This is a genomic window from Dyella subtropica (assembly GCF_026283965.1).
In the GTDB taxonomy this organism is placed as follows: domain Bacteria; phylum Pseudomonadota; class Gammaproteobacteria; order Xanthomonadales; family Rhodanobacteraceae; genus Dyella_D; species Dyella_D subtropica.
On the sequence record NZ_JAPDPD010000009.1, the window covers coordinates 115,344 to 202,846 of the forward strand.

General features: G+C 62.5%; 73 protein-coding genes, 4 tRNA genes and 1 pseudogene (1 of these 78 only partly in view). 50 read left to right on the forward strand and 28 right to left on the reverse strand.

Annotation, left to right across the window (positions count from 1 at the left end):
* The 4 genes from OUZ45_RS09715 to OUZ45_RS09730 all read right to left on the reverse strand — a co-directional run.
* Nucleotides 1-274, reverse strand: partial view of a tetratricopeptide repeat protein gene (locus tag OUZ45_RS09715; protein WP_266169830.1) — the 5' portion only. Its footprint begins 1,784 nt before the window's first position; the window shows 274 of its 2,058 coding nt (coding positions 1-274); it begins with the start codon at nt 272-274; its stop codon lies beyond the left edge, outside the window.
* An 84-nt stretch (nt 275-358) separates the two neighbouring features.
* Entirely contained in the window at nt 359-799 is a 441-nt protein-coding gene (locus tag OUZ45_RS09720) for a pilin (RefSeq protein WP_266169831.1), read from the reverse strand.
* A 329-nt stretch (nt 800-1,128) separates the two neighbouring features.
* Nucleotides 1,129-1,572, reverse strand: coding sequence for a pilin (locus tag OUZ45_RS09725; protein WP_266169832.1), 444 nt, complete (start codon nt 1,570-1,572; stop codon nt 1,129-1,131).
* A 154-nt stretch (nt 1,573-1,726) separates the two neighbouring features.
* Complete coding sequence (locus tag OUZ45_RS09730; protein ID WP_266169833.1) at nt 1,727-3,466, reverse strand: peptide MFS transporter; 1,740 nt, start codon at nt 3,464-3,466, stop codon at nt 1,727-1,729.
* A 324-nt stretch (nt 3,467-3,790) separates the two neighbouring features.
* On the opposite strand from OUZ45_RS09730, the gene OUZ45_RS09735 reads away from it, so the two are divergent.
* Nucleotides 3,791-5,893, forward strand: a complete 2,103-nt coding sequence (locus OUZ45_RS09735; RefSeq protein ID WP_266169834.1) for a dipeptidyl-peptidase 5 — start codon at nt 3,791-3,793, stop codon at nt 5,891-5,893.
* Between the two features lie 73 nt (nt 5,894-5,966).
* On the opposite strand, the gene OUZ45_RS09740 is transcribed toward OUZ45_RS09735, so the two are convergent.
* Nucleotides 5,967-6,983 (reverse strand): magnesium and cobalt transport protein CorA, encoded by a 1,017-nt coding sequence (locus OUZ45_RS09740; protein ID WP_266169835.1) that lies wholly within the window; start codon nt 6,981-6,983, stop codon nt 5,967-5,969.
* 153 nt (nt 6,984-7,136) lie between these two features.
* On the opposite strand from OUZ45_RS09740, the gene OUZ45_RS09745 reads away from it, so the two are divergent.
* Nucleotides 7,137-9,146 carry an acyltransferase family protein gene (locus OUZ45_RS09745; RefSeq protein ID WP_266169836.1) on the forward strand — a complete coding sequence of 670 codons (2,010 nt, stop codon included), beginning with the start codon at nt 7,137-7,139 and terminating at the stop codon, nt 9,144-9,146.
* A gap of 149 nt (nt 9,147-9,295) precedes the next feature.
* Here OUZ45_RS09745 and OUZ45_RS09750 read toward each other — a convergent pair whose 3' ends face one another.
* From OUZ45_RS09750 to OUZ45_RS09765, 4 genes are all read right to left on the reverse strand, one after another.
* The gene (locus OUZ45_RS09750) at nt 9,296-10,516 is read right to left on the reverse strand and encodes a lipoprotein N-acyltransferase Lnb domain-containing protein (protein WP_266169837.1); all 1,221 of its coding nucleotides are present in this window, start codon (nt 10,514-10,516) and stop codon (nt 9,296-9,298) included.
* A gap of 82 nt (nt 10,517-10,598) precedes the next feature.
* Complete coding sequence (locus OUZ45_RS09755; RefSeq protein WP_266169838.1) at nt 10,599-11,447, reverse strand: CorC family transporter; 849 nt, start codon at nt 11,445-11,447, stop codon at nt 10,599-10,601.
* A gap of 93 nt (nt 11,448-11,540) precedes the next feature.
* On the reverse strand, nt 11,541-12,026 hold the full coding sequence (gene ybeY / locus OUZ45_RS09760; protein WP_266169906.1) for an rRNA maturation RNase YbeY: 486 nt from the start codon (nt 12,024-12,026) through the stop codon (nt 11,541-11,543).
* A 32-nt stretch (nt 12,027-12,058) separates the two neighbouring features.
* Entirely contained in the window at nt 12,059-13,036 is a 978-nt protein-coding gene (locus OUZ45_RS09765) for a PhoH family protein (RefSeq protein ID WP_266169839.1), read from the reverse strand.
* Nucleotides 13,037-13,182: 146 nt separating this feature from the next.
* On the opposite strand from OUZ45_RS09765, the gene OUZ45_RS09770 reads away from it, so the two are divergent.
* Genes OUZ45_RS09770 through OUZ45_RS09785 form a run of 4 tightly spaced genes read left to right on the forward strand, consistent with a single transcriptional unit; the run spans nt 13,183 to nt 16,902 of the window.
* Nucleotides 13,183-13,863 (forward strand): TetR/AcrR family transcriptional regulator, encoded by a 681-nt coding sequence (locus OUZ45_RS09770; RefSeq protein WP_266169840.1) that lies wholly within the window; start codon nt 13,183-13,185, stop codon nt 13,861-13,863.
* Nucleotides 13,860-14,837 carry an HlyD family secretion protein gene (locus OUZ45_RS09775; protein WP_266169841.1) on the forward strand — a complete coding sequence of 326 codons (978 nt, stop codon included), beginning with the start codon at nt 13,860-13,862 and terminating at the stop codon, nt 14,835-14,837. The genes OUZ45_RS09770 and OUZ45_RS09775 overlap by 4 nt, the downstream gene beginning before the upstream one ends.
* A gap of 29 nt (nt 14,838-14,866) precedes the next feature.
* Entirely contained in the window at nt 14,867-15,796 is a 930-nt protein-coding gene (locus OUZ45_RS09780) for an ABC transporter ATP-binding protein (protein ID WP_266169907.1), read from the forward strand.
* The gene (locus OUZ45_RS09785) at nt 15,793-16,902 is read left to right on the forward strand and encodes an ABC transporter permease (RefSeq protein WP_266169842.1); all 1,110 of its coding nucleotides are present in this window, start codon (nt 15,793-15,795) and stop codon (nt 16,900-16,902) included. The genes OUZ45_RS09780 and OUZ45_RS09785 overlap by 4 nt, the downstream gene beginning before the upstream one ends.
* A gap of 172 nt (nt 16,903-17,074) precedes the next feature.
* Here the strand turns inward: OUZ45_RS09785 and miaB are convergent, their stop codons facing one another.
* Entirely contained in the window at nt 17,075-18,421 is a 1,347-nt protein-coding gene (miaB, locus tag OUZ45_RS09790) for a tRNA (N6-isopentenyl adenosine(37)-C2)-methylthiotransferase MiaB (RefSeq protein ID WP_266169843.1), read from the reverse strand.
* A gap of 296 nt (nt 18,422-18,717) precedes the next feature.
* Between miaB and OUZ45_RS09795 the strand changes: the two genes are divergently transcribed.
* On the forward strand, nt 18,718-19,740 hold the full coding sequence (locus OUZ45_RS09795; RefSeq protein WP_266169844.1) for a lytic transglycosylase domain-containing protein: 1,023 nt from the start codon (nt 18,718-18,720) through the stop codon (nt 19,738-19,740).
* A gap of 99 nt (nt 19,741-19,839) precedes the next feature.
* Here OUZ45_RS09795 and OUZ45_RS09800 read toward each other — a convergent pair whose 3' ends face one another.
* The gene (locus OUZ45_RS09800) at nt 19,840-21,024 is read right to left on the reverse strand and encodes a S1C family serine protease (RefSeq protein ID WP_266169845.1); all 1,185 of its coding nucleotides are present in this window, start codon (nt 21,022-21,024) and stop codon (nt 19,840-19,842) included.
* A gap of 158 nt (nt 21,025-21,182) precedes the next feature.
* Between OUZ45_RS09800 and petA the strand changes: the two genes are divergently transcribed.
* The 5 genes from petA (at nt 21,183) to OUZ45_RS09825 (ending at nt 25,008) form a co-directional block, all read left to right on the forward strand.
* Nucleotides 21,183-21,788, forward strand: a complete 606-nt coding sequence (gene petA, locus OUZ45_RS09805) for a ubiquinol-cytochrome c reductase iron-sulfur subunit (RefSeq protein ID WP_266169846.1) — start codon at nt 21,183-21,185, stop codon at nt 21,786-21,788.
* Complete coding sequence (locus OUZ45_RS09810) at nt 21,788-23,095, forward strand: cytochrome b (protein WP_266169847.1); 1,308 nt, start codon at nt 21,788-21,790, stop codon at nt 23,093-23,095. The genes petA and OUZ45_RS09810 overlap by 1 nt, the downstream gene beginning before the upstream one ends.
* Before the next feature lie 13 nt (nt 23,096-23,108).
* The gene (locus OUZ45_RS09815) at nt 23,109-23,843 is read left to right on the forward strand and encodes a cytochrome c1 (RefSeq protein ID WP_266169848.1); all 735 of its coding nucleotides are present in this window, start codon (nt 23,109-23,111) and stop codon (nt 23,841-23,843) included.
* Nucleotides 23,844-23,914: 71 nt separating this feature from the next.
* A complete protein-coding gene (locus tag OUZ45_RS09820; RefSeq protein ID WP_266169849.1) occupies nt 23,915-24,538 on the forward strand; it encodes a glutathione S-transferase N-terminal domain-containing protein in 624 nt (207 codons plus the stop codon).
* 44 nt (nt 24,539-24,582) lie between these two features.
* Nucleotides 24,583-25,008, forward strand: a complete 426-nt coding sequence (locus OUZ45_RS09825) for a ClpXP protease specificity-enhancing factor (RefSeq protein WP_266169908.1) — start codon at nt 24,583-24,585, stop codon at nt 25,006-25,008.
* A 24-nt stretch (nt 25,009-25,032) separates the two neighbouring features.
* Here OUZ45_RS09825 and OUZ45_RS09830 read toward each other — a convergent pair whose 3' ends face one another.
* From OUZ45_RS09830 to OUZ45_RS09845, 4 genes are all read right to left on the reverse strand, one after another.
* Nucleotides 25,033-25,443: a DUF3301 domain-containing protein gene (locus OUZ45_RS09830; protein WP_266169851.1), complete on the reverse strand. Its 411-nt coding sequence runs from the start codon at nt 25,441-25,443 to the stop codon at nt 25,033-25,035.
* A 43-nt stretch (nt 25,444-25,486) separates the two neighbouring features.
* Nucleotides 25,487-26,344, reverse strand: a complete 858-nt coding sequence (gene nadC, locus OUZ45_RS09835) for a carboxylating nicotinate-nucleotide diphosphorylase (protein ID WP_266169852.1) — start codon at nt 26,342-26,344, stop codon at nt 25,487-25,489.
* The gene (locus OUZ45_RS09840) at nt 26,341-28,620 is read right to left on the reverse strand and encodes a DUF1631 domain-containing protein (protein ID WP_266169853.1); all 2,280 of its coding nucleotides are present in this window, start codon (nt 28,618-28,620) and stop codon (nt 26,341-26,343) included. Before OUZ45_RS09840 ends, nadC begins: the two co-directional genes overlap by 4 nt.
* Before the next feature lie 158 nt (nt 28,621-28,778).
* Nucleotides 28,779-29,051 carry a Trm112 family protein gene (locus tag OUZ45_RS09845; RefSeq protein ID WP_266169854.1) on the reverse strand — a complete coding sequence of 91 codons (273 nt, stop codon included), beginning with the start codon at nt 29,049-29,051 and terminating at the stop codon, nt 28,779-28,781.
* A 64-nt stretch (nt 29,052-29,115) separates the two neighbouring features.
* Here OUZ45_RS09845 and purE point away from each other — a divergent pair, with 64 nt between their 5' ends.
* Both purE and OUZ45_RS09855 read left to right on the forward strand, forming a co-directional pair.
* A complete protein-coding gene (gene purE, locus OUZ45_RS09850; RefSeq protein ID WP_266169855.1) occupies nt 29,116-29,619 on the forward strand; it encodes a 5-(carboxyamino)imidazole ribonucleotide mutase in 504 nt (167 codons plus the stop codon).
* Nucleotides 29,616-30,770: a 5-(carboxyamino)imidazole ribonucleotide synthase gene (locus OUZ45_RS09855; protein WP_266169856.1), complete on the forward strand. Its 1,155-nt coding sequence runs from the start codon at nt 29,616-29,618 to the stop codon at nt 30,768-30,770. The genes purE and OUZ45_RS09855 overlap by 4 nt, the downstream gene beginning before the upstream one ends.
* Before the next feature lie 91 nt (nt 30,771-30,861).
* On the opposite strand, the gene sodB is transcribed toward OUZ45_RS09855, so the two are convergent.
* Nucleotides 30,862-31,440, reverse strand: a complete 579-nt coding sequence (gene sodB, locus OUZ45_RS09860; protein WP_266169857.1) for a superoxide dismutase [Fe] — start codon at nt 31,438-31,440, stop codon at nt 30,862-30,864.
* Nucleotides 31,441-31,559: 119 nt separating this feature from the next.
* Here sodB and grxD point away from each other — a divergent pair, with 119 nt between their 5' ends.
* From grxD to OUZ45_RS09895, 7 genes are all read left to right on the forward strand, one after another.
* Nucleotides 31,560-31,886, forward strand: coding sequence for a Grx4 family monothiol glutaredoxin (gene grxD, locus OUZ45_RS09865; protein WP_266169858.1), 327 nt, complete (start codon nt 31,560-31,562; stop codon nt 31,884-31,886).
* Nucleotides 31,883-32,650: an SDR family NAD(P)-dependent oxidoreductase gene (locus tag OUZ45_RS09870; RefSeq protein ID WP_266169860.1), complete on the forward strand. Its 768-nt coding sequence runs from the start codon at nt 31,883-31,885 to the stop codon at nt 32,648-32,650. Before grxD ends, OUZ45_RS09870 begins: the two co-directional genes overlap by 4 nt.
* A gap of 56 nt (nt 32,651-32,706) precedes the next feature.
* Entirely contained in the window at nt 32,707-33,306 is a 600-nt protein-coding gene (locus OUZ45_RS09875) for a YhgN family NAAT transporter (RefSeq protein ID WP_266169861.1), read from the forward strand.
* 99 nt (nt 33,307-33,405) lie between these two features.
* On the forward strand, nt 33,406-35,118 hold the full coding sequence (gene olsF, locus OUZ45_RS09880) for a bifunctional ornithine lipid synthase OlsF (RefSeq protein WP_266169863.1): 1,713 nt from the start codon (nt 33,406-33,408) through the stop codon (nt 35,116-35,118).
* Between the two features lie 410 nt (nt 35,119-35,528).
* Nucleotides 35,529-38,846 carry a TonB-dependent receptor gene (locus OUZ45_RS09885; RefSeq protein ID WP_266169864.1) on the forward strand — a complete coding sequence of 1,106 codons (3,318 nt, stop codon included), beginning with the start codon at nt 35,529-35,531 and terminating at the stop codon, nt 38,844-38,846.
* A 171-nt stretch (nt 38,847-39,017) separates the two neighbouring features.
* Nucleotides 39,018-40,418, forward strand: coding sequence for a nucleotide 5'-monophosphate nucleosidase PpnN (gene ppnN, locus OUZ45_RS09890; protein WP_266169866.1), 1,401 nt, complete (start codon nt 39,018-39,020; stop codon nt 40,416-40,418).
* Nucleotides 40,419-40,495: 77 nt separating this feature from the next.
* Nucleotides 40,496-40,572 (forward strand) — tRNA-Asn (locus OUZ45_RS09895).
* Between the two features lie 293 nt (nt 40,573-40,865).
* Here OUZ45_RS09895 and OUZ45_RS09900 read toward each other — a convergent pair.
* The 3 genes and pseudogenes from OUZ45_RS09900 to OUZ45_RS09910 all read right to left on the reverse strand — a co-directional run bounded on the left by OUZ45_RS09900 (nt 40,866) and on the right by OUZ45_RS09910 (nt 43,563).
* A pseudogene (locus OUZ45_RS09900) lies at nt 40,866-41,517 on the reverse strand (glutathione S-transferase family protein).
* 169 nt (nt 41,518-41,686) lie between these two features.
* Nucleotides 41,687-42,451, reverse strand: a complete 765-nt coding sequence (locus OUZ45_RS09905) for a hypothetical protein (RefSeq protein ID WP_266169867.1) — start codon at nt 42,449-42,451, stop codon at nt 41,687-41,689.
* 551 nt (nt 42,452-43,002) lie between these two features.
* The gene (locus OUZ45_RS09910; RefSeq protein ID WP_266169868.1) at nt 43,003-43,563 is read right to left on the reverse strand and encodes a GspH/FimT family pseudopilin; all 561 of its coding nucleotides are present in this window, start codon (nt 43,561-43,563) and stop codon (nt 43,003-43,005) included.
* Nucleotides 43,564-43,716: 153 nt separating this feature from the next.
* Between OUZ45_RS09910 and uvrB the strand changes: the two genes are divergently transcribed.
* From uvrB to OUZ45_RS09940, 6 genes are all read left to right on the forward strand, one after another.
* Entirely contained in the window at nt 43,717-45,738 is a 2,022-nt protein-coding gene (gene uvrB, locus OUZ45_RS09915) for an excinuclease ABC subunit UvrB (RefSeq protein WP_266169909.1), read from the forward strand.
* 86 nt (nt 45,739-45,824) lie between these two features.
* Nucleotides 45,825-45,899, forward strand: a tRNA-Val gene (locus tag OUZ45_RS09920).
* A 671-nt stretch (nt 45,900-46,570) separates the two neighbouring features.
* Nucleotides 46,571-47,389 carry a response regulator transcription factor gene (locus OUZ45_RS09925; RefSeq protein ID WP_266169869.1) on the forward strand — a complete coding sequence of 273 codons (819 nt, stop codon included), beginning with the start codon at nt 46,571-46,573 and terminating at the stop codon, nt 47,387-47,389.
* A gap of 51 nt (nt 47,390-47,440) precedes the next feature.
* Complete coding sequence (locus tag OUZ45_RS09930; protein ID WP_266169911.1) at nt 47,441-49,234, forward strand: CHASE2 domain-containing protein; 1,794 nt, start codon at nt 47,441-47,443, stop codon at nt 49,232-49,234.
* A gap of 57 nt (nt 49,235-49,291) precedes the next feature.
* Nucleotides 49,292-49,714 carry a sensor histidine kinase gene (locus tag OUZ45_RS09935; RefSeq protein ID WP_266169871.1) on the forward strand — a complete coding sequence of 141 codons (423 nt, stop codon included), beginning with the start codon at nt 49,292-49,294 and terminating at the stop codon, nt 49,712-49,714.
* A 107-nt stretch (nt 49,715-49,821) separates the two neighbouring features.
* Nucleotides 49,822-50,271 (forward strand): CopD family protein, encoded by a 450-nt coding sequence (locus OUZ45_RS09940; RefSeq protein ID WP_266169873.1) that lies wholly within the window; start codon nt 49,822-49,824, stop codon nt 50,269-50,271.
* A gap of 25 nt (nt 50,272-50,296) precedes the next feature.
* On the opposite strand, the gene OUZ45_RS09945 is transcribed toward OUZ45_RS09940, so the two are convergent.
* A complete protein-coding gene (locus OUZ45_RS09945; RefSeq protein ID WP_266169874.1) occupies nt 50,297-51,322 on the reverse strand; it encodes an NAD-dependent epimerase in 1,026 nt (341 codons plus the stop codon).
* Between the two features lie 329 nt (nt 51,323-51,651).
* Here OUZ45_RS09945 and thrS point away from each other — a divergent pair, with 329 nt between their 5' ends.
* The 9 genes from thrS to OUZ45_RS09990 all read left to right on the forward strand — a co-directional run bounded on the left by thrS (nt 51,652) and on the right by OUZ45_RS09990 (nt 59,325).
* A complete protein-coding gene (gene thrS / locus OUZ45_RS09950) occupies nt 51,652-53,553 on the forward strand; it encodes a threonine--tRNA ligase (RefSeq protein WP_266169875.1) in 1,902 nt (633 codons plus the stop codon).
* A gap of 30 nt (nt 53,554-53,583) precedes the next feature.
* Nucleotides 53,584-54,126 (forward strand): translation initiation factor IF-3, encoded by a 543-nt coding sequence (gene infC, locus OUZ45_RS09955; protein ID WP_083748006.1) that lies wholly within the window; start codon nt 53,584-53,586, stop codon nt 54,124-54,126.
* A gap of 259 nt (nt 54,127-54,385) precedes the next feature.
* On the forward strand, nt 54,386-54,583 hold the full coding sequence (gene rpmI, locus OUZ45_RS09960) for a 50S ribosomal protein L35 (RefSeq protein WP_038615747.1): 198 nt from the start codon (nt 54,386-54,388) through the stop codon (nt 54,581-54,583).
* Between the two features lie 16 nt (nt 54,584-54,599).
* Nucleotides 54,600-54,959 carry a 50S ribosomal protein L20 gene (gene rplT / locus OUZ45_RS09965; RefSeq protein WP_128898432.1) on the forward strand — a complete coding sequence of 120 codons (360 nt, stop codon included), beginning with the start codon at nt 54,600-54,602 and terminating at the stop codon, nt 54,957-54,959.
* Between the two features lie 100 nt (nt 54,960-55,059).
* Nucleotides 55,060-56,055 carry a phenylalanine--tRNA ligase subunit alpha gene (gene pheS / locus OUZ45_RS09970; protein ID WP_266169877.1) on the forward strand — a complete coding sequence of 332 codons (996 nt, stop codon included), beginning with the start codon at nt 55,060-55,062 and terminating at the stop codon, nt 56,053-56,055.
* A 110-nt stretch (nt 56,056-56,165) separates the two neighbouring features.
* A complete protein-coding gene (pheT, locus tag OUZ45_RS09975; protein WP_266169879.1) occupies nt 56,166-58,544 on the forward strand; it encodes a phenylalanine--tRNA ligase subunit beta in 2,379 nt (792 codons plus the stop codon).
* Between the two features lies 1 nt (nt 58,545).
* On the forward strand, nt 58,546-58,845 hold the full coding sequence (gene ihfA / locus OUZ45_RS09980) for an integration host factor subunit alpha (protein WP_026635111.1): 300 nt from the start codon (nt 58,546-58,548) through the stop codon (nt 58,843-58,845).
* Nucleotides 58,826-59,182, forward strand: coding sequence for a MerR family transcriptional regulator (locus OUZ45_RS09985; protein WP_266169880.1), 357 nt, complete (start codon nt 58,826-58,828; stop codon nt 59,180-59,182). The genes ihfA and OUZ45_RS09985 overlap by 20 nt, the downstream gene beginning before the upstream one ends.
* Before the next feature lie 66 nt (nt 59,183-59,248).
* Nucleotides 59,249-59,325: transfer RNA gene (locus OUZ45_RS09990), tRNA-Pro, on the forward strand.
* 64 nt (nt 59,326-59,389) lie between these two features.
* Here the strand turns inward: OUZ45_RS09990 and OUZ45_RS09995 are convergent.
* From OUZ45_RS09995 to serA, 4 genes are all read right to left on the reverse strand, one after another.
* Complete coding sequence (locus tag OUZ45_RS09995) at nt 59,390-62,272, reverse strand: type 2 lanthipeptide synthetase LanM family protein (RefSeq protein ID WP_266169881.1); 2,883 nt, start codon at nt 62,270-62,272, stop codon at nt 59,390-59,392.
* Between the two features lie 10 nt (nt 62,273-62,282).
* Nucleotides 62,283-62,486: a DUF6229 family protein gene (locus OUZ45_RS10000; protein ID WP_266169882.1), complete on the reverse strand. Its 204-nt coding sequence runs from the start codon at nt 62,484-62,486 to the stop codon at nt 62,283-62,285.
* A gap of 349 nt (nt 62,487-62,835) precedes the next feature.
* Nucleotides 62,836-63,816 (reverse strand): NAD(P)H-quinone oxidoreductase, encoded by a 981-nt coding sequence (locus tag OUZ45_RS10005; RefSeq protein WP_266169883.1) that lies wholly within the window; start codon nt 63,814-63,816, stop codon nt 62,836-62,838.
* A gap of 158 nt (nt 63,817-63,974) precedes the next feature.
* Complete coding sequence (serA, locus tag OUZ45_RS10010; protein WP_266169884.1) at nt 63,975-65,207, reverse strand: phosphoglycerate dehydrogenase; 1,233 nt, start codon at nt 65,205-65,207, stop codon at nt 63,975-63,977.
* A gap of 118 nt (nt 65,208-65,325) precedes the next feature.
* Between serA and OUZ45_RS10015 the strand changes: the two genes are divergently transcribed.
* On the forward strand, nt 65,326-66,696 hold the full coding sequence (locus OUZ45_RS10015) for an FAD-binding oxidoreductase (RefSeq protein WP_266169885.1): 1,371 nt from the start codon (nt 65,326-65,328) through the stop codon (nt 66,694-66,696).
* A gap of 229 nt (nt 66,697-66,925) precedes the next feature.
* Nucleotides 66,926-67,882, forward strand: a complete 957-nt coding sequence (gene pip / locus OUZ45_RS10020; protein WP_266169886.1) for a prolyl aminopeptidase — start codon at nt 66,926-66,928, stop codon at nt 67,880-67,882.
* A 47-nt stretch (nt 67,883-67,929) separates the two neighbouring features.
* On the opposite strand, the gene OUZ45_RS10025 is transcribed toward pip, so the two are convergent.
* The 4 genes from OUZ45_RS10025 to OUZ45_RS10040 all read right to left on the reverse strand — a co-directional run bounded on the left by OUZ45_RS10025 (nt 67,930) and on the right by OUZ45_RS10040 (nt 73,231).
* The gene (locus tag OUZ45_RS10025) at nt 67,930-69,738 is read right to left on the reverse strand and encodes an EAL domain-containing protein (RefSeq protein ID WP_266169887.1); all 1,809 of its coding nucleotides are present in this window, start codon (nt 69,736-69,738) and stop codon (nt 67,930-67,932) included.
* A gap of 389 nt (nt 69,739-70,127) precedes the next feature.
* Nucleotides 70,128-70,769, reverse strand: coding sequence for a uracil phosphoribosyltransferase (gene upp, locus OUZ45_RS10030; RefSeq protein ID WP_266169888.1), 642 nt, complete (start codon nt 70,767-70,769; stop codon nt 70,128-70,130).
* A 463-nt stretch (nt 70,770-71,232) separates the two neighbouring features.
* Nucleotides 71,233-71,589, reverse strand: coding sequence for a PsiF family protein (locus tag OUZ45_RS10035; protein WP_266169889.1), 357 nt, complete (start codon nt 71,587-71,589; stop codon nt 71,233-71,235).
* Nucleotides 71,590-71,734: 145 nt separating this feature from the next.
* Nucleotides 71,735-73,231: an aminotransferase class III-fold pyridoxal phosphate-dependent enzyme gene (locus OUZ45_RS10040; protein WP_266169890.1), complete on the reverse strand. Its 1,497-nt coding sequence runs from the start codon at nt 73,229-73,231 to the stop codon at nt 71,735-71,737.
* Between the two features lie 304 nt (nt 73,232-73,535).
* Here OUZ45_RS10040 and OUZ45_RS10045 point away from each other — a divergent pair, with 304 nt between their 5' ends.
* From OUZ45_RS10045 to tgt, 12 genes are all read left to right on the forward strand, one after another.
* Nucleotides 73,536-74,462, forward strand: a complete 927-nt coding sequence (locus OUZ45_RS10045) for an ABC transporter ATP-binding protein (protein ID WP_266169891.1) — start codon at nt 73,536-73,538, stop codon at nt 74,460-74,462.
* Nucleotides 74,462-75,256 carry an ABC transporter permease gene (locus OUZ45_RS10050; RefSeq protein WP_266169892.1) on the forward strand — a complete coding sequence of 265 codons (795 nt, stop codon included), beginning with the start codon at nt 74,462-74,464 and terminating at the stop codon, nt 75,254-75,256. Before OUZ45_RS10045 ends, OUZ45_RS10050 begins: the two co-directional genes overlap by 1 nt.
* Before the next feature lie 41 nt (nt 75,257-75,297).
* Nucleotides 75,298-76,518: a sensor histidine kinase gene (locus OUZ45_RS10055; RefSeq protein WP_266169893.1), complete on the forward strand. Its 1,221-nt coding sequence runs from the start codon at nt 75,298-75,300 to the stop codon at nt 76,516-76,518.
* Nucleotides 76,515-77,117, forward strand: coding sequence for a response regulator transcription factor (locus OUZ45_RS10060; protein ID WP_266169894.1), 603 nt, complete (start codon nt 76,515-76,517; stop codon nt 77,115-77,117). Before OUZ45_RS10055 ends, OUZ45_RS10060 begins: the two co-directional genes overlap by 4 nt.
* Before the next feature lie 71 nt (nt 77,118-77,188).
* Nucleotides 77,189-77,323, forward strand: a complete 135-nt coding sequence (locus OUZ45_RS10065) for a hypothetical protein (protein ID WP_266169895.1) — start codon at nt 77,189-77,191, stop codon at nt 77,321-77,323.
* A 436-nt stretch (nt 77,324-77,759) separates the two neighbouring features.
* Nucleotides 77,760-77,833: transfer RNA gene (locus OUZ45_RS10070), tRNA-OTHER, on the forward strand.
* Nucleotides 77,834-78,325: 492 nt separating this feature from the next.
* Nucleotides 78,326-79,453, forward strand: coding sequence for a slipin family protein (locus OUZ45_RS10075; protein WP_266169896.1), 1,128 nt, complete (start codon nt 78,326-78,328; stop codon nt 79,451-79,453).
* Between the two features lie 69 nt (nt 79,454-79,522).
* Nucleotides 79,523-80,746, forward strand: coding sequence for an RtcB family protein (locus OUZ45_RS10080; protein ID WP_266169897.1), 1,224 nt, complete (start codon nt 79,523-79,525; stop codon nt 80,744-80,746).
* A gap of 124 nt (nt 80,747-80,870) precedes the next feature.
* Nucleotides 80,871-82,052: a DUF3142 domain-containing protein gene (locus OUZ45_RS10085; RefSeq protein WP_266169898.1), complete on the forward strand. Its 1,182-nt coding sequence runs from the start codon at nt 80,871-80,873 to the stop codon at nt 82,050-82,052.
* Between the two features lie 68 nt (nt 82,053-82,120).
* A complete protein-coding gene (locus OUZ45_RS10090; RefSeq protein ID WP_266169899.1) occupies nt 82,121-84,553 on the forward strand; it encodes a hypothetical protein in 2,433 nt (810 codons plus the stop codon).
* 50 nt (nt 84,554-84,603) lie between these two features.
* Nucleotides 84,604-85,635, forward strand: coding sequence for a tRNA preQ1(34) S-adenosylmethionine ribosyltransferase-isomerase QueA (gene queA, locus OUZ45_RS10095; RefSeq protein ID WP_266169900.1), 1,032 nt, complete (start codon nt 84,604-84,606; stop codon nt 85,633-85,635).
* 676 nt (nt 85,636-86,311) lie between these two features.
* Nucleotides 86,312-87,436 (forward strand): tRNA guanosine(34) transglycosylase Tgt, encoded by a 1,125-nt coding sequence (gene tgt, locus OUZ45_RS10100; protein ID WP_266169901.1) that lies wholly within the window; start codon nt 86,312-86,314, stop codon nt 87,434-87,436.
* The last annotated feature ends 67 nt before the right edge of the window (nt 87,437-87,503 follow it).

Here is an 87,503-nt window from a genome sequence, read left to right on the forward strand (position 1 = left end):
TGCGCTTGAAAGGCATCGGGTCAGCCGGCCAGTCTTGCGCATCGGCAAGAAAGCTCAGCAAAGCCAGTGGTCGGCCCGTGGGGTCGGCGGTGCCAGACGTGACATAACGCCAGAAGCCAGGCCAATTGTTGATCGGCCCCTGGGCGCCGATGGCGGGAAGATTGACGAAATCGTCGAAGAGAAAGCCGCCACGCAATCCCGGCAGATATGCCCACCAGGCGGCGATCAATATAGCTGCGAGCGCCAGGGGCAGAAACAATTGACGGGGCTTCATACCGGATTTGGGTGTGTCAAGGCAGAACGAAAAAGAAGGGCCGCACTAGGCGGCCCCTGCGTTACAAGATGCCGTGCCTGGGAATTAACGACAGGCGGACGGCAGGTACTTCGCCGGCAGAGCGGTGCCAGCCCTGCAATGCCATTCGACGCTGCCTGCATGGGTAATTGGCGAAACGATGAGCGTGGACGGGGTGGTGCTAAGGACCTTGTTCGCCTTGGTGCCACCGTAGGCTGCAGTGATCACACCGCCGTTAACTGTTACGCTGCTCACGTACTGGCCCGTGATGCTTCCGGGCGCGGCCAAGCCGGCCGACGCGTTTGCGGTCGGGAGAGTGCCCTTGCTGCTGTAGAACTCGGCAATGGCGGTTTTGGAGCCATCAGCCAGCACTGCACCTTCCGACACCTGCGTACGGATCAGATAGTCCTGATACGCCGGGATGGCGATGGCGGCGAGGATGGCGATGATCGCAACCACGATCATCAGTTCGATCAGGGTGAAGCCCTTCTGCATGTTCTTCTTCATGGTGGTTCCTCTGTTTTTGGTTAGCTAACCGTTGATGCCCCCTGAGCCCCAGTCCCGATGCCCCCTAGGCGGGATCGGCCCCATGCTTGCGGTCAGGAACGACCAGGAAGCTCGCGGCAAGGTCAAGCAGCATATGTGCCATGGCTGCCGCGAACGTATTGCCGCATAGCGGCGGGCTCAAGAAGTGTGCCTAGGTTCACGAAAGCTCACAACCGAACATCTGATCTGGCTATCGGCCGCTCGAAATGTGATCTCGGAAGCAGTCGACTGGGTTGCCCTGAAGCGGCATTAGGTGACGTTTTTTGTCCTATGGGTCGGAGTCGCAGCGTCTACTGGCGGCAGGGTGCGGGCAGATATTTGGGATCGAGCTTACTGGGAGTGCAGGTCCAGGTGATGCTGCCAGCCTGTGTAACTGGAGACAGCGCGAGATAGATGTTGGCGCCATTGATATGGTAGTTGGCTTTTGAACCCTGGAACTTCACCGTTACCTTGCCGCCGCTGACGTCCACATTGGACACATAGGAGCCGGTGATGGATGCGGCGCTGGCCAGTCCCGCAGATTGATTGTTTGGCGGATACCTCCCCGTGTTGGAGAGGAAGTCCCACACAGCAGTCTTGGCTCCGGTGGCCAGACTCATTCCTTCCGTGACCTGGGCACGAATGGCATGATCCTGATACGCCGGGATAGCGATCGCGGCGAGGATCGCGATGATCGCCACGACGATCATCAGCTCGATCAGAGTGAAGCCCTTGGCTAGGTGTTGGCGTAACATGTCAGTCCCCTGTGTGTATCTCCAGGAGAAAGGCATGTTTCGTACCAATTTGAGGGGAGGCGAATGGCTTCGGGCCTTCGATGGAAGGTGAGTAACTTGATTTCGTGACCCGAAACACGCTTCGAGTCAGGCATTCGTTCCGGTGGTATATGCCTCATTTCACCCCATGCATCCACCGCCTGACCACCGGCGTCAACAACAGCGCTACCGCGGCAGACCCCAGCCCCAGCCAGACCATGTGCTGAAATAGCTCCCCATATTTGGCCGTAGCCACAGCCATATCGATCTTCCCATCCGCCGGAATATCCAGTGCGGCGAACTTGCCAAAGATTGACGCCAGCTGTTCGGAGAACGAGGTGCCCAGCCACCAGGCGCCCATCATCAGTCCGACGACTTGAGGGACTGAGAGTTGCGTCACAGCCGCCAGGCCAATCGGTGACAAGGTGACTTCGCCGATCTCAATCAAAAAGTAGCCCAGCACGATCCACCACACGCTGCCGAGGCTATCCGGGCCGACGGCATGGTTGCCCGCCATCAGCGGCAGGAAGGCAAGTCCTGCGAAGGCAAGGCCAATCGCACTCTTTACCGGCTTGGACGGATTCATGCCGTAGCGTTCGAGGAAGGGCCATAGCCACGCCATGATCGGCGACAGCAGCACGATGAACAGCGCGCCCAGGTAGGTGAGCGAGCTGGCGCTCTGCGGCAGCACGATGCAGTCGCGCACGATCAGCGCCATGCCGAGTACGGTGAGCGAACCGAGCATCACGGCGGGTGCGCGACTGCCGCGCATGCGCAGGGCGAGCGCAACCATGAAGGGGCTGAGGATCAGCGGTAGTACGGACCATGGCACGGGGTGGCCTTCGCGGATCACCAGTGACGGAAACAGATCCTTGGTCAGCATGCGGTCGTTGAACAGCACCCACGAGCCGTAGGTCTGCTCGTACAGTGCGAAGAACAGCAAGCAGATCGCCACGAAGAACACGCAGGCCAGCATCTGTTGGCGTTGCACCGGCGTGCAGCGCACGGTGACATACCAGCCGAGCCAGCCCAGCCATGCGGCCATGGTCAGCAGTTGCAGCCATAGCACGGCGCTACCCAGTTGCATCAATGCCCAGAGCGCGGGCAGGGCGAGCGCGGCACAGAGGTAGATGGTCCACTCCACATTCAATGGGCCGATCAGGCGGCGGCGAAGTGCTTCTGGGTTCGGTGGTTCGGCGTGGCCTTGCAGGTATTTCTGGCCGGTGAGGAATACGCTCAGGCCGGCAAGCATGCCGATGCCGGCTGCGCCGAAGCCGTAGCCCCAGCCGAAGCGATCGCCGAGGTAGCCGCAGATCAGGGCGGAGAACAATGCGCCGACGTTGATGCCGGCATAGAACAAGGTGAAGCCGGAATCGAGGCGCGGGTCGTCTTCTGGATAGAGCTTGCCTACGACGGTGGAAATGTTCGGTTTGAGGAAGCCGACGCCGCTGATGATCAACGCCAGCGACAGGTAGAACACGCTCAGGGCGAACAGATCGCGATGCACGACGCCGTCTGGGCCGATGGTGGCGGCGTGTCCTTCAACGGCCATGCCGAGGTGGCCGAGGCAGAGCAGCACGCCGCCTAACACCACCGCTTTACGCATGCCGAGGTAACGGTCGGCCAGGATGCCGCCCAATACGGGCGTGGCGTAGACCAAGCCGCCGTAGGCGCCCAGCACCGACAGGCTCTCCGCGTCGCTGAAGCCGTGATGCTTAATGAGGTAGAGCGCTAGTAGCGCTTTCATGCCGTAGAACGAAAAGCGCTCCCACATTTCAGTGAAGAAGCAGATGTACAGGCCTTTGGGATGGCCGAATAGCTCGTCTGGGCTGGCGGTGGTCGAGGGCGCCGGGGCGAGCGTGGTGGCGTTGTTCATCAATGCCTGCCAATACACAAAAGGTCGAGTATAGCGATGACGCCCAAGCCGATTGGCTCCCTCCCTTGCGTGAAGCGGGGGAGGGCCGGGTGAGGTGAAGCCCCGCAATGATGTCATGAGGCTTCGGTGCAAGGGCTCACCCCTCCCCAACCCTCACTGCGACCGAAGGCAGTCCCCTTTTCGGGACAAGCAGGGGAGGGAGCATGTCGTCGCGAGCTTTTAGCTCCTCCCCCTGCTCGCAGAGGGAGGGGTAAGTGCTCGCTTGCGTCTCGCGGCACAGGCACTTACCGTCACTGCTTCCGCAACGCCAAGGGAATTCCATCCATGAAACCCCTGTTTATCGCGCTGGCGCTCTCGCTGGCGACCGTGCCGGTGGTGGCCGCCGAGGTCGAGAGCCGCGCACCGCACCCGTTCAACATCCACGATCTGGTGATGATGGATCGCGTCGGCGACCCGCAGTTGTCGCCGGACGGGCGTTATGCGCTGTACACCGTGCGCAGCACCGACTATGCCGCCAACAAGGGCGTCACCGCGATCTACATGCTGGATCTGGAGCCGGCCGGCCAGCCACGCAAGGTGATCGACAAGGGTTCTTCGCCGCGTTGGGCCGCAGATGGTTCCTTCTATTACCTGGCGGCGAAGGATGGCGTGGCTCAGCTCTGGCGCTGGGGTTCGAACAAGCCGGCGCCCGGGTTGCTGGGCAAAACGGCGGCCACGTCGACGCAGGTCACGCATGCGCCGATCGACGTCAACGCGTTCAGGCTTTCCCCTGATGGTAAGCAGGCGCTGCTCAGCTTCGAGGTGTTCACCGATTGCGCCGATCTGGCCTGCACCAAGGAACGCCTTGACGGTCGCGAAGCAGACAAGTCCACCGGCACTGTCTACAACAAGTTGTTCGTGCGGCACTGGGACACTTGGGCGGACGGTCGCCGCGCACAGCTCTACATCACGAACCTGGATGGCGTTGATGAGCATCCGCGACTGCTCAGTCGCGACATCGACGGTGACGTGCCCAGCAAGCCGTTCGGCGGTGACGATGAATTCAGTTTTTCGCCGGATGGCCGCACGGTGTATTTCGGTGCGCGTATTGCCGGCAAAACCGAGCCGTGGTCGACCAACTTCGATGTGTACAGTGTGCCGGCAGATGGTTCTGCTGCGCCGAAGAACCTGACCACTGCGAACCTCGCCTGGGATGCCTTCCCGGTGCCTTCGCCGGATGGCAAGACGCTCTACTACCTCGCGATGAAGGAGCCGGGTTCCGAGGCGGACCGCTTCGGCATCACTGCGCTGGATCTCGACAGCGGCCAGAAGCGCGAGGTCGCTCCAGGCTGGGATCGTTCCGCCGGCGGCTTGCAGGTTTCCAATGACGGCAAGACGCTTTACGCCACCGCTGACGACCATGGCCAACATCCGCTGTTCGCTATCGACGCGGCCAGCGGCAAAGTCAGCACGGTGGTTACCGATGGTGATGTGAGCGGCTATGCGCTCGGCAAGTCCCGCTTGCTGTTATCGCGCGACGATCTCAAGCGCCCAGGCGACCTTTATGTCGCCGATCCACGTGGCAAGGGCCTCAAGCAGGTTACCCATTACAACGCTGAGCGTCTCAAGAACGCGCAGGTGGGCGACCCGGAGTTCTTCACCTTCAAGGGTTGGAACAACGAGACCGTGCAGGGTTACGTGGTCAAGCCGGTGGGTTACAAGTCCGGCAAGAAGTACCCGGTGGCCTTCATCATCCACGGTGGCCCACAGGGTGCGATGAGCAATAGCTGGAGCTATCGCTGGAATCCGCAGACGTATGCGGGGCAGGGCTTTGCTGTGGTCACCATCAACTTCCACGGATCGACCGGTTACGGTCAGGCCTTCACCGAATCCATCTCGGGCGACTGGGGCGGCAAGCCGCTGGATGATTTGAAGGCCGGCTGGCAGGCCGCGCTCGGCAAGTACAGCTTCCTCGATGGCGACCGGGCTTGCGCGCTGGGCGCCAGCTACGGCGGCTACATGGTGTATTGGATCGCTGGCGTTTGGAACGAGCCGTGGAAGTGCCTGGTCGATCACGATGGCGTGTTCGATGCGCGCGCCATGTACTACGACACCGAAGAGCTCTGGTTCGAAGAGAAAGAGAACGGCGGTACGCAGTACGACCACCCGCAGAATTATGAGAAGTTCAATCCGGTCAACCATGTGAAGGATTGGCGCGTGCCGATGCTGGTGGTCCACGGAGGCAAGGATTTCCGCATTCCGGAGACGCAGGGCATGGGCGCCTTCACCGCGCTGCAGCGTCGTGGTATTCCAAGCCAGTTCCTGCATTTCCCCGACGAGAACCACTGGGTGCTCAAGCCGCAGAACAGCGTGCAGTGGCATGAGACGGTCAATGCCTGGTTAAAGCAGTGGACGTCCAAAAACGCTGGGCAAAAATCCGGCGAGTAATGCGCGACCATAAAGAAAACGGCGGCCACGTGGCCGCCGTTTTCGTTTGCATCGACAGGCTTGGCTCAGCGGCTCAGAACCACTTCGCCCGCTTCAACCCGAAGAAGATGCCGGCGACCACGCTGATCACCACGACAATGATCATGGGGTACGCCCAGGGCTGGGCGAGTTCTGGCATGTGGGTGAAGTTCATGCCGTACCAGCTGGTGAGCAGGGTGGGGGCGGCGAGCATGGCAGCCCAGCCGGCCAACTTTTTCATCACTTCGTTTTGATTGAAGGTCACTAGCGACAGGTTGACGCTGATGGCCGCGGCCAACATTTCGCGCATGGCGCTGATGGATTCGTTGACGCGAAACACATGGTCGTACACATCGCGGAAGTAGGCGCGCAGCTCGTCCTGAATCAGGTGCGGGTGCATGCGCACCAGCTGGCTGATGATGTCCTGTAGCGGCGCGGCGGCCAAGCGCAAGGTCATCAGGTCGCGTTGCATGTCGTACAGTCGTCGTACGGTGCCGCGATTGAACGTGTCGGCGAAGATGTCCTTCTCCAACTCCTGCAATTCTTCGCGAAACTCGCGCACGATGGGCAGCAGGTTGTCGACGATGAAGTCGAGCACGCCGTAGAGACCGTAGCTCGGTCCCAGTGCGAGCAGGTCTGGGGTGTATTCGCAGGCGCGCCGTGCGGGTGCGTACGAAAGCGAGGCGCCGTGGCGCACGGTGACCAGGTAGCGCGGCCCCAGGAAGATGTGCGTTTCGCCAAACGCGATATGTCCATTCACCAGCTGCGCGGTTTGCACGACGACGAATAGCGAGTCGCCATAGGTTTCGATCTTGGTGCGCTGGTGAGCTTGCTGGGCGTCCTCGATGGCTAGGTCGTGCAGGTCGAATTCTTCCTGCAGCTTCAGTAACAGGGATTCGTCTGGTTCGTGCAGGCCGACCCAGACAAAGGTCTCCGGCTTCCTCAAGACGTCGCTGATGGCATCCAGCGTGATGTCGCCGATGCGCTTGCCGTCGCGTTTGTTGTAGGCGACGCAGTTGACGACCATGCTGGCGGCAGAGGATTCAGGCGTGATGGGCTGGATCAATGACATGGCCGAATCATGCCGTTTCCGAAGCAAGGAGGGCAATGACGGGACTGAACTGGTGTGTAGTTCACGGATTATTCCGATCTCGCCAGTGCACCTCGTCGTAGGCGCTATCATCCCGACTCAAAGGTGGGGACTGCACAGGGGCGCGGTTGGCGGATGAGTACGAACGAGTACCGATTGGGGTTTCGAGGTGATATCGAAGGGCTTCGAGCTGTTGCCATCTTATTGGTGGTGGCCGCGCACGCTGGGGTTCCGTGGCTCCGCGGCGGCTTTGTCGGGGTGGATGTTTTCTTTGTCCTTTCTGGGTTCCTCATCACTGGGCTGCTAGTGCGTGAAATTGCGGATAGCGGCCGCGTAGATTTCGTTGAGTTCTATCTGCGGCGATTGCGCCGGCTTATGCCGGCGCTGATCGTGATGCTGCTGACTGTGTGTGTGTTGGCATCACAGATGCTCGTCCCAGGGGATCAGTGGGAGCAGGCTGGTGCCGCTGCAATGGCATCTGTATGGCTGAGTAATATCCATTTTGCGCTAGCCAGGCTGGATTATTTTGCCCCGGGGGCCGAGTCCAGTTTGTTCTTGCATACCTGGTCATTGGGGGTGGAAGAGCAGTTCTACCTATTCTGGCCGATATTGCTGCTGGCGGCTTTTTTGGGAGGGGGCGGAAAGCTGATGCGGCTGAAGGCAGTGTTGCTGATCGTCTTTTTGATCAGTATGGCTGGATGCCTGTCACTCACGCAGAGTGTCCCACAGTGGACGTTCTACATGATGCCTTTCCGAGCATGGCAGTTTTCGGTTGGGGCGCTTGTTTGGATTTTTCTTCAACGGCAGATTGGTGAGGAGATCGTCGGACCTCGGGTCAGTGATTCGCGGGTCCTGTACTGGGGAGGATGGTTTGGTTTGGCCGCGATTGTTGGAGCGGGGCTTGTATTTGATCCAAATACTTCCTACCCCGATTGGAAGGCTCTACTGCCGGCATTCGGCGCTGCAGGGATTCTGTCGGCCGGGCCAAATTTCTCGGCACTGAGTGTTCCACGAATGCTGTCATGGCGTCCCCTGCAGTTGCTTGGGCGAGTTTCTTATTCCTGGTATCTATGGCATTGGCCCGTGCTGTTACTCATGCGAACTGAGCCGGGGTCGAATTTTGTGATCGATAGCGCGCTGGGGGTGCTGGCCTCACTGGCGATAGCGATCGCTTCCTATCAATGGATTGAGAATCCAATTCGCAGTCAGCAGCGATGGTTGACTCATCGGTGGGCATCTCTAGTCTGTGTAGTGCTGATATCGATAGCTGCTAATTTGTTGATGCTTGCTTGGCGCAACGATGCGTCGGATCAGCTGCAAAGATCTAAAACTCAACCGTATGCCGGGGCGAGATTAGATACGCCTGCCATCTATTTCCAAGGTTGCGACGAGGGGTACCAGAGCGTTCGAGTGCATATCTGTCGTTTCGGGTCTGAGTATGCGAAGCACACGGCCGTGTTGTTCGGGGATAGCATTGCGGGGCAATGGTTTCCGGCTATGATCGAGGTTTTCGATAAGCCAGGTTGGCGTCTGCTTGTGTTGACAAAATCAGCGTGCCCGATGGTAGATGAGCCGTTTTTCTACCCGCCCATCAAGCGGGAGTTTACGGAGTGTTCGGCTTGGCGCGAGAATTCGCTGAAGCAAATTGCTTCTATCAAGCCAGACGTGGTTGTGTTGAGCACGACCTCTACTCCAGAGTTTACACAAAGGCAATGGGTTGACGGCACGTCAAGGGTGCTAGGAAAGATCAGCGGGGCATCCACGCATATATACGTGTTACGTGATACGCCACAGCTTCCGTTCGACGGCCCAAATTGCCTTGAAACGCATAAAGTGGTCATCGCGGACTCCAATGCTTTGCTGTCCTGTACGGCGTCGTCAAAGAATGAGCACGAAGATCTTGTTTTTCATTGGTTGCAGCAGGCCGCCAGTCGCTTCACCAATGTCACGGTCATTGATCTGAATGACCTGGTTTGTCCGAATGGTGTGTGCAGTGCCGAGCGACAGGGTAAGGCGGTGTATCGCGATACACATCATCTGACCGGAAGTTTTGCCGCGTCACTCGGAAAGGCGCTGGGTGAGCGGTTGGCTGCTAGACCGCCCACGGGCCAGGACGACTCTGGGGTGAAACAGGGCTTCAATTGATTATTGTGTGCCCTGTCTTGGGGGGGGGGCTATAGCTGCCACAGCCTATCGGCAAGAGCCAACAAGCAAGGCGAAGCGAATGGCCGTCAGAGGAGTTCTGATGCCTAAGGCTCTGTGGTGGTGGAGTGCGCATCTTTGCGGATTCAGTTTCAACCCAGACGACGCAGCCCGCGCCGCAAGATCCAGGAGAGAGCCAGCCAACCCGGCAGGGCGAACAAAAGCCACGGCTGATTCTGCTGCACCACGCCGGGCAGCAGATGTAGCGACACAGCCACCACAAGAGCCAGCAGCTGGAGCAGGATGACGCGGTCGGCCCAATGCGAGGCGGCCATGCCTTTGCGGATGCGCCATAGCGTGGGCAGTAGAACGAAGGCCAGCGGGTTGAACAGCAGCAGATTGGCATTGGCCCAGGCTGAGTGGTGGGCGGTGAGTGTCCATAGCACGAGCTGCAGTACGCCAACGATGCCGGCCGACACGAGATACAAGGTGCCCAGCAGCGTCAGGCCGGTGGGCCAGTAGCGCGCTGCGATCACTAATAGTGCTGCGAACAGCAGGCCGGCGATGGCCAGGGGCATGCGTAAGTCGGGCGCCTGGTCGGGCGGTGTGTCCAGACGATTCGGCGATAGCAATTGTCCGTCTTGCGTTAGCGGCCGGGTGCCGCCCTGGCCGTCGCTCACCTGGACATGGGCGAGTTCGCGTTGCAGCACCATGGGCAGGAAGCTTTCCTGCCAGGCGTTGAGCGGCTGGTCGGCGTAGGGGCCGAGGCCGAGATCGAGGATCAGCATCAGCCAGGTCTGCGCACTCATCAGGCGCGCGGTTTGCTGGCGATAGGTCATGCCGCCGGTGCGTGCTTCGAGCTGTTTCTGCAGCACGCCACCCAGTGCGCGGTTCAATGCATCGCGTACGCGTGTGGTGCAGTTGTCGACATAGTAGTCGTAGTTGTAGCGGACGTTTTCGGGGCGCAGATTCCACATCAGGAAATCGCGCAGTGCCGAAGTCTGCTCTGGCGTGAGGGCCAGTGGCTGGCGCGTTACCGAGCGACCGGACTCGATGTAGTAGCGCTGGTCCGTCTCGGTGGTGGATGCATCCATCAGGTAGTGCATACGGCCGCGCGCAAAGTTCAGCAGGAAGCCGCTCTCGTCGAAATCGAATACGCCATAGTTGAAGTCGATCGATTCGCCGCTGACGGTATCTCGCAGCTCGATGGCGTCGTGGCCGAAGCGTTCCCAATAGGTTTCGCCCGGTCCATAGCTGATCAGCGCGACCTCGAGGTTCGCGCCTGGTGCGTTCGCCACGCCGGCATGCGCGCTGGGCGGGATGCCCGCCAGGAGCAAGGCGCATAGCAGGAGGATGCGAGCAGTCAGGCTCATGGGCGGGCGTTCCGGTTTTGGGGCGAGAGGCGATTCTGCCGGAGCGTCTTCAGTCGCGACAGCTCCGGCCATGGGGGCGGAGTCAGTCTTCCGCCTGGCGGGTCACCCGGAACTGCTGCACGCGACGGTCGTCCGCCTCGGTGACGTGGAACAGATAGTCGCCGATGGCGATTTCCTCGCCGACTTCAGGCAGATGGCCGAACTCGGAGGTGGTCATGCCACCCACGGTGTCGAACTCCTCGTCGGAGAACGACGCGCCGGCCTGTTCGTTGAAATCGGCGATCGGTGTGAGTGCGCTGACCAGCCAGCCGCCGCCGGCCTGTTCGTGCATCAGCTGCGGCTCTTCCTCGTCATCATGCTCGTCGTCGATCTCGCCGACGATCTGCTCGAGCACGTCCTCGATGGTGATGAGGCCGGCGACGCCGCCGTACTCGTCCACCACCAGGGCCATGTGATTGCGGGTGTGGCGGAACTCGGCCAAGAGCACGTTGAGGCGCATGGCCTCGGGAATCAGCACGGCGGGGCGCAGGATGGTGCCGATGCTGAATTGCTCGTCGTTACCCACGAACTTCAGCAGGTCTTTCGCCAGCAGGATGCCGAGAATCTCGTCTTTGTCTTCACCGTGGACGGGGAAACGGGAATGGCCGGATTCGACCACGATGTCGAGAATGTCGCGCAGGGGCGCGTCGGCGGAGATCATCACGATCTGGGCGCGCGGGACCATGACATCATCCACGCTCAGCTCGGTGACCTTGATGGCGCCCTCGACCATGGTGAGGGTGTCGTTGGACATCAGGCCGTTGGCCTGAGCGGAGCGCAGCTCTTCAATCAGCTCTTGGCGATTGCGCGGCTCGCCGGAAAACAAATGGCCCAGTCGATCCCACCATTTGCGGTGGGCCGGGCCGCTGGTACTGCCGGGGTCCTCGTTCATTACTCTTGCGGATGCTGCCCGAATGCGGGCGGAAACCCCAGTCTAGCGGAAATTTCGTGACAATTCAGGGCTCAAGCTAAGTGCTATTCCAACTCAGGCATACGGGTCGGCGATGCCGAGCCCAGCCAGGATGCGGGTTTCCAGGGCTTCCATGGCCTCGGCTTCGGCATCTTCGATGTGGTCGTAGCCGAGCAGGTGGAGTACTCCGTGCACGGTCATATGGGCCCAATGGTCGCGGGGACGCTTGCCTTGCTCGGCGGCTTCGCGGGTCACCACGGGGGCACAGATGGCGAGGTCGCCGATCAGCGGAAGGGCTATGCCGGGTGGCAGTTCGGCCGGAAAGGACAACACATTGGTGGCGTAGTCCTTACCACGGTAATCGCGGTTGAGGGCGCGGCCTTCGTCGGTGTCGACAATACGGATGGAGAGTTCCGTGGCTTTGCGCCGACGCGCACCACGCAGTGCGGCTTCCGCCCAGAGACGGAAGCTGGCGGAGGACGGGACGCCCGTACGTGGCGCGGCGTAGCCCACCGACAGTTGCAAAGTCGGTGCTGTTTTGGCTGTGGCAGAAGTGCGCATGCCGCCAGTCTTCACCGCCTTGCTGGCGCGGCTCACTTCGGTTCCTCCGTCTGCTCGAAGGCCTCGTAGGCGCGCACGATCTTCGCCACCAGCGGATGGCGCACCACGTCGCGCGAGGTGAAGAAGGTGAAGCTGATGCCGTCGACGCCGCGCAGCACTTCGACCGCGTGGCGAAGACCTGAGCGCACGTTGCGCGGCAGGTCGATCTGGCTGACATCGCCGTTGACCACCGCCACCGAGCCGAAGCCGATGCGGGTCAGGAACATCTTCATCTGTTCGACCGTGGTGTTCTGCGCTTCGTCGAGGATCACGTAGGAGTCGTTGAGCGTGCGTCCGCGCATATAGGCGAGCGGGGCGATCTCGATCACGTTGCGCTCGAGCAGCTTGGCCACTTTTTCGAAGCCGAGCATTTCGTACAGCGCGTCGTACAGCGGGCGCAGGTAGGGGTCGACCTTCTGCGTCAGGTCGCCAGGCAGGAAGCCGAGTTTTTCGCCGGCCTCTACCGCCGGGCGCACCAGTAGCAGGCGTTGCACGCGGTTGGCCTCCAGCGCCTCCACCGCGCTGGCGACGGCGAGGTAGGTTTTGCCGGTGCCGGCGGGACCTACGCCGAAGTTGATGTCATGCGTGGTGATGGCGTGCAGGTAGCGCGACTGGTTGGCGCCGCGGGCTTTGATCACGCCGCGTTTGACCTTGATCACCACCTCTTGTGCGCTTTCCGCGGCCTCGGCGGTGATTGCGTCGATGCCGGATTCGGCCAGGTGCAGGTTGATCTTGGCACCGGTGAGCGATTCGTTTTCGGCGCCGGCGTAGAGCACGCGCAGCACTTTTTCCGCGGCCTTGGTGGCGGCTTCCTCGCCGATCACCTGGAACAGATTGCCGCGGTGGTCGATCTCCACGCCCAGGCGCAGTTCGATCTGGCGCAGGTGTTCGTCGAATGGGCCGCACAGGTTGGCGAGGCGGGCGTTGTCTTCGGGGTCGAGCGCGAAGTCGCGCTGATTGAGTTCGGTCATAGGCGCGCGAGAGTAGCGCGCGGCGCCTCTCGGGGCCACTGGCGAGCGGGTCCGAGGGCTTGGGCGCCGCGAAAGGCTGGGGGCCTGCAAACGGTTTTGCTGGGTCGCCACTTGCAAATAATTAATCGCTTAATTAATTTATGGACATGACCAAACCCAAGCCCCCTTCCACCGCACCCCGGCGACGTAGCGCCGGCCGCCCGAGCGGTGATGAACGCGATCTGCGCGCACACCTGCTGGACGTTGCCATCGCGCGGTTCGCCCGCGACGGCATCGGCGGCACCTCCCTGCGTGCGATTGCGACGGATGCCGCCGTTACGCCGGCGATGCTGCACTACTACTTTGGCGACAAGGCGCAGCTGAAGCAGGCGCTGATCGATGAGCGTCTGTTGCCGGCCTTGATTCCCATGCGTGAGCGTCTGGCACAGGCGAGCGACGACCCGGCGGTGTTGGTCGCCGGCTTTGTGCAAGGCATCGGCGAAGTGGTCGCGAAACATCCGTGGCTGCCATCGCTATGGGTGCGCGAGGTGCTGTGCGAGGGCGGCGAACTGCGCGAAGTGTTGTTCAACCAACTCATCCCCAGTCTGCCGCAGATGCTGGCGCAGCGCTTCGCCGCGGCCCAGAGCGCAGGCCGTCTGAATCCGAATCTCGATCCGCGCTTGCTGGTGGTGTCGCTGGTGGGGCTGACGCTGTTTCCCGCGGCGGGTGCGCCGATCTGGAAACGCGTTTTTCGCGCCGACGATCTGGATCCGCAGACCTTGCTTACCCATACGCTGGCCCTGCTCAAGGATGGCGTGGGTGCGAACACCTTTGGAGCATCACCATGATCATCAACACACATGCAGCATGCCGACTCGCCTTGCTGGCACTGGGCTGCACGGTGTTTCTCGCTGGATGCGGCAAGTCGCCGCCACAGGCGCTGGGTACGCTGGAATACGACCGCATCACCATGCCCGCACCCGCAGCAGAGCGTGTGGTGGCGGTCAGCGTGCGCGAGGGCGAGCAGGTCACCGCCGGACAGCCGTTGCTGAAGCTGGACCCGGCCCACACCCAGTCGGATCTCGCCGCCGCCCAGGCCCAGGCGCAACAACAGCAGGCAGCCTTGCTGGAATTGCGCGTGGGCCCGCGGCAGGAAGACATTGCCAAAGCGCGTGCGGATCTGGCCGCCGCGCAGGCCCAGGCGCGCGATGCGCGTGCTTACTACGAGCGCCTGCTGCCGTTGCGCAAGGACAACTACGTGGCGGCATCCGATCTCGATCGCGCTCGCGCCGCCGCTGGTAACGCGGATGGACAGGCGGCGGCGGCTCGCGCAGCGCTTGATCTGCTGCTGCATGGCACGCGTCCGGAGCAGATCGCCCAGGGCGAAGCCACCCTCGCTGCCGCGATCGCGCAAGCCGAGGCGCAGAAGGTGCTGCTCGCCAAGCTGGATGTTGTCGCGCCGCGCGCGGGCCGCGTAGACAGCATCCCCTACAAGCTCGGCGACCAAGCGCCCGTGGGTGCGCCGCTAGTTGTTCTGCTTGCCGGCGACGCGCCCTATGCGCGCATCTACGTACAGGAGCCGATGCGCGCGAGCGTGCATGTGGGTGACACCTTGCGCGTGCATGTGGATGGGCGAGACAAGGCGTATCTCGGCAAGGTGCGCTTGATCCGCAGCGAGCCCGAGTTCACGCCGTATTACGCCTTGATCGGCGAAGACGCGGCGCGCCTCAGCTACGTGGCCGAACTGACGCTGGGGCCGGATGCGGCGGACCTCCCGGTGGGGTTGCCTGTGCGGGTGGACTACGCTGGGGCGGGCCCATGAGCGTCAACGGCAACGGCAACGGCATCGCCATTCGGGCGCACGGATTGACCAAGCGCTTTGGCAGCTTGGTGGCGGTGGATCATGTCGACCTCGAAGTGCCCAGCCGCCACGTCTACGGTTTTCTTGGTCCGAACGGCTCCGGCAAGTCGACTACCATACGCATGCTATGCGGCCTGCTGACGCCGAGTGATGGTGAGATCGATGTGCTTGGACTGAGCATCCCGAAGCAGGCCGAAGCGCTGCGCAGCCGCATTGGCTACATGACCCAAAAATTCTCATTGTTCGAAGACCTCAGCGTGCGCGAGAACCTGGAGTTCATGGCCGCGGTGCAAGGTGTGCCAAAAGCGCGTGCGCCGAAACGCGTGGATGAACTGATCGAGCAATACCATTTCGGCGATCGTCAGAAGCAACTGGCCGGCACCATGAGCGGCGGTCAGAAGCAGCGCCTGGCGCTGGCTTGCGCAGTGATCCACGACCCCGAGCTGTTGTTTCTCGATGAGCCGACCAGTGCCGTCGACCCGGAGTCGCGTCGGGATTTCTGGGAAAAGCTGTTCGAGCTGGCCGATGCCGGCACCACACTGCTGGTCTCCACGCATCTGATGGATGAAGCGGAGCGCTGCCATCGCCTTGCCGTTCTCAATCGCGGCGTGCTGGTGGCGGATGGCACGCCGATCGAGCTGACGGGGGCGTTGGAAGGGCATACCTTTGTGGTCGAGTCGGCTGATCCGCGACGCGCGCAGCGCGTACTGGTTGCCCTGCCCGATGTGCTCGGCGTGGCGCAGGTAGGTAACGCTCTACGCGTGTTAATCCACGGCGAGGGCGATGCGCTGTCGCATCTTAAGGAAGCGCTTGCCGGATCGGGTCAGGAGGCGGACGTCCATCCCGCTCCGCCGAATCTCGAGGACGTGTTCGTCGCCGTCACGCGCGAGAAGCGCGAGCCCCAGGAGCGTGCGGCATGAGCTGGCGGCGACTTTGGGCCATCGTGTTGAAGGAGTTGCGGCAGCTGAGTCGCGACCGCGTCACGCTGGCGATGATCGTCGGCATTCCGGTGATCCAGCTGGTGCTGTTTGGCTATGCCATCAACACCAACCTGCGCGGGCTCGACGCAGGGATTGTGGATCAGGCGAATACAGCGGGTTCGCGCGCCTTGGTGATGGACATGTTGGCGACCGGTGTGATCTCGCCTGTGGCGAGAGCCGACACGCCGGAGCAGCTGATCGCCATGCTGCGTCGGGGCGAGGTCAGTATCGGTGTGGCGGTGCCGCCGGATTTCGAGCGCCGTCGAATCGACGGCCGGCAGGTGGCGCAGATCATGGTCGACGGCAGCGACAATGTGGTGCAGAGCGCGGCGGTGCAGCTGGCGCAGGTGCCTATCGACAGTGCTACGCCGGATAGGCGTGCACCGCTGGTCAGCACGCCGGCCGGTGGGCCGATCAGCATCGTCAGCTTCTACAACCCGCAGCGACGCTCGGCGATCAACATCGTGCCGGGCCTGATTGGTGTGATCCCGACTATGACCATGGTGTTGTTCACCGGTATCGCCATCGTGCGCGAACGCGAGCGCGGCAATATGGAGTTGCTGATCGCTACGCCGCTGAGTAGCGCGGAATTGATGATCGGCAAGGTGTTGCCCTACATCGCCATTGGCCTGGTGCAGACCAGCGTGATTCTCGCGCTCGGGCGCTGGCTGTTCACCGTGCCGATCAACGGTAGCCTGCTCGAGGTCTATCTGGCGGCGGGTTTGTTGATCCTGGCCAATCTCACCCTTGGCTTGCTGATTTCGACGCGCGCGCAGTCGCAGTTCCAGGCGATGCAAATGACGTTCTTCGTATTCCTGCCGTCGATTCTGCTATCGGGTTTCATGTTCCCGTTCGCCGGTATGCCGAAGGTGGCGCAGTGGCTGGCGGAGATACTGCCGCTGACGCATTTTTTGAGGCTTATCCGCGGCATCATGCTGCGCGGTGCCAGCCTGTGGGAGTTGTGGGTGGATGTGCTTGCGCTGGCTGCATTCACCCTGGTGATGATGACGGCCGCGATCTTGCGTTTCCGCAAGCGCCTGGATTGAGGCGATTGCTCATGGTAGGAGCGCACCCTGTGCGCGATCCGGGCGAAGCGAGGCGCTTGGTCACTCGGGCCATCCCTGGCCCTCGCCCTACGGGCGGCGCACGCCGTGCAAACCGGCAATCCTGCCGGTTTGCCGCCCACAGGGTGGGCTCCTACGGTGCGATAGGTTGGACTTACGCTGCTTGCTGGTCGTCTGCCGTCGCTACGCGGCCACGCAATGAATTGCTCATCGCCTCGGTGATCACTACATCCACGAATTGGCCGATCAGGCGAGTTGGGCCGGCGAAGTTCACGTAGCGCATGTTCTCGGTGCGGCCGGTGAGTTCGTTGGGGTTCTTCCGGCTTGGCTTTTCCACCAGCACGCGCTGCACGGTGCCTACCATCGCTTCGTTGATTTTCTTGGCGTTGGCGTTGATGGTCGCCTGCAGGCGTTCCAGGCGCTGGTGCTTCGTCGCCATCGGCGTGTCGTCGGCGAGGTTGGCTGCCGGCGTGCCGGGGCGCGAGGAGAAGATGAAGGAGAAGCTTTGGTCGAAGCCGATGTCGTCGATCAGCTTCATGGTCTTTTCGAAATCCTCGTCGGTCTCGCCGGGGAAGCCGACGATGAAGTCCGAGGAGACGCAGATGTCCGGGCGCACCGCGCGCAGCTTGCGGATCTTCTGCTTGAACTCAAGCGCCGTGTAGCCACGCTTCATGGCACTCAGGATGCGATCGGAGCCGGCCTGCACCGGCAGGTGCAGATAGTTGGCCAGCTGCGGCACGTTGGCGTAGGCCTCGACCAGCGAGTCGGAGAACTCCAGCGGGTGCGAGGTGGTGAAGCGAATGCGGCCGATGCCGTCGATCTGCGCGATGGCGTGGATCAGCACGGCCAGGTCGGCGATGCCGCCGTCGTGCGTGGCGCCGCGGTAGGCGTTGACGTTCTGGCCGAGCAGGTTCACTTCGCGCACGCCTTGTGCGGCAAGTTGCGCGACTTCGACGATCACGTCGTCGAACGGGCGGCTGATTTCCTCACCGCGGGTGTAGGGCACCACGCAGTAGGAGCAGTACTTGGAGCAGCCTTCCATGATCGAGACGAAGGCGGTCGGGCCTTCGGCGCGCGGTTCGGGCAGACGGTCGAACTTCTCGATCTCGGGGAAGCTGATGTCCACCTGGGCTTTGCCGGTGGCGCGCTTGGCTTCGATCAGCTCAGGCAGGCGGTGCAGGGTCTGGGGGCCGAATACCAGATCCACGTACGGGGCACGCTTGAGGATGGCGTCACCTTCCTGCGAGGCTACGCAGCCACCGACGCCGATCAGCACCGGCTTGCCGCCCTGCTTGTGCTCCTTCCAGCGGCCGAGTTGGCTGAACACCTTCTCTTGCGCCTTCTCGCGGATGGAGCAGGTGTTGATCAGGATCACGTCCGCTTCGGACTCGTCCTGGGTCAACTCCAGGCCGTGCGATGCCTTGAGCACGTCGGCCATCTTGGCCGAGTCGTACTCGTTCATCTGGCAGCCGTGGGTCTTGATGAAAAGCTTGCCGCTCATGGCGCAGGTACCGGGTTTCGAAACAAGAGGGCGTCAGTCGCCGAACCGCGTAGTTTACGCGCCTCCAGGGTGGGCTGCCACCGAAGCGGCGAGTGGGATCAGGGACTTGCGCCTCTCGACGGTTCAACGAGGGCAGGGACAAGTTTGCCGTTGCGCACGAAACGGCAGTCTCGCGCTTGGCTTGCCCCACGGCTAGTTGCACACTGCGCGCCATGTCTGACGCCGTGCGACAAGGGGAAAGCATCGGCTCGTTCTTACGGGCTTTCCGTTTTGGCCCAGTCCTTGGCAGGCTGGCGATGGCGTGTGGATTGCTGGTTGGCGCGCTCCATGTCGCTCCAGCGCATGCCGGTGGCCTGTATCGCTGCACGGGCGGGGCAGGCGAGACGGTGTACAGCAACAGTACGCAGGGTTATCAGGGATGCCAGAAGATCGCCACCGTGGCCGACCCGACGCCACGACCTAAACCCAAGCCCGTAGCTCCCGTGGCAGCGCTGACCGGTGTGCAGGGTGTGGCGCGGACTACGGGCGGGGTAGTTTCAGCTGAGGCAACGGTTTCGTTGAGCGGCGTGCAGGGTTCGGTGGAAACCAGCGCTCACCCCCCTTCAGTTCCGCCACCTTCCGGCAAGCCCGGGCAGTGGATTTATAGCGAATCGAAGCAGGCGCCGGATGCGACAGCCCAAGCCGGTGATGCGTCGTCGTCCTCAGGCGACAAGGTATTGCGTGGAGCGGTCTATCGAGTGACGCGCGCCGATGGCAGTGTTGAATACACCAATCTGCGGCCGGCCGGACAAAGCGGGCACGCGGTCACCATGCTGTTTACTTATATCTCCACCTGTGTGGCCTGCAATCTGCACTCGCCGATTCATTGGGACAGCGTGCAACTCAACCTCACCGCGTACGCCGACACCATTCGTACAGCCAGTGTGGAGTTCGGTCTGGACGAAGCCTTCCTGCGCGCGATCATTCATGCCGAGAGCGCCTACAACCCGCGGGCGTTGTCGCTCAAGGGTGCGCAGGGGCTGATGCAGTTGATGCCGGCGACTGCGGGCAACATGGGCGTACGCGATGCCTTCGATGCGGATCAGAACATACGTGGTGGTGCGCGTTACCTGGCCCTGCTGCTCAAGAGCTTCAAAGGCGATGAGCGGTTGGCGGCTGCGGCCTACAACGCAGGCGCCGGCGCGGTGCAGCGTTACAGCGGAGTTCCGCCGTATGCAGAGACGCAGGTGTACGTAGAGCGCGTAGGCACGTTGCGCAAGCGCTATGGCCTGGCGATCAGGCCGCCGGTGGCGTCGTCGCAGGGGCCGGGGAGGGGCTGATTCCATATAGGAGTGAGTGGAGAGGAATGAGTTAGTGAGAGAGTGCGGCTCTTCGCCTTTACTCACTCCTCATTCCTCTCCACTCACTTCTATTTAGTATCAGCTATCAAGTGATGCCGTCGGCGTCATCGGTGGACGCTGGGCCAGGATCACATCCGCGTGGAAGGGGCTGCCGTTGCGCAAGCCGGAGACTTCCACTTTGCTCCCGGGCTTGAGGGCTGCCTCGCGGCGGCGCAGATCAGCAGGGTCGACGATGTCGTCGGTGCCGATGCGCAAAAGAATGTCGTGTTGCTGGATGCCGGCTTGCGCGGCCGGGCCGCCAGGATAGACGTCGGTCACCTGCGCGCCGCGCGCGGCGGCGGGCAGGCCGCTGTCGGCGGAGACCGGCACGAAGGCGTAGTCGGCACCCATCCAACCGCGCACGACGTGGCCGCTGTCAATGATCTGATCCAGCACTTTTTTCGCGCTGCTCACCGGAATGGCGAAGCTGATGCCTTCGGCATTGGCTGCCTTGCCGATCAGCAAGGTATTGATGCCTACCAGTTCGCCGTCGGTATTGACCAGGGCGCCGCCGGAGTTGCCGAGATTGATCGCGGCGTCGGTCTGGATGAAGTCTTCCGGATTCGCGCTGCTGAGCTGGCGCCCGATCGCGCTGATGATGCCCATGGTCACGGTCTGGTTGAGGCCGAGTGGATTGCCGATGGCGAGCACCACGTCACCGGTGCGTGCGGGGTGCTGGTCGGCGATGCGGATGACTGGCGGGCTGGATACGTCGATCTTCAGCACGGCAAGGTCGGTTTCGACGTCGGCGCCAATCAACTGGGCCTTGGCCACGCGACCGTCGTAGAGCAGGACCTGGATGTCGTCGGCCTTCGCGATCACGTGGTTGTTGGTGAGCACGTAGCCCCGGTCGCTGACGATCACGCCCGAGCCGAGGCTCTGCTCGCGACGCTTATAGATAGCCGGCCGGCCGCCGAACAGGCGCTGCATTACCGGGTCGGAATACATCTGCACGCCTTGCTCGGTGACCATCTTGTTGGCGTAGATGTTGACCACGGAGGGTGCTGCCTTGGCCACCGCGTCGGCGTACGATGCCGGGCCGCTTGAGTGACCGAGGTTGGTGGATGGGGCCGCAGTGGTAGTGGGTTGTCCGCTGTGCAACCCGACCCCGGCGCGTAACCGATCGCTCACGCCAGGCCAAAGCAGGCTGACCACGAAGGCCACCGCCAGCCCGAGAATGACGAAGCGGGCGATGAAGGCGAGCGTGCCGGCGGCATGTTTCATGTCGTGGGATAGCCGTTGGATAAGCGCATGGGTAGCGAAGGTGGGTGACGCAAGCGCCTCTCCGATTTTATTGTACGGGGCAGGGGCTGACGCTACACTAACGCGATTTTTGCGGCCCCTAAAGTCGCATCTCAATGGCGTAAGTACCGGAGAGCCTGATGGCGAACGAAGTCGTCGATCACGGCCGCCGCCGCTTCCTCACAGCGACCACGGCAGTGGTCGGTGGTGTGGGAGTCGTCGCGGCAGTCGTGCCCTTCATCAAATCGTGGGAACCCAGTGCCCGAGCCAAGTCGGCTGGCGCACCGGTGACGGTCGACATCGGCAAGATCGAGGCGGGTCAGAAGGTGACCTTCCCGTGGCGAGGCCTTCCGGTGTTTGTGGTCAACCGCACCAAGGAGCAGCTGGACGCTCTGCCAGGTCAGGACGCCCGTCTGGTCGACCCCAAGTCGAACGGCAGCTCCGCCGAGCAGCAGCCGGCCTATGTGGAGAAAGAGACCCGTTCGATCAAGCCCGAGTGGTTGGTCATGGTCGCGCTGTGCACCCATCTCGGCTGCGTGCCGGACTTCGTGCCGGTGATGAAGCCGGAGCCGTTCGATCCGGAATGGAAGGGCGGCTTCTACTGCCCCTGCCACAAGTCGCGCTATGACATGTCGGGTCGCGTCTACCAGGGCGTGCCTGCTCCGAAGAACATGTTGATCCCGCCGTACCATTTTGTGGACGACACGCACATCGAAATTGGCGTGGATCCGAAGGAGGCCGGCTAATGGCCAGCGTATTCACGCGTATCGGCGATTGGGTCAATGAGCGTGCGCCGAACATGGCGCCGGCCTATCGCAAGCACATGACCGAGTACTACGCGCCGAAGAACTTCAATCTTTGGTACTACTTCGGCTCGCTGGCGATCCTGGTGCTCGTCAACCAGATCGTCACCGGCATCTTCCTCACCATGAACTACAAGACCAGCGCGGCGGAAGCGTTCGCCTCGGTCGAGTACATCATGCGCGATGTGGAATGGGGTTGGCTGATCCGCTACATGCACTCCACCGGCGCCTCGCTGTTCTTCGTGGTGGTGTTCCTGCACATGTTCCGCGGCCTGATGTACGGCTCGTACCACAAGCCACGCGAACTGGTGTGGCTGCTGGGCATGCTGATCTTCCTGGTGCTGATGGCCGAGGCCTTCATGGGCTACGTGCTGCCGTGGGGCAACATGTCGTTCTGGGGCGCCAAGGTGATCATCTCGCTGTTCGGCACCATCCCGGTGATCGGCGGCACCCTGGTCGAATGGATCATGGGCGACTACCTGCCGGCGGACGCAACGCTCAACCGCTTCTTCGCGCTGCACGTGATCGCACTGCCGCTGGTGCTGCTGTTGCTGGTGGTGTTGCACATCGCAGCGCTGCACGAGGTGGGTTCGAACAACCCGGACGGCGTGGAGATCAAGAAGGGTCCCAAGGGCAATCGCTGGGACGCCAACAAGCCGGCCGACGGCATTCCTTTCCATCCGTACTACACGGTGAAGGATCTGTTCGGTGTGGGCTGCTTCCTGATCATCGCTGCCTTCATCATCTTTTTTGTGCCGACCTTCGGCGGCTGGTTTCTCGAGCATGACAACTTCCTGCCGGCGAACAACCTGGTGACGCCGACGCACATCAAGCCGGTGTGGTACTTCACCCCGTTCTACGCGATCTTGCGCATGATCCCGTCGTTCTTCAGCACGGCGATCTGGGGTGTGCTCGGCATGTTCGGTGCGATCGCGCTGCTGTTCTTGTTGCCCTGGATCGATGCCGGCAAGGTACGTTCCATCCGCTACCGTGGTGTGGGCTACAAGGTGAGCCTGGGCCTGTTCGTGGTCTCCTTCTTCGCCCTGGGTGCCGTGGGCGCCGGTGTGGTGGCTGAAGTCATCCCGGCCTGGTTCGGCAGCCACATCGACGTGACGTTCTGGGAGAACCTGTTCGGTCGCGTGATGACGGCAATCTACTTCGGTTACTTCGTGTTCCTGTGGGTCTACACGCATCGCGGTCTCGAGACGACCAAGCCGGTTCCGGCGCGGGTGGTGTATGACCATGACTAAGCGGCAGTCCCTGATGAAGCGAACTCTCTCCTCGATCGCGCTTGCGGTCGGTCTGCTGGTCGGCAGCGCCACAGCCATGGCTTCGGAAGAGGGCGGGTTGCCCTCCGCCGCTACCAATGTGAACGACAAGGCTTCCCTGCAGCGCGGTGCCAAGTTGTTCTTCAACTACTGCGTGGGTTGCCACTCGCTGAAGTACGCCCGCTATTCGCGCATTGCCGAAGATCTGGGGTTGTCCGAGAAAGAAGTCATGGACAACCTCAACTTCACGGGTGCCAAGTTCGGCGAGCCGGTGATCTCGCACATGCCGGAGGACTCGGCCGCGACGTTCTTCGGCAAGGCTCCGCCGGACCTGTCGCTGGAAGTGCGCGCCAAGGGTGCGGACTGGGTTTACGGTTACCTCAATGCCTTCTACCTTGACCCGACCCGCCCGGTGGGCTGGAACAACACGGTGTTCCCGAACGCCTCCATGCCGAACCCGCTGTGGGAACTGCAGGGGCTGCAGACCGCCGAGATGAAGAAGGTCGATGGTGAAGAGGTGGTCGAGAAGCTCGAACTGGCTCAGCCGGGCAAGCTCTCGCCGGCCCAGTTCAAGCAGGCGACGCGCGACCTCACCAGCTTCCTGGAGTATGTTGCCGAACCGGCAGCTCTGCAGCGCCAGCGCTACGGCATCTGGGTGTTGCTGTTCCTGGTCGGCTTCACGCTCCTGGCGTACGCGCTCAAGAAGGAATACTGGAAGGACGTCCACTAAGACGTCGCTCCGTGGCCAGCAAGCGGCGGCTTCACGCCGCCGTTTGCACATAGTCGATGGGGAGACCGCGCATGGTTCAAAGCGCACGTTCGCGATCCGTACTCACCCTGTACTCCACGGCGGATGACGTCCAGTGTCACCGTGCGCGGCTGGTGCTGGCGGCCAAGGGTGTCAGCTATGAGCGAGTGCTGATCGATCCGAACAAGCCACCGGAAGACTTGATCGATCTCAACCCCTACAGCACCACGCCCACGTTGATTGACCGCGAGCTCACGCTCTACGGAACGTCGGTAGTCTGCGAGTACCTCGACGAGCGATATCCTCATCCGCCGCTGATGCCGATCGATCCGCTGTCGCGCGCCCGCTTGCGTTTGGCATCCTTGCGCATCGAGCTGGATTGGCTACCCGAGATCGATACCATCCGCGCCGGCGGTCGTTTGGTGGATGCGGCACGCAAGCGATTGCGCGAACATCTGCTCGCCACGTTGCCTTTGTTCAAGGCATCCAAGTTTTTTTTGAATCCGGAAATGAGCCTGGCTGACTGCCTGGTGGCACCGGTGGTATGGCGCCTGCCCTGGCTGGGCGTGGAGCTGGGGCGTGAAGGCAAGCCCATCCTCGATTACGGTGAGCGGCTGTTCCACAGCCAGGGTTTTGCGCGCAGTATGACGGCGGAAGAAAAGGCCATGCGGCCTTAAAGAATTGTCCCGAGAGCATGAGCAATAACGATCAACACGTTCCGATGAGTTCCAATCGCCCGTATCTGCTGCGGGCGATCTATGACTGGATCACCGATAACAACCTGACTCCTTACGTGCTGGTGGATGCCGCGCGCGAAGGCGTGCGTGTGCCGCCGCAAGTGGTGAAAAACGGTCAGGTGGTGCTCAACCTGGCGATGCGCGCGGTGGCCAATCTCGATCTCGGCAACGAGTGGATCAGTTTCCAGGCGCGTTTCTCCGGCGTAAGCCAGTCCATCCTGATTCCGGTGCAGGCCGTGCTGGCCCTGTATGCGCAGGAAAACGGGCAGGGCATGATGTTTCCGGCCGACGAAGGCGGCGACACGCCGCCGCCTTCGCCCGAGCCGCCCAATGACATGCCGCCGTCCGACGGCGAGGATGCTGGCGACAAGCCGCGCCGCGGCGCACCGTTCCTGCGCGTGGTGAAGTAACTCACCCAAGGATTGCAGCCGTCTTCAGTGAAGGCGGCGGTTGCTTCCGCTTTCGTCGTTCAGGCCGGGGCGGAGGGGGATGACATTGCTTCCGTTACGAGTCGTGGCGGCGTCGCCGGGTATGCGTGTCTCGATCGTTGGCAGGCTCAGCCCGGTGAGGCGCCCTTCGACCACCCAGAGACGACCCGGTTCGCGGTCATTTCCGTCGATGCTTACCTCGAAGCTGTAGCTGCGTTCCCATACGCGGCGTCCATCGAGACGACGCAGGCGCAGCGTGCGCAGCCCTACGGTTTCGTCAAGCAGCTGTAGGCCATGCCGCTCGCATTGGCGACGGGCTTCCACCATGGCCAGTTCGCGTGCGCGGCTGAGCTTCAACCACAGGCCGATCACGCCAAGCAGCGCCAGCAACAGCATCAGGTCGGAGAGCTTGCTCATGGTCGCAGTGTGTGGGCGCAGGCCGGCGCCCACAAGTATGGAGTTAGTCCAGTTGCAGCCGTAGCGACAGGTCGATGGCCTGTACGTGTTTGGTCAGTGCCCCCACGGAGATGAAGTCCACGCCAGTACGGGCGTATTCGCTGATCGTCGTGAGGTCGACGTTGCCGGAGACTTCCAGTGGAACGCGGCCGGCGGTGATGTGTACGGCTTCGCGCATCAGTGGCGGGTTGAAATTGTCGAGCATGATGCGGTCGACACGAGCGCTCAGCGCCTGCTGCAGTTCGTCGAGGTTTTCCACCTCGACCTCCAGCAGCAAGGATGGATGCAGCCGACGTGCTGCTTCCACGGCTGCGGCGATGCCGCCTGCCGCGATGATGTGGTTTTCCTTGACCAGGATGGCGTCGTACAGACCAACGCGATGGTTATGTCCACCACCGCAGCGCACGGCGTACTTCTGTGCGATGCGCAGGCCGGGGACGGTCTTGCGCGTGTCGAGTACTTTGACCGGCGTGCCGGCGACGGCCTCCACATAAGCCGCTGTGGCTGTGGCTGTGCCGGACAGCAGTTGCAGGAAGTTGAGGGCAGAGCGTTCCGCGCTAACCATGGCCCGCGCCATGCCTTCGAGCTTGCAGATCACCGAGCCCGCGGTTACCCGCATGCCGTCGCCCAGTTGCCAGTTGATGCGGACGTTGGGATCGAGCCGTTTGAAGCAGGCGTCGAACCAGGCGATACCTGCGATGACTGCATCTTCGCGGCAGGTCAGTGTGGCACTGGCGCGTGCATCGGCAGGAAGCAGTTCCGCCGTGGCATCACCGTGCCCGATGTCTTCGGCGAAGGTGCGTTCGATATCCGCCTGGACTTGTTCGGCCGGCGGCGGGGCAAGCGTTTGCTGGAAGGTCATTCGGTGTCGGTGATGTTGGCTGTTGCGGGTTGGCTCAGGCGGCCGACAATGGCATCCAGCGCGCGATCGAACAGGGCGGTGGATTCCAGCACGCGTGCCTGGCCTGCGGCAAGGGCTGTGGCCAATTCATGCGGCGAATGGTCGGCGACCTTCAGGCCGCGCCGGTTGACGAACAGATAGCGGCCGCTCATCGGGCTGATCCAGGAGAGCTTGGCACGCTCACTGGTTTCGTCTTCGGTGATGAATTCGAGCCAGGTGCCGGGCTTCAGTGCCGCCACCACGCGCTGCTCTGGCGTGTCCTCCATCGGCTCGGGCGCGGGCTCGCTGGCTTCCAGCTCGGCCTCACTTTCAGCGATGGGCTGGATGCTCTCGGGGATGGGAAGAGTGGCGGCTTCTTCGACCGCCTGCACCTCCGCCGCGGGCACGGATTCGCCGAGCTGGTGGCGGTAGTAGGTGTGCAGTTGCGCCAGCAAGCGCTCGATGTCGTGTTCCTGGAAGGCCACGTTGGCCAAGCCTCGGCGCAGGGAGCGCTCGATGCCGGGCAGCATCTGTCTCAAGGTGCGGCGCTCTTCGATACTGCGCGCTGCGCGTGTGCTGGCGATGAAGTCGTTGACGAACCGCAGCGCGTCGCGGAAATCGGAAGACTCCTCACCTTGCCGCAGGATGGTCAGCACCAAGTAATTGGCCCACGCACGCGTCAGGATGCCGTGAATCAGCGGCGGCAGCGAATAGTCGCCGATGCGCGAAAGGATCTCGCGCGCCGCGCGACGGCGGGCCTGCTCTAACTTCTCGCGGCCACGGGTGGACTCGGCCACGCGCTGTTCGGCCACTTCGGCGCGACGGCGAGTCTGATCCTGGAACTCCTGCAACTCGAGGTTGAGCCGCTCGAAGATGCTCAGATCGTCGTCGAACTCCTGCAACAGACTGTCGACGATGGCTTTCACCTTGTCGTGCAGGCGGTGGTCGCGGTCGGACTCGGCCGACCAGCCCTTGGCGGCATCGGCGAGGCTGTCCAGTAGCCGGCGGGCCGGATGCTGGCGATGGGCGAACAGGCGGCGGTCGAGGATCGCCGCTTTGAGGTAAGGGATTTGCAGGCGCGCGAGCATGACCTGCATTTCGGTCGGCAGGTTGCGGTCTTCGAGGATGAACTCGAACAGCATGCCGACCAGGTCGATGGTGTCTTCGTCCATCGTGGCCACCTGGCCGGGGCGCTCGCCGCGCAGCGAACCGATCTGCGCGAGCAGTTGCTCCTTGAGGTGGGCCACTTCCCGTAAAACGCTGGCGTTCGACTGGCTGCCGCGCAGGGGAAGCGGGCTGCCCAGGGTAGACGCTTGGCTTTGCAGCACGCTCAGCGCACCGATCAGCTCGTTGACCGTGGGGACCTGCAGCGGTCCGCCCATCGGCAGGTTCTCGGGCAGGCCACCACGGCGAGCGCTGAACAGCGTACGCAGGGTTTGCAGCAATTCGTTCGATGCGCCGCCGTCGTCCGGCAATGCCTGGGTGCTACCCGTTTGGACCTGGGCGACGGCTTCGCTGGGGGCGCCTGCACTATCCGCCGCCGCACCAGCCTGGCGTGGCGCCTCCTGGCGCAGCTGCGGAAGCACGCCGGCGCGGACCAACTCGGCATTGATTTCCTGGTAGAGCTCGTCCAGCGAAGCCAGCACGTAACGGTCGAACAGCTTGTAGATGATCAGCTTGACGCGCATCTCTGCGGAGAGTTCGCGCATGGCCTGGCGAAAAGCTTGGGTAAGCGCGGCAGGCGCGACGGGATTGCTCGCGTCTTCCACGCGCATACCGCCATAGATGACCGACAGCCGCTGATTGACCGCGAACAGGTCGCGGGTGAGGCGGGTCTCGTTCTTGCCGATCATGCTGGTGATGGCGAGCGACTCTTCCAGCTCGTTGTCGGCCACCAGGGTCAGCTCCACCGAGCCGATCGGCAGCGGCACGCCGCCGAGGGTTTGGCGCTGCTGCGAGGCAAAGTCGGCGATGCCGCGCGACACAATGTTCAGGAAGCTTCGTTCCACCGCCGGCCGACGCTTGCGCACCTCGCGCATGCCGTCGAAGTAATGCATCTGAGCGGCGTTGTTTTCGGCTTTCTCGGCAAGGTCGAACAGTGCGTCGTCGACGTGCTCGAACAAGCCGTTGATCAGCAGCTGCAGGCGCCGCGAGGCAATATCGCGCACCGTATTCAAAAGCGCCCCTCCGCGTTCGCTGGATGGGTCCAGACGCTGGCTCAGGCTGACGATATTGGAAGGCTCACTGGCGTCTTTCATCGCCACACCCCTGAAGTGCTGCCATCGCGATGGCGGCCGATCTGGCCGCTTGGCAGCAACGATACGTGAAAATTTGTGACCATGTTATGCGCCGGTTGGCATCCCCAGCATCCCGTGGATCGCATTCTTTGGGGTGCTGGCGGCAGGGCGGGCCGGACTCAGGCAGCCGTTGGGAAGTCGCGCAACTGGGTGGTGCCGATGCCTTCTTCGGGCAGCATCACCGGAATGCCGTCGTCGATGCGGTAGATCACCTTACGGTCGGTGGTGATCAGGCCCTCGTCGAGCGGGCTGCGCACCGGAGTGCCAGCGACGGTGTCGACCTGGCCTTGGCCGATGGCCGTATTCAGTGCCTCAAGTTCACTCTTGCCGAGCAGTCGAACCGGAGTCTTGCTGACGGGGCAGCAGAGGATGTCGAGCAGACGCTTGTCCATGGAGTGCCGGATCGTGTGATAACGCGGAAAGACCGTACAATAACCCCTTTTGGATGGCCGGAACATGACTTCGACAGCCAAGCCGCCACGTGTCGGCATCGTGATGGGATCCCGCTCCGACTGGGAAACCATGGAGCATGCGGCCAGCGTGCTGACCGAACTGGGTGTGCCGCACGAAGTGCAAGTGGTGTCCGCTCACCGTACCCCTGATCTGCTGTTCCGCTACGCCGAAGAAGCGGTGGCTCGTGGCATCCAGGTCATCATTGCTGGTGCCGGTGGCGCGGCGCACCTGCCGGGTATGTTGGCGGCCAAGACCCGTTTGCCGATATTCGGCGTGCCGGTGCAGTCCAAGGCGCTCAATGGCATGGACTCCCTGCTGTCGATCGCGCAGATGCCGGCCGGCATCCCGGTGGGCACCCTGGCCATTGGCCGTGCCGGTGCGGTGAATGCCGGTTTGTTGGCCACGGCCGTGCTGGCGTTGAACGAGCCGGCCCTGGCTACGGCGCTCGAGGCCTACCGCGCCCGCCAAACCCAGACTGTTCTCGATCATCCGGATCCGCGCTCGTGACCGTACGCCGTCAACCTGTGTTGGGCATTCTCGGTGGCGGCCAGTTGGCACGCATGCTGGCTTTGGCTGCGGCGCCGCTCGGCGTAAAAACGCTGGTGGTCGACAGTGCCACCGACGCCTGTGCCGGGCAGGTCGCTACGCTGGTGGTAGCGGACTGGACCGACTATGCCGCGTTGGAGGCGTTTGCGCGGCAGGTCGATGTGGTCACTTTCGATTTCGAGAACGTGCCGGCTGAAACCGCGCACTGGCTGGCGCAACGCGTGGCTGTGTTCCCCGCGCCGCGTGCCCTGGCCGTGGCGCAGGATCGTCTGGCCGAGAAAACCCTGTTTCGCGAGTGCGGCCTGGGTACGCCGGACTTCATGGCGATCGACACGCGTGCCGATCTGGATCGGGCTCTCTCGACCATCGGTGCGCCGGCCATTCTCAAAACGCGCCGGCTTGGCTATGACGGCAAAGGGCAATTCCGCCTTCGCTCGTTGGCGGACGCCGACGCCGCCTGGGTCGCGCTGGGGCCGCAGGCCTCCGCCCATGGACTGATCCTGGAAGCCTTCGTGCCGTTCGAGCGCGAGCTGTCTGTGATCGCTGTGCGCGGGCGCGATGGCGACTTCCGCACCTGGCCGCTGACGCAGAACTGGCATACCGACGGCGTGCTCTCGCTGAGCCTGGCTCCGGCACCGGATGTCGGCTCCTTGCAGGAGCGCGCCACGCACCTGGCCCGCACCTTGGCCGAGCAACTGGACTATGTCGGCGTGTTCGCCTTGGAGTTGTTCGTGAAAGGCGGCGAACTGCTTGGCAACGAGATGGCGCCGCGCGTACACAACTCCGGGCATTGGACGATCGAGGGTGCGCTCACCAGCCAGTTCGAAAACCATGTGCGTGCCGTACTTGGTCTGCCGCTGGGCGATACCGCAGCGCGCGGCCTGTCGGCCATGTTCAACTGGATCGGCGAGCTACCCGATGCTGCGCCCGTGCTGTCGGCCGTCGATGCGCATTGGCACGACTACGGCAAGCAACCGCGCCTGGGGCGCAAGGTTGGCCACGCGACGGTGTGTGCTGCGAATGCGGAGCAGATGGTGGAGCGATTGGGCGGCATTGCCCATGCGCTGGGTCGGGATCAGCAGGTGGGCCCGGCGGTTCGCGAGCTGGGTTGAATGCGGCTTTTCCTCCACTGCGACCATAAAAAAACGGAGCCGTCATCGGCTCCGTTTTTGTTTGCCCGGTTCTATTTGCCCGGGGTGGGGATCAGGCCAGGTTCTTGGCCGCAAAGTCCCAGTTCACCAGTGCCCAGAACGCCTCGAGGTACTTCGGACGGGCGTTGCGGTAGTCGATGTAGTAGGCGTGCTCCCACACATCGCAGGTCAGCAGGGGCTTGTCGCTACCGGTGATCGGGGTGGCGGCGTTGGAGGTATTGACGATGCCCAGCGAACCGTCGGTACGCTGCACCAGCCAGGTCCAGCCTGAGCCGAAGTTGCCGACGGCCGACTTGGTGAACTCTTCCTTGAACTTTTCGAACGAGCCGAAGGCTTTGATGATGGCATCGGCCAGCTTGCCGCTGGGCTCGTTGCCGCCCTTCGGGCTCAGCGAGTGCCAATAGAAGGTGTGGTTCCAGATCTGTGCGGCATTGTTGAACACGCCGCCGGAGGACTTCTTGATGATGTCTTCCAGCGCGGCGTTCTCGAACTCCGTGCCCTTGATCAGGTTATTGAGGTTGGTCACATAGGCCTGATGGTGCTTGCCATAGTGAAACTCCAGCGTCTCCTCGGAGATGTGCGGCGCGAGCGCGCTCTTTTCATAGGGCAGGGCGGGGAGTTCGATCGCCATGTTGGGGCTCCTGGGCGGTTTGGCTAAGGGGAGTCGAATCGGCAAGCCCGCGAACGGTGGCCGATGTACGACTGATACACTATCGATCTGCATGCATTGTAATGATGAAACCCCGAGCTATGGACGTTAACGAGCGAATCAAGGCCGTGCTGGCCGAGCACCCCATCGTGCTTTTCATGAAAGGCACGCCGCAGTTCCCGATGTGTGGCTTTTCCAGCCGCGCTGCACAGGCATTGAAGAAGGCCGGTGCCGACTTCCATGCGGTGAACGTGCTGGCCGATCCGGAAGTACGTGCGGCACTACCGCATTACGCGAATTGGCCCACCTTCCCGCAGCTCTTCATCCAGGGCGAGCTGATCGGCGGTTGCGACATCGTGGAGGACCTGATGGCCTCGGGCGAGTTGGCGCGCATGGTCGTTGATGTGGGTGGAGCGGCACAGGCATGACGCTGGCCCAGACGTTTCTTCCAGACGGCTGGACGCCGGCCGCCGATTCGCTGGCTGGCCGCGTAGTGCTGGTAACCGGCGCTTATGGCGGCCTCGGTGCCGCGGTGGCACGCGCGGCTTCGCGCGCCGGAGCGACGGTAGTGATCACCGGCAAACGCAAGCGTCAGCTGGAACAGCTCTACGATGCGATGGTGGCTGAGCAGCTTGCTGAGCCGGTGATCCATCCGCTCGATATGGAAGCGGCTACGCCGAACGACTACCGCGCACTGGCCGAAGGGCTCGAGCGCGATTTCGGCCGTCTCGATGGCATCGTGCACGCTGCCGTGAGTTTCAACGGCCTGATCCCGATAGCCATGCACAAGCCCGACGACTGGCTGCGCGCCCTGCACATCAATGTGTCTGCCCCCTTTGCATTGACCCAGGCGTGCATGCCGCTGTTGACGCGGGCACCCGACAGCTCGGTGGTGTTCGTGCTCGATGATCCGTCGCTGGTGCGTAAGGCGCACTGGGGTGCCTATGGCGTATCCAAGGCCGCCCTGGAGCGTTTTGCGGAAATCCTGCATCAGGAGACTGAGAGCAGCCCGCTGCGTGTGCATACGTTATTGCCAGCGCCCATGCGCACGGCGTTGCGCCGCGAGGCGTATTTCGGCGAGGACACTACTAAGCAGCCGTCGCCAGACGCCACCGCGGAAGCCGCTGTATACCTGCTGGGTCCGCAGGCCGTCGCGTCGCGCGGCGCCCTGCTTGATCTGCGAAAGGCCTAAGCGCACCGTGCACGTCATTCACCGCGCGGCCACCGGGGGCTGAGATGGAAACGCAGATGACCACGCTATCGGCGGCGATCCTGCTGTTCCTGATCATGGATCCGCTGGGCAACATCCCGATCTTCCTCAGCCTGCTCAAGGATGTGGCTCCAAAGCGCCGTCGATACGTGTTGGTGCGCGAGTTGCTGATTGCGCTCGGTGTGCTGCTCGGTTTTCTGATGGGCGGCCAGCTCATTCTCAAGCTGCTGCAGCTGCGGCAGGAATCGATCAGCATCGCCGGTGGCATCGTGTTGTTTCTGATTGGCATCCGGATGGTGTTCCCGCCGGCAGATGGCGGCGGCATTTTCGGCAAGCCCGGCGAAGGCGAACCCTTTATCGTGCCGATGGCGATTCCTGGTGTGGCAGGACCTTCGGCCATGGCGGCGCTGTTGCTGTTGACCAATACTCAGCCGGGCCGTACGGCCGACTGGGCGATCGCACTGCTCGGTGCCTGGCTCGCTACGGCGGTGATTCTGCTGTGCTCCACCTACTTGTTTCGCTGGTTGGGTGAAAGCGTTCTCACTGCACTTGAGCGGGTGATGGGTATGCTGCTGATCGCCTTGTCCGTGCAGATGTTCCTCGGTGGCATAGCGGCTTATTTACACCTGGCTGTTTGAAACAGCGCCGTACGGAAAGCGGGCGATAGCTTGCCCTTTAGCAATCACCTTGCTGTCATAATCCGCAGCGAGCATGGGCGAAAGTACAAGGAGACGATCATGCTAAGCGTCGAACAGACTCTCAATGAACGTCTGCCATGGTTGGCCCAGCATCCCGGCATCTTGCGTCCGGTTGCTGGCATGCTGGGGCGGCTCGCCGATGAGGATGGCTTCAATCGCGTCCTCACGGCGGTAGGCGACGTTGAAGGTTTCGACTTCGTCGAGCGGGCGCTCGACGTGTTGGGGGCTAGTTACTACGTCAATCCTCGCGAGCGCGAGAACATTCCGGTTGAGGGTGGCGTGCTGATCGTGGCCAATCACCCGCTGGGTATGGTCGACGCGCTGGCGTTGCTCCAACTGGTGGGCTCGGTGCGCAGCGATGTGCGCTTGCTGGCTAATGACTGGTTGGCATCGATTCCGCAGTTGAATCGCGTGTTGCTGCATGTGGATGTGTTCGGGAAGGGCGCTGCCTCGCGCATGCGCGCGATCTATCGCGCACTCGATCGCGGCGAAGCGCTGATCGTGTTCCCGGCCGGCGAAGTGTCGCGCGTGCGCGCCGACGGCGTGCGCGATGGTCGCTGGTCCGATGGGTTCGCCCGCCTGGCCATGCGTAGCAAAACGCCCGTGCTGCCGATTCATGTCGCCGCGCGCAATTCCGCCATGTTCTACGGCCTGTCGATGTTGGCCAAGCCACTCAGCACGGCCATGTTGCCGCGCGAGGCGGTGGCGCCGATCAAGCGTCGTATCGGTTTCAGTGTCGGCGCGCTGATCAGCGCCGAGGAAGTGGAACAGCGCAGCGGTGGTTCGACCGAACAGGCCGCCAAGTTGATGCGTCGGCATGTCTATCGAGTGGGGCGCCGCCGCGGGTTGATCTTTGGCGGTCAGGCGCCGCTGGCTCATCCAGAGCCAGCGGATCGTGTCATGGCCGAGTTGACGGCGCAGGCCGAGAAGCTGGCTGATCTCAATGATGGCAAGCAGGCTCTGCTGTTTAAAGGGGCGGTCGATAGCGTGGTGCTGCGCGAAATCGGTCGGCTCCGTGAGTTGACCTTCCGCAAGGTCGGCGAAGGCACCGGTGCGCGCCGTGATCTCGATGCCTACGACCCGCATTACGAACATCTCGTGTTGTGGGACCCCAAGGCGCTGCGCATCGTCGGTTCCTACCGGTTCGGTCACGGCGGTCGCCTGATCGCCGAGCGCGGCATGGCCGGCCTCTATACCTCCAGCTTGTTCAACTACTCGCCAGCGCTGGAATCGCGCCTGGCGCAGGGGCTTGAGTTGGGGCGCAGCTTTATCGCGCCGGCTTACTGGCGCTCGCGTGCGCTCGACCAGCTATGGCAGGGCATTGGCCTGTATCTGCAACGTCATCCGGAGCTGCGCTATCTGTTTGGCCCGGTCAGCATGTCGGTGAGCCTGCCACGTGAGGCGCGTGAATGGATTGCCGCAGCGCATAAGCACTATTTCGGTGCGCCAGGCCTGGCTGAGGCACGCCAGCCGTTCGTGATCTCCCCAGCGGTGATTGATTTGGTGCGCCATGCACTGGAGGGGCTGGATCCCGCAGCCGGCCTGGGCAAGCTCAAGCATCACCTGGATGCGCTGGGCGTCAGCCTGCCGGTGCTGTATCGCCAGTACGTCGACCTGGTGGAGTCGGAGGGCGTGCAGTTCCTCGACTTTGGTGAAGACCCCGGTTTCTCCGGCTGCGTCGACGGCTTGGTGATGCTCGATCTGGCCACGCTCAAGCCGGCCAAGCGCGCGCGCTACCTCGGCAAGGCGTAGAGAATTCCCATCCATCCGCGTGAGCCGGGGCTGTTAGCTTGAGTTAACACCCAAGCCCCGTCTCAGCGGTTGCGTGGTTGAAGAGTTGAGGTGGAGGGAGAGTCTACCTCTGGCTTTAAGTGGTTGTTTTTGTATCACTTGCTCGACAAGCCACCTCGATGGTGTGGGTCGGGTGGGGGATAAAAGCGACGTGAAATCGTCACAGAATTGTCTTACACTGCCGTTAAAGTCCGCTTAACATTTTGTTGGCAGGCGGGGCGGTCTCGCCGCTTAGTAGCTCGGATCAAGTAAGAACTTTCCGGGGAAATCAATCAGCGTTTTCGATGCGTGCCTGGCATGAGCCGGGCATCGCTATGTTTGATTTCCGATTCGTAATTTTTTTCGTTGCGCGCCCAAGGGACTAAATAACCGTGAACAGTCGAATTCGTGCCAGAGTCTTGCCGTTTGCCATCGCATCGTTGCTTGCCATGTCGGTGCCCGCCATCGCTCAGGACACCTCGTCCTCGATCAGCGGTCGCGTGCTGGATGCCAGCGGCCAGCCGCTCGCCGGCGCCACCGTGGAGATCGTGCATGCGCCGACCGGCACCACCAAGACCACCATCACCGACGCCAACGGTCGCTACGCTGCGCAGGGTCTGCGCGTGGGCGGTCCGTTCGATGTGAAGGTGGCGAAGGGCGGTCAGCAGACGGAGCAGGACAATGTTTATCTGCAGCTCGCGCAGGACACGGCGGTCAATTTGACCGTGGGTGCCGCCGTGGCCGCGAAGAACCTGACGGGCGTGACGGTATCGGCGAACGCGTTGTCGCAGACGTTCACTCCGGAGAACAAGGGCATCAGCACCAATATTTCGCGTCGTGAGCTGGAGGCAGCGCCGACGCCGGGCCGTTCGATCCAGAACATCGTGCGCATGGATCCCCGCGTGGTGATCAGCGATCGCGCCCGCGGCGAGATCTCTGCCATCGGCCAGAACAGCCGCTACAACAACATCACCGTGGACTCGGTCAGCGCGAACGACCCGTTCGGCCTGAATGCGAACGGCCTGCCGACCCTGGGCACGCCGATCTCGCAGGACACGATCGAGGAATACAACATCTCGACCGCGAACTACGACGTGGGTACCCGCCGCGGCGTGGGTGCGAACATCAATGCGGTCACCAAGAGCGGTACCAACGATTTCCACGGCTCGGTGTACTACGCCTTCCAGAACCGTGACGACATGATCGGCGATAACCCGGCCGGTGCTCGATACGCCGGTTTTGCGCGCCAGTGGACGGCTGGCGGTACGGTCGGCGGCCCGATCATCAAGGACAAATTGTTCTTCTTCGCGTCGGCCGAAAAGAGCACCCAGATCGGCTCCGGCAGTCCTTACGGCCCGGCCGACTCCAGCGCGGCCACGCCGATCGCGAATCTGACTTCCGCGCAAGTGCAGGCGGTCCGCGACGCGGCCGCACAGAAGTGGGGCATGAACAACCTGGGTTCCGTCGGTGGCGGTAACTCGAACCTGCTCGACAAGCGCTACCTGGCCAAGATCGACTGGAATATCACCAACAACCATCGCGCCAGCTTCACCTACAGCGAGACCAAGGAAGAAAAGCCGGTCATCAGCGGCAGCACCACCAAGCTGGTGCTCTCCAGCGGTTGGTACAAAACCAAGGTTGACAACAAGAGCTACGCGCTGCACTTCTACGACGACTGGTCGGACATTTTCTCTTCCGATACCACCCTGTCGTATGCGGACTTCGACCAGAAGCGCGGCCCCAACGGCGTGGCCATGCCCGACGTGACGGTCTATCCGGCCACGTTCAACGGTCCGGCGGTCGAATTTGGCACCGAATCTTCCAGTCAGGCCAACGTGCTGAAGGTGAAAACCCTCAACGCCGCCTGGGCAGGCACGCTTTACCTCGGCGATCACACCGTCAAGGGTGGCTTCGACTACGAGCACGATAAGTACTACGACCTGTTCCTGCAGAACCTGTTCGGCAGCTACACCTTCGAAGATCTGAGGGGCAGCCCGAACACCGGCCTGCAGAACTTCCTCGCTGGCAACTATTACCAGTACCGCTATTACCGTCCGGCCGATGGCCTGTCGCTGGCTGACACCGCAGCCGCCTACAGGCTCAACCAGTGGGGCATCTTCCTGCAGGACACCTGGCAGGTGAACAGCAACCTGTCGGTGCAATACGGCTTCCGCGTCGACATCCCGTTGATGAGCGACAAGCCACTCTACAACGGGAAGTTCGCGGCTGCCTTCAAGGAGCCGGACGGCACTCCGCGCAACAACCAGGTGACCATCAACGGCAACCGTGTCATCCAGCCACGCGTGTCGTTCAACTACACCTTCGACACCGAGCACATGACCCAGCTGCGCGGCGGCGCGGGCCTGTTCGTGACGAATCCGCCGGGCGTCTGGATCGGCAACATCTTCTCCAACTCCGGCATGACCCAGGTGCAGTACAACTGCGGTCCGACCCAGCCCAAGCCGTGCAATACCAATCTGCCGGCGTTCAGCCCGAATCCGAGTGCCCAGAACAACGGCGCGGCCGGCGGCCAGATGACAGTGAACACCGTCGAGCCGGGCTTCCGCATCCCCAGCGCTTGGAAGATGAGCCTGGGTTTCGACAAGGAGCTGCCGTGGTACGGCTTGATCGCTACCGCCGATTACGAACACATCAAGCAGCGTGACGCGATCTGGTATCAGAACCTGAACCTGGGCGCGCCGACCGCCGTTCTGCCGGATGGTCGCCTCAGCTATTACGCCAAGCCGACGATGGACCCGAAGGCCGCTGGCCAGTCGTCCCGCGCCAACGCGAACCCGGCGTTCTCCGACGGTGTCATTAACTTGGCCAACACCAGCCGCGGCAAGGCCGACAGCCTGACCCTCGCGCTGAAGAAGCCGTTTGCGGACGACTGGCAGGCGATGGTCGGCTTCGCCTGGAGCCGCTCCACCGAGGTCAATCCGGGTACCTCCAGCGTGGCCCGCTCGAACTACATCAACAACTACGTCCGTAACCCGAACGAGAACGTGGCGAGCGTCTCCAACTACTCGATTCCGCGTCGCGTGATCGCGTCGCTGACCTGGCAGCATCGCTTCTTCGGCGATTACGTCACCAGCGCCAGTGCGTTCTACGACGGTCATTCGGCGGCGCCGTACAGCTGGGTGTTCGGCAACGACGCCAATGGCGACGGCGTGGCCAACGACCTGGTCTACATCCCGCGTCCGGGTGACGTGGAGTTCGGCTACCGGGATCCGAAAGGCAATGTCGTGCCGATCGATCCCCAGCTGGTGCAGCAGTTCTATAGCTACGTCCAGAAGAACGATTACCTGAAGGAGCACCAGGGCCAGATCGCCCGTCGCAATGGCGATCGCGCCGGCTGGCTCAACCAGATCGACCTGAGCTTCAGCCAGGAAATCCCGGGCATCTTCAAGGGCAACAAGGGCGAGATTCGCTTCGACATCTACAACTTCACTAACATGCTGAACAAGAAGTGGGGTATTGAGAAGCGCGTCAACTTCCCGGGCGGCCGCAATTTGGCTGACTTCGCGGGTGTCGACCCGACCACCGGCAAGTACATCTACGACATCACCTGTGGCGGCAAGGTCGCGACCTGTACGAGCTACATCCAGAACGGCGGCTACAGCCCGCAGGCGGTTCCGACCTATATCAACAACAACGACGACCTGGCCCAGCGCTGGTCGGTTCAGCTGACCCTGAAGTACAAGTTCTAATCGGTCGGCCCAATCGGTCGGCATTTAGGAAAGGCGATGGCCGGTACTCGTAAGGGTGCCGGCCTTCTTTTTGGCTTGACCCTGCCACGTCCGGCGCGAGAAGCTAAACGGTCCGCTGCAGTCCGCGCGGGCCGTAGCCGCCCAAGGAAAGCGGCGAGGAGAACCATACGTATGAACGATATGCAGTCCGGTAAAGCCGGCAAGTCCGCCACCGTCAGCGCGCGCATTTCGCCCGCCGGTGGCCTGGACATCCTGTCCCGCAATGAAGTGATTCGCCTGCGCGATGCCAGCGGTTCGGGTCTGCACGCGCTGCTGCGCCGTTGCGCGCTGGCGGTGCTGACCTCGGGCAATCTCAGTGATGATCCGGGCTCGATGTTTGAGCAGTATCCCAACTTCGATATCCAGGTGCTGCAGCAGGATCGCGGCATCAAGATCGAACTGACCCACGCGCCGGGCCAAGCTTTTGTGGATGGCCAGATCATCCGGGGTATCAATGAGCTGCTGGTCGCCGTGGTGCGCGACATCGTCTATGTGTCGACGCAGCTGGAGCAGGGCGGTTTCGATCTGGACGACTCGGTGGGCATCACCCACGCAGTGTTCGAGATTCTGCGCAATGCACGCATTCTGAAAGCGCAGATCGATCCGAACCTGGTGGTGTGCTGGGGCGGACATTCGATTTCGCGCGAGGAGTACGACTACACCAAGCTGGTGGGTTATCAGCTCGGTCTGCGCGGGCTGGATATCTGCACGGGCTGTGGCCCTGGGGCGATGAAGGGACCGATGAAGGGGGCCACCATCGCGCATGCCAAGCAGCGTCGTCGCAACAATCGCTACATCGGCGTCACCGAGCCGGGCATTATCGCGGCGGAATCGCCGAACCCGATCGTGAACCATCTGGTGATCATGCCGGACATCGAGAAGCGCCTTGAGGCCTTCGTGCGTATCGGCCACGGCATCATCGTGTTTCCGGGGGGCGTGGGCACGGCGGAGGAGATTCTCTATCTGCTCGGCATCTTGCTGCATCCGGACAACGCGGGCATTCCGTTCCCGCTGATCTTCACTGGCCCGAAGCAGTCGGCACCTTATTTCGAGCAGATCGACCGCTTCCTGCGCCTTACCCTGGGCGACAGCGTGGCGCAGTATTACCAGATCATCATCGACAACCCGGGCTCCGTGGCGCACGCAATGGTGCGCGGTATCGACAAAGTGCGTAACCACCGCCTGGACAACAAGGATGCGTTCTTCTTCAACTGGGCGTTGAGCATTCCGCTCCCGTTCCAGGTGCCGTTCCGCCCGACTCATGAGGCCATGCGCGGCCTAGCCATCCATCGCGACCGCCCACGGCACGAGTTGGCGGCGGACCTGCGTCGCGCCTTCTCCGGCATCGTCGCCGGCAACGTGAAGGAGGATGGCGTGCGCGCCATCGAACAGCATGGTCCGTTCGACATCGACGGCCAGGCCGACATCATGCGTGCGCTGGACGAGCTCCTGCAGGCTTTCGTCATTCAGCACCGCATGAAACTGCCCGGCGGCGCCGCTTACGTGCCGTGCTACCGAGTGATCACCGGCTGAGGGGGCGGTCGGTTGAAAACGGGCTGTCAGTGGCTTGACAGCCCGGCGGCCAATATTCAAACTACGCAGCTCACCCCGCCCGAATAGCTCAGCCGGTTAGAGCACTTGACTGTTAATCAGGGGGTCGTTGGTTCGAGTCCAACTTCGGGCGCCAAATTTCAAGGACTTACCTCACGGTAGGTCCTTTTTTATTTTCCATTGCGGAAAATTGAGCGGCGCGGAAGCTGCGTTGTTCACGAGGCACCCTTGCTCGCGCTTTCGATTGGCGAAAGGACTGATTTGTCCGCAGCTGGAAGGTTTGCTATCGGTCGAAATCGGATATCGCGCTTGTTCGCCCTTGCTTGAAACCGCTCCATTCTGGCCACCCCAGGTCTGGCCGTCGAAGGCCAGACCCAATAAAGCGAACCAAGGCTCTGGCGGTGGTATTGGGCCCTGCGCCGAGCTTGATTAGTCGGCTGGTGGCTTGCCGGTGTTAGCCGCCAATTGCGCGGCAAAAGCGCGCTGGTAGGCTGGCCGCGCTTCGCCGCGGGCGACATACGCCGCGAGGTTCGGAAATTCGTCCAGGATGCCTGATGGCTTCGTCCTGAGCAGCACCGACACCATCATCAGGTCGCCCGCGCTGAAGGCGCTATCCAGCCAGTCGGCATCGCCAAGGCGGGTGGAAAGCTGGCCCAGGCGCTGGCGGATGCGGTCCACGACCAGCGGCAGGCGCTCCTTGCTCCACGGCTTGTCGCCCTCCTGGAACTTGGCGATGACGAGTTCCATGATGCTGGGCTCTACGGAGTTGAGGGCGGCAAACATCCATGTGATTGCACGTGCCCGGGCATTGGCATCCTTCGGCAACAGGCCTGTATGTTGCTCGGCGATATGGAAGACGATCGCGCCGGTTTCGAACAAGGCCAGATCGCCTTCCTCATACGTTGGAATCTGTCCAAAAGGATGAAGCGCCAGATGCGCGGGTTCCTTCATCGCCTGGAACGACACGTATCGAACGTCGTAGGGCTGGCCCACCTCTTCCAGCGCCCAGCGAGCGCGTATCGCGCGCCAGCCCCTTGCCGCCGTCGGGCGACCGTTCAAAGGCGGTAATGGTGATGCTCATGGTGATGTTCCTCCTTTAGAGCCTGTTCAATATCTTTTCGTAGCCCGCGAAAAGATATTGAACAGGCTCTCAGATATCTCTCGATCGACCTTCTGCAGCCCTCGCACCGCGATGGCTGCAGAAGGTCGCTAACACGCGAGGATGCTCCCAGCGCCAAACCGCCCCGGCATCAGTGACTATGCATGCCCGCAGGCGTTCCGTCGGACCAATTTCCGATCCCGACCAAGAACACGAGAATGGGCGGCAAACCTTTCATTTGGGGTTGTTGGTCCGGAGAGAAGAACCAATAGGGACTGGACATAACCGGTGAGCCCTCTGCGCCGGAACCCCAATCCTTACCGTCTTTGACCAGGGTGTCGAACATGAGATGAGGCATGTTGTGGTCCCCGTCGTCGGTCAGATACGACGATTTCGACAGCATGTAATCCATGGCGCCGCTTTCGAGGTCCGGCAGTTGTTTATTTTTGTACGCGGCGTGGAGTGCCGACAGCATCTCCGCTTTGGAACGACCCGCCATCGCCATTTTGGCGCGCAGATTGAAGATGGGGATGATCGAACGTGCGGCTTGGGGGTTCAGACAATCGGCAGCCCTTATTTTCGGGTTCCAGAATTCAGGCCAGTCAAACGGCCCTCCCCAACTTCTACCCACCACGCAGACAAACCCGTTCTTGCCTTCGACCGCTGTCTCGTAGCCTTTGCGCCCTAGAACCAGGATCGTAGCGTCGCGGGAAATTGACTCCGGCGCCGCACTGCGCGCCAGGGCTATTTCGGCTTCCCGGTTCGCCATGAGGTATTGGTCGACTGGCGCCATCTTCGGGTAAGGCGGCGCCACACTGGGTTTCTGCGTATCCTGCGACATCGCTTGCTGCGATGCACCGAACATCGCAAGCAGTACAAAGCTCATGATTTCGATGGCGCGCTTCGCTTTTTGCATGGGATTCCTCCTGACCATGGGTATGTTTCAGTCAGCCCGCAATAGGCGCTGATCGGCTGCCTTCACGATGTCGACGAACGGCCGAACCGAAATTCGACAAGTCGTCGGGAAAAATCAGCTGTGTCCGCATTGAGCATGGATTGATTCAAGCGGCGATAGCCTAGTGCTTTCGGAGGGGCCGGAACTCGGGTTCGTGCGTGCCGGGAAATCCCAAACCTCAAGGCCGAATGATCATCTCAGCTAGTACGCGGGCAGTACCACCAAGGGATGTCTGGCAGGGCTCTCGGAAGAAGAGATGGTCTGAGCGATGTGAAAAAATGAGCCGCAAGCCCGTTGCCAAGCGGGCAAAGCTGGTAGGTTGTGGAAAATTAAGTCGGCTAACTTATTTATCCTCATCTTTAATCGGGCTGACTGTTAATCAGGGGGGGGCGTTGGTTCGAGTCCAACTTCGGGCGCCGAATTCGACAAGGCCTTGCAGCGATGCAAGGCCTTGTTTTTTGCGCGTGCGGGATGAGCCATGGAAGAAATGAATCCTCTCTTGCCCCGGCGATTCATCTGACACTGGCGCATTGAGACGCCTCGTCGGTGGTGGGTGTATAGCCGCGCACACGACCAACGTTGGAGACTTTCACACCCAGTACGTGACTGGCATCGCCGCGGCGACAGATCAGCAGGGTGAGGTTGTTGCCGCCGGCGGAGCCATCGGGCTGAAATTGTGTGAGGCGGCGGCCCGCGGTGCTTTGGATGGTCAGGTCGGTCGAGCTGTTCGAATGATTGCGTTGAGGTGGGCCGTCCAACTGAGCGGCCTGCTGGCCCCGAAATCCCACCAGCCAGCCACCATCCCAAAGCACCTCGGCGCTGCAGCGCTGGCCATCGCGAGTGGGGCAGGCGAGGGTGGGCCTGCCGGTTTGCACGGCCAGGGCGCGTGCGTGCTGCAAGGTGGCGATAAGGTCGGTTTGCGCCACGCGCACTTTATTGCTTCCCAACAGGTGCCATAGCGAGGGCACGGCGATGCATGCCAGGACGGACGCGATCACGATGACCATGATCTGTTCGATCAGCGTGACGCCCCGCTGCCCTTCGGGGCTGTATCGTTCATGGGATGAGTTCAAGACCGGGCTCCTGCGTTGCCAGGAAACCGATGCTAGGAACTCTGCATCGCGTTGCCTGCAAGCGGTCGAGGCCAATCGGTGTCGGAAACTGCTGACACCCTCTGTCAGCAGGCCCGATTTAAAATGCTCCAAGGTGACCGCATGTGGACTGCCATGACCGACCGCTTCGAGCTCGTTTCACCCTACAAACCCGCCGGCGACCAGCCGCAGGCCATTCAGCGTCTGACAGAGGGGTTCGAGGCCGGTTTGGCCTCGCAGACCCTGCTTGGCGTGACCGGTTCCGGCAAGACCTTCACCATCGCCAATGTGATCGAGAAGATCCAGCGGCCGACCATCGTGCTGGCGCCCAACAAGACGCTGGCGGCGCAGTTGTACGGCGAGTTCAAGGAGTTCTTCCCGCACAACGCGGTGGAGTACTTCGTCAGCTACTACGACTACTACCAGCCGGAGGCCTATGTGGTGGCCTCGGATACCTTCATCGAGAAGGATGCTTCGATCAACGAGCACATCGAGCAGATGCGCCTGGCCGCAACCAAGGCGCTGCTGTCGCGCAAGGATTCGCTGATCGTGGCCACCGTGTCGGCCATCTATGGTCTGGGCGATCCCGAGGATTATCTCTCGCTGCGTTTGATCCTGGCGCGCGGCGAGCGCATCGATCAACGCGCGCTGATCCGCCAGCTGACCGAGCTGCAGTACTCGCGCAACGAGTTGGAATTGAAGCGCGGCACCTACCGCGTGCGCGGCGAGATCATCGACGTGTTCCCGGCCGAGTCCGAGATCGAAGCGCTGCGCATCGAACTGTTCGATGGCGAAGTGGAAAACCTCTCGCTGTTCGATCCGCTCACGGGCGAGACCATCCGCAAGGTGCCGCGCTACACCGTCTATCCGCGTACGCATTACGCCAGCACGCGCGAGAGCGTGCTCAACGCGATCGAGACGATCAAGGTTGAGCTGAAGGATCGGTTGGAGCAGCTGTACAAGGACAACAAGCTGGTCGAGGCGCAGCGCCTGGATCAGCGCACGCGCTTCGACGTGGAGATGATGGCCGAGGTCGGCTATTGCCAGGGCATCGAAAACTACTCGCGCCATCTGACCCGCCGCGGCCCCGGCGAGCCGCCGCCGACGTTGTTCGACTATTTGCCGCCGGACGCGCTGCTGGTGGTCGACGAGTCGCACGTTACCGTGCCGCAGCTGGGTGCGATGTACAAGGGCGACCGCTCGCGCAAAGAGACGCTGGTGGAGTTCGGTTTCCGCTTGCCTTCGGCGATGGACAACCGGCCGCTGAAGTTTGAGGAATGGGAGCGTCGCGCCCCGCGCTCCATCTACGTCTCCGCTACGCCGCGCGAGTACGAACTGCATAAATCCGACGATGCCGTGGTCGAGCTGGTGGTTCGTCCGACTGGCCTGATCGACCCGGAAGTGGAAGTGCGTCCGGTGCGTACGCAGGTCGATGATTTGCTCGGCGAAGTCCACAAGCGCGTAGCGATGGGCGATCGCGTCTTAGTGACGACCCTGACCAAGCGCATGGCGGAAAACCTGACCGAGTATCTCGGTGAGCACAACATCAAGGTGCGCTACCTGCACTCGGACATCGAAACTGTCGAGCGCGTGGAGATCATCCGCGACCTGCGCCTGGGTGAGTTCGATGTGCTGGTCGGTATCAACCTGCTGCGCGAGGGCTTGGATATGCCCGAAGTGTCGCTGGTGGCCATTCTCGATGCCGACAAGGAAGGCTTCCTGCGCTCCACCGGCTCGTTGATCCAGACCATCGGCCGCGCTGCCCGTAACGTGCGTGGCAAAGCCATCCTCTACGCCGACAACATCACCCGCTCCATGCAGGCGGCGATGGATGAGACGGCACGTCGTCGCGAGAAGCAGGTGGCCCATAACGAAGCCCAGGGCATTACGCCACAGTCGGTGGTGCGGCGCATCGCCGACATCATGGAGGGCGCGCGCAGCGAAGGCGGTTCGCGCGGACGTGGCGCCAAGGCGGCGAGGGGGCGGGCCGTCGCCGAGCAGAGCGCCGACTACGCAGCGCTCAGCACCGACCAGGCCAGCGCCATGATCAAGCGGCTGGAGGCGCAGATGTACAAACACGCTGAAAACCTGGAGTTCGAGGATGCCGCCAGGTTGCGCGACCAGATCCACCAGCTGCGCGAAAAGGCTTTGCGCTGAGCGGGCGGGTCACCTAGCGGGTAGTTGTCGAGGGGTGGATGCTCACGTATACTGCGCGGCTCGCACGGCATGCCGGCGAGAGCTTCGGGCGGTTAGCTCAGCGGTAGAGCACTACCTTGACATGGTAGGGGTCACAAGTTCGATCCTTGTACCGCCCACCAATTTGAACAAGCACTTAGGTCACCTTAACGGGTGGCCTTTTTGCGTTCTGGCAGTGCTGTTGCTTCATGGTCTCGTCGGTGGCGGTGACGGTCCGTCATTGGCCGTTGGGCCGGTACGTTGCATGCTTCTCGGTGTGCCGCTCGCTGCATGCCTTTCCCCATTCGAGTCACAGGCGCACGGAGCTGGCGATCAGCTTGCCCCCGATGCTTCTGCCTCGTCACTGGGGCAGGCATGGCGTCCGTTGATATTCGTTTGAGAATCCTCACGACCCGAGATGGCGGCCGGGACAATGCGATCCCGTTACTACGCGCTGAGCCGCGCCGCGCCATTCGGCGCCGGCGTATCGCTGGACAGCTATACGATCGATCCTAACGTGCCCACCTAGCTGCAACTGAACATGCTGCCTGTGTACGGGCAATTGAAGCGACAAGGTGTCTCGCCGCTGTTGCTGGTAGTGCCGCGTCTGCGACCGATCCTTGCCCACTATGCACGCCTCTTCGCGTCAGGTCTTGGCGTTCTGTCGTACAACGAACTCCAGACTTCACGGACGACAACGTCGTCGGCACGTTGGGATAGTTCCTTGGGGGCGGTGCGAAGTATGTTAGGAAATTGTGCAAACTCTTAATTTATAGGAATAGTTCTATATCTCACTAGGACGTGCTTTCCTACCATGCTCGCATCCCCGCATGAGGACATTCCATTGCGCATTGCGATTCTGGAAGACACCGTAAAGCAGGCCCATTCCGTGGCTGGCTGGTTGCACCGGGCTGGCTATGACAGCGTGATCCGTCATGACGGCGACAGTTTTGTGACGCTGATCGAATCCGAGCCGGTGGACATGCTGCTGCTGGACTGGGATGTGCCCGGCAAGTGCGGCATCGACGTGCTGAAGTGGGCGCGCGAAACGCAGTCGCAGGTGCTGCCTATCATCATGCTGACCCAGCACGACGACGAGGGCAGCATCGTGCATGGTCTCGATAGCGGCGCCGATGACTACTTGGTCAAGCCCGCGCGCGAACAGGAGCTGGTGGCGCGGGTCAGGGCGCAGGCACGCAAGTACTACCCGGAGAAGTTGCGCGAAGAGAAGCTCAAGGTCGGCCGCTACGTGCTGGATACCGCAGCGCACAGCGTACAGGTGGACGGCGTGGACGGGCAAAAGGTGGTGAGCTTGTCCGCGCGCGAGTTCGAACTGGCCCTGCATCTGTTTCGCAACGTGGGGCGCATCGTGACCAAGGACGTGCTGATCCAGCGCATCTGGGGTTCCACCGACCGCAAGTACGACGCTACCCTGGCGACCTATATCAGCAAGCTGCGCAGTGCCTTGCAGCTTCGCTCGAAGAACGGCATGTTGATCTCCACTGTTTACGGCCATGGTTACAGGCTGGAGCAACTTAGGCCGGCCGGTGGCGTGCTTGCCGGCGGTGGACAGCGTTCGGCGTCTCACTCATCGGCGGCTGGCGCGACATGGAAGGCCGGTCCCCGTCCTTGATCCGCCTGCTCGCCAACGAGGGATAGCGTTCTGTGATGGGGGCCAGTCGTGATGCTGTCTAGAGTCGTCCTGCGCCGCATGCGGCGAGCAAGCCTTGCTCGGGTCGCTTTTTTGGTGGCCATGCTGGTGCTGGCCGCCCTCAGCTGGCACCCGATGGGGGCCAGCATGTCGGGCGCGTTCGACAAGGTGCTATTCGATCTCACGGCGCGTTTCATTCGTCACCCCAGTTCCGGGCAGGTGGCCGTGGTCAATATCGACGCAGCGGCCCTTCGCGAATTCGGCGTCGAGGGCCTGGCACGGCAGAGTGGCCGATTGATCGAACAGCTCGATCAGGCGGCCAGCGTTGCGTTGGAATTCACCATGGTGCCGAAGACCCATGCCAGCGAGCTCGCCGCCGCCATCGCCCGCAATGGCCGGGTGGTATTGCCACTGTCGATGGGTGCGGTCGACGAACAGGTTGATGTCTTTCCACCGGAGGTGAGCACGCAAGCGGCAGGACGGGGGCAGCGCCACGTCACCGTGGGCCACTATGGCGTGGTGACCGGCTTCGTGCCTTACCTGGCATCGGGCCGGAACAGCTATCCCCATCTGGTGATGGAAGCGATTCGCGTCGCCGACGTGCGGACGGCGCATGAATCCATGCACCGTCATCTGCGTTCCGACGCCTTGTCTCTCGCCGAGGCGAGGAAGGACGCCGTGCTGGTCATGTTGCGACAGCCAGGGCAGATAGCTCAGTACGCCTATGCCGATGTCGTCAGCGGACGCATCCCCGCGGAGGCATTCGCCAACAAGATCGTATTCGTCGGCCAGTCGATCTGGGAGGACGGCGGGTTCCAGATTTCCTCGTTGAACATGGACGCCGCGTCGCGCGCGCAACTCGATGCGCTGATCGCCGATGCGGTACTCACCGGCAATATGGCGAGCGAATTGCACGGTACCGCGGCGATTCCGATCTATTTGGCGCTGGCGCTGGGCATGATGCTGATCTGCATGCTGATTCCCGGTCGCTGGATGCATCTATGCGCACTGGGCTGGTTTGTCCTGATGTTTGCATTGCCTGCGCTACTACTGATCGGCATCCGTCAGTGGCTGGGTCTGGGTCTTCTGCCGCTGATCTGTGTGCTGATCTATGCGTTCTTCGCCTGGGAGCATCTGCGCGAAACACTGCGCTTGATGCGGCGTGAGATAGACAAACTGAGCTCCATTTCATCGGTTATCGGCAATACTCGCGTGGGGCGGCCCCTTCGCCCTCGCGCCGTGGAAGGGGCCGATCCGGTTGGCGAAATCCGCGTGGCGATGGGCGAAATTCGCGCTTTGCAAAGCATGTTCGTCAACATGCTCAACCAGATGCCTCACTCAGTATTCCTGGCTATCGACGGGCGCATTTCCGTGTGGAATGCCAAGGCTGCGGAGGTCATGGATGCCTCATCGTCGACTTCCGTGGCACAGATGCAAGAGCTGATTGCGGAGCATTGCCGTGGCAACGAGGCCGATCATCGCGAGGTCATGTTGGACAGCCGTGCGCACATGCTGTTGTTCGCGCCTTACGCAGGTTTCGACACCTCGCTGCACCCGGCGGCGGAGAGTCACTCATCGTACTTGGTCTGCCTGATCGATATTGCCAGCCTGAAGGAAGGGGTGGCTTGGGACAAGCTGGCGTTGCGTCATATCGCCCATGATCTGCGCGGTCCGCTGTCCACCATCATGGCGTTGATCGAGGAGCGAGCCGGCGCAGAGCCGCACGAGGCGCTGCACAACGATCAGGTCTTTCTGGACGACTTGCGCCAGCAAGCAGATTATTCGCTGCGTGTGGCGCAGGATTTCCTACAGCTATCGCGCGCCTAACAGCTCGACCATGGCACCTTCGCGCCGGTGGTGCTGCAGGACCTGGCGGCCGAGGCCATGGATTGTCTATGGTCCGCCGCAGAGCGTCAGTCCATCGAGCTGGTGGGGCCCGAAGGTACGCTTGAAGACACTTTGTCGTGTGGCAATTCGGACATGTTGATTCGCGCGCTGGTGAACGTGCTTGGCAACGCGATCAAATATTCACCGCCGCATACCACCATCACCTTGCGCCTGGCCGATGCAGGCGCCGAGGGTATTGCCCTGCATGTGGTGGACCAGGGTATCGGCATTGCCGAGAGCGATCTGCCTCGGTTGTTCGATCCTTTCTTTCAGGCGGCCGAACATGACGGTGCGAAGGCGGGCGTCGGTCTCGGCCTGTCTTTTGTGAAGGCGGTGATCGAACGACACGGCGGTTCCATTCGCGTGACGAGCGAGGTCGGTCGCGGTACGGATTTCGGGATAGTGTTGCCCCGCGCTTGAGCCGGTTAACTAGCGTTGGGGCGATGATCGATTACGACTGAGCGCTGACGTGGGCGCGGCATCCACGTACCATCAGGCGGCTTTTCCTCAGCCTGCCTGGAGTCGCCGTGACCTATCTGTGGATCAAGAGCCTGCACGTGTTGTTCGTGATCGCCTGGATGTCGGCGGTGTTCTATCTGCCGCGCATCCTGGTGAACATCGCCGAAGCCGGTGATGATGCGACGGTGAAGGCGCGCCTGTGCCTGATGGGGCGGCGGCTGTACGGCTTTGGGCACAACCTGTTCGGTATCGCCTTTCTATTCGGCCTGGCGTTGTGGCAGGGCTGGCGGGTGTTCCCGCGCATATTGCCGAACGTTGCCGCTTCCATGCACTGGATCGATGCCAAGCTTGGCCTGGTGGCGCTGTTGCTGGTCTATTTCATCTGGACGGGGCGCCTGCTCAAGCGCTGCGAGCAGGGTGGTGCGCTGCCTTCCGCGCGCACATTGCGGCTGTTGAACGAGCTGCCCGTGCTGGTGTTGCTGGGTGTGTTGTTTCTGGTGATCGCGAAGCCGTTTTGAGCGGCGAGATGTGGCCCCTCATTCCTCACTCCGCTTCACTGTTTTCCGCTCCGTAATACCCGCGATACCACGCAACGAATCGCTTCACGCCTTCCTCGATCGAGGTGTTTGGCGCGTAACCCACGTCGCGACGCAAGGCGGAGACATCCGCCCAGGTGTCCGGTACATCACCAGGCTGCATCGGCAGCAGGCGTTTTTCGACGGTGCGGCCGAGGTTCTGTTCCATCAGCTCGATGAAACGAAGCAGTTGCACGGGCTGGTCGTTGCCGATGTTGTAGACGCGATACGGTGCGCTTGAGGTGCCGAGGTGGGGTTGCTCGGCGTTGTAGTCCGGATCGGGTTGGGCGGGATGGTCCAGCGTGCAGATCACGCCTTCGACGATGTCGTCGATGTAGGTGAAGTCGCGGCTGTGATTGCCGAAGTTGAATACGTCGATGGGCTCGCCGCGGCTGATGCGGTCGGCGAACAGCATCGGTGACATATCCGGCCGGCCCCACGGGCCGTACACGGTAAAGAAACGCAACCCGGTCGTCGGCAGGCCATAGAGGTGGCTATACGTGTGTGCCATCAGCTCGTTGGCCTTCTTGCTGGCGGCGTACAGGCTCACGGGATGGTCGACGGCGTCCTTCACGGAGAACGGCAACTTGCGGTTGGCGCCATAGACCGAGCTGGATGAGGCGTAGACCAGGTGCTCGACTGGGTGATGCCGACAGGCCTCCAGCATGTTGATGAAGCCCACCAGATTGCTCTGCACATAGGCCTGCGGGTTCTGCAGCGAATAGCGCACGCCGGCCTGGGCCGCCAGGTTGACGACGCGTTGCGGCTTGAATGTCTCGAATGCACGGTTCACCGCCACGGCGTCGGCCAGATCGGCACGCAGATGGGTGTAGCCTGGATGCTTGCTGAAACGCGCCAATCGCGCTTCCTTCAGCGACGGATCGTAGTAGTCGTTGTGATTGTCGATGCCGTAGACCTCGTCGCCGCGGGCGAGCAGGCGTTCGGTGAGGGCGGCGCCGACGAAGCCGGCCGTTCCGGTGACAAGGATGCGCATCAGGGTGTCCTGGAAGATCAGCGGATCATTCTATCGGTTGCGGCTGGGACATTCGAAATGTTCTCAATTGACATCGAGCCTTGCGCTAAACTAGCTTTCTGTGACCCATCCTAAGAGGCAAGGTGGCCCGCGCCCAAGCGCCGGCCGAGTGTGCGACATGGCAACTACCCGCTTCCAACGCTGATCCCGCCACGCCTTGTGCTTCCACAAAAGGGCGCGCGGCGCCTTTATTTTTGCCCGTCATCCAGACGGGCAAAGCAAAACCGGCCATCCATGGCCGGACTCTTCAGAAAAGGCACCCATCACCAGGGTGCGTATCAGGTACCGACATGATTGAAATTACGCTACCCGACGGCAGCAAGCGCCCCTTTGACCATCCCGTCACCGTGCAGGACGTGGCTGCCTCCATTGGCGCCGGCCTGGCCAAGGCCACGTTGGCCGGCAAGGTGGACGGCAAATTGGTGGATGCCGGCTTTCCGATTGACCACAACGCCAGCCTTGAGATCGTCACCGAGAAGAGTCCGGAGGCGCTGGAAATCCTGCGCCATTCGACGGCGCACTTGCTGGCGCAGGCTGTGCAGCGCCTGTATCCGGGTGCGCAGGTCACCATCGGTCCGGTGATCGATAACGGCTTCTATTACGACTTCGCCTATGAGCGCCCCTTCACGCCGGATGACCTGGTGAAGATCGAGGCGGAGATGGAGAAGATCGTCAAGGAACAATTGCCGGTATCGCGGAGCGTGAAGTCGCGTGACGACGCGGTGAATTTCTTCCGCGGCATCGGCGAGGAGTACAAGGCCGAGATCATCGAGAGCATTCCTTCGAATGAAGAGCTTTCGCTGTACACGCAGGGCGAGTTCACCGACCTGTGCCGCGGCCCGCACGTGCCCAACACCGGCAAGCTACGCGCGTTCAAGCTGATGAAGGTGGCCGGCGCCTATTGGCGTGGCGATTCCAATAACGCGATGCTGACGCGCGTGTACGGCACCGCGTGGCTCAATGACAAGGATCTCAAGGCTTACCTGCATCAGCTGGAAGAGGCCGAGAAGCGCGACCATCGCAAGATCGGCAAGGCGCTGGACCTGTTTCATCAGCAGGAAGAAGCGCCGGGCATGGTGTTCTGGCACCCGAACGGCTGGGCCATCTGGCAGGTCGTGGAGCAGTACGTGCGCGGTGTATATCGCAGTAGCGGTTACCAGGAAGTGCGCGGTCCGCAGATCATGGATGTGAGCTTGTGGAAGAAGTCCGGCCATTGGGACAACTACCAGGAAAACATGTTCTTTACCGAATCGGAGAAGCGCACGTATGCGCTGAAGCCGATGAACTGCCCGGGCCATGTGCAGATCTACAACACCCATCTGCACAGCTACCGCGATCTACCGATTCGCTATGGCGAGTTCGGTGGCTGCCATCGCAATGAGCCGTCCGGCGCACTGCACGGCATCATGCGCGTGCGAGCCTTCACGCAGGATGATGGCCACATCTTCTGCACCGAGGCGCAGATCGAACCCGAGGTGACCGCGTTCCATCAGCAGGCCATGAAGGTTTATGGCGATTTCGGTTTCGACGATATCGCACTGAAGATTGCCCTGCGCCCGGACAAGCGTATCGGTAGCGATGAAGTGTGGGATCGCGCAGAAGACGCGCTGCGCGCCGCGCTGCGTTCGGCGGGTGTCGAGTGGGAGGAGCTCCCGGGTGAGGGGGCTTTCTATGGCCCCAAGATCGAGTACCACATGAAGGACTCGATCGGCCGTGCCTGGCAGGTCGGCACCATGCAGGTGGATTTCATGATGCCCGAGCGCCTGGGCGCCGAATACGTGGACGAACACAGCCAGCGCAAGCATCCGGTAATGCTGCACCGGGCCATCGTGGGCTCCATGGAGCGCTTTATCGGCATCCTGATCGAGCACCACGCAGGCAACCTGCCGGCCTGGCTGGCGCCAGTGCAGGCCTCAGTGTTCAGCATTACCGACGCCCAGTCCGAGTATGTCCGTCAGGTCACGCAAGCCCTTGTCGATAAAGGCTTCCGAGTACAGGCCGATTTGCGCAATGAGAAGGTCGGCTATAAAATCAGGGAGCATACGTTGCAGAAAGTCCCTTACCTGCTGGTGGTCGGTGATCGCGAGAAGGAGTCAGGGGGTGTATCCGTACGTACCCGTTCCGGTGAAGACCTGGGCAGCATGCCGCTGGCCGAGTTCATCGAACGCCTGGAAACCGAGACCCGGCGCTAAGCGCCAGGCCGGTCATTAACAAGAACTCTTCTGGAGGATAGTGGTATCGCTACCACCGACAACAAGGGCAATCGCCGTAACCTCGAAATCCGCGTTCCACGCGTTCGCGTGATCGGCGCTGATGCGGAACAGCTCGGCATCCTTACCCGCGACGAGGCGCTGGCACTGGCGCAAGAGGCGGGCATGGACCTGGTCGAGATCCAGCCGAACGGCGACCCGCCGGTCTGCCGCATCATGGATTACGGCAAGTTCAAGTTCGAGGCCCAGAAGAAGGCCCAGGCGGCCAAGAAGAAGCAGAAGCAGGTCGAGATCAAGGAAGTGAAGTTCCGTCCGGTGACGGACGTGGGCGACTACCAGATCAAGCTGCGCAACATGCTCCGCTTCCTGGAAGAGGGCGACAAGGTCAAAGTCACCATCCGCTTCCGCGGTCGAGAGATGTCCCACCAGGACCTGGGCCAGAACCTGGCCAAGAAGATCCAGGAGGACGTCGGCGAGAACGGTCAGGTCGAGTCGTTCCCGCGCCTGGAAGGCCGCCAGATGGTCATGATGATCGGGCCGAAGAAGAAGCAGTAGGCCCTCAAAACGGCGGCCTAGGGCCGCCGTTTTGCTTTATGGGGGTAGCCCTTGCACCGCCTTTTGGCGCTGTCATCCGCTCCGCTCCGGGAGCGCGGCATTTAGAGCTGGTATTGCCCCCCATCCCTCCGTATAATCACCGGTTCGACCCGCCAGGAAGGGTCGTGAACCGATCGTGGCAGGACGGAAAGCGTGGCTTCGGGCTACCGCCAGATCAGTCAGAAACCGGGGTCTCAACCCCCATCAAGGAGCATTACCCATGCCCAAGATCAAGACCAACCGGGCGGCGGCGAAGCGTTTTCGCAAGACCGCGTCCGGTAAGTTCAAGGCCGGTCACGCCTTCAAGTCGCACATCCTGACCAAGAAGTCGACCAAGCGTAAGCGCGGTCTCCGTGCCACCAACCACGTCAAAGCTTGCGACACCAAGGGTGTAGCACGCATGTTGCCGTACTTGTAAGGCGAGGAGATAAACCATGGCTCGTGTAAAGCGTGGCGTTACCGCCCGTCGTCGTCACAAGAAAATCATCGGCCGCGCGAAGGGTTACTACAACGCCCGTCGCAAGGTCTTCCGCGTTGCCAACCAGGCCGTCATCAAGGCCGGTCAGTACGCCTATATCGGCCGTAAGCAGAAGAAGCGCCAGTTCCGCGCTCTGTGGATCGTGCGTATCAACGCTGCTGCCCGTCAGTTCGGCTTGTCCTACAGCCGCCTGATCAATGGCCTGGCGAAGGCAGGCATCACGGTCGACCGCAAGGTGCTGGCCGACATCGCCGTGCACGACATCAAGGCGTTTGGGGCCATCGCAGAAAAGGCGAAGGCCAGCCTAGCCGCTTGATCGTCAACCACTGACGATATGATGTGAATCAAGCGGGGAGAAGGCCAAACGCCTTCTCCCCGTTTTTGTTTCTGTGGACTTCCAAACCGGAATCGCATCGATGGACGATCTGGAAAGCCGCGCCGCGCAGGCGCAGGCTGAAATCGACAAGGCCGATACGCTGGAGGCGCTCGATGCGCTTCGCGTCGGTCTGCTGGGCAAGAGCGGCATCGTTACCGCCGCATTGAAGGCGCTCGGTGCGTTGGCACCGGACGAGCGCAAGGCACGCGGCGCTGAGGTGAACCGGGTTAAGGATCGCCTCGCCGACACGCTTGCTGCGCGCAAGCAGGTGCTGGAGCAGGCCGAGCTGGATCGTCGCCTCGCTTCCGAAAAGCTCGATATCACCCTGCCTGGTCGCGACGGCGAGCGTGGCGGCATCCATCCGGTCACTCGTGCGCTGGAACGCATCAGCGCGATCTTCGCCCGCCTGGGCTATCAGCGCGCCGATGGTCCGGAGATCGAGGACGACTGGCACAACTTCGAGGCGCTGAATTTCCCGCCGCACCATCCGGCGCGCGCCATGCACGACACCTTCTATTTCGGCGACGGGCGCCTGTTGCGCACGCATACCTCGCCAGTGCAGATCCGCTCGATGCGGGGCCGCCAGCCGCCCATCCGCATCATCGCGCCAGGCAAGGTCTATCGCAGCGACTCGGATCAGACCCACTCGCCGATGTTTCACCAGATCGAAGGCCTGCTGGTCGACGAAACCTCCAGCTTTGCCGATCTCAAAGGCACGCTGGCCGAATTCGTCCGTGCCTTCTTCGAACGCGATTTCGAAATGCGCTTCCGCCCCAGCTACTTCCCCTTCACCGAGCCCTCGGCCGAAGTGGACATCCGCTGGGACGCCGAAGACGGCTCCACGCGCTGGCTCGAAGTGCTCGGCTGCGGCATGGTGCATCCCAACGTGCTGGAGAATTGCGGCATCGATCCGGAGCGCTATACGGGCTTCGCTTTCGGTCTCGGCGTCGAGCGCTTCGCGATGTTGCGCTATGGCGTGTCCGACCTGCGCGCGTTCTTCGAGAACGATCTGCGCTTCCTCAAGCAGTTTGCCTAAGAGCCAGGGACGGGGACTGAGAAGTAGGGGCGTGGCCCCATCGTTGCGCAAGATTCGGTTTTCGCGCCCTCGCTACTCATCCCTCACCCCTCGAACAAAGTGAGCCAAGCATGAAATTCTCCGAGAACTGGCTGCGCGAGTTGGTCGAGATCAAGGCCGACCGTGCCGCACTGGCCCATGCGCTGACCATGGCGGGGCTGGAAGTAGAAGAACTCACGCCGCTGGGCGAAGGCCTGGCCGGTGTGGTGGTGGTCGAAATCGTCGGCGCCGAAAAGCACCCGGAAGCTGATCGCCTGCAGGTGTGCAAGGTGAGCATGGGGCAGGGTGAGCCGCTGCAGATCGTCTGCGGCGCGCCGAATGCGCGCGTGGGCATCAAGGTGCCGCTGGCGACGGTGGGCGCCAACCTGCCGGGCGGCATCGCTATCAAGGCAGCCAAGCTTCGCGGCGTGGAATCGTTCGGCATGCTGTGTTCGGCCAAGGAGCTGGGTATCGACGCCGATGCGTCCGGTCTGTTGGAGCTTCCGCTGGACGCCCCGGTGGGCAAACCGCTAGCCGACTACCTCGGTCTGCCCGATGCGAGCATCGAACTGAAGCTCACCCCGAATCGCCCGGACTGCCTCGGCCTCGTCGGCCTTGCGCATGACGTCGCGGCCTTGTTCGGCAGCGCGGTGAAGGTGCCTGCACAAGCCAGCACGCCGGTGAGCAGCGAAGCCGGTCGTGGCATTCGGCTCGAAGCCGGCGCCGATGCGCCGCGCTACCTCGGTCGCGTCGTCGAAGGCATCGATCCGCAGGCGCGTACGCCATTGTGGTTGGCCGAGCGCCTGCGCCGTTCCGGTCTGCGCCCGATCAGTGCCGTCGTCGATGTCACCAACTACGTCATGCTCGAGCTGGGTCAGCCGTTGCACGCGTTCGACAATGACACGCTCGAAGGCGACGTCGTGGTGCGTCACGCGCGCCATGGGGAAACCGTGAAGCTGCTCGACGGATCGGAAGCCAAGCTCGATAGCGGCTTCGTGCTGATCGCGGACGAACGCAAGGCGTTGGCCGTCGCCGGCGTGATGGGCGGTTACAACTCGCGTGTCACCGACACCACGCACAACATTTTCCTGGAATCGGCGCACTTCGCCCCGGCGGCGATCATGGGACGCGCGCGCAAGCTGGGCATGCATACGGATGCTTCGCACCGCTTCGAGCGTGGCGTCGATCCCGAGCTGCCGCGCCGTGCGCTCGAGCGCGCCACCGAGCTGCTGCTCTCCATCGCCGGCGGCAAGGCGGGTCCGGTGTTGATTGCTGAAAATCTTGCCGACTTGCCGACGCCGGCAACAGTGACGTTGCGTCGCGTGCGCCTCAAGCGCGTGCTGGGCGTGGATGTGGCCGATGCCGAAGTCGTGCGTATCTTCACCGCGCTGGGCATGCACATTGAAACCGTCGCCGATGGCTGGCGCGTCACGGCGCCCAGCAGCCGTTTCGATATCGAGCGCGAAGAGGATCTGGTCGAAGAGGTCGCACGCATCTTTGGCTACGACAATATCCCCACTCACACCCCCGCTGGCGCGTTGACCTTGGTTGTCGAGCCGGAGGCGCGCATCAATGAACTTGCCTTGCGCGAACAGTTGGCGGCGCGCGGCTATTACGAAGCGGTGAACCTCTCCTTCCTGTCGGCCGACCTGCTGGCCCGCTGGGGCTTCACCGAGTACCTGGTGCCGCTGGCCAACCCGTTGTCGGCCGACCTGGCGGTGATGCGCCCAGCGCTGCTGCCGGGCCTGATAGAGGCTCTTCGCCACAACCGCGCCCGTCAGCAGGAGCGTGTGCGCCTGTTCGAAGTGGCGCGGGTGTTTGCTGCGGGCGACCCGCCGCTGGAAACCCCGAGCCTGGCTATCGTCGCCTGCGGCTCGGCGCACGCCGAGCAGTGGGGCGAAGCCGTCCGTCCGCTGGATTTCCACGACCTCAAGGGCGACCTGGATGCTCTGATCGCTTGGGGCGGCGAGCCGCAGCGCTGGTCGGTGCACGCCGACGGCCTGCCGGGCTGGCTGCATCCGGGGCGCGGTGCTCGTGTTGCGCGCGATGGTGAAACCGTGGGTTACCTCGGTGCCCTACACCCTCTGCTGGCCAAGACATTGGACCTGGGGCCGGACGTCCACGTGCTGGAGTTGGCTCTGGAGCCCCTGCTGGCCCGCCGCCTACCCAAGGCCCAACCGGTACCCCGGTTCCCCTCGGTACGTCGCGATATCGCTGTCGACCTGCCAGAAGAGGTGCAATGGGCACAGGTCGAGCAGTGCGTCCGCGGCGCCCTGGGCTCGCAGCTCAAGGCGCTGGATCTGTTCGATCGTTACAGCGGAAAAGGGGTCGAGATTGGCCGAAAGAGTCTCGCTATGGGCTTGATTTTGCAGGACGCTTCACGCACGCTTACCGATGACGACGCGGATCGCTGCGTACGTGAAGCAGTAGGCGCGTTGGAGACAGCATGCAAGGCAAGATTGCGAGGATGACATGGCGCTGACCAAGGCGGAGATGGCCGAGCGCCTCTTTCTCGAGGTGGGTCTCAACAAGCGTGAGGCAAAGGAATTCGTGGACGCCTATTTCGAGGTGGTCCGCGAAGCATTGGAAAAGGGCGAGCAGGTGAAGCTGTCGGGTTTCGGCAATTTCGACCTGCGTCAGAAGAACCAGCGCCCGGGACGCAACCCGAAAACCGGCGAAGAGATCCCGATCTCGGCCCGCCGCGTGGTCACGTTCCGCCCGGGGCAGAAACTCAAGGTGAGAGTCGAGAGCTATGCTGGACCAAGGGAATAACACCGAACTCCCGGCCATTCCGGCCAAGCGTTACTTCACCATCGGTGAGGTAAGCGATTTGTGTGGTGTGAAGCCACACGTGTTGCGCTACTGGGAGCAGGAATTTCCCGCGCTCAATCCAGTCAAGCGTCGCGGTAACCGCCGTTACTACCAGCGCCACGATGTTCTGATGATTCGTCAGATCCGTGGCCTGCTGTACGACGAAGGCTTCACTATCACCGGCGCACGTGCGCGTCTTGAAGGCCCGCAGGCGCGTATGGAAGCCAGCATCTCCCACCAGATCGTGCGCCAGGTGCGCATGGAGTTGGAGGAAGTGCTGAGCTTGTTGCGTCGCTGAAACGCGCTCCAAATAACTTTCATCAAGGTCTGGCGAACTGCTAGACTTGCAAGCTTGCCGTATCGTCGGGGCGTAGCGCAGCCTGGTAGCGCATTTGCCTGGGGGGCAAAGGGTCGTGGGTTCGAATCCCGCCGCCCCGACCAATTCGGTGAAATAGACAAACGGCGCCTCGGCGCCGTTTTTCGTTTAGCCCGAGAGATCGGCGAATCAGGCCGCCATGGCGCCCAACGTCAGCACCGAGGGCAGACGACTGTCCGGATGCATCCGCAGCAGCTGATAGGCGACGCCGCCTACGCCCGGCAGCAGGCCTGGCACGAACACCTCCCGCGTCACGCCGCAGTTGGGGTTGTAATCCTCGAGGCTCGTCAGCATCTGCGCCAGCAGTCCGTCGCGCGTCATGCCTTCCGGCGCTTCGTCGTGAGCGATGGCGCGATCCAGAAGTTCCCAGGCACCCATGTCGCCATGGCATAGGCAGTGATTCCAACCCAGGCCCATCCGCGTGGTGGCTTTGGCCGCACGCTGTAGCAGCACGCGCGTCTGCGGATTTTCCAGATGCGGGTCGATATCGAGGTGCGCCAGGCCGATGCCGACCGCGCCATGGCACCATACGGCGGTGGTCTTGGGGCCGCCGAGTTTGCGCAAATCCAGCCAGTTCTGTTCCTCGGCATCGAACAGCGAATCTTCGAAGTCGAAAGCCGCGCGGGCGGTGCGTTCGAACTGCGCGTCGCCGGTGGCGCGCGCCAGCTTGAGCAGGGCCCAGCCGATACCCGTTACACCGTGTGAGTAGCCGCCGAGACCTTCCGGCCATCGCTGTGGATGTACCCAGTACGCGCGGTCATCCGTATAGCGCGCGTCGTTGCACAGCTGCTGCCCCAGCTCCCTGGCCATGTCGAGAAAGCGTTGCTGCCCGGTATGCTCGGCTAGCGCCAGCAGCGCGGAAATTGCGCCGGCCTTTCCGGTAAGCACGTCATTCATTTCGTCGGCTGCGGCTGCCTCGAAGATGCCTTCAGCCAGCGCGCAGGCTCGCTGCACTTCACCATGGCGGTCGCCGTTCCAGTGAGACAAGGTCAACAACGTCCATATCTGCGAACCGAGACCGATATAGGCGCCGGGTGTCGGTGGACGTGCCTTGACGTTGTCTTGCTTGATTTGCGCCAGCCGCTCTTCCGCCACGCGCAAGGTGTGCTGTAGGTCGTCGGACAAGGTTTCGATACCTTCCACCATGTCGGCGCGGCCTGCATGCATCTCGCGCACGTAGGCGGCGGTGAGCAGCGCCACGCCCGACAGGCCCGCATACAGATCCGTGGACAAGGGCTGCACCGACCAGCCGGTGGGATTGAGCACGGGCGCGACCCAGGCCACGCTGCGGTCCTGGCCGCGGATCGCATGGCTCAGCAGACCCTGCATGATGCGAGCCGCCATGGCGCGGCGTCGCCTATCCAGCTCGCCATGGCGGATGGATGCCGGCGCGAGTCCCGCCAAGTGCGATGCCCAGCCGTCATTGAGATAGGCGCTGACCATCGTGGCTCGGATCACATTGCGTTGGAATTCGAAATCCGAGGCATGCCAATGCCGCAATGCCGCCGCCGCGAGATCGTTGGATGGTAGCCAGCGATCACCGCGCGAACCTTCCAGCTGGCCGTCGCGGACCAGCGTGTGGAAGAAGGGGATATCGCCGACCAGCAGGTCTTCGACTTCGTTACGGATGACGACCGGGTCGCTCGGCGCGGTAGCCACATTGGCCGCCATCTTGGCCAGCAGATCTTCGGCGCGCTGCCGCGCTTGCGGTTCATCGTGCAAGGACACGGGATGCCAAAGCATGCGGGCGATTTCCGCATACGCCTCGGTAGACCTCACCACCACGCGCACACGGCAGTCCGCAAATACGTCGAGGCGCGGCGCCAGTTCGCCGGAGGCATCGAGTCGCCGCAGCGTAGCGGTCAATTGATCGAACGCTTCCAGTGCTTGCGGCCAATGCATGGCCAACGCGGGTTGCTTGCTGGGATGGTTCTGCGCCGTGGGTGCGGGAACCATGGCCGAGCCCAGATGCGCCTCGTCGGTTCCCGCCTTGATGATGGTGGGTATGGACATCATCGGCTGCTGATCCGGGAGCGACCCGACCCCGGAATGATCGATGCCGCGCCAGCCAAGTGCCTGTGCCCGTCCGGGCAGCAGGCCAATGCTGAGCACCGCACCCGCGATCAGTTGCGCTGCTCGGTCCAGGGCTTGGCCAAAACCCGAGGGCGGCATGGCGATCCTGGGTGTGAACAAGGTTTCGCAATCCACCACCACCGGCCTGTCGCCGTTCGCGATCAGGTTTTCCGCATGAAGATCGCTGGCGCCGAGCAGGTGCATGATGGCCAGCCAGTGCCCGATGCCGCGATAGAAACTACGCAGTTCGTCCTCGTCCGCCGCGTAGCGGTGTTCCATGAATTCGGTCCAGCCATACTCTTGCCGATCCATGGCGCGAGGCACGCCGATGTGCAGGGGATGGTCATGATCGGCTGCCAGCTTGTCGATGAAATCATGCAAGCTGATGTCGACAGCCACCGAGCGCGGCTTGTAGACGATACGGCCGCCTTGGCAGCGCATCAACGCAACGGTGAAGCCGCCGCGGTGACTGTCGCCCGCGCCAAAGCTCAAGGCTTCCAATTCGCCGGGCGGCGCGCCACACAGCATCTCCAGGCTGGCGCGATCCGCGGCCCAGCGTTGAGCGAACAACAGCGAAGTGCGGCAGCGGTTGCGTATCACGCATTCGACACGCTGCAACAACGTTGGATAGTGTTCCTTGAGTCCGTCCCAAAAGGCAGGTTGGGACGACTGCTGTAGAAAATCAGCCCATCTCGCAGCGGGGTCTTCGCCATTGAGGCGCTTGTAGACGCGCGCCGCATTGAGTTCCACCAGCAATGTGCGCGTGAGCTTGGCATGAAGAATGCCGAGCAGCGAGTCGCGCGTTTGCTCCGTGATGAGTTCGCGTTCGCCGGGATGAAGATTGGGAACGACGAGAAGCTGGGCTGTCAGCTCGGCCATGAAAGGCGCGAGCAGACAGCCCAGCGGCGGTGCGAAACTATCGGAGATAGCGTCGGACACCTTGCGTGCTTTAACAGCAGTAGGCGATAGCGGAGCCCGTGCAGATAGAGCCGCAATAGCCCGAACCACAAAATAGATCTTCGGAAAAAATCTGCGTAGCGCCGGTGATATCGGCTTCTGCGAATTGACCGCTGACAAAAAGCGGACCGGCCGGGTTATCCGAATTAGCGCTGCTGCGCCACTGGTCGGCTACTTCTTGAGTTGCATCGAGCATGACTTCCTCCTCACATGGTATGTGCAAGACGACAAGTACGATTGCCCCTGTGCGAGCTACCTGAGCTGGTAGTCGCCTTGACCGTATAAACCATCGATAAGGGTTGCGTCAACGACGCAGCGGTCGCCGTGAGTTACGCATGTGGCGATAAGGTGATCTGCTTTGCAACTCGGTCAATGGCTTATCGGGCGGCTTTATTGCGGTATGCGTCAATGCTGCCGTAAATGCAGCAGCGTCACTACCGCATATACCCATGACGTATTGATGATGCGCTAATCGTATCGCCCGTTTTGGCCGGCTATGCGCGAATGATTGCGAACAAGTTGTCGATGACCGGTTCGAACGTCTATCAAGGCACTTGCAGCACAATCTTCCCGACATGTTCGCCGGTCTCCATCAGGCGATGGGCGTCCGCCGCCTGCGCGAGTGGGAAGACCCGGTAAATCATGGGCAGGCATCGTCCGGCCTCGAGCACCGGCCATACGCGGGCCAGCAGGTCATTCGCGATCTCCGCCTTCTCGGCGGTGCTGCGTGCCCGCATGGTCGAGCCGGTTACGATGGCGCGCTTCAGCGCAAGCATCTGCAGGTCGATCTGTTCCGCAATCGTTCCACCTAGAAAGCCGATCACCACTAGGCGGCCATCGCGTGCCAGTGCCGCCAGATTCCGCTCGAAGTAGGCGCCGCCCATGATGTCGAGGATCACATCGACGCCGTGGCCATCCGTCTTGTTGAGTACGGCGAGGGCGAAGTGTTCCTCCCGATAGTTGATCGCCTCCGCACCCAGTTCGCGGATTGCCGCGCATTTACGCTCGTTGCCGGCCGTGGCGAAGGCGTTGATGCCGAATTCGCGGCACAGCATCAGCGCTGTGGTGCCAATGCCGCTGGTGCCGCCGTGGACCAGCACGTGTTGTCCCTTGGCCGCCTTGCCGATGCGAAACAGGTTCGCCCAGACGGTGAAAAAGGTTTCCGGTATCGCGGCCGCCTGCACAGCATTCAGCCCGTGTGGCCGTGGCAGGGTTTGTCCGGCGGGAAGCACACAATATTCGGCATAGCCGCCGCCGTTGGTGAGGCCGCACACTTTGTCACCCAGTGAGAAACCTGTGGCGCCTTTGCCGATGGCGACGATCTCGCCGGCCACTTCCAGTCCGGGTGTTGGATGCGCGCCGGGCGGCATGGGGTAGTTGCCCAGCCGCTGGATGACATCAGGCCGGTTGACGCCGGCGGCCTCGACCCGCACCAGCAGCTCACCTTGTCCGGGCGAGGGAACTGGTACGGTACGTGGTTGCAGAACGTCGGGACCACCGGGCGTGGTGATCTCGATCTCGGTCATCAGCTCCGGCAGTGCGGTTCGGGTCATGACACGGGCGTTGCAGTGGCCAACGACTTCGTTGGACGGGCCGCTACGTTACCCCTTGCAGCAGTGAAGGATGCGTGTGTGCGGACGGCGGCTTCGTCCAAACGAAGCGCGCCACGGAAGCTTGCGACCGATCAATACAACACACGGCTCCGCAGTGTGCCGGGAATGGCGGCCAGCTTGTCCTTGAGGATCGCCGCCTGCGCCTGGTCGGCGGAAACGTCGATCACCACGTAGCCGACCTGTGAATCGGTCTGAAGAAACTGGGCATCAATGTTGATGTTGCCGGCCGAGAACAGTTCGTTGATGCGCGAAAGCACGCCGGGCACGTTACGGTGGATGTGCAGCAGACGCCGGCTGTTCGGATGCTCGGGCAGGGTCACTTCGGGGAAGTTGACGGCCGACAAGGTGGAGCCGTTGTCGCTGTAGCGCACCAGCTTGCTCGCCACCTCGATGCCGATGTTGTCCTGCGCCTCCAGCGTGCTGCCGCCGATGTGCGGGGTGAGGATGACGTTGTCCATGCCGATCAGCGGCGAAACGAAGGCATCGTCGTTGCCCTTGGGCTCCACCGGGAACACGTCCACCGCGGCGCCCGCGAGATGCCCGCTGCGCAGCGATGCGGCCAATGCGTCGATATCCACCACGGTGCCGCGCGACGCGTTGATGAGCAGGGAGCCTGCGCGCATCTTGGCCAACTCGGTAGCTCCGATCATCAACTTGGTGGCCGGCGTCTCGGGCACATGCAGCGTCACCACGTCGGCGCGCTCCAGCAGGTCGTTCAGGCTGCTCGCGGCCCGTGCATTACCCAGCGACAGCTTGGTTTCGACGTCGTGGAAAATCACCCGCATGCCGAGTGCTTCGGCCAGCACGCCGATCTGCGTACCGATATGGCCGTAGCCGACGATGCCCAGCACCTTGTCGCGCGTTTCAAAACTGCCCGCTGCCGACTTGGTCCAGCCGCCACGATGGCACAGCGCATTTTTCTGCGGGATACCGCGCAGAAGCATGATCGCCTCGGCGATCACCAACTCGGCGACGCTGCGCGTATTGGAGTAGGGCGCATTGAATACGGGGACGCCGAGCACTCGCGCCGCTTCCAGGTCGACCTGGTTGGTGCCGATGCAGAAGCAACCGACCGCGATCAGGCGGCGGGCATGGTTCAGCACGTCGGCGGTGAGGTGGCTGCGCGAGCGGATGCCCACGATGTGCGCCTCGGCGATGCGTGCTTTCAGCTCGGCCTCCGGCAGCGACTTCTCATGGAACTCGATCTGGCTGTAGCCGGCGTGGCGGAAACTCTCCACGGCGCTCTGGCTGACGCCTTCCAACAGCAGGACCTTGATGTCTTCTTTCGGGAACGAGGTTTTCATGGAGAAGTTTTCATGGAGGGGCGGGGCCGATGATCGCAAAGCGGCACTATGCGGCACCGCAGCACTGGACCGCAACGGCTTCGGCTGGCAGGCTTCGTGGATATCCCACGGAGCCATCATGACCGCCTCCCTTCTGGCCGACCTCGCTGCGCGCCTGCCAGCCTTGCGCCTGCTCACCGAGCCCTCCGACCTGGAGCATTACGGGCGCGACTGGACCCGCCGCTGGACGCCGGCCCCACTGGGTATCGCGCTGCCAGCTAGCGTCGAAGAAGTGCAGGGCATCGTGCGCTGGGCCAATGAGAAGGGCGTGGCCCTGGTGCCCTCCGGCGGCCGCACCGGGTTGTCCGGCGGCGCTGTGGCGGCCAACGGGGAACTGGTGCTGAGCCTGGAGCGCATGAACCGCGTGCTCGGTTTCGATGCCGTCGACCGCACGCTCACGGTGCAGGCAGGCATCAGCCTGCAGGCCGTCCACGACGCAGCGCGCACGCATGACTTGATCTATCCGGTGGATTTCGCGGCGCGCGGCTCTTGCTCCATCGGCGGCAATATCGCTACCAATGCCGGCGGTATACGGGTCATCCGCTATGGCAATACGCGCGAGTGGATCGCCGGCCTGACCGTGGTGGCGGGTAATGGCGAGTTGCTCGAACTCAATCGCGGCTTGATCAAGAACTCCAGCGGTTACGACCTTCGCCAACTCATGATCGGCTCGGAAGGCACCCTGGGCATGGTGGTGGAGGCGACGCTGAAGCTGACCGATCCGCCGCCGCCTTCGCAGGTGATGCTGCTGGCGTTGCCGGACATGGCGGCGCTGATGCAAGTGTTTGCGCTATTTCGCGCAACGCTTCAATTGCAGGCTTTCGAGTTCTTCACCGACGTAGCGCTGCGGCACGTGCTGGCGCATGGCGCGCAGCGAGCCATCGATGGCGACTATCCGTACTACGTGGTCACCGAGTTCGATGCCAATGAAGAGGCAGCGCTGGCCGCGTTCGAACATGGCGCGGAGCATGGCTGGATCAGCGATGGTGTGATCGCCCAGAGCGAGGCCCAGGCCGCCGCTTTGTGGCGCTTGCGTGAAGGCATCACCGAAAGTCTGGCGCCGCATCGCCCCTACAAGAACGACATCTCGCTGCGCATCAGCGTACTGCCGGCGTTCCTGCAGGAAATCCAGGCGCTGCTGGCGCAGGAATATCCGCAGGCCGAGGTGGTGTGGTTCGGCCATATCGGCGACGGCAACCTGCATATCAACGTGCTCAAGCCCGAAGGGCTCAGCGATGCGGACTTTATCGCCCAGTGCGAGCACGTGACCAAGCTGCTGGCCGCGACGCTGCAGCGCCATGGCGGCAGCATCTCGGCGGAACATGGGATCGGGCTGGTGAAGAAGCCTTACCTCGGCAGTACGCGGAGCGAAGCGGAGATTGCGCTGATGCGTGGGGTGAAGGGAGTGTTCGATCCGAAGGGGTTGATGAATCCGGGGAAGGTGTTTTAGCTGCTTCTTTCATGATGCGGTATCGCAAGGGCTTACCCCCTCCCAGCCTCGCTCTGTCCCACGGGACTAGCTTCGCGTCGCAAGCAAGGGGAGGAGCTAAAAGCTTGCGACACCCTGCTCCCTCCCTTGCTCGCAGGGGAGGGTTGGGGAGGGGTAAGCCCTTGAGACAGCCCCCACCACACCCATGCTAGCCTTCGCGATTTCCACCGCCGCTTGAGGAGCCTCCCCCATGGCCCAGGACCGCCGCCCGCTGTACCCCGAGATCGAGCCGTTCGACAGCGGCATGCTCAAGGTCTCCGACCTGCACACGCTGTATTACGAGCAGAGCGGCAATCCGAATGGCAAGCCGGTGGTGTTTCTGCATGGCGGTCCCGGTGGCGGCACCAACCCGAAATGCCGGCGCTTCTTCGATCCGGCGGTGTACCGGATCGTGCTGTTCGATCAGCGCGGTTGCGGCAAGTCCACGCCGCATGCGGAATTGACCGACAACACCACCTGGCACCTCGTCAACGATATCGAGCGTGTGCGCGAACATCTGGGCATCGAGCGCTGGCAGGTGTTCGGCGGCTCGTGGGGTTCGACGCTATCGCTGGCCTATGCGCAGACCCATCCGGACAAGGTCACCGAGCTGGTGCTGCGCGGCATCTTCATGCTGCGCCGCTGGGAGCTGGAGTGGTTCTACCAGAAGGGCTGCGACGCGCTGTACCCGGATGCGTGGGAAACCTTCCTGCACGCGATCCCGGAGGCCGAGCGCGGCGATCTAATGAGTGCCTATCACCGCCGCCTCACCAGCAGCGATGCCAAGGTGCGTCTCGATGCGGCGCGTGCCTGGTCGGTGTGGGAAGGGGCGACCAGCTACCTCTATCAGGACCCGAATTTCATCGCTTCCAGTGGCGAGGAGGAGTTCGCGCTGGCGTTTGCGCGCATCGAATGCCATTACTTCGTCCACGGCGGCTTCTTCGAGCATGACGACCAGTTGCTGCGCAACGTCGATCGCATCCGCAAGATTCCGACAGTGATCGTGCAAGGCCGCTACGACGTGGTGTGCCCGATGCGAAGCGCGTGGGATCTGCACCGCGCCTGGCCGGAGGCCGATCTGCGTATCGTGCAGGATGCCGGTCATTCGGCTTTCGAACCGGGTATCACGTCGGAGCTGGTGGAAGCGACCGATCGTTTCCGCGGCTGAGTAGACCCTTAGCCATCCACGCTGGAATACCGACGTGGATGGCTTGCCTACGAACTGATGGTTTTCGGTAGCGACGCCACGGCACGCGAAAGTACGTGCAGGCCGAGATGGTCGCGTTTGGCGTGGCGTTTCGCACGAGCGGCAAGGGCAGCAATCGACTCGGCGCGTTGTGGCAGGGGCGGCGCGACTTGCACGGCGCCGATCACCACGGTCGTCAATGGAAATAACTGAGGCTCCCCGCGCCGATCCTTGCCGCGCAAACCGCCTCGCGCACGGTCGGCCGGATCGAACAAACCGGACGAGCGCAGCTTGAACGCCTCGACGATGTGCTGGCAGCGCGTGACCCAATCGCGGCTCTGAAACAGCACCACGAAATCGTCGCCACCGATGTGCCCGATGAAATCCAGCGTGGCATCGATCTGCTCGCTCAAGATGCAGGACAGCAATCGGATCATCTCGTCGCCACGGAAATAACCATAGCGGTCGTTGAAGGGTTTGAAGTCCGTTAGGTCCACGTGAGCGACGGCGAAGGCTTCGCTGCCGCAGAGCAGTCGCTCCAGATGTTCGGTGGTGGGAATGTTGCCGGGCAGAAAGGTAAGTGGATTGGCGTGTCGTGCCGCGTCGATACGCAGTTCGCTGACGCGGCGCACCAGCGACTCGCCGGTGCCCAGGCCGCGATACTGGCCGCCGCTGGTCACGATGAAGCCATCGCTGAGATAACGCTGGTCTTCGCCACGCAATACCTCGGCGAGGCTTTCCAGACTACGTTGTTCGTCGCACACCAGCGGGGAGTGGTGCATCAGCGCCGTGCAGGATTTGCGCGCCAGCAGCTCCCGCGCGAAAGGCTGTGCCATGCGTTCGTTGACGAGCCGCCGGTTGATGAGTCCGATCGGCCGGCCGTTCTGCACCACGGCAACGGCATGCAGCTCGGGACGGCTGACGAAGAGCGCCATCACGTCGTCGTTCGACTGCCGCGGGTGGACCGAGGGTGCTTCCATCATCAAATGCCCCACCTGGGTCGGTCGCTGGGTCACTGGACCGCGTGGGCGGGGCGGCACGGGCACGGCCGGTGCATACAGGGCTTGCCGCGCTTCGTCGCGCGGCTCCATCACGGGCTGGCTGGCGGGTCGTCCGATCAGAAAGCCCTGCGCATACGGAATACCCAGCTCGTGCATGATGCGCAGGTCGGCGGGATCTTCTACGCCTTCGCCGACAAGATCGGTGCCCAGTGTCTCGGCAACCTGGCACAGCGCACGAACGATGGCCAAGCGCTCGGCGCTGCGCGAAAGACCGTTGATGAGATAGCGGTCGATCTTGACCACGTCAGGGTGGATCTCATTCCACATCTCGAAGTTGGAGTGGCCGTTGCCGAAATCATCGAGTGCGATGCGCACGCCATGCGCCCGCAGGTAGCCAAGCGCGTGGGCGAGTTGCACGGGGCTATCGACCACGTCGCGCTCGGTCACTTCGATGGTGACGCGCGCCGGGTCCAAGCCCGAGACGGTCAAGGCGAAGAGCACATCGTCTGGTCGCATGCCGTCCTGCAAGATGGCCTGCGCGCTTAAGTTCACCAATAGCCGCCCCGAGCCTCCGTACGCGGCGAACGCGCCACAGAGCATGCGCGCGGCATGCAGTTCCACTTCAGCCAGCCGGCCCTCGGCACGTGCAATGTCGAGCAGGTCCAGTATCGAGAAAGGCGCTGGGGCGAAGGTGCAGCGGCTCAAGCCTTCATGCGCGACGATTTCGAAAGTATCCAATCGCACCAGCGGTTGGAATACCGGCACAAGACTGCCAGGCGCCAGTGCGCGACCAAGCAAATGGCGTCGTGAATCGTCACGGGGTGTCGGCAGGGACATGTGAGGCTGGATCTTGTCAGGCCGGGGCGGTGGTCGCCGGCCATTCGTCCCTGAGCGGGCTCGGCGAGATGGAGTTAGCTTCGAGTACATGGGGGGTCGACGGGTCGCCAGAGCAGCGCGGGAAGGCAGTTCGTTGCGCCAACGTGAGGCCTTCGAAGTAGGTGCGTGTCCGTTGAGATGAAGGTGCTTGGTCGGAATTCGTTTCTGCTTCAGCCATTTGATGGTTCTAAAGCGAGCATCGGCAAAATCGCACTGAATTGTGTCGCGCAGATGACTCTTGTGCTTTGGTCCACACAAAATCGCAGACCCCAAAAGCGAAAGCCCCGCCTGTTGCGAGGAGGGGCTTCCTTGGTGGATGCGTTGGATCGGTGTTGCGCAGAGGCGCCAACTCAGCCTGCGTGCAACTGCTTTGTGCCAAAGATCTTGTCGCCCGCATCGCCCAGGCCCGGCAGGATGTAGCCGTGCTCGTTGAGACGCTCGTCGATGGCCGCGGTGTAGATCTCGATATCCGGGTGCATCGCTTCGATGCGCTTGAGGCCTTCCGGTGCGGCGACCAGGAACAGTCCCTTGATGCGCTTGCAGCCGGCGGCCTTGAGCATGTCGACGGTGGCGACGAGCGTGCCGGCCGTGGCCAGCATCGGGTCGACGATCAGCGCGATGCGCTCGTCCATGCGGCCGGTGAGCTTCTCGTAGTAGGTGATTGGCTTGAGCGTTTCCTCGTCGCGCTGCAAACCGACCACGCTGACCTTGGCCGCCGGGATCAGGTCCAGCACGCCCGGCAGCATGCCAAGGCCTGCACGCAGGATCGGCACGATAGTGATCTTCTTGCCCTTGATCTGCCGCACCGTCAGCGGGCCAGCCCAGCCGTCGATGGGCTGTTCGATCGTTTCCAGATCCTTGGTGGCTTCGTAGGTGAGCAGGGCCGCCACTTCGGAAGCGAGCTCGCGAAATTCCTTGGTGCTGATGCCGGCGCGGCGCATCAGGCCGAGTTTGTGCTGGATCAGGGGGTGGCGGACTTCGACGATCTTCATGGGGGTTCCTGCGGGGCTGGATTTTCTGATTGTGGCGCAGGACAGGGGGCGGATGCTCGCGACACCGCCCCTACTTCGTCATTCCGGCGCAGGCCGGAATCCAGGGCGTTATCGCTTGGTTGTCGCATCTGCGTGCGCTGGCTCGCCTGCCGCGGGCTTCCGAACCGCTGCCGCGGTCCGGGTCACTTTCTCTTTGCTGGCCCACGCACCCGCAGGAGCGGGTGCGAACAGCGCAGCTGGCCCGAAGGGCGGAGGGCATGGATGCCCGGAGTAAAGAGAAAGTAACCAAAGAGAAATGGCCTGAGAGCAGGCGGTGTGCTCTGTAATTGCGCCTTTTCCAGTGTCAGGCGTTGGGATGACGTTCTCTTGCGTCGTTGTGCTTTCGCTTTTTCTCCCGCCCCAAACGCGCGAGGCGTCGTTCCCAGGAACGACGCCTCGCGGCAGCTTGAAGCTGATAAAGCGATTACGGATGGTTGCTCAAGCAGTCCTTCATAAAGGTCTTGCGAGCGTCGCCCTTCAACGCCTTGGTCTTGGCGTCAGCGTTACAGCTCTTCATCTTCTCCTGCTGCGTCTGCTTGGCGGTCGGCGCAGCAGCGGCGGGTTCGCCCTTCATGCAGGCGCTGACGGCGGCCTTGAACTCGGCCCCTTTCTTGCCCGCAGCCTGCTTGCTGCAATCGGACATGTGCTGCTGCGACGAGGTGAGTTCCTTCTTGGCCGGAGCGGCAGCCGTGGTGCTGGCAGCCTGCGGTGAGGCGAAGGCGGTAGTGGCAGCGAAAGCCAGGGCAGCGCTGGCGGCGATCAGGCTGAAACGCAAGGACATGGCGAAAACCCTCCTGAGATGACCGGCGAGTGCCGGCGTCGCAAGTCTATGCTGCCTTGCGACTTTAGCTAGAGGGGGAGGGCGTGTTCTGTGTATGCCCGATTCATCCTGCGACGGTCAGAGCCGTCGCAGGATGAGGTTGGCGTCAGGCTGCTTCGGCCTTGAGCTTGCGCGGCCCCTGCAACAGGGCCTGGCGCACGTTTGCCACCACCAGGTCGACCTCGGCGCTGGTGACGTTGAAGTGCGGGGTGAAGCGCAGCGAGTTGACGCCGCCATGGATCACGCCGACGCCGCGCTCGCGCATGTACTCCTCGGTGGAGCCCGCGCCGTAGCACTTGAACTCCGGCGACAGCTCGCAGGAGAACAGCAGGCCGGTGCCCTGCACTTTGGTGATCAGGCCGCCCAGCTCACTCTTCAGCGCGTTGAGCTTGTCGACGAATTCCTTGCCGCGCTCACGGATGTTGGTGCGCACCGCATCGGTAAGCTGATTCAACGTCGCCAGCGCCACGTCGAGCGCACGCGGGTTGGCCGTCATGGTGTTGCCGTAGATGCCCTTGCGATACAGCCCGGCGGCGCGCTCGCTGACGGCCAGCACCGACAGCGGATACTGGCCGGCGTTGAGCGCCTTGGAGAAGGTTTCCATGTCCGGCGCCGGCAGGTTCTCGAAGCCTGGGTAGTCGGTGATCGAGAGCACGCCGTGCGCACGCAGGCCAGCCTGGATCGAATCGACCAGCAGCATCGAACCGTGCGATTCGGTGAGCGCGCGCGCCGCCTTGTAGAACTCCGGCGTTACCGCGCGACCCGGGTCGCCTTCGCCCATCACCGGCTCCAGGAACATCGCCTCGATGAACCAGCCGTGCTTGTCGGCATCGGCGAAAGCCGCTTCCAGCTGCGCCACGTCGTAAGGCGCAACCGTAATCAGCGTGTCTTCGTGGCGATAGCTGGCCAGATGCTGCTGATAGGTCTTGCGGGTGGAGTCCGAATACAGCGCCGGTTTCTCGGTACGGCCGTGGAACGCACCCTTCACCGCAAGACGCTTGATGGTGCGGCCGGCATAGCGTGCGCCCGTGTCGGTCATCAGCTTGGCGTTGACGTCGGCAATGCGGCAAGCCAGCGACACCGACTCCGAACCCGAGTTGAGGCACAGATAACGCGCGTACGGATTGCCGCCGCGGTTGCGGCCGAGCTCGCGATCCAGCGCCTTGGCGAGGCGCATCTGCGACACGTTCGGCGTCATCACGTTGGCCATCACCTGCGGACGGCTCATCGCCTCGCGGATCGCTTCGTCGTTGTGACCGAAGCCGAGCATGCCGTAGCCGCCGTTGTCGTGAATCACCGCACCCTTGAGGGTGACCACCCACGGGCCGCGCGCGGCGGCGGGCAGGTAAGGGTTGATGCCGTCGTCCGGATAGAAATTGACGAAGCCGGCCTGTGCCTGCTTCATCTGTTCGGCTTCGTCGAGCTTGAGGAAGTCCGCAAGCTCGGCGCGCAGCGCGCGATGCTGCGCCACGGCCTCGCCGATCGCCTGGGCCAGTTGTGGATGGCTGGCGGCGAAGCGCTCGATAGTGGCGTCGTCCAGGCCGGTGGTTTGCGGCGCGCCGCCGAATTCGCGCAGTTCGCGCAGCTGATCGATCACACCCATCGGTAGTCTCCTCGCATCTGCCAGCGCCTCGCACCCAGCGCGAAGCAGGCCGGCTTTTAAAATAGTGCGCACGGTGGGCCTTCCCTCCGGCCCGCGGGCGAAACGCCCGGCCGCGCGGCCCCGTGGGCGGAAGCCGCTGACGCGCAGGGGCTCAGAATAACCTGAGGGTCAGAGGGGCGGTACCCCCTGCGCAGAATGGGTCCGAGCATCGCCAGGTGACGCATGTCATCCGTAACGGCTGATGCCGGCAACTACTGGTGCGGCGTGGTGCTGCGCAGAATGCCAAGCCAAGGAGGGAGGACCTATGACAAACACATCTGTACCTGTTGCACGCTTGGCTGCTGCCGTAAAGCGCTACGGAACATTGACCGCCGTTGACGGCCTGGATCTCATGTTGCACCGCGGCGAATTGCTCGCTTTGCTCGGCCCGAACGGCGCCGGCAAAAGCACCGCGATCAGCTTGCTGTTGGGCCTGGTACGTGCGGATGCCGGCAAGGTGGAACTGTTCGGGCAGGACCCGCAGCAGATCATGGCGCGCCGCCGCATCGGCGTGATGCTGCAATCCGCTACTTTGCCGCCCACGCTGCGCGTCGGCGAACTGATCCGACTCACTGCCAGCTATTACCCCGCGCCGCGCACCGTGCAGGAAAGCGCTGCATTGGCAGGCGTCACCGATTTGCTGCAGCGCCCCTATGCCAAATTGTCCGGCGGCCAGCAGCGCCGCGTGCAATTTGCGCTTGCACTATGCGGGCGGCCCGAACTGTTGTTTCTCGACGAACCCACCGTGGGTATGGATATCGAGGCGCGTCAGAAGCTGTGGGTAGCGATCCGTCATTTGATCGCTGAAGGCTGCAGCGTGGTGTTGACCACGCACTATCTGGAAGAGGCCGAAGCCTTGGCTGACCGCGTGTGCGTGATGGCGCGCGGCAAGGTGATAAGCCAAGGCACGGTTGATGATCTGCGCGCACGGGTGGCGCTGAAGCGCGTGCGCTGCATCACCACGCTCGACCTTGCCGCGGTATCCAGTTGGCCCGAAGTGGTCGAGGCGCGTCGCGAGGGTGAGCGCTTGTGGATGTCCACCGCGCACGCCGAAGCATTGGCGCGTCGGCTGCTGGATGCCGACGCCCAGCTGGCAGAGCTGGAAGTACAGCGTGCTGGTCTGGCCGAAGCGTTTACCGAACTCACCCGTGAAGCTGATCCATCCGCCGACGAACAACGCGAGGCTGCCTGATGAACGCCGTGATCTCGACTCTCGATACATCGCATGCTCATGTCGGCATGCCGACTCGCCGCGTGATCGGCGCCTATCTGCAGGAGGCGCGCTCGGAGTGCCTGCGCTATCTGCGCAGCCCTGGCTTCCTGATTCCCACGGTGATGTTGCCGACCGTGTTCTATCTGATGTTCGGCATCGTGCTAGGGCGGGCCAACGGTGCCGATGCGCCGCGTTACCTGCTTGCTGCGTACGGTACGTTTGGCGTGATGGCCCCGGGTCTGTTCGGTTTTGGTCTGGCGCTGGCGCTGGAACGCGACAACGGGCTGATGATGCTCAAGCGCGCGTTGCCGATGCCTCCGGGCGCCTATCTGCTTGGCAAGATGGCGATGGCGATCGTGGTGGCTGCGGTGGTTTCCGTGTTGCTGCTGTTGATGGCAACGCTGTTGGCCCACGTGCCGCTGACGGCATCGCAGATGCTGACGCTGTTCATCACCGACCTGTTCGGCGTGTTGCCGTTCTGTGCCATGGGTCTGCTGCTGGGCACGCTGATCAAGGGGCAGGGCGCACCCGGCGTGGTCAACCTGATCTACCTGCCGATGGCCTTTCTGTCGGGCTTGTGGGTTCCACTCGCCATGATGCCTAAGATCCTCCAGCAACTGGCACCGATCTGGCCGAGCTACCACCTCAGCCAACTGGCCTTGTCAGCCGTGGGACTGGGGCAGGGTATCGCCTGGCCGCACGTGGCGACCTTGCTGGCCTACACCGTCGGTTTCGTGATGCTGGCCGCACACCGCTTGCGCAGGCACGGTTGAAGTAGCATGCGGATCGAGCGGCCTTTGGGGAGATCGTGGTGATGCTCAACTTACTTCAGTCATGGCTCGTTCCTGCGCCGGATTCCCGCATTGCCGCCATCCAGCGGCAGGGCAAGTCGCCGAGGGTCGAAAGCGTGCATTTGTTGTGGTCGGCATGGGTGTTCATCACGCCGGCGCTGGGCGGTCAGTACGACTTGCGCTGGGCGCTGATCACCCTGGTCTCCTATCCACTGTTCATGCTGTTGTTCGCCAAGGTGATGCTGGCGCCGCGCCGCGTGGCGCCTTGGTATGCACTGACGCTTGCCACGCTGGGTATCGTGCTGTTGCCGTGGTATCCGAGTGGGGTCACCTATTTCGTCTATGGCTGCGTGTCGACGAGCCTCGCCAACTCGCGACGCTTCCTGCCCTTGTTCATGCGCTTGGCGGTGCTCAACGGCGTGTTCCTGCTGGTAGCGATGGCGGCGGGCTACCCGTGGCAGTCCATGGTGGCAGTGCCGTGCATGACCATCATTATCGGCACGGTGAGTCACGTCGAACGCATCGAGCACGAGAAGGACGCCGCGCTCAAGCTGTCGCAGGAAGAGGTGCGGCGCCTCGCCGCCACGGCGGAGCGCGAGCGCATTGGTCGCGACTTGCACGATCTGCTCGGCCATACGCTGTCGCTGATTACGCTCAAGTTGGAGCTATCGCGCAAGCTGTTCGATCGAGATACTGAAGCGGCGCGGCGCGAAGTGGCCGAGGCCGAGAAGGTGGCGCGGCACGCGCTGGCTGAGGTGCGTTCGGCGGTCACCGGCATTCGTGCCACCGATATCGCCGCCGAAATGGCGTCAGCGCGATTGCTGCTGGAATCGTCTGGCGTACATCTGGACTATGCGCCACCGCCTTCAGGTCTGCCGTTGGATATCGAGCGCGGCTTGTCCCTGATCATGCGCGAAGCCGTCACCAATATCGCGCGGCATGCGCAGGCCAGCCGGGCGCGTATCGAGCTGGGACGCGACGGCCACGTGTTGCGCCTGTGCATCAGCGACGATGGTCGTGGCGGCATTGTCGAAGACGGCAATGGTTTGTGCGGCATGCGCGAACGCGTGCGGGCGATCGGTGGCAACCTCAGCATCGAATCGTCGCGTGGGCGGGGTACGAACTTGCTGGTGACGGTGCCTTTGCCGCCATCGCGCGCCCAGCCGCTTGAGATTTCAATAGAGCCTCGCCGCAGTGAAGCGCAGGGCTCTTCCATTATGGAACCATCGAAGGACGCTGCATGATTCGTGTGTTGTTGGCCGAAGACCAGGCCATGGTGCGTGGCGCCTTGTCGGCGCTGCTCAATCTCGAGTCGGACATCGAGGTGCTCGGTTCCGCGGCGGATGGCGAAGCCGCCTGGCGCGAATTGCAGCGGTTGAAACCCGATGTGCTCGTCACCGATATCGAAATGCCTGGCCTGACCGGCCTGGAGTTGGCGCAGCGTATCCAGCGCCACGAATTGCCGATGAAGGTCATCATCGTGACCACCTTTGCACGCCCGGGTTTCCTGCGCCGCGCGCTCGATGCGGGCGTGTCTGGCTATCTGCTCAAGGATGCTCCGGCCGAAAATCTCGCGGAAGCATTGCGCATGGTTCACCGTGGTGGGCGATCGATCGATCCGCAGCTGGCATTGGAAGCATGGTCGGAGGCTGATCCTTTGAACGACCGTGAGCGTCAGGTGCTGCGCTTGGCCGGTGAGGGTCAGGCGGCCAGCGATATTGCCGTCCAGTTGAATCTCTCTCACGGCACTGTACGCAATTACCTTTCCGAAGCCATTGGCAAATTGGGAGCCACTAATCGCATCGAGGCTTATCGATTGGCGCGCCAGAAAGGGTGGTTGTAGGAATTATTCGTATTCGTTAAAAAATCGCTTGCATCGATAATCGCCATCTCGTAATGTTCGCAGCCTTCGCCATGGCCGGCGATTTCACTATGGAAACCATCATGCCGTACGTTCTCGACAACCCAGCTCTGCCGTCGCGCTTTCATCGCGATGCATTGCTGCGCGTGTGCGATGAACGACCCATGCACGGCAAAGGTTTTTCCTGATCGACTGATCCCGCTCGCGGAGATCGGTCACCCCGATCTCCCGAGGCAACGCGAACGCCCTCGGGTCGCCACACCCGGGGGCGTTTTGTTTCTGGCGTTCGCAAGGGAAGACCATGCATCGAAAAACGATGCTGAGTTCGATGATCGGAAGTTTTCTTCCGCCCTGAAGCATCCGGCTGCTTGCTGCAGTCGAGGCAGGGGCGCGACTGCAACCGGCGCATGTGCGCTGTGCTCTGATGCTTCGGCACGGGCGGTGCGGGTTATCGGATTTCATCATGTATTCGGGCGCTTGCGCCCACACAGGATTGCCGGTTGGCGACAGCCGGCAATACGCAGCATCTAGCGACGGATTCCAGCGGTACGGGTTCAAGCGCCCGTCCGGTGCGCACGGCATTGCCGCAGCGTATGCCAGGGTTCGCACGAGGGTGTTGCAGTATGACGTTAGCTCAGTCGGGTAGAGCAGCGGCTTCGATGCCGTTGGCCGCCGGTTCAACTCCGGCACGTCAGCCATTGGATAGCTCAAGTGGTTAGAGCATCGGTCTAATAAACCGAGTGTCGCGGGTTCGACTCCCGCTCCAAACATGACCTCAAACGTCATGACCCGGGAACGAAAGTTCCCTCCCAGGAAGCGCCCTGTGTGGCGTCCGGTGTGTACGCCATGGAAGGCGACCGTTGGACAAGGCAGCGGGTGCGGTGATGGACCCTTGTCCCGAGTCGGGGCGGGTGGCGATCGGAGGGTATTGGATGCGGTTTGCCGCAGCGATGCCGGATGTTTGCCATCTCCCTCGGCAAGGCACTTGGGTTTCGTGCCGCAGGCGTCAAGGGGCGCTTCCGCCTTATTCGAGTTTTTCGATAGGAAAGCAACTCCGAATCGATTATCCCGCGAGGGAGAGGGCAGTGTGCTCTCGATTATCTCAAAGTGCTTGTTTGCGCGGCCCCGATCCGCCCTCGCGAATGGATTATCTGAAGCGGATCGAATCAAGGGATGAAAGGAGTATTCCCATGTTCTGGATCAAGCAAATCGTGATCGGCGACGGTGAGCGCGGTTTGCTGTACCGCAACCGTCAACTGCAGCGCGTCCTGTCCGCAGGCGTGTACCGTTACTTCGACCCGTTCGGGCGCACCGCGGTCGTCTTGCACAACGTGTCGCGCGCCGAATACGCCGGCGCCGACGCCGAAGTGCTGATGGCACAGATGGGTGCCGGGCTGGCCGCGCACTTTCTGGTGGCCGACGTCAGCACGCGCCAGGTAGGCCTGGTGTTGAAGAACGGCAAGCTGGAGGACGTGCTGGCGCCGGGTACGCGCAAGCTGTACTGGAAGGATTTGGTGCAGGTTGAACTGCGCTTGGTGTCGCTGGCAGACACGCTGGAACTGGAGGCCGATGTCGCTGGCCGTCTTCGCCAGCTCGGCGTGCTGACCAAGGTCGCCGTGACGGTGGACGTGCCGGTGGAGTCGGCGGGTCTGTTGTTTGTCGACAGCAAGCTGGTGCGTACGCTGGCGCCGGGCTCCTACGCCTTCTGGAACTTCCAGAAGAACGTGGCCGCCGAGGTGATCGAGCTGCGCGTGCAGTCGCTGGAGGTTTCGGGTCAGGAGCTGTTGACCCGCGACAAGGTGAGCCTGCGCGTGAACCTGGCCGCCAGCCTGCGAGTGACCGATCCGGTGGCCGCGCGCACCAAGGTGGCCAAGTACAGCGATTACCTGTATCGCGAGCTGCAGTACGGCCTGCGCAAGGCGGTTTCCGCCAAGACGCTGGACGAATTGCTCGGCGACAAGGCGTCGCTGGACGCGGACATCTTCGCCTATGTGTATGGCCGCGTCGGTGAGCTGGGTTTGGAAGTGCTCGGCGTGGGCGTGAAGGACGTGATCCTGCCGGGTGAGATGAAAGACATCTTGAACAGCGTGGTGCAGGCGGAGAAGGCGGCCCAGGCCAACGTGATCCGTCGTCGCGAGGAGGCGAACGCCACACGTTCCCTGCTCAACACGGCCCGCCTGATCGAGGAGAGCCCGGTGTTGATGCGGCTCAAGGAGCTGGAGGCGTTGGAGAAAGTCACCGAGAAGATCGACAAGCTGACTGTGTTTGGCGGCCTGGATAGCGTGCTGACCCAGCTGGTTACCATAGCCAAGCAATAACAGCGGAAAGAGTAAAAAGGACGATGCGGCGGACGGAATCGCCGCATCGACACAACAAGGATTGATGAGATGAACACAAACACCCCATACGAACTTTTGCACGCTGAGGGCACGGCCACCCCGATCAAGGGCTGGGTGCACGGCGTGCCGCTGGAAGAGCAAGCGCACCGGCAGCTGCAGAACATGGCGGCCTTGCCGTTCGTCGGTCCGTGGGTCGCGGTGATGCCGGACGTGCATCTGGGCAAGGGCGCCACGGTGGGTTCGGTGGTGCCGACGCGCGGGGCGATCATCCCCGCCGCGGTCGGCGTCGACATCGGCTGTGGCATGGCCGCGGTGCGTACCACGCTTACCGCCAGCGATTTGCCGGACAACCTCGCGCAACTGCGTTCAAGCATCGAACGCGGCGTACCGATAGGCAACGGGCCGGGCGGTGATCATCGTCGTCTGCCGGACGGCATCGACACGCGCCTGGTGCAGTCCAGGCTGATCGAGCGGCTGGAACGGATCAAGGCCAAGCATCGCCAGATCCGCACCGACAAGATCGACCGGCAGCTGGGCACACTGGGCGGCGGCAATCACTTCATTGAAATCTGTCTCGACGAGGCGGATGCGGTGTGGGTGATGCTGCACTCCGGCTCGCGCGGCACGGGCAACCTGATCGGCAGCTACTTCATCGAGCGTGCGCGCCGGGAACTAGCGCATCGTGTGCTCGGCTTCCACCTGCCGGACAAGGATCTGGCCTTCTTCATGGAAGGCGAAACCTTGTTCGACGATTACGTGGAAGCCGTGTCCTGGGCCCAGGACTACGCGCGCCACAACCGCGAGGCGATGATGACGCGGGTGCTGGGCGAGATGCGTCACCGCTTGCCGAAGTTCCAGCTCGACAAGACAGCGGTGAACTGCCATCACAACTATGTGCAGCGCGAGACGCATTTCGGCGAATCGTTGCTGGTGACGCGCAAGGGTGCAGTCAGTGCCCGCGAAGGCGAGCTGGGCATCATCCCTGGCAGCATGGGCACCAAGAGCTACATCGTGCGCGGCAAGGGCAACGCCGATAGCTTCCACAGCTGCAGTCACGGCGCCGGTCGTGTGATGAGCCGTACCGCGGCGAGGCACAACATCACGCTGAGCCAGCACCGCGAGGCGACCGCTCATGTGGAATGCCGCAAGGATGCTGGCGTGATCGACGAATCGCCCGCTGCCTACAAGTCGATCGATGCGGTGATGGCCGCGCAGTCTGACCTGGTGGACGTGGTCCATACCCTGCGCCAAGTGTTGTGTGTGAAGGGCTGATGTCCGGCTTTTCATCGCCATCCAACGCCGCTCCTTGGGGCGGCGTTTTTTTTATGGGGCCGGGCGTCTGGCTAGAATGCCCGTCGTTGGCGGTTTCGGTGGGAGATGCACGTTGCGCAGAGTCATGATGGCTCGCTGGATTCCGTTGCTGCTGGGCATGTGCCTGGCAGCCTGCCATTCCGCGACGACACCTCTCGATCACGATGCCTATGTCTGGCAGCGGCAATGGAATACCTCCGTTGTCTTCGCGCTGAATCAGTCGGCCGATCTTGTGCGCGACTGGCGCGTGCTGGCTGCGCAGACCGATGCGCGCGGACAGCTTCGCCTCATGGCGGTCGATCGCGCGGCTCTAGCGGCGACCCATCGGCCGGTGATCCTGGTCATTCGCATCGAGGGGCAGCTGGCGCAGTGGGATGAGGATGCACTGGTCGCGCAGATACTGGCGTTGCGTGACGCATGGAAGGGTTCGGCGCTAGTCGGTATCGAGATCGATCACGATGGCGGCACGGCACGCTTGCCGGCCTACGCGCATTTTCTTGCCCGATTGAAACCGGCGCTTGGCAAGCTGCCTCTATCGATTACGGCATTGCCGGCGTGGTTGTCTTCGGGCGACCTCGACCAGGTGATCGCACAGGTCGACGAGGTGGTGTTGCAGGTGCATGCAGTGCAGTCGCCCCGTGCCGGTTTGTTCGACAAGGCCTTGGCGCGCGTATGGGTCGATCGCTTCGCTGCCCGCAGTACGAAACCCTTCCGTGTCGCATTGCCCACCTACGGCACGCGGGTGGCCTGGGATAGCGATGGGCGCTTGCTTGCCGTGCAAAGCGAGGCGCCGGTCTTGGCAGGTGGCATGGAGGCCAGTGAGTTGGTAGCGCAGCCGGGGGAAGTGGCGAAGCTGCTGACCTCATTGCGCAACGATCCGCCGCGTGGTTTGTCGGGCATCGTCTGGTTCCGTCTGCCGACGCCGCAGGACGAGCGCGCCTGGAGTCTGCCGACCTGGCGCGCGGTGGTGACGGGCGCGGCATTGACGAACCAGGTGACCGCCTTCTTCCAGGGCGGTGCCACACCCGGGGCGGCCGATGTGATCCTGCGCAACGATGGCGATATCGATGCCAGTTTGCCGCGCAGTATCCAACTGCCAGCGGGGTGCACCGTAGCCGACGGCGTCAATGGCTACGTGCTCGGATTCCGCAGCGGCCAGCGCTATCTGCAGCGAGCGCAGGATGGTTGGCTGCACGGCCATCGCCAGCGCGCAGTGGGCTGGGTGCGTTGCGATGCTGCGAGCGGGCAACCCACCATGGTTCCCTGACTATTCCGCTGTAACGGTTTTCCCCTCATCATTGCGCATTGCGGAGCCGCTGAAGGGGATGGAGTTCCATGGATAAGCGTCAATGGATGGTGGCCGGTGTCATCGCCGGCATCGCCGTGGCGACGGTTTGGGCCTGTGGTCCGAACTTTCCCAACCAGCTGCTCGACCATCGCGAAGGCACGCTGAAGGCCACGCCGCAGAACAGTTTCGCCTTTGAAGCCAGCCATCTGCTGCTGCCTACCGATGCGCTGCAGGCAAGCGAGTCGGACACGCCGCCGAGCCCGAACGACCCGGCTGCCATGGCCAAGGCGCAGGGCCTGTCGCCGGAACAATGGGCGCGGGTGGTGAAACTGCGTGAAGCCGGCGATGGCAAAACGGCTTTCGAGGATGGCAAGGATCTGCCCGACGACCTGCGTTGGTACACGGCAGGAGCGGTGGATTTCACCCTGGCGAACCTGTCCTGCGAGGGCAGCGACGAAGCAGTCGACAAGGCGCGGGGCGAGCGTTGCGAAGGTTCCATGGACGAGGTGATGAATCGAGCCGTCGCCAGCTTCGAGAAGGTGCTCGCGCTGCCACCGGAAAAGGCACGGTTGCGCTCGGTCTGGGCGGCCTACATGCTGGGTCGCATCCATGCGGAACGGGCTGGTGTGCAATCGAATAACGCCGAGGCATTCAAGCGCGAGCGTGATGCGGCGGCAAAGGCTTTCGAGCTGGCCCGCACGCACGCTGTGGAGGGAGCCGGCGACACGCAGGGCCTGGCGGTGGCCAGCTTTGGTGAAGAAGCGCGCCTCCATCTGTATACCGGCGGACGTCAGTGCGGCTGGAACGAGATGTCGAGCACCAGCGATGACTGCGGCCATAGCCTGGCGGCGTCGGACCTCAAGCACGCTATGACGTTGTATGCCGCTCAAGCGGGGCATGGTTCGCGCGGCGCGGTGCAGTCGCTTTCGGTGATGGCATCGATAGCGCTGGACGATGACAAGCGCGCGGTCGAGCTAATCGATAACCCCGTGTCGCAACAGCTGTTGGTCGCTTACGCGCTGGCGCGGATGGGCGATGAAGTCACGGAGTCCGCGGCGGGCGCAGCGCAGGTAGCCAAGCCCAACCCGCGGTTGGTGGCCCTGGTATCGGCCATCGAGCAGCGTGGGCTGGACCACGTGGCCGGCGCCGATCGACTCGCCGCATTGGCCTATAGCCTCGGCCGTTACGACCTTGCGGCCAAGTTGGTGGACAAGGCGTCCGGTCCGCTGGCGAGCTGGGTGCGCGCCAAGCTTGCCCTGCAGAAAGGCGATCTCGCGGCGGCCACTGCTGCCTACGCTGATGCGGCGAAGGCATTCCCCAAGGCTAACGATCCGAAGGCGAGCATCGAAGCCACCAATGTGCAGCTGATGGTCGGCGAGCAGGGTGTGCTGGCGCTGGCCCGCGGTGAGTACGTGGAGGCGATGGGACGGCTGTACGACGCAGCGAACGCCGTGGGTGGCAGCGGCAACGTTTATAACGAGGATGAGAGCAGTGGCGAGGGGTATGGCAACGATGCGGCCTATGTCGCCGAGCGTGTATTGACCCTCGACGAGTTGAAAGCCTTTGTCGATGCGCATGCGCCGGCATCGCCCGCTCCCGCGCCTGCCCACGCCACGTCGACAGCGCCCGAGCCTTACTACGGCCGCCCGCCGCTGGCCGACAATCTGCGCTGGCTGCTCGCGCGGCGCTTGATGCGGGCCGGTCGCTATGACGACGCCCAGAGCTATTTCCCGGTGAGCGGGGACCGTCGCTTTGGTGGGGTGGACTTGCGCGCCAAGGCACGCGAGTACGCCAACGCCTTGCATGACGGTGAACATGCCTGGACCGGTATCGGCAAGGCCGAGGGGCGTTACGCCGCGGCGGTGATCGAGCGCGAGCAAGGCATGGAGCTGTTCGGCTACGAGCAGGGGCCTGACTACACCGACATCGGCGGCAGCTTTCAGGGAGGCAGCGGTCACTCGGCCGACGATCTGAAGCAGGCTCTGGTCACCGACGGCGAACGCCAACGCTATGCGGAAAGCGGCGCCAAGCCTGATCTACGCTTCCACTATCGCTATCTTGCTTCCGACCGCGCCGCCAGCGCGGCCGACCTGCTGCCCCAGCGCTCGCAGGCTTTCGCGGCGGTGTTGTGCCATGCGACCGGCTGGATGCTGGAGGGGCCGCCTGATTACAGCGATCACTATCAGGGCTACGGCGAGCCGGCGCCGGATGAGCCATCGGAGCGCAAACAGAGATCGACGGCGCTCTATCAGCGTTACGTGAAGCAAGGGCCGCATGTGGACTGGGCGGCGCATTTCGGCCGCGACTGCGAAGAACCTGACTTCGACAGGGCACGGGCGATGCAGCGACACCAGTATGTGGTGCGGGCGAAACACATGGTGCGTCATGGCTGGCCGCTCGAAATCGGCGGGCTGGCGCTGGTCGTTGGCGGGCTCGTCTTTTGGCGTACGCGCAGGCGCAAAAGTAAGGCGGCAGGTTGAGGTGCCTGGGGATGCGGGATAATGTCCCGTTTCCCAGGCCGAGCCGACCGTTGAAGAAGTCCGATTTCGATTTTGACCTGCCGCCGGAGCTGATCGCGCAGGCGCCCCTGGCCGAACGCACGGCCAGCCGCCTGCTGTTGCTGGACGTGGACGCTCAGTCGCTGCAGGACCGGATGTTCCGTGACCTGCCTTCGCTGCTGCGTGCCGGCGACCTGCTCGTGTTCAACGACACGCGTGTGCTGCCCGCGCGTCTCTATGGGCGCAAGGAAAGCGGCGGCGCGGTGGAGATTCTGATCGAACGCGTCACCGGCGCGCACGAAGCCACGGTGCAGTTGGGTGTAAGCAAGAAGCCGAAAGAGGGAGGGCGCATCGAGTTGGCCGATGGCAGCCATGCGGTAGTGCTCGGTCGCGATGACGCGTTCTTTCGCCTCCGTTTCGAATCACCCGATCCCTTGGAGCGTCTGCTGCTGCGACTCGGCGAGATGCCGCTACCGCCGTATATCGAACGCCATGCCGATGCGAGCGATCTGGAGCGCTACCAGACCGTGTTCGCCCGCGAACCTGGCGCCGTCGCCGCGCCCACCGCCGGCCTGCATTTCGACGAGACCATGCTGGCGCAGCTGCGCGAGATGGGCGTGGAATTCGGCTACGTGACCTTGCATGTCGGCGCCGGCACCTTCCAGCCAGTGCGCACGGATGACATCAAGGATCACCAGATGCATCGCGAGTGGCTGAATGTCGGTGCCAGTCTGGTGGAGCAGATTCGCCGCACGCGTGCGAAGGGTGGTCGCGTGATCGCCGTGGGCACCACGGTAGTGCGCGCTTTGGAAAGCGCAAGCCGAGAAGGCGAGTTGCAGCCGTTCGCTGGGGAGACTCAGATATTCATCTTCCCGGGCTATCGCTTCAGCAGCATCGACGGCCTGATCACCAACTTCCATTTACCGCAGTCGACTTTGTTGATGCTGGTGTCGGCGTTGGCGGGGCGGGAGTTTGTGCTGGAGGCGTATCGCCATGCCGTGGAGCAGCGATATCGGTTCTTCTCCTATGGCGATGCAATGATGATTTTGCCGCGAGAGGCTTGAGGCTCTTTGCATTCTCGTCTGCTATTCCAGCGCAGGTCAGGTGCGGCCTACACGCTGCTTTTGCTCTGCGCTCTTTGCTCTTGATCTCCGGGTCCCCTGTGTAGCGGTGAGGGCTGGACGATCAGGCCCGCAGGGGCATGGGCACGGATGCCCATGCCTCCCGACAGGACACCAAACGTCGTGTCGAAAAGCCCGGCCAGCCCTCACGGACCCGCAGGCGAAGCCGGAGGGCGCGTAACCGGGGTGGTCTTTCTCTTGGTTACTTCTCTTGACTCCGGGCATCCATGCCCTCCGCCCTTCGGGCCAGCTGCGCTGTTCGCCATCGCTCCTGCTCAGGCGTGACCAAACAAAGAGAAGTGACCCGGCCTCCGGCAGGAGGACGGAAGCCCGCGGCAGGCGAGCCAGGGCAGGCAATCGCGACAACCGAGCGATAACGCCGCCGGATGACCAGCTTCGCTGTTGTAAAGCGCCTCCGGCCTACGCCGGAATGACGAAGTAGAAGCGGTATCGCGAGCACCCACCCCTCACCCCAACCCTCTCCCCGGCGGGGAGAGGGAGCAGAAGCATGCTCATGCACGCGTTGAGTTGTGCACAAGAGACAGGGCCTGCGCCGGCGTGACGAAGCAGAAAGGGCGTCGCGAGCAGCCACATCCCGAAACACGCGATAATCCCCTCTATGACTTCCCTGCAATTCGACATCTCCGCCACCGACGGCGCGGCCCGACGTGGTCGCCTTACCTTTGCCCGCGGCACGGTGGAAACGCCTGCGTTCATGCCGGTGGGCACCTATGGCTCGGTCAAGGCCATGACCCCGCGCGACATCAAGGACATCGGCGCGGAGATCATCCTCGGCAACACGTTTCACTTGTTTCTGCGCCCCGGTCTGGAGATCGTCGAGCAGTTCGGTGGGCTGCATAAGTTCATAGGTTGGGACAAACCCATCCTCACCGACTCCGGCGGCTTCCAGGTGTTCTCGCTGGCACATAAGCGCAAGATCACCGAGGAGGGCGTGACCTTCGCTTCGCCGGTGGATGGCTCGAAGGTGTTCCTGTCGCCGGAAGAGTCGATGCGGATTCAGAAGACGCTGGATTCGGACGTGGCGATGATCTTCGACGAATGCACGCCGTATCCGGCGACGGAGAAGGTGGCTTCGACTTCGATGGAGTTGAGCCTGCGGTGGGCCGAGCGCTCGCGCCGTGCTTTCGATGACTTGAAGAACCCGAACTCGCTGTTCGGCATCGTGCAGGGCAGCGTGTACGAGAACCTGCGCCGCCGTTCGGCGGAGGGCCTGGTGAACATCGGCTTCGACGGCTATGCCGTAGGCGGCCTGGCGGTAGGTGAGCCGGAAGCGGAGCGCAACCACACGTTGGATTTCACCGTGCCGCTGTTGCCGCAGGACAAACCGCGTTACCTGATGGGTGTGGGGCGCCCGGAGGACATTGTGGAAGCGGTGCGCCGTGGCATCGATATGTTCGATTGCGTCATGCCGACCCGCAATGCGCGCAACGGCTTCCTGTTCATCGACGAAGGCACGCTGCGCATCCGCAACGCCAAATTCGCCATGGACACCCGGGTGATCGAGGAGGGCTGCGACTGCTACGCCTGCAGCAACGGTTTCAGTCGCGCCTACCTGCGGCACCTGGATCGCTGCAACGAAATCCTCGGCAGCCAGTTGGCCACCATGCATAACCTGCGGCATTACCAGCGGTTGATGGCAGGTTTGCGCGGGGCCATCGCTGCCGGTTCGCTGGACGACTTCGTGGCCGAGTTCTACGCCAAAAGGCAGCGCATCGAGGCTTGAAGCCTCTGTAGGAGCCCACCCTGTGGGCGACCGGGCTCTGTGAAGCAGGGCCCGGTCGCCCACAGGG

What these genes read in the sequence shown, in the direction of transcription:
- OUZ45_RS09720 (WP_266169831.1), bottom strand. Translation starts at nt 799, where the DNA reads ATGAAGAAGAACATGCAGAAGGGCTTCACCCTGATCGAACTGATGATC.
- OUZ45_RS09725 (WP_266169832.1), bottom strand. Translation starts at nt 1,572, where the DNA reads ATGTTACGCCAACACCTAGCCAAGGGCTTCACTCTGATCGAGCTGATG.
- OUZ45_RS09730 (WP_266169833.1), bottom strand. Translation starts at nt 3,466, where the DNA reads ATGAACAACGCCACCACGCTCGCCCCGGCGCCCTCGACCACCGCCAGC.
- OUZ45_RS09735 (WP_266169834.1), top strand. Translation starts at nt 3,791, where the DNA reads ATGAAACCCCTGTTTATCGCGCTGGCGCTCTCGCTGGCGACCGTGCCG.
- OUZ45_RS09740 (WP_266169835.1), bottom strand. Translation starts at nt 6,983, where the DNA reads ATGTCATTGATCCAGCCCATCACGCCTGAATCCTCTGCCGCCAGCATG.
- OUZ45_RS09745 (WP_266169836.1), top strand. Translation starts at nt 7,137, where the DNA reads ATGAGTACGAACGAGTACCGATTGGGGTTTCGAGGTGATATCGAAGGG.
- OUZ45_RS09750 (WP_266169837.1), bottom strand. Translation starts at nt 10,516, where the DNA reads ATGAGCCTGACTGCTCGCATCCTCCTGCTATGCGCCTTGCTCCTGGCG.
- OUZ45_RS09755 (WP_266169838.1), bottom strand. Translation starts at nt 11,447, where the DNA reads ATGAACGAGGACCCCGGCAGTACCAGCGGCCCGGCCCACCGCAAATGG.
- ybeY (WP_266169906.1), bottom strand. Translation starts at nt 12,026, where the DNA reads ATGCGCACTTCTGCCACAGCCAAAACAGCACCGACTTTGCAACTGTCG.
- OUZ45_RS09765 (WP_266169839.1), bottom strand. Translation starts at nt 13,036, where the DNA reads ATGACCGAACTCAATCAGCGCGACTTCGCGCTCGACCCCGAAGACAAC.
- OUZ45_RS09770 (WP_266169840.1), top strand. Translation starts at nt 13,183, where the DNA reads ATGACCAAACCCAAGCCCCCTTCCACCGCACCCCGGCGACGTAGCGCC.
- OUZ45_RS09775 (WP_266169841.1), top strand. Translation starts at nt 13,860, where the DNA reads ATGATCATCAACACACATGCAGCATGCCGACTCGCCTTGCTGGCACTG.
- OUZ45_RS09785 (WP_266169842.1), top strand. Translation starts at nt 15,793, where the DNA reads ATGAGCTGGCGGCGACTTTGGGCCATCGTGTTGAAGGAGTTGCGGCAG.
- miaB (WP_266169843.1), bottom strand. Translation starts at nt 18,421, where the DNA reads ATGAGCGGCAAGCTTTTCATCAAGACCCACGGCTGCCAGATGAACGAG.
- OUZ45_RS09795 (WP_266169844.1), top strand. Translation starts at nt 18,718, where the DNA reads ATGGCGTGTGGATTGCTGGTTGGCGCGCTCCATGTCGCTCCAGCGCAT.
- OUZ45_RS09800 (WP_266169845.1), bottom strand. Translation starts at nt 21,024, where the DNA reads ATGAAACATGCCGCCGGCACGCTCGCCTTCATCGCCCGCTTCGTCATT.
- petA (WP_266169846.1), top strand. Translation starts at nt 21,183, where the DNA reads ATGGCGAACGAAGTCGTCGATCACGGCCGCCGCCGCTTCCTCACAGCG.
- OUZ45_RS09810 (WP_266169847.1), top strand. Translation starts at nt 21,788, where the DNA reads ATGGCCAGCGTATTCACGCGTATCGGCGATTGGGTCAATGAGCGTGCG.
- OUZ45_RS09815 (WP_266169848.1), top strand. Translation starts at nt 23,109, where the DNA reads ATGAAGCGAACTCTCTCCTCGATCGCGCTTGCGGTCGGTCTGCTGGTC.
- OUZ45_RS09820 (WP_266169849.1), top strand. Translation starts at nt 23,915, where the DNA reads ATGGTTCAAAGCGCACGTTCGCGATCCGTACTCACCCTGTACTCCACG.
- OUZ45_RS09825 (WP_266169908.1), top strand. Translation starts at nt 24,583, where the DNA reads ATGAGTTCCAATCGCCCGTATCTGCTGCGGGCGATCTATGACTGGATC.
- OUZ45_RS09830 (WP_266169851.1), bottom strand. Translation starts at nt 25,443, where the DNA reads ATGAGCAAGCTCTCCGACCTGATGCTGTTGCTGGCGCTGCTTGGCGTG.
- nadC (WP_266169852.1), bottom strand. Translation starts at nt 26,344, where the DNA reads ATGACCTTCCAGCAAACGCTTGCCCCGCCGCCGGCCGAACAAGTCCAG.
- OUZ45_RS09840 (WP_266169853.1), bottom strand. Translation starts at nt 28,620, where the DNA reads ATGAAAGACGCCAGTGAGCCTTCCAATATCGTCAGCCTGAGCCAGCGT.
- OUZ45_RS09845 (WP_266169854.1), bottom strand. Translation starts at nt 29,051, where the DNA reads ATGGACAAGCGTCTGCTCGACATCCTCTGCTGCCCCGTCAGCAAGACT.
- purE (WP_266169855.1), top strand. Translation starts at nt 29,116, where the DNA reads ATGACTTCGACAGCCAAGCCGCCACGTGTCGGCATCGTGATGGGATCC.
- sodB (WP_266169857.1), bottom strand. Translation starts at nt 31,440, where the DNA reads ATGGCGATCGAACTCCCCGCCCTGCCCTATGAAAAGAGCGCGCTCGCG.
- grxD (WP_266169858.1), top strand. Translation starts at nt 31,560, where the DNA reads ATGGACGTTAACGAGCGAATCAAGGCCGTGCTGGCCGAGCACCCCATC.
- OUZ45_RS09870 (WP_266169860.1), top strand. Translation starts at nt 31,883, where the DNA reads ATGACGCTGGCCCAGACGTTTCTTCCAGACGGCTGGACGCCGGCCGCC.
- OUZ45_RS09875 (WP_266169861.1), top strand. Translation starts at nt 32,707, where the DNA reads ATGACCACGCTATCGGCGGCGATCCTGCTGTTCCTGATCATGGATCCG.
- olsF (WP_266169863.1), top strand. Translation starts at nt 33,406, where the DNA reads ATGCTAAGCGTCGAACAGACTCTCAATGAACGTCTGCCATGGTTGGCC.
- ppnN (WP_266169866.1), top strand. Translation starts at nt 39,018, where the DNA reads ATGAACGATATGCAGTCCGGTAAAGCCGGCAAGTCCGCCACCGTCAGC.
- OUZ45_RS09905 (WP_266169867.1), bottom strand. Translation starts at nt 42,451, where the DNA reads ATGCAAAAAGCGAAGCGCGCCATCGAAATCATGAGCTTTGTACTGCTT.
- uvrB (WP_266169909.1), top strand. Translation starts at nt 43,717, where the DNA reads ATGACCGACCGCTTCGAGCTCGTTTCACCCTACAAACCCGCCGGCGAC.
- OUZ45_RS09925 (WP_266169869.1), top strand. Translation starts at nt 46,571, where the DNA reads ATGCTCGCATCCCCGCATGAGGACATTCCATTGCGCATTGCGATTCTG.
- OUZ45_RS09930 (WP_266169911.1), top strand. Translation starts at nt 47,441, where the DNA reads ATGCTGTCTAGAGTCGTCCTGCGCCGCATGCGGCGAGCAAGCCTTGCT.
- OUZ45_RS09935 (WP_266169871.1), top strand. Translation starts at nt 49,292, where the DNA reads ATGGATTGTCTATGGTCCGCCGCAGAGCGTCAGTCCATCGAGCTGGTG.
- OUZ45_RS09945 (WP_266169874.1), bottom strand. Translation starts at nt 51,322, where the DNA reads ATGCGCATCCTTGTCACCGGAACGGCCGGCTTCGTCGGCGCCGCCCTC.
- thrS (WP_266169875.1), top strand. Translation starts at nt 51,652, where the DNA reads ATGATTGAAATTACGCTACCCGACGGCAGCAAGCGCCCCTTTGACCAT.
- rpmI (WP_038615747.1), top strand. Translation starts at nt 54,386, where the DNA reads ATGCCCAAGATCAAGACCAACCGGGCGGCGGCGAAGCGTTTTCGCAAG.
- rplT (WP_128898432.1), top strand. Translation starts at nt 54,600, where the DNA reads ATGGCTCGTGTAAAGCGTGGCGTTACCGCCCGTCGTCGTCACAAGAAA.
- pheS (WP_266169877.1), top strand. Translation starts at nt 55,060, where the DNA reads ATGGACGATCTGGAAAGCCGCGCCGCGCAGGCGCAGGCTGAAATCGAC.
- pheT (WP_266169879.1), top strand. Translation starts at nt 56,166, where the DNA reads ATGAAATTCTCCGAGAACTGGCTGCGCGAGTTGGTCGAGATCAAGGCC.
- ihfA (WP_026635111.1), top strand. Translation starts at nt 58,546, where the DNA reads ATGGCGCTGACCAAGGCGGAGATGGCCGAGCGCCTCTTTCTCGAGGTG.
- OUZ45_RS09985 (WP_266169880.1), top strand. Translation starts at nt 58,826, where the DNA reads ATGCTGGACCAAGGGAATAACACCGAACTCCCGGCCATTCCGGCCAAG.
- OUZ45_RS10000 (WP_266169882.1), bottom strand. Translation starts at nt 62,486, where the DNA reads ATGCTCGATGCAACTCAAGAAGTAGCCGACCAGTGGCGCAGCAGCGCT.
- OUZ45_RS10005 (WP_266169883.1), bottom strand. Translation starts at nt 63,816, where the DNA reads ATGACCGAGATCGAGATCACCACGCCCGGTGGTCCCGACGTTCTGCAA.
- serA (WP_266169884.1), bottom strand. Translation starts at nt 65,207, where the DNA reads ATGAAAACCTCGTTCCCGAAAGAAGACATCAAGGTCCTGCTGTTGGAA.
- OUZ45_RS10015 (WP_266169885.1), top strand. Translation starts at nt 65,326, where the DNA reads ATGACCGCCTCCCTTCTGGCCGACCTCGCTGCGCGCCTGCCAGCCTTG.
- pip (WP_266169886.1), top strand. Translation starts at nt 66,926, where the DNA reads ATGGCCCAGGACCGCCGCCCGCTGTACCCCGAGATCGAGCCGTTCGAC.
- OUZ45_RS10025 (WP_266169887.1), bottom strand. Translation starts at nt 69,738, where the DNA reads ATGTCCCTGCCGACACCCCGTGACGATTCACGACGCCATTTGCTTGGT.
- upp (WP_266169888.1), bottom strand. Translation starts at nt 70,769, where the DNA reads ATGAAGATCGTCGAAGTCCGCCACCCCCTGATCCAGCACAAACTCGGC.
- OUZ45_RS10035 (WP_266169889.1), bottom strand. Translation starts at nt 71,589, where the DNA reads ATGTCCTTGCGTTTCAGCCTGATCGCCGCCAGCGCTGCCCTGGCTTTC.
- OUZ45_RS10040 (WP_266169890.1), bottom strand. Translation starts at nt 73,231, where the DNA reads ATGGGTGTGATCGATCAGCTGCGCGAACTGCGCGAATTCGGCGGCGCG.
- OUZ45_RS10045 (WP_266169891.1), top strand. Translation starts at nt 73,536, where the DNA reads ATGACAAACACATCTGTACCTGTTGCACGCTTGGCTGCTGCCGTAAAG.
- OUZ45_RS10050 (WP_266169892.1), top strand. Translation starts at nt 74,462, where the DNA reads ATGAACGCCGTGATCTCGACTCTCGATACATCGCATGCTCATGTCGGC.
- OUZ45_RS10055 (WP_266169893.1), top strand. Translation starts at nt 75,298, where the DNA reads ATGCTCAACTTACTTCAGTCATGGCTCGTTCCTGCGCCGGATTCCCGC.
- OUZ45_RS10060 (WP_266169894.1), top strand. Translation starts at nt 76,515, where the DNA reads ATGATTCGTGTGTTGTTGGCCGAAGACCAGGCCATGGTGCGTGGCGCC.
- OUZ45_RS10065 (WP_266169895.1), top strand. Translation starts at nt 77,189, where the DNA reads ATGGCCGGCGATTTCACTATGGAAACCATCATGCCGTACGTTCTCGAC.
- OUZ45_RS10075 (WP_266169896.1), top strand. Translation starts at nt 78,326, where the DNA reads ATGTTCTGGATCAAGCAAATCGTGATCGGCGACGGTGAGCGCGGTTTG.
- OUZ45_RS10080 (WP_266169897.1), top strand. Translation starts at nt 79,523, where the DNA reads ATGAACACAAACACCCCATACGAACTTTTGCACGCTGAGGGCACGGCC.
- OUZ45_RS10085 (WP_266169898.1), top strand. Translation starts at nt 80,871, where the DNA reads ATGATGGCTCGCTGGATTCCGTTGCTGCTGGGCATGTGCCTGGCAGCC.
- OUZ45_RS10090 (WP_266169899.1), top strand. Translation starts at nt 82,121, where the DNA reads ATGGATAAGCGTCAATGGATGGTGGCCGGTGTCATCGCCGGCATCGCC.
- tgt (WP_266169901.1), top strand. Translation starts at nt 86,312, where the DNA reads ATGACTTCCCTGCAATTCGACATCTCCGCCACCGACGGCGCGGCCCGA.